At 74.0% G+C, this 113,381-nt stretch carries 100 protein-coding genes and 1 pseudogene (1 of these 101 running past the window's edge); 59 read left to right on the forward strand and 42 right to left on the reverse strand.

What is annotated here, in order from left to right:
* On the forward strand, positions 1 to 282 hold a 282-nt coding region (locus IE332_RS08335; RefSeq protein ID WP_189914641.1), incomplete at its 5' end, for a dihydrofolate reductase family protein.
* Between the two features lie 33 nt (positions 283 to 315).
* Here IE332_RS08335 and IE332_RS40810 read toward each other — a convergent pair.
* Positions 316 to 1,296, reverse strand: a complete 981-nt coding sequence (locus IE332_RS40810; RefSeq protein ID WP_229928437.1) for a class I SAM-dependent methyltransferase — start codon at positions 1,294 to 1,296, stop codon at positions 316 to 318.
* 114 nt (positions 1,297 to 1,410) lie between these two features.
* Between IE332_RS40810 and IE332_RS08350 the strand changes: the two genes are divergently transcribed.
* The 6 genes from IE332_RS08350 (at position 1,411) to IE332_RS08375 (ending at position 7,331) form a co-directional block, all read left to right on the forward strand.
* Entirely contained in the window at positions 1,411 to 2,001 is a 591-nt protein-coding gene (locus tag IE332_RS08350) for a DinB family protein (RefSeq protein WP_189914643.1), read from the forward strand.
* Between the two features lie 78 nt (positions 2,002 to 2,079).
* On the forward strand, positions 2,080 to 2,616 hold the full coding sequence (locus IE332_RS08355; RefSeq protein ID WP_229928438.1) for an Imm21 family immunity protein: 537 nt from the start codon (positions 2,080 to 2,082) through the stop codon (positions 2,614 to 2,616).
* Positions 2,617 to 2,908: 292 nt separating this feature from the next.
* Positions 2,909 to 3,844, forward strand: coding sequence for a hypothetical protein (locus tag IE332_RS42190; RefSeq protein WP_308437538.1), 936 nt, complete (start codon positions 2,909 to 2,911; stop codon positions 3,842 to 3,844).
* A 225-nt stretch (positions 3,845 to 4,069) separates the two neighbouring features.
* Complete coding sequence (locus IE332_RS08365; protein ID WP_189914645.1) at positions 4,070 to 5,191, forward strand: SUKH-4 family immunity protein; 1,122 nt, start codon at positions 4,070 to 4,072, stop codon at positions 5,189 to 5,191.
* Positions 5,192 to 5,371: 180 nt separating this feature from the next.
* Positions 5,372 to 6,397, forward strand: a complete 1,026-nt coding sequence (locus IE332_RS08370) for a DUF2332 domain-containing protein (RefSeq protein ID WP_189914647.1) — start codon at positions 5,372 to 5,374, stop codon at positions 6,395 to 6,397.
* A 175-nt stretch (positions 6,398 to 6,572) separates the two neighbouring features.
* Positions 6,573 to 7,331, forward strand: coding sequence for a MerR family transcriptional regulator (locus IE332_RS08375; protein WP_189914649.1), 759 nt, complete (start codon positions 6,573 to 6,575; stop codon positions 7,329 to 7,331).
* Positions 7,332 to 7,573: 242 nt separating this feature from the next.
* Here the strand turns inward: IE332_RS08375 and IE332_RS08380 are convergent, their stop codons facing one another.
* Together IE332_RS08380 and IE332_RS08385 are read right to left on the reverse strand one after the other, a co-directional pair.
* Positions 7,574 to 9,979 (reverse strand): ABC transporter permease, encoded by a 2,406-nt coding sequence (locus IE332_RS08380; RefSeq protein ID WP_189914651.1) that lies wholly within the window; start codon positions 9,977 to 9,979, stop codon positions 7,574 to 7,576.
* A gap of 70 nt (positions 9,980 to 10,049) precedes the next feature.
* Positions 10,050 to 10,763, reverse strand: a complete 714-nt coding sequence (locus IE332_RS08385) for an ABC transporter ATP-binding protein (RefSeq protein WP_229928439.1) — start codon at positions 10,761 to 10,763, stop codon at positions 10,050 to 10,052.
* 306 nt (positions 10,764 to 11,069) lie between these two features.
* On the opposite strand from IE332_RS08385, the gene IE332_RS08390 reads away from it, so the two are divergent.
* The 4 genes from IE332_RS08390 to IE332_RS08405 all read left to right on the forward strand — a co-directional run bounded on the left by IE332_RS08390 (position 11,070) and on the right by IE332_RS08405 (position 15,606).
* Positions 11,070 to 12,551 (forward strand): sensor histidine kinase, encoded by a 1,482-nt coding sequence (locus IE332_RS08390; RefSeq protein ID WP_229928440.1) that lies wholly within the window; start codon positions 11,070 to 11,072, stop codon positions 12,549 to 12,551.
* Positions 12,503 to 13,150, forward strand: coding sequence for a response regulator (locus IE332_RS08395; RefSeq protein WP_189914653.1), 648 nt, complete (start codon positions 12,503 to 12,505; stop codon positions 13,148 to 13,150). Before IE332_RS08390 ends, IE332_RS08395 begins: the two co-directional genes overlap by 49 nt.
* A 391-nt stretch (positions 13,151 to 13,541) precedes the next feature.
* Positions 13,542 to 14,585 (forward strand): isopenicillin N synthase family dioxygenase, encoded by a 1,044-nt coding sequence (locus tag IE332_RS08400; protein WP_189914655.1) that lies wholly within the window; start codon positions 13,542 to 13,544, stop codon positions 14,583 to 14,585.
* Between the two features lie 283 nt (positions 14,586 to 14,868).
* The gene (locus IE332_RS08405; protein ID WP_189914657.1) at positions 14,869 to 15,606 is read left to right on the forward strand and encodes a MerR family transcriptional regulator; all 738 of its coding nucleotides are present in this window, start codon (positions 14,869 to 14,871) and stop codon (positions 15,604 to 15,606) included.
* A 70-nt stretch (positions 15,607 to 15,676) separates the two neighbouring features.
* On the opposite strand, the gene IE332_RS08410 is transcribed toward IE332_RS08405, so the two are convergent.
* From IE332_RS08410 to IE332_RS08425, 4 genes are all read right to left on the reverse strand, one after another.
* Positions 15,677 to 17,896 (reverse strand): 3-hydroxyacyl-CoA dehydrogenase NAD-binding domain-containing protein, encoded by a 2,220-nt coding sequence (locus IE332_RS08410; protein WP_189914659.1) that lies wholly within the window; start codon positions 17,894 to 17,896, stop codon positions 15,677 to 15,679.
* Between the two features lie 76 nt (positions 17,897 to 17,972).
* Complete coding sequence (locus IE332_RS08415) at positions 17,973 to 19,187, reverse strand: acetyl-CoA C-acetyltransferase (RefSeq protein WP_189914661.1); 1,215 nt, start codon at positions 19,185 to 19,187, stop codon at positions 17,973 to 17,975.
* Positions 19,188 to 19,314: 127 nt separating this feature from the next.
* Positions 19,315 to 20,457, reverse strand: a complete 1,143-nt coding sequence (locus IE332_RS08420; RefSeq protein ID WP_189914663.1) for an acyl-CoA dehydrogenase family protein — start codon at positions 20,455 to 20,457, stop codon at positions 19,315 to 19,317.
* A 2-nt stretch (positions 20,458 to 20,459) separates the two neighbouring features.
* Positions 20,460 to 21,704, reverse strand: coding sequence for a CaiB/BaiF CoA transferase family protein (locus IE332_RS08425; RefSeq protein WP_189914665.1), 1,245 nt, complete (start codon positions 21,702 to 21,704; stop codon positions 20,460 to 20,462).
* Positions 21,705 to 22,059: 355 nt separating this feature from the next.
* On the opposite strand from IE332_RS08425, the gene IE332_RS08430 reads away from it, so the two are divergent.
* The 6 genes from IE332_RS08430 (at position 22,060) to IE332_RS08455 (ending at position 28,238) form a co-directional block, all read left to right on the forward strand.
* On the forward strand, positions 22,060 to 22,593 hold the full coding sequence (locus IE332_RS08430) for a GNAT family N-acetyltransferase (RefSeq protein ID WP_189914667.1): 534 nt from the start codon (positions 22,060 to 22,062) through the stop codon (positions 22,591 to 22,593).
* An 81-nt stretch (positions 22,594 to 22,674) separates the two neighbouring features.
* Positions 22,675 to 23,655 (forward strand): hypothetical protein, encoded by a 981-nt coding sequence (locus tag IE332_RS08435; protein WP_189914669.1) that lies wholly within the window; start codon positions 22,675 to 22,677, stop codon positions 23,653 to 23,655.
* 89 nt (positions 23,656 to 23,744) lie between these two features.
* Positions 23,745 to 24,968: a sensor histidine kinase gene (locus IE332_RS08440; protein ID WP_189914671.1), complete on the forward strand. Its 1,224-nt coding sequence runs from the start codon at positions 23,745 to 23,747 to the stop codon at positions 24,966 to 24,968.
* Positions 24,969 to 24,985: 17 nt separating this feature from the next.
* The gene (locus IE332_RS08445; protein ID WP_373313696.1) at positions 24,986 to 25,747 is read left to right on the forward strand and encodes a response regulator transcription factor; all 762 of its coding nucleotides are present in this window, start codon (positions 24,986 to 24,988) and stop codon (positions 25,745 to 25,747) included.
* Positions 25,748 to 25,894: 147 nt separating this feature from the next.
* Positions 25,895 to 26,545: a Pr6Pr family membrane protein gene (locus tag IE332_RS08450; protein ID WP_189914675.1), complete on the forward strand. Its 651-nt coding sequence runs from the start codon at positions 25,895 to 25,897 to the stop codon at positions 26,543 to 26,545.
* A 361-nt stretch (positions 26,546 to 26,906) separates the two neighbouring features.
* Positions 26,907 to 28,238 (forward strand): S41 family peptidase, encoded by a 1,332-nt coding sequence (locus tag IE332_RS08455; protein ID WP_189914677.1) that lies wholly within the window; start codon positions 26,907 to 26,909, stop codon positions 28,236 to 28,238.
* A 30-nt stretch (positions 28,239 to 28,268) separates the two neighbouring features.
* On the opposite strand, the gene IE332_RS08460 is transcribed toward IE332_RS08455, so the two are convergent.
* Entirely contained in the window at positions 28,269 to 29,876 is a 1,608-nt protein-coding gene (locus tag IE332_RS08460) for an ABC-F family ATP-binding cassette domain-containing protein (protein WP_189914679.1), read from the reverse strand.
* A 507-nt stretch (positions 29,877 to 30,383) separates the two neighbouring features.
* Here IE332_RS08460 and IE332_RS08465 point away from each other — a divergent pair.
* From IE332_RS08465 to IE332_RS08480, 4 genes are all read left to right on the forward strand, one after another.
* Positions 30,384 to 31,607 carry a trypsin-like serine peptidase gene (locus IE332_RS08465; RefSeq protein WP_189914681.1) on the forward strand — a complete coding sequence of 408 codons (1,224 nt, stop codon included), beginning with the start codon at positions 30,384 to 30,386 and terminating at the stop codon, positions 31,605 to 31,607.
* Between the two features lie 156 nt (positions 31,608 to 31,763).
* Positions 31,764 to 33,401: an ABC-F family ATP-binding cassette domain-containing protein gene (locus IE332_RS08470; protein ID WP_189914683.1), complete on the forward strand. Its 1,638-nt coding sequence runs from the start codon at positions 31,764 to 31,766 to the stop codon at positions 33,399 to 33,401.
* 131 nt (positions 33,402 to 33,532) lie between these two features.
* The gene (locus tag IE332_RS08475) at positions 33,533 to 34,216 is read left to right on the forward strand and encodes a nitroreductase family protein (RefSeq protein WP_373313686.1); all 684 of its coding nucleotides are present in this window, start codon (positions 33,533 to 33,535) and stop codon (positions 34,214 to 34,216) included.
* 93 nt (positions 34,217 to 34,309) lie between these two features.
* Positions 34,310 to 35,143: a GNAT family N-acetyltransferase gene (locus IE332_RS08480; RefSeq protein ID WP_189914685.1), complete on the forward strand. Its 834-nt coding sequence runs from the start codon at positions 34,310 to 34,312 to the stop codon at positions 35,141 to 35,143.
* A 10-nt stretch (positions 35,144 to 35,153) separates the two neighbouring features.
* On the opposite strand, the gene IE332_RS08485 is transcribed toward IE332_RS08480, so the two are convergent.
* Together IE332_RS08485 and IE332_RS08490 are read right to left on the reverse strand one after the other, a co-directional pair.
* Positions 35,154 to 36,107, reverse strand: coding sequence for an aldo/keto reductase (locus IE332_RS08485; RefSeq protein ID WP_189914688.1), 954 nt, complete (start codon positions 36,105 to 36,107; stop codon positions 35,154 to 35,156).
* 77 nt (positions 36,108 to 36,184) lie between these two features.
* Complete coding sequence (locus IE332_RS08490; protein ID WP_189914690.1) at positions 36,185 to 36,832, reverse strand: GDSL-type esterase/lipase family protein; 648 nt, start codon at positions 36,830 to 36,832, stop codon at positions 36,185 to 36,187.
* A gap of 326 nt (positions 36,833 to 37,158) precedes the next feature.
* Here IE332_RS08490 and IE332_RS08495 point away from each other — a divergent pair, with 326 nt between their 5' ends.
* The 3 genes from IE332_RS08495 (at position 37,159) to IE332_RS08505 (ending at position 41,307) form a co-directional block, all read left to right on the forward strand.
* Positions 37,159 to 37,755 carry a choice-of-anchor C family protein gene (locus tag IE332_RS08495; protein ID WP_189914691.1) on the forward strand — a complete coding sequence of 199 codons (597 nt, stop codon included), beginning with the start codon at positions 37,159 to 37,161 and terminating at the stop codon, positions 37,753 to 37,755.
* Positions 37,756 to 37,969: 214 nt separating this feature from the next.
* Positions 37,970 to 39,514 (forward strand): carbohydrate binding domain-containing protein, encoded by a 1,545-nt coding sequence (locus tag IE332_RS08500; RefSeq protein WP_189914693.1) that lies wholly within the window; start codon positions 37,970 to 37,972, stop codon positions 39,512 to 39,514.
* Between the two features lie 218 nt (positions 39,515 to 39,732).
* Positions 39,733 to 41,307, forward strand: a complete 1,575-nt coding sequence (locus tag IE332_RS08505) for an SDR family NAD(P)-dependent oxidoreductase (protein ID WP_189914696.1) — start codon at positions 39,733 to 39,735, stop codon at positions 41,305 to 41,307.
* A gap of 74 nt (positions 41,308 to 41,381) precedes the next feature.
* On the opposite strand, the gene IE332_RS08510 is transcribed toward IE332_RS08505, so the two are convergent.
* Positions 41,382 to 41,807, reverse strand: coding sequence for a hypothetical protein (locus tag IE332_RS08510; RefSeq protein ID WP_189914698.1), 426 nt, complete (start codon positions 41,805 to 41,807; stop codon positions 41,382 to 41,384).
* Positions 41,808 to 41,904: 97 nt separating this feature from the next.
* The gene (locus IE332_RS08515; RefSeq protein WP_229928441.1) at positions 41,905 to 42,648 is read right to left on the reverse strand and encodes an SDR family oxidoreductase; all 744 of its coding nucleotides are present in this window, start codon (positions 42,646 to 42,648) and stop codon (positions 41,905 to 41,907) included.
* Between the two features lie 104 nt (positions 42,649 to 42,752).
* Here IE332_RS08515 and IE332_RS08520 point away from each other — a divergent pair, with 104 nt between their 5' ends.
* Positions 42,753 to 43,397 carry a TetR/AcrR family transcriptional regulator gene (locus tag IE332_RS08520; RefSeq protein WP_189914700.1) on the forward strand — a complete coding sequence of 215 codons (645 nt, stop codon included), beginning with the start codon at positions 42,753 to 42,755 and terminating at the stop codon, positions 43,395 to 43,397.
* Positions 43,398 to 43,958: 561 nt separating this feature from the next.
* On the opposite strand, the gene IE332_RS08525 is transcribed toward IE332_RS08520, so the two are convergent.
* Both IE332_RS08525 and def read right to left on the reverse strand, forming a co-directional pair.
* A complete protein-coding gene (locus IE332_RS08525; RefSeq protein WP_189914703.1) occupies positions 43,959 to 44,522 on the reverse strand; it encodes a hypothetical protein in 564 nt (187 codons plus the stop codon).
* Between the two features lie 164 nt (positions 44,523 to 44,686).
* Positions 44,687 to 45,352, reverse strand: a complete 666-nt coding sequence (gene def / locus IE332_RS08530; protein ID WP_189914705.1) for a peptide deformylase — start codon at positions 45,350 to 45,352, stop codon at positions 44,687 to 44,689.
* 81 nt (positions 45,353 to 45,433) lie between these two features.
* Here def and IE332_RS08535 point away from each other — a divergent pair, with 81 nt between their 5' ends.
* Complete coding sequence (locus IE332_RS08535) at positions 45,434 to 46,036, forward strand: winged helix-turn-helix domain-containing protein (protein WP_229928442.1); 603 nt, start codon at positions 45,434 to 45,436, stop codon at positions 46,034 to 46,036.
* A gap of 61 nt (positions 46,037 to 46,097) precedes the next feature.
* Here IE332_RS08535 and IE332_RS08540 read toward each other — a convergent pair whose 3' ends face one another.
* Entirely contained in the window at positions 46,098 to 46,634 is a 537-nt protein-coding gene (locus IE332_RS08540; RefSeq protein ID WP_189914707.1) for a hypothetical protein, read from the reverse strand.
* Between the two features lie 313 nt (positions 46,635 to 46,947).
* Here IE332_RS08540 and IE332_RS08545 point away from each other — a divergent pair, with 313 nt between their 5' ends.
* Positions 46,948 to 47,799 carry an LLM class flavin-dependent oxidoreductase gene (locus IE332_RS08545; RefSeq protein WP_189914709.1) on the forward strand — a complete coding sequence of 284 codons (852 nt, stop codon included), beginning with the start codon at positions 46,948 to 46,950 and terminating at the stop codon, positions 47,797 to 47,799.
* Positions 47,800 to 47,921: 122 nt separating this feature from the next.
* Here the strand turns inward: IE332_RS08545 and hemC are convergent, their stop codons facing one another.
* The 3 genes from hemC to IE332_RS08560 form a co-directional block, all read right to left on the reverse strand.
* Complete coding sequence (gene hemC / locus IE332_RS08550) at positions 47,922 to 48,857, reverse strand: hydroxymethylbilane synthase (RefSeq protein WP_189914711.1); 936 nt, start codon at positions 48,855 to 48,857, stop codon at positions 47,922 to 47,924.
* 92 nt (positions 48,858 to 48,949) lie between these two features.
* On the reverse strand, positions 48,950 to 51,250 hold the full coding sequence (locus IE332_RS08555; protein WP_229928443.1) for an ABC transporter permease: 2,301 nt from the start codon (positions 51,248 to 51,250) through the stop codon (positions 48,950 to 48,952).
* A 44-nt stretch (positions 51,251 to 51,294) separates the two neighbouring features.
* The gene (locus tag IE332_RS08560) at positions 51,295 to 52,020 is read right to left on the reverse strand and encodes an ABC transporter ATP-binding protein (protein ID WP_189914713.1); all 726 of its coding nucleotides are present in this window, start codon (positions 52,018 to 52,020) and stop codon (positions 51,295 to 51,297) included.
* A gap of 116 nt (positions 52,021 to 52,136) precedes the next feature.
* On the opposite strand from IE332_RS08560, the gene IE332_RS08565 reads away from it, so the two are divergent.
* The 6 genes from IE332_RS08565 to IE332_RS08590 all read left to right on the forward strand — a co-directional run bounded on the left by IE332_RS08565 (position 52,137) and on the right by IE332_RS08590 (position 57,583).
* The gene (locus IE332_RS08565) at positions 52,137 to 52,991 is read left to right on the forward strand and encodes a sensor histidine kinase (RefSeq protein WP_229928444.1); all 855 of its coding nucleotides are present in this window, start codon (positions 52,137 to 52,139) and stop codon (positions 52,989 to 52,991) included.
* Between the two features lie 59 nt (positions 52,992 to 53,050).
* Positions 53,051 to 53,761: a response regulator gene (locus tag IE332_RS08570; protein ID WP_189914716.1), complete on the forward strand. Its 711-nt coding sequence runs from the start codon at positions 53,051 to 53,053 to the stop codon at positions 53,759 to 53,761.
* 201 nt (positions 53,762 to 53,962) lie between these two features.
* A complete protein-coding gene (locus IE332_RS08575) occupies positions 53,963 to 55,168 on the forward strand; it encodes a cytochrome P450 (protein ID WP_189914718.1) in 1,206 nt (401 codons plus the stop codon).
* A 148-nt stretch (positions 55,169 to 55,316) separates the two neighbouring features.
* Positions 55,317 to 56,477, forward strand: a complete 1,161-nt coding sequence (locus tag IE332_RS08580) for a type III polyketide synthase (RefSeq protein ID WP_189914720.1) — start codon at positions 55,317 to 55,319, stop codon at positions 56,475 to 56,477.
* A complete protein-coding gene (locus tag IE332_RS08585) occupies positions 56,474 to 57,058 on the forward strand; it encodes an NUDIX hydrolase (protein ID WP_189914722.1) in 585 nt (194 codons plus the stop codon). The genes IE332_RS08580 and IE332_RS08585 overlap by 4 nt, the downstream gene beginning before the upstream one ends.
* Before the next feature lie 96 nt (positions 57,059 to 57,154).
* Complete coding sequence (locus IE332_RS08590) at positions 57,155 to 57,583, forward strand: SHOCT domain-containing protein (protein ID WP_189914724.1); 429 nt, start codon at positions 57,155 to 57,157, stop codon at positions 57,581 to 57,583.
* A gap of 64 nt (positions 57,584 to 57,647) precedes the next feature.
* On the opposite strand, the gene IE332_RS08595 is transcribed toward IE332_RS08590, so the two are convergent.
* Complete coding sequence (locus IE332_RS08595; protein WP_189914726.1) at positions 57,648 to 60,161, reverse strand: Tex family protein; 2,514 nt, start codon at positions 60,159 to 60,161, stop codon at positions 57,648 to 57,650.
* A gap of 166 nt (positions 60,162 to 60,327) precedes the next feature.
* Between IE332_RS08595 and IE332_RS08600 the strand changes: the two genes are divergently transcribed.
* On the forward strand, positions 60,328 to 60,720 hold the full coding sequence (locus tag IE332_RS08600) for a PPOX class F420-dependent oxidoreductase (protein WP_189914728.1): 393 nt from the start codon (positions 60,328 to 60,330) through the stop codon (positions 60,718 to 60,720).
* On the opposite strand, the gene IE332_RS08605 is transcribed toward IE332_RS08600, so the two are convergent.
* Positions 60,707 to 61,285, reverse strand: coding sequence for a hypothetical protein (locus IE332_RS08605; protein ID WP_189914730.1), 579 nt, complete (start codon positions 61,283 to 61,285; stop codon positions 60,707 to 60,709). The two genes, IE332_RS08600 and IE332_RS08605, sit on opposite strands and share 14 nt — an antisense overlap.
* Positions 61,286 to 61,359: 74 nt before the next feature.
* Between IE332_RS08605 and IE332_RS08610 the strand changes: the two genes are divergently transcribed.
* Positions 61,360 to 62,259 (forward strand): aminoglycoside phosphotransferase family protein, encoded by a 900-nt coding sequence (locus tag IE332_RS08610; RefSeq protein ID WP_229928445.1) that lies wholly within the window; start codon positions 61,360 to 61,362, stop codon positions 62,257 to 62,259.
* Between the two features lie 13 nt (positions 62,260 to 62,272).
* Here IE332_RS08610 and IE332_RS08615 read toward each other — a convergent pair whose 3' ends face one another.
* Positions 62,273 to 63,184 carry a LysR family transcriptional regulator gene (locus IE332_RS08615; protein ID WP_189914732.1) on the reverse strand — a complete coding sequence of 304 codons (912 nt, stop codon included), beginning with the start codon at positions 63,182 to 63,184 and terminating at the stop codon, positions 62,273 to 62,275.
* A 72-nt stretch (positions 63,185 to 63,256) separates the two neighbouring features.
* On the opposite strand from IE332_RS08615, the gene IE332_RS08620 reads away from it, so the two are divergent.
* The 4 genes from IE332_RS08620 (at position 63,257) to IE332_RS08635 (ending at position 65,820) form a co-directional block, all read left to right on the forward strand.
* Complete coding sequence (locus IE332_RS08620; protein WP_189914734.1) at positions 63,257 to 63,661, forward strand: RidA family protein; 405 nt, start codon at positions 63,257 to 63,259, stop codon at positions 63,659 to 63,661.
* 40 nt (positions 63,662 to 63,701) lie between these two features.
* Complete coding sequence (locus tag IE332_RS08625; RefSeq protein WP_189914736.1) at positions 63,702 to 64,343, forward strand: TetR/AcrR family transcriptional regulator; 642 nt, start codon at positions 63,702 to 63,704, stop codon at positions 64,341 to 64,343.
* Between the two features lie 71 nt (positions 64,344 to 64,414).
* On the forward strand, positions 64,415 to 65,149 hold the full coding sequence (locus IE332_RS08630; protein WP_189914739.1) for a tyrosine-protein phosphatase: 735 nt from the start codon (positions 64,415 to 64,417) through the stop codon (positions 65,147 to 65,149).
* 110 nt (positions 65,150 to 65,259) lie between these two features.
* Complete coding sequence (locus IE332_RS08635) at positions 65,260 to 65,820, forward strand: DinB family protein (RefSeq protein ID WP_373313687.1); 561 nt, start codon at positions 65,260 to 65,262, stop codon at positions 65,818 to 65,820.
* 25 nt (positions 65,821 to 65,845) lie between these two features.
* On the opposite strand, the gene IE332_RS41825 is transcribed toward IE332_RS08635, so the two are convergent.
* Positions 65,846 to 66,802: a pentapeptide repeat-containing protein gene (locus tag IE332_RS41825; RefSeq protein WP_189914743.1), complete on the reverse strand. Its 957-nt coding sequence runs from the start codon at positions 66,800 to 66,802 to the stop codon at positions 65,846 to 65,848.
* A gap of 131 nt (positions 66,803 to 66,933) precedes the next feature.
* Here IE332_RS41825 and IE332_RS08645 point away from each other — a divergent pair, with 131 nt between their 5' ends.
* Entirely contained in the window at positions 66,934 to 67,593 is a 660-nt protein-coding gene (locus IE332_RS08645; protein WP_189915327.1) for a GNAT family N-acetyltransferase, read from the forward strand.
* A gap of 17 nt (positions 67,594 to 67,610) precedes the next feature.
* On the opposite strand, the gene IE332_RS08650 is transcribed toward IE332_RS08645, so the two are convergent.
* The gene (locus tag IE332_RS08650; RefSeq protein WP_189914745.1) at positions 67,611 to 68,396 is read right to left on the reverse strand and encodes an SGNH/GDSL hydrolase family protein; all 786 of its coding nucleotides are present in this window, start codon (positions 68,394 to 68,396) and stop codon (positions 67,611 to 67,613) included.
* A 293-nt stretch (positions 68,397 to 68,689) separates the two neighbouring features.
* Positions 68,690 to 69,043: pseudogene (locus IE332_RS08655) on the reverse strand (winged helix-turn-helix transcriptional regulator); the annotation flags it as partial.
* A gap of 97 nt (positions 69,044 to 69,140) precedes the next feature.
* Between IE332_RS08655 and IE332_RS08660 the strand changes: the two are divergent.
* Together IE332_RS08660 and IE332_RS08665 are read left to right on the forward strand one after the other, a co-directional pair.
* The gene (locus tag IE332_RS08660; protein ID WP_189914749.1) at positions 69,141 to 70,355 is read left to right on the forward strand and encodes a pyridoxal phosphate-dependent aminotransferase; all 1,215 of its coding nucleotides are present in this window, start codon (positions 69,141 to 69,143) and stop codon (positions 70,353 to 70,355) included.
* Between the two features lie 59 nt (positions 70,356 to 70,414).
* A complete protein-coding gene (locus tag IE332_RS08665; RefSeq protein WP_189914751.1) occupies positions 70,415 to 70,747 on the forward strand; it encodes a YnfA family protein in 333 nt (110 codons plus the stop codon).
* 98 nt (positions 70,748 to 70,845) lie between these two features.
* Here IE332_RS08665 and IE332_RS08670 read toward each other — a convergent pair whose 3' ends face one another.
* The 4 genes from IE332_RS08670 to IE332_RS08685 form a co-directional block, all read right to left on the reverse strand.
* Positions 70,846 to 72,513: a purple acid phosphatase family protein gene (locus tag IE332_RS08670; protein WP_189914753.1), complete on the reverse strand. Its 1,668-nt coding sequence runs from the start codon at positions 72,511 to 72,513 to the stop codon at positions 70,846 to 70,848.
* 209 nt (positions 72,514 to 72,722) lie between these two features.
* Positions 72,723 to 72,974 carry a hypothetical protein gene (locus tag IE332_RS08675; RefSeq protein WP_189914755.1) on the reverse strand — a complete coding sequence of 84 codons (252 nt, stop codon included), beginning with the start codon at positions 72,972 to 72,974 and terminating at the stop codon, positions 72,723 to 72,725.
* Positions 72,975 to 73,146: 172 nt separating this feature from the next.
* Entirely contained in the window at positions 73,147 to 73,587 is a 441-nt protein-coding gene (locus IE332_RS08680; protein WP_229928446.1) for a (2Fe-2S) ferredoxin domain-containing protein, read from the reverse strand.
* A 143-nt stretch (positions 73,588 to 73,730) separates the two neighbouring features.
* Entirely contained in the window at positions 73,731 to 75,386 is a 1,656-nt protein-coding gene (locus IE332_RS08685) for an FAD-binding dehydrogenase (RefSeq protein ID WP_189914757.1), read from the reverse strand.
* 335 nt (positions 75,387 to 75,721) lie between these two features.
* Here IE332_RS08685 and IE332_RS08690 point away from each other — a divergent pair, with 335 nt between their 5' ends.
* Positions 75,722 to 76,660 (forward strand): SGNH/GDSL hydrolase family protein, encoded by a 939-nt coding sequence (locus IE332_RS08690; RefSeq protein WP_189914759.1) that lies wholly within the window; start codon positions 75,722 to 75,724, stop codon positions 76,658 to 76,660.
* Positions 76,661 to 76,777: 117 nt separating this feature from the next.
* Here IE332_RS08690 and nicT read toward each other — a convergent pair whose 3' ends face one another.
* The gene (gene nicT, locus IE332_RS08695; protein ID WP_189914761.1) at positions 76,778 to 77,908 is read right to left on the reverse strand and encodes a Nickel transporter NicT; all 1,131 of its coding nucleotides are present in this window, start codon (positions 77,906 to 77,908) and stop codon (positions 76,778 to 76,780) included.
* Positions 77,909 to 78,144: 236 nt separating this feature from the next.
* On the opposite strand from nicT, the gene IE332_RS08700 reads away from it, so the two are divergent.
* From IE332_RS08700 to IE332_RS08710, 3 genes are all read left to right on the forward strand, one after another.
* A complete protein-coding gene (locus tag IE332_RS08700) occupies positions 78,145 to 79,125 on the forward strand; it encodes a motility-associated ABC transporter substrate-binding family protein (RefSeq protein WP_189914763.1) in 981 nt (326 codons plus the stop codon).
* 188 nt (positions 79,126 to 79,313) lie between these two features.
* Complete coding sequence (locus IE332_RS08705) at positions 79,314 to 81,173, forward strand: CocE/NonD family hydrolase (RefSeq protein WP_189914765.1); 1,860 nt, start codon at positions 79,314 to 79,316, stop codon at positions 81,171 to 81,173.
* 54 nt (positions 81,174 to 81,227) lie between these two features.
* Positions 81,228 to 81,923 (forward strand): aspartate/glutamate racemase family protein, encoded by a 696-nt coding sequence (locus IE332_RS08710; protein WP_189914767.1) that lies wholly within the window; start codon positions 81,228 to 81,230, stop codon positions 81,921 to 81,923.
* A gap of 19 nt (positions 81,924 to 81,942) precedes the next feature.
* On the opposite strand, the gene IE332_RS08715 is transcribed toward IE332_RS08710, so the two are convergent.
* Positions 81,943 to 82,251 carry a cupin domain-containing protein gene (locus IE332_RS08715; protein ID WP_189914769.1) on the reverse strand — a complete coding sequence of 103 codons (309 nt, stop codon included), beginning with the start codon at positions 82,249 to 82,251 and terminating at the stop codon, positions 81,943 to 81,945.
* Positions 82,252 to 82,323: 72 nt separating this feature from the next.
* Between IE332_RS08715 and IE332_RS08720 the strand changes: the two genes are divergently transcribed.
* Positions 82,324 to 83,163 (forward strand): nucleotide exchange factor GrpE, encoded by an 840-nt coding sequence (locus IE332_RS08720; protein ID WP_189914771.1) that lies wholly within the window; start codon positions 82,324 to 82,326, stop codon positions 83,161 to 83,163.
* Here the strand turns inward: IE332_RS08720 and IE332_RS08725 are convergent.
* The 3 genes from IE332_RS08725 to IE332_RS08735 all read right to left on the reverse strand — a co-directional run bounded on the left by IE332_RS08725 (position 83,130) and on the right by IE332_RS08735 (position 85,690).
* Positions 83,130 to 84,050: an aminoglycoside phosphotransferase family protein gene (locus IE332_RS08725; RefSeq protein WP_229928447.1), complete on the reverse strand. Its 921-nt coding sequence runs from the start codon at positions 84,048 to 84,050 to the stop codon at positions 83,130 to 83,132. The genes IE332_RS08720 and IE332_RS08725 overlap by 34 nt on opposite strands.
* A 112-nt stretch (positions 84,051 to 84,162) precedes the next feature.
* Complete coding sequence (locus IE332_RS08730; RefSeq protein WP_189914773.1) at positions 84,163 to 84,876, reverse strand: SDR family oxidoreductase; 714 nt, start codon at positions 84,874 to 84,876, stop codon at positions 84,163 to 84,165.
* Between the two features lie 109 nt (positions 84,877 to 84,985).
* Entirely contained in the window at positions 84,986 to 85,690 is a 705-nt protein-coding gene (locus tag IE332_RS08735; protein WP_308437539.1) for a helix-turn-helix transcriptional regulator, read from the reverse strand.
* 253 nt (positions 85,691 to 85,943) lie between these two features.
* Here IE332_RS08735 and IE332_RS08740 point away from each other — a divergent pair, with 253 nt between their 5' ends.
* Positions 85,944 to 86,687, forward strand: a complete 744-nt coding sequence (locus IE332_RS08740; protein ID WP_189914775.1) for an SDR family NAD(P)-dependent oxidoreductase — start codon at positions 85,944 to 85,946, stop codon at positions 86,685 to 86,687.
* A 20-nt stretch (positions 86,688 to 86,707) separates the two neighbouring features.
* On the opposite strand, the gene IE332_RS08745 is transcribed toward IE332_RS08740, so the two are convergent.
* The 3 genes from IE332_RS08745 to IE332_RS08755 all read right to left on the reverse strand — a co-directional run bounded on the left by IE332_RS08745 (position 86,708) and on the right by IE332_RS08755 (position 90,094).
* On the reverse strand, positions 86,708 to 87,373 hold the full coding sequence (locus IE332_RS08745; RefSeq protein WP_189914776.1) for an HAD family hydrolase: 666 nt from the start codon (positions 87,371 to 87,373) through the stop codon (positions 86,708 to 86,710).
* Positions 87,374 to 87,454: 81 nt separating this feature from the next.
* Complete coding sequence (locus IE332_RS42335) at positions 87,455 to 89,002, reverse strand: putative Ig domain-containing protein (protein WP_189914777.1); 1,548 nt, start codon at positions 89,000 to 89,002, stop codon at positions 87,455 to 87,457.
* Positions 89,003 to 89,173: 171 nt separating this feature from the next.
* Positions 89,174 to 90,094, reverse strand: a complete 921-nt coding sequence (locus IE332_RS08755; RefSeq protein WP_189914779.1) for a hypothetical protein — start codon at positions 90,092 to 90,094, stop codon at positions 89,174 to 89,176.
* 152 nt (positions 90,095 to 90,246) lie between these two features.
* Between IE332_RS08755 and IE332_RS08760 the strand changes: the two genes are divergently transcribed.
* Both IE332_RS08760 and IE332_RS08765 read left to right on the forward strand, forming a co-directional pair.
* Positions 90,247 to 91,368, forward strand: a complete 1,122-nt coding sequence (locus IE332_RS08760; RefSeq protein WP_229928448.1) for an alpha/beta hydrolase — start codon at positions 90,247 to 90,249, stop codon at positions 91,366 to 91,368.
* Positions 91,369 to 91,465: 97 nt separating this feature from the next.
* Positions 91,466 to 93,901 carry a glycosyltransferase family 39 protein gene (locus IE332_RS08765; protein WP_189914781.1) on the forward strand — a complete coding sequence of 812 codons (2,436 nt, stop codon included), beginning with the start codon at positions 91,466 to 91,468 and terminating at the stop codon, positions 93,899 to 93,901.
* 94 nt (positions 93,902 to 93,995) lie between these two features.
* Here IE332_RS08765 and IE332_RS08770 read toward each other — a convergent pair whose 3' ends face one another.
* The 3 genes from IE332_RS08770 to moaA all read right to left on the reverse strand — a co-directional run bounded on the left by IE332_RS08770 (position 93,996) and on the right by moaA (position 97,652).
* Entirely contained in the window at positions 93,996 to 95,633 is a 1,638-nt protein-coding gene (locus IE332_RS08770; RefSeq protein ID WP_189914783.1) for an alpha/beta hydrolase, read from the reverse strand.
* A gap of 94 nt (positions 95,634 to 95,727) precedes the next feature.
* Complete coding sequence (locus IE332_RS08775) at positions 95,728 to 96,504, reverse strand: HNH endonuclease family protein (RefSeq protein ID WP_189914785.1); 777 nt, start codon at positions 96,502 to 96,504, stop codon at positions 95,728 to 95,730.
* A gap of 152 nt (positions 96,505 to 96,656) precedes the next feature.
* Positions 96,657 to 97,652 carry a GTP 3',8-cyclase MoaA gene (gene moaA, locus IE332_RS08780; RefSeq protein ID WP_189914787.1) on the reverse strand — a complete coding sequence of 332 codons (996 nt, stop codon included), beginning with the start codon at positions 97,650 to 97,652 and terminating at the stop codon, positions 96,657 to 96,659.
* A 129-nt stretch (positions 97,653 to 97,781) separates the two neighbouring features.
* Between moaA and IE332_RS08785 the strand changes: the two genes are divergently transcribed.
* From IE332_RS08785 to IE332_RS08805, 5 genes are all read left to right on the forward strand, one after another.
* Positions 97,782 to 98,399, forward strand: a complete 618-nt coding sequence (locus tag IE332_RS08785) for a nucleotidyltransferase family protein (protein WP_229928449.1) — start codon at positions 97,782 to 97,784, stop codon at positions 98,397 to 98,399.
* A gap of 152 nt (positions 98,400 to 98,551) precedes the next feature.
* Positions 98,552 to 99,409, forward strand: coding sequence for a hypothetical protein (locus IE332_RS08790; protein ID WP_229928450.1), 858 nt, complete (start codon positions 98,552 to 98,554; stop codon positions 99,407 to 99,409).
* A gap of 173 nt (positions 99,410 to 99,582) precedes the next feature.
* On the forward strand, positions 99,583 to 100,476 hold the full coding sequence (locus IE332_RS08795) for a hypothetical protein (protein WP_373313688.1): 894 nt from the start codon (positions 99,583 to 99,585) through the stop codon (positions 100,474 to 100,476).
* Positions 100,477 to 100,641: 165 nt separating this feature from the next.
* On the forward strand, positions 100,642 to 101,682 hold the full coding sequence (locus IE332_RS08800) for a (2Fe-2S)-binding protein (protein WP_189914791.1): 1,041 nt from the start codon (positions 100,642 to 100,644) through the stop codon (positions 101,680 to 101,682).
* A 214-nt stretch (positions 101,683 to 101,896) separates the two neighbouring features.
* Complete coding sequence (locus IE332_RS08805) at positions 101,897 to 103,030, forward strand: DUF2637 domain-containing protein (RefSeq protein WP_189914793.1); 1,134 nt, start codon at positions 101,897 to 101,899, stop codon at positions 103,028 to 103,030.
* A gap of 134 nt (positions 103,031 to 103,164) precedes the next feature.
* Here IE332_RS08805 and IE332_RS08810 read toward each other — a convergent pair whose 3' ends face one another.
* Both IE332_RS08810 and IE332_RS08815 read right to left on the reverse strand, forming a co-directional pair.
* Positions 103,165 to 105,483 (reverse strand): ATP-binding SpoIIE family protein phosphatase, encoded by a 2,319-nt coding sequence (locus IE332_RS08810; RefSeq protein ID WP_189914795.1) that lies wholly within the window; start codon positions 105,481 to 105,483, stop codon positions 103,165 to 103,167.
* A 385-nt stretch (positions 105,484 to 105,868) separates the two neighbouring features.
* Entirely contained in the window at positions 105,869 to 106,426 is a 558-nt protein-coding gene (locus IE332_RS08815) for an ATP-binding protein (protein ID WP_229928452.1), read from the reverse strand.
* Positions 106,427 to 106,984: 558 nt separating this feature from the next.
* Here IE332_RS08815 and IE332_RS08820 point away from each other — a divergent pair.
* From IE332_RS08820 to IE332_RS08835, 4 genes are all read left to right on the forward strand, one after another.
* Positions 106,985 to 107,695, forward strand: a complete 711-nt coding sequence (locus tag IE332_RS08820; protein ID WP_189914797.1) for an urease subunit gamma — start codon at positions 106,985 to 106,987, stop codon at positions 107,693 to 107,695.
* Complete coding sequence (locus IE332_RS08825; RefSeq protein ID WP_189914799.1) at positions 107,692 to 109,413, forward strand: urease subunit alpha; 1,722 nt, start codon at positions 107,692 to 107,694, stop codon at positions 109,411 to 109,413. The genes IE332_RS08820 and IE332_RS08825 overlap by 4 nt, the downstream gene beginning before the upstream one ends.
* 38 nt (positions 109,414 to 109,451) lie before the next feature.
* A complete protein-coding gene (locus IE332_RS08830; RefSeq protein WP_189914801.1) occupies positions 109,452 to 110,498 on the forward strand; it encodes an agmatine deiminase family protein in 1,047 nt (348 codons plus the stop codon).
* A gap of 92 nt (positions 110,499 to 110,590) precedes the next feature.
* Positions 110,591 to 111,190 carry a TetR/AcrR family transcriptional regulator gene (locus tag IE332_RS08835; protein WP_189914803.1) on the forward strand — a complete coding sequence of 200 codons (600 nt, stop codon included), beginning with the start codon at positions 110,591 to 110,593 and terminating at the stop codon, positions 111,188 to 111,190.
* A gap of 680 nt (positions 111,191 to 111,870) precedes the next feature.
* Here the strand turns inward: IE332_RS08835 and IE332_RS08840 are convergent.
* Positions 111,871 to 113,381, reverse strand: partial view of a PP2C family serine/threonine-protein phosphatase gene (locus IE332_RS08840; protein ID WP_189914805.1) — the 3' portion only. Its footprint extends 148 nt past the window's final position; only the last 1,511 of its 1,659 coding nucleotides appear in the window; its start codon lies off the right edge, out of view; its stop codon occupies positions 111,871 to 111,873.

A 113,381-nucleotide genomic window follows, 5' to 3' on the forward strand; every position in this document is an offset into this window, starting at 1 on the left:
AACTGGGGCGAGACCACCATCCTGCGCTCGCTCGACGAGGTCGCCGCACTGAAGGAGACCGAAGGCGGCCCGATCATCGTCCACGGCAGCGCCGCCCTCAACCAGGCCCTCTCCGACGCCGGCCTGGTCGACCGCTACCACCTGCTCGTCTTCCCCCTGCTCCTCGGCGCCGGCAAGCGACTCTTCAGCACCACGGACAAGGACGCCCAGAAGCTGAAGCTGGTCGAGCACGAGGTCTACAGCAACGGCCTGCAGAAGCAGGTCCTCGACGTCCTCCGCTGAATGCGCCTGTCCCGCAGATTGCTTGACCGATCGTCAGCCCTCCTGCGGGAGACGCCAGATGTGCACCTCGGTGCCCGGCTGCCGCTCCGAGAACAGGCCCGACGGGGAGGCCCGCGCGAGCAGACCGCGCAGGTCCGCCTCGAAGGCCGGACGGCGGCCGGCGAAGAGGTGCGGGGCCGAGAAGGAGAGCGAGAACACGCCCGCGACCGCGTCGTCGGCCGTACGCTCCAACGGCTGCCCGCCCGGTACGACGATCCGCTGCGGGCCGGTGAATCCCGCCCGGGCGAGGACGGCGGCCTCACCGCCCGGCGTGCCGTACGGCAGCAGGCTCTGGCCGGCCCGGCGGACCGGGCCGAGGTAGCGCCGGACCAGCTCGCCGATCTCGGCGAACGGCACGGACGGGTGCGGCAGAACCGCGCCGGGGCCCGGATTCCGGTCCGGCTTCAGGTCCGACGCCGGCTTCAGGTCCGGCGCCGGCTTCAGGTCCGGCGCCGGCTTCAGGTCCGGATCCGGTTTCAGGTCCGGCGCCGGCTTCAGGTCCGGGTCCGGCTTCCGGTCCGAATCCGAGGCTGGGTCCGGCTTCAGGTCCGAGACGTGCACCAGCGCGCCGCCGGGGCGCAGCATCCGCCGTACGGTCGCCGCCACCAGGTCGCGGTCCATCCAGTGGAAGGACTGGCCGAAGGTCACCACCGTGAAGGTGCCGAGGCCCAGCGGCAGTTCCTCGGCCCGGGCCCGAACCCAGGTGACCCTGGGTTCCCCAGCGCCCGCCCGCCGTGCCTCGGCGATCATCCCGGCGTCCGGGTCCAGCCCCACGACCTCGCCGAACAGGTGGGCCAGTCCCAGTGCCAGCGTCCCCGGCCCGCACCCCACGTCGAGCAGCCGGCCGTGCCCGTCCGGCGAGAGTGCGTCGGCCAGCGCCTCCGCCAGCCCGGGGGCGTACGGGAGCCTGCCGCGCGTGTAGTGGGCGGCCGTTCCGGCGAACAGCGTCTCGTCCCAGGTCCAGCCGTCGGCCATGTCAGCCCCTCCGCTGCGGTGACCAGGTCAACCTCCTTGATCATGGCACGGGTTGGCGACCGGCCGGCGCCGGAAATCGATGGACAGGCCTGCCGTGATCAACAGACTGATCCCATGACTGCGACGGATGACAAGACCGATCTTCGGGTCTACCTCCAGGACGCCCGCGACGTCCTGCTGTGGAAGCTCGAAGGCCTCTCCGAATACGACCTGCGCCGCCCGCTCACCCCCACCGGGACCAACCTGCTCGGACTGGTCAAGCACCTCACCGGGGCCGAGGCGCTGTACTTCGGCGACACCTTCGGACGGCCCTTCCCCGAGCCGACCCCCCTGTGGTTCCTCGGCGACACCGAGCCGAACGGCGACCTGTGGGCGCGGGCCGACGAGAGCACCGAGGAGATCGTCGGACGCTACCGGCGCGTCTGGGCCCACTCGGACGCCACCATCGAGGCCCTGCCGCTGGACGCGACCGGCCGGCTCCCGTTCGGCGACCGCCCCGAGCAGACCCTGCACCGGGTACTCGTCCACATGATCGCCGAGAGCCACCGGCACGCCGGCCACGCCGACCTGGTCCGCGAGCTCGTGGACGGCGCCACCGGCCAGCGCCCCGACGGCGTCAACACCGCCGAGGGCGACGCGGACTGCTGGAAGGCCCACCACGACCGCGTGGAACAGGCGGCCCGGAAGGCCGGCGGGCTCGCCTGACCCCTCGCGGGCTCGCCCGGGCCCCTCGGGCTCGCCCGGCCCCCCGGGGTTGTCCCTCCGGCCGGATACCTTGCCCGGATGGACCGAATGGACCGGATGGAGTGGATGGACCTGCTGGAGTGGATCGATTCCGAGGGCGGGCCGCTGGTGCTCGTCCCCGGGACGGCGCTGGCCGCCTGGACCGGCTGCGCGGGCGCGGACTACGACCGGGCCTGCCGGGTCGACGGCTTCACCGGGCCGCTGGACGTCGGCGGGGCCCAGGCACTGGTCCTGGGCGAGGAGCCGATGTCGACCGCCTACCTGCCCGAACAGGGCCTGCTGCTGCGGTGGATGGCGGCGGAATCGGAGGAGGCGGTCCTCGCCGCCGTACCGCAGGCGCTTCGACTCGCCTCCTGGGAGCCGGAGTCGGCCTGGGAGGTACCGGACGGGCCGGTGTACCTGTTCGACGCCGGGTGGACGGGCGAGGAGTCCGCCGCCGAACACCGGCTCCGCCTCGACCTGCCCACCGGCCGCCACCGCGTCCGCGCCGCCCACGTGGAACCGGACGAGGAGACCATGCTCGTCCTCGTCCGGCTGGAGGCGGCGGACGAGGACCCCGGCCGGCGGGAGGCGTGAGGAGGGGAGGCGGGCCGCGCCCCCGGACGTCGACCGCGGCCTCCACGAAACGACGGGTCCCGCCGGGGCTCCGGTTCGCCCATGGCCTGCCGCAGGGCGATGACGTCCTGGCGGCCTCCTCGGCCACCGGGTAGCCCTCGTGCTCCGGCCACCGCAGGATCGCGGTGTTCCCGGCCCCAGCCTCGGTCCCGGACTCCGGTCCCGGGGTCCCGATCAGCAGGTAACGCCTCGCCCCCTCCCCCTGGGCTGCCGGGCTGCCGGGCTGCCGGGCTGCCGCCGTAGGGTGTCGGGCATGACCGGTACGGAGCAGGGCGTGCGGATGGCCGTCCGGTGCTGGGACTGCGGGGGCAGCACCGTTCGGAGCGCCGGGCAGTTCCTGGTGGACGGGCGGGAGTTGTGGTGGGACGCCGAACGCTGCTGCCCGCAGTGTGGCGTCCACCTGTGCGAGCAGTTCGGGCCGGGCCCGGTGCCGCAGGACGTCCGCGAGGCGCTGCTGACCGCCCACGGGCCGGCCCGGCTCCGGCTCACCGGTCCGCCCGCCTCCCCCGTTGCGGCGCTGCGGGCGATCCGGGAGGGTTCGGAGGCCTCGCTGTCGCGGGCCCGTGAACTCCTCGCCGAGCTGACCGGCTTCGGGCTGAGCGGGACGGCCGTCGAGATGGCGTACTGGCGGGCGCGGCTGGCCGAACGGGGCGTCACGGCGGAGGTGACGGTCGGCTTCGGCCGGGCGTACCGGTACGTGGGGCCGCCGGAGCTGCGGGAAGCCGGCGGACCGGCCGGCCCACCCGTGCGGACGGCTGACGAGTTCGCCGCCTGGGCGGACGCCCGGACCGCGGAGGAGCTGACCGAACCGTTCACCTTCGTGATCGACCTCGGCGGCGCGCTGCGGCTCGCCCCGCGCCGCAGCGAGCACGTGGCGTGCGCGGGCGGGGAGCCGGTGCTGAGCGCCGGGGAGGTCGGGTTCCGGCGGTCGGGCGGCGGCTGGGAGGTCGAGACGGTCAGCAACCACTCCACCGGCTACTGCCCCGAGCCCACCTCCTGGCCCGCCGTGACCGCCGCCCTCACCCGCCTCGGCCTGCCGCACCCCGGTGCCTTCACCTACGCGGCGGTCTTCCGCCGCTGCCCCGGGTGCGGCACGACCAACCTGGTCCGCGAGGAGCACTACGTCTGCGCGTCCTGCGACGCCGACGTGCCCGCACGCTGGAACGTCGACCCGACGGCGGAGGTGTAGGCGCCCCGCGGCTGAGGTGCGGCGGCCCGACGGCGGAGGCGCGGCGGTGCCGGTACGGGGCGGCCCGGCGAACCCCTCCGTGGCGAAACCGCCCCGCCGCCCCCAAGGCCGACGCTGCCCCGGACCGGAAACCCGCACGGCGATGTCCGGCCGGGCCGCTAGGGTCTGGGGGTCAGGGCCGGGGAAAGGTGGGGGGAAGGGTGGGGATACGTGGGGTGTGAGCAGGTGGCGGGTTCGCCGGGCGGGGTGGTGCACGCGGGGAGCCGGGAGTTCCTGGCGGGCGGAGGTCTGCCGGCCGCGGGGGCGTTCCTGGAGTTCGGGGCGGTACGGCCGTTCCCGGCGGACGCGGAGCGGCTGTTCGTCCTCGGGGAGACGGACTACTGCACGCCGTTCGCGGCCGTCGGCAACCTGGTACTGCTGGACGGCGTGACCGGCGAGGTGTTCCTGGACAACGGCGGCCCGCGGCGGGATCCGCTGGCCTCCGACCTGACCGCGCTGGCCGGGCTGGTGCGGGAGGTCGAGGCGGTCGCCGAGGCCGCCCGACGGCCGGAGGCCCTGGACGGGAGGCGCGGCCCGGCGGTGGTGGCCGAGGTCATGGCCCGGGCCGAGCGGCGGATGCGGGAGGTCGACCCGGCCCTGTTCGCGGGCGACGCCACGCCACCCGCGCACTGGGACACCGCGCTGCTGGTCCACGCGCTGGGCTGGGGCGCGCTGCCGGGCGGTCCGGACGGGCCCGCGTACGAGGTCGGCCCCGAGCTGGTGGCGGAACTCGCCGCGCTGACCGACGAGGCCGACGGCCCCGGCCAGGTGCACCGCTTCCGGCGCGAGCACCTGCCCGCCGCCCTGGTGCACGAGCCGACCAGGCGGCTGCTGACCGAGGTCGGGCTGCCGCTGGGCGGGGCGATGTTCGGGGTGTGCGAGGAGCCGCTGGTCACCATGGGCGAGGCGTACCCGGAGTACTTCGACGGCGAGGAGGAACGCCCGTACCAGCGGGACTTCATCGCCCTCGGCGACTGGCCGACGGACCTCACCATCGCCCTGGACGGCGCCACCGGCCGGCTGGAGCTGCCGGACTGGTACGACGACGGCCAGCCCGAGGCCTACCTGAACCGCGACCTGTCCGCCCTGCTCTACGCCCTGTGGACGTACGAGCGGCTGCGCGCCGAGTGGGAACGCTGGGACTACGGCCGGAGCCACGACACCTGGGCGGTGTTCGACCCGCAGTCGCTGCTGAGCACCGTGGTGGACCGGCTGGTGGAGGCCGTCGACCCGGAGGCCTTCGGCTCGCCCGGCTGCTCCTGGCGGCTGCTCGCCGAGGACGGGCACATGGGCGGCATGCTGGGGTGACGCCGCGGCCGTCGGGGGAACCCGTCGGGGGAACCCGTCGGGGAGCCGTCGAGGGCCTGCCGAGGATTTGTCGGGGGCTTGTCGGGGGCCTGTCTGGACGGCAGCTGAGGGGCAGTCGGGAGCGGAGCGGGCCAGGCGTAGGCTGGGTCGGTTTCGATCATCCGAAAGGACCCCAGCGGGATGCACAGTGACACGGGGAACGCCTACCGCGCATTCGCGGAGCGGGAGGCCCGCGGCAACTCGGCGATCTACCAGGACCTCGCCGAGCACGTCGCCGGGGACGCGCGGTTGTGCGCGCTGCTGGACGGGCTGCCGGCCCCGAAGCGGCAGCCGAACCTGCTGTTCGGCGCCGTCCGCCACCTGGGCGGACCGGTCACGGAGGGCTGGCCTGCCTTCCGGGACTGGGTGACCGCCCACTGGGACGGGACCTCGGCGACCATGCTGGAACGCCTGACGCAGACCAACGAGTCGGGCCGCTGCGCCACCCTGCTGCCGCTGCTGGCCACGCTGCCGCAGCCGCTCGCGCTGATCGAGGTGGGGGCCTCGGCCGGGCTCTGCCTGTACCCGGACCGGTACCGCTACCGGTATCTGCGCGCGGACGGCGGTGGCGACGGCAACGGCGGTGGCGACACCACGGTGGCAGAGTTCGGCGCGGCGGAGAGCCCGGTGACGCTGGACTGCACGGTGAGCGGCCCGGCGCCGATCACCCCGGCCCTGCGGGAGCGGCTGCCGGAGGTGGTCTGGCGGGCGGGGATCGACCTCAACCCGCTGGACGTCCGGTCCGAGGACGACATCCGCTGGCTGGAGTCGCTGGTCTGGCCGGAGCAGACCCACCGTCTGGACCGGCTGCGCGGCGCCGTCCGGGTCGCCCGGGCCGAACCGCCGCTGCTTGTGCGCGGCGATCTCAACGCCACGGTACGGGAGTTGGTGGCGCGGGTGCCGGCCGGGGCGACTCCGGTGGTGTTCCACAGCGCCGTCCTCGCCTACCTGTCACCGGCGGCCCGCGAGGAGTTCGCGGCGACCGTGCGCCAGCTGCCCGGGCACTGGATCTCCAACGAGGCGGTCTCCGTCCTGCCGGCCGTGGCCCGTCGGCTGCCCCGCCCGGCCCCGACCGGATCCGGGCTGTTCGCGCTCGCCCTGGACGAGCGGCCGGTGGCCTTCACCGGGCCGCACGGGCAGTCCCTGGACTGGTTCGACGAGGCGTAGCCGGACGGGCGCAGCCGGACGGGCGCAGCCGGACCGGCGGCTCGCGTCCGGCTGCGGGGCCCTTGGAGTCCGGGCTTGAAGCTGCCGCAGCGGCAGCTTCTACGGTCGTGACCAGGGCCGGAGGAACCGGCCCCGGTCACGACGAACGTGGGGACCCGGAACGAGGGAGGCAGCCATGGACTGGCCGATTGCGGAGGTCGCCCGGATGTCCGGGGTGACCGCCCGGACGCTGCGGCACTACGACGAGATCGGACTGCTGCCACCGGCCCGGATCGGCTCCAACGGCCACCGCTACTACGAGGAGCGGCAGTTGCTGCAGCTGCAGCAGATCCTCGTGCTGCGGGCGCTGGGCGTGGGGCTGACCGAGATCGCCCGGATCCTGGGCGAGCAGGTGGACGAGCTGGACGCCCTGCGGGGCCACCACCGGCAGCTGGTCGCCGAGCGCGACCGGCTGGACGCCCTGGCCGCCACCGTTTCCCGCACGATCGCCGACCTGGAACGCTCCCGGAAGGACGGCACACCCATGACCATCAACCGACCCGAGAACCTGTTCGAGGGCATCCAGCCCGCCGACGTCGACGCGAGCCTGCGCGACTTCCCCGAGCACGCCGAGGCGGCCCGGCGCGCGAGCGCCGCGATGAGCCCGGAGGAGGTCGAGGCCGGGCAGCGCGAGCGGACCGCGCGCATGATCCGCCTGGCCGAGCAGATGGCGGCCGGCCACCCGGCCGACGCCGAGCCCGTGCAGACCATGATCGACGAGGAGTACCGGCTGCTCGGTGCGGTCCGATCCGTCCCGACGGAGGAGTACCTCGCGATCGCCCGCTCCTGCACCGAGCACGAGCAGTGGAGCGCCGCGTACGAGGCCATCGCCCCGGGCCTGGCCGCGTACCAGCGCGCCGCCATGGAGGCGTACGCGGCGGCACGGCTGGCCTGACGGTCCGATGGCCTGACGGTCTGACGGTCTGACGGCCGCCCGGGGCCCCTGGTCGGGGTTCTCCGGAACGGGCCGCTCCTGCGGGGGAAGAGCGGCCCTCGGCCACCGGCCGACCGACGGCCGGCTCGCCCTCGCCGTCACCGCACCCGCACCCGCACCCGCACCCGCACCCGCACCACCTCACTCTGTCCGCAGGGCCGTCACTCGGTCACCGTCGCTCCGCTGCCGTCACTTCGCTGCCGTCACTCCGTCCGCAAGGCCGTGACCGTCCTGGTGCGAGCCGCCCAGGTGGCCGGGAGGACGGCGCCGAGCAGCGCCAGGACCAGGCCGCCGAGTATCAGCGGCCCCACCACCGCCGGCTCGAACACGCCGAGGTCCCCGTCGGGCACCCCGACCCCGGCGGCGCGGGCCATCGCGGGCATCACCTCGTGGTGCACGGCGATCCCGATCGGTACCCCGATCAGCCCGGCCACCAGCCCGCTGCCGCAGACCGAGGTGAGCACCATGCCGACGGTCTGCCGGGGCGACATCCCGAGCGCCTTGAGCACCCCGAGGTCGTGCACCCGCTCCCGGGTGTCCAGCAGCACCGTGTTGAGCACCCCGAGCCCCGCGACCACGGAGAGCAGCAGCGTGAGCGTCCCGGCCAAGGTGTTCATCGCCAGCACCACGATGTTGATGTGCCGCTCCCCCGGCTCGGCGCCCAGCCCCAGCGGGCGGACCGCGCCGTCGAGCGCGTCGACGTACGCCTTCGCGTCGGTGCCGGGCTCCAGGTCGATGCGGAAGGAGATCGCCTCGGCGGCGACGGTGCCGCCGAGCGGGGCGAGGGTGGCCCGGTCCACGTAGACGAAGTCGCCCGTGGTCAGGACCTCGCCGGTGATCGTCGCGGGGGTGGTGCGGCCGTGGTCGGTGAGGGTCACGGTGTCGCCGACCTTCGCCTGGTTGGCACGGAGGTAGGCCGCTCCGACCACGACCTCGCCGGCGCCCCGGAACCAGCGGCCGGAGACCAGCTGGTAGCCGCTCCACGAGGCGTCACCGCTGAACGCGACCACCTCCGAGCGGCCGGTGTTCCCGGCCACGGCCACCGGGGTGGGGACGCTGCTGTACCAGGCGCGGGTGCCCGGTCGGGCGGCGATCGCCCTGGCCACGGCCGCCTCGTCCACCCGCTCGGGGGGCTTGGTGGTGCCCTCGATCGGGGCCTGGACCACGACCTCGCCCGCGCGCCCGGCCTCCAGGCCGTCCTGGAGCAGGCCGAGCGAGAGCGTCAGCCCGACGCAGAGCGTGACCCCGGCCGTGCCGAGCACCACCGCGGCCCCGGTGGTCGCCGAGCGGCCCGGCCGGTTGAGCGGGCTCGCCAGCCCGAGGCTCAGCGAGCGCGGCACCGGCAGCCGGCCGATCGCGTTCCGCACTCCCGCCAGGAGGCCCGCCGCTCCGGCCCGGCCCGGGGCCCTGCCGGGGGCGCGCCGGGCCGCGGCCTGCTTGCCGCCCGGCGCCGTCCGGCCGACCGCGAGCGCCTCCACCGTACGCAGCCGCCCGGCCCGTAGCGCGGGCACCAGCGCGGTGCCCGCCACGGCGGCCAGCGCCGCCGCCGGGACGGCGAGGTCCACCCAGAGCGGAATGCCGAGCAGGCCGCCGCGCAGCGCCTTCCGGGCGATGCCGAGGACCGGCACGGCGAGCAGGTTCCCGCCGAGCACGCCGAGCGCCGTGCCGATCCCGGCGGGGATCAGGGCCTGGCCGACGTAGGCGCGCGCCACCTGGGCCGGGGTGAAGCCCAGCGACTTGAGGATGCCGATCCGCCGGGTGGCGGCGGTGACGGCACCGCTGACCACGACGCCGATGATCAGCACCGACATGGCGAGGCCGAGCACCCCGAAGGCCGTGACGAACGGGACGAAGGTCGAGGCCGTCCGGTCGGCCTCCTGCTGGGCGGGCCGGTAGGAGGTCGCCCTGGTGAGCGCGCCGGCCGGCACCGCGGCGGCGAGCGCGGCGTGGTCGGCCTCCAGCTCGGCGTCGGTGCCGGCGTGGGCGAAGCGGTAGAGGTACTGGGCGGCGGGCGTCGTGCCGGGCGCGGTGAGCCCGGCGAGCTGCTCGGGGGCGACCCAGCCGTCCGCGCTCCAGGAGACGGAGGAGGCGAGGCCGACCACCTTGAGCGTCGGCTGCCCGGGCAGGTCCGGGAACCGGAGGCTCTCTCCGACGGCCAGCGGGGAGCGGCCGTCCGGGAACACCACCTCGCCGGGGCCCGCGACCCACCGGCCCATGGTGATCCGCAGGCCGTCCAGCGGTCCGTCCTGGGCCCGGCCGACCAGTGTCATCGCCGGGAGCGGGCTGCCGGGCGGCGGGATGCTGCTGTCCTCCCCCGCGCGCGGCTGGACGGTGACGGCTGCGTACGGGCCCGCCGAGGCCGTCACGCCGGGCGCGTGGGCGGCTGCGGCCAGCTGGGCGGGGCTCGCCGCAGCCGGGTCGTACAGCACGTTGAGGTGCGCGCCGTGCTGGTCGGCGAAGGACCGCTGGTACGGCCCCCGGGCGGCGACCAGCAGCCCGACCGCGAGGACGCATGCCGTCACGGACGCCATCGTGGTGAGCACCATGACCAGGGTCTGCACCCGCTTGCGGCCCACCCCGGCCCGGACCACCTTGCCGAGGGCGCTCATCCGCGCACCCCGTTCCGCCGGGCGCGGACCGCCCGCGCCCGCCCTGCTCCGGACCACCCGCCCCGCCCGCTCACCGCGCACCCCCGGGGGCCGCCGCGGCCGCGGTGTCCCGGACCAGCCGGCCGTCGAGCAGCTCGATCGTCCGGCGGGCGCAGGCCTCGGCGAGCGCGGTGTCGTGGGTGACCAGCACCACCGTCTGACCCTCCTCGTTGAGCCCGCGCAGCAGATCGCGGACGTCGGCGGCCGAGGCGGTGTCCAGCGCCCCGGTGGGCTCGTCGGCCAGCAGCACCGGCGGGCGGTTCATCAAGGCCCGCGCCACCGCCACCCGTTGGCGCTCGCCGCCGGAGAGCCGGCCGGGGAAGGCCTTGGCGTGCCGGGCCACGCCCAGTCGCTCCAGCAGCTCCCCGGCCCGGGCGCGGGCAGGCTCCCGCCGCATCCCGGCGAGCTGGGCCGGGAGCAGCACGTTGTCCTCGACGTCCAGGTCGTCCAGCAGGTTGAAGAACTGGAACACCATGCCGATCCGGCGCCGCCGGTACTCGGCCAGCGCGGCCTCGCCCAGCTCGTGGACGGCCACGCCGTCCACCTCCACCACTCCCTCGCTCGGGCGGTCGAGGCCGGCGATCAGGTTCAACAGGGTGGACTTGCCGCTGCCCGAGCGGCCGAGCACGGCCAGCGCCTCGCCGGCCCGTACCTCCAGGTCGAGCCCGGCCAGCGCGGGGCGGGCGGCGGCGGATCGGTCGTACGTCTTGCTGACGCCGCGGATCCGGATGATCGGCGCGTTCACGGGCCCTCCACGGTTCGGGATCCGGCCCGGAGGGACCCGGGCCGGCTGACGGGACACGACGCTACGAACCGGCGCGGGGGTGCGGACAGCCGTCTGGACGGCGTCTGCGGGGTGTATCCAGATACACCCCGAACTGGGTGTCCAGGCCTAGAGCATCGGCCGTCGCTGCCGGGCAGACTGAGCCCGCGAAAGATCGGAACCGGGGCCCGCGAGGGCCTCGGGGCCACGGGCTTCGGGCCTCCCTGCGGGGGCTCCGGGACGGCGAGGGGGCGCCTCATGGGTGCGGACGTACAGGCGGAAGCGCGGGTGGGAGCACAGATGGAGGAGCGGGCGGAGGCGATGACGGGAGTGGTGGGCGGGGTCGCCTGGCGGGTGGGCCGGGCCTGTGTGGACGGCGTGCGCGCCTGGTACGCGGTGACGCTGGCCGTGACGGGCCTGATCTCGCTGCTGGCCGGGCCGCTGCTGCTGGCCGCCGCGCTGTTCGGCCCGGAGGATGCCGGGCCGTTCGGGCCCGGCGGTCCGTTCTTCCTCGCGGTGCCGCTGGGGCCGGTCGCGCTCTGGGCACTTTGCTGGGCCACCGGGGGCGGCGGCCGGGCGGTCGGGGCCGCCCTGTTCGCCCCGGGCTCGCTCGCGGTGATGGCGACGCACCTCTACGGGGGCGCCGCGCCCGGCGGCCGCTCGGTCTCGCTCTGGCTGGCGCCCGCGCTGCTGGTGCTCGGGCTGTTCGGCGCGCGCTGGATCGCGACGGAGAGCAGGCGGACGGTCGGGAAGTGGAGCGGACGGCCGGTCCCGGTGCCGTACCGGCGCCCGCCCGGCGCGGCCGGCCCCTGGCAGCGGCTGCGGGCCGGCGGCTGGCTGACCGACCCGGCGACCTGGCGGGACGCCGCCTGGGCCCTGCTCTCCGGCGCCGCGGTGCTGCTCACCGCCGCGGTCGTCCTGTTCACCCCGATCGCCCTGGAGGTCTTCGGCCGGCACGGGCCGTTCTTCCCGCTGGCCATCGTCTACGGGCTGGGGCTGTGCGCCGCCCCGGCGGCCGCCCTGTGGGCCGCCCCACCGGTCCTGCGGATCCACGAGCGGGCCGTCCGGTCCCTGCTCGGGCCCTCCCGGCAGGCCCGGCTCGCCCACCAGGTCAGCCACCTGGCCCGCACCAGGGCGGACACCATCGACGCCGGGGCCGCCGAGCTGCGCCGGATCGAGCGGGACCTGCACGACGGGGCGCAGGCCCGGCTGGTCGCCCTGGGCATGCTGCTGACCGTGGCCGAGCAGTTGAAGGACGACCCGGACGCCCTGGGCCCGCTGCTGGCCGAGGCCCGGACGTCCTCGGTGAAGGCGCTCGGCGAGCTGCGGGACCTGGTCCGCGGCATCCACCCCCCGGTGCTCGCCGACCGCGGGCTGGCCGACGCGGTGCAGGCGACCGCGCTGGACCTCCCGCTGCCGGTCACCTTCACCGGCGTCCTGCCGGGCCGGGTGCCCGCGCCGGTGGAGTCGGCGGCCTACTTCGCGGTCACCGAGCTGCTGGCCAACGTGGTGAAGCACGCGGGTGCCTCGCACGTGTGGATCGAGATAGGGCACAGTGACGGGCTGTTGCGGATATCGGTCACCGATGACGGGCGCGGCGGCGCCGACCCGTCCCGGGGTACCGGCCTCAGCGGAACCGAACGCAGATTGGCCGCCTTCGACGGGGTGCTGGCGATCAGCAGCCCGCCCGGTGGACCGACCATCGTGAACCTGGAGATCCCGTGCGCGTTGTCATCGCCGAAGACCTCTTCCTCCTCCGGGACGGCCTGACCAGGCTGCTGGAGGCCAACGGCATGAAGGTCACTGCGGCGGTCGAGAACGGCGACGAGCTGCTCGCCGCGGTGGCCGCCGACCGGCCGGACATCGCCGTCGTCGACGTCCGGCTGCCGCCGGGCTTCACCGACGAGGGGCTGCGCGCGGCCCTGGCCGCCCGTCAGGCCCACCCGGGCCTGCCCGTCCTGGTGCTGTCGCAGTTCGTCGAGCAGTTGTACGCCCGCGAGCTGCTGGCGGGCAGCACCGGCGGGATCGGCTACCTGCTCAAGGACCGGGTGATGGACGGCACCCAGTTCATCGACGCCGTCCGCCGGGTCGCCCAGGGCGGCACCGCGATGGATCCGGAGGTGATCACCCGGCTGCTCACCCACAACTCCTCGGCCGGCCCGGTCTCCACCCTCTCCCCGCGCGAGCGGCAGGTGCTGGCGCTGATGGCGGAGGGCCGTTCCAACGCCGCCATCGCCCAGCAGCTGGTGATCACCGAACGGGCAGTCGCCAAGCACACCGCGTCGATCTTCGTCCGGCTCGACCTCCAGCCCTCCGATGACGACAACCGCCGGGTCCTGGCCGTCCTGGCGTACCTCAACAACGCCTGAAGAACGCCGGCAAACACCCGAAGAACGCCCGAAGAACGCCCGAGAGGAGCCGCCCACCGCCACACACGGGTATCCGCGCACCCGAGACTTGAAAGGTCACCGACAAGTGATGAGCGGTCCTCCGCGGCAGGGGGCTCGCCTGCCGCCGAACCCGTCATCTAGGCTGGTCACGTGCTCATCCTTGTTCGCCGCCGCCACGTGGACCTGCTCCGCGTGACCACCATGTCCTGTCGACGCTCCGGCTGAACCTCGCTCCACCCACCCTCAACGACGGCCCCACCCGGCCGCCCCCGCCTCCCGGCTCCCGCAGCACACGCCGCACCAGGCGTTGCTCCGGCGCCCCCGGTCGACCACCGGGCCCGGCCGGGACGAGACCCAGCGGATGTCACACATGACGCAGCAGCACACGCCCATACCCGAAACCGGCACCGGCTCCACCCTCGCGGACGCCCTCCCGGTGATCGACCTCTCGCTCGCCGACGGCACGCCGGAGGAGCGCCGCCGCCTGCACGACGAGCTCCGCGCCGCGGCCACCGGCGTCGGCTTCTTCCAGCTCGTCGGCCACGGCGTCACCCCGCAGGAGACGGCCGCGCTCACCCAGGCCATGCGCGCCTTCTTCGCCCTCCCCGAAGCCGACCGGCTCGCCGTGAGCAACCTCAACTCCCCCCACTACCGGGGCTACACCCGCACCGGCGACGAGCGCACCGGCGGCAGCCAGGACTGGCGCGACCAGCTGGACATCGGCGCCGAGCTGCCCCCGCACGTGCCCGGCAGCGGCGAGCCCCCGTACTGGTGGCTGGAGGGTCCCAACCAGTGGCCCGAGGCGCTCCCCGAGCTACGCACCGCCGCGCTCGGCTGGATCGACCGCCTCGGCGCCGTCGCCCGGCGACTGCTGCACGAACTCCTCACCGCGATCGGCGCCCGCGCCGACTTCTACGACGAGGCCTTCGCGGGCCACCCCCACCTGCGCCTCAAGCTGGTCCGCTACCCCGGCACCGCCCCGGACGGCGCCGGGCAGGGCGTCGGCGCCCACAAGGACTACGGCTTCATCACCCTGCTGCTCCAGGACACGGTCGGCGGCCTCCAGGTCGAACGACAGGACGGCTCCTTCCTCGACGTCCCGCCGCTCGACGGCGCCTTCGTCGTCAACCTCGGCGAACTGCTGGAGGTGGCCACCGACGGCTACCTCAAGGCCACCAGCCACCGGGTGATCAGCCCGGCCGGGGCCCGCGAGCGCTACTCCGTCCCGTTCTTCTACAACCCGCGCCTCGACGCCCACATCGCGCCGCTGGAGTTCCCGCTCGCCCACCACGCCCCCGGCGCCACCGAGGACCCGGACAACCCGCTCTTCGCCGACTTCGGCCTCAACGAGTGGAAGGGCTACACCCGGGCCCACCCCGAGGTCACCCGCCTCCACCACTCCGCCCTCGCCTGACCCACGCCGCGACGACCTGAGGGCCGAGCGGACCCGCTCCGGCCCCGGACCGACGGAACCGGGAACCCCCGCACCGACGCCCCTGCCCACTCCCGCCCCGGCGGCCGGCAGGGGCGTCGGCCTGCCCACCCCTGGCAACGGGCCGCCAGACCAACGGACCGGCGCCCCTCGGACCGGCGGACCGGCGGACCGACCCCTCGCACCGGTGGACCGGTGGACCGGTACGAGCAGCACTGTCACACTGCAGCTGTCACAGCAGGAGTGTGCCAGTGGGAGGCAGCAGATGGGGGAGCACGGCGCCGTAGCGGGCGGGGTGCGGCTGACGGTGGACGAGTTGGCGGCGCGCGCCGGGGTGACGGTGCGGACGGTGCGCTTCTACGGCACCAAGGGTCTGCTGCCGCCGCCGGAGCTGGGGCCGCGCCGGGTGGGGTTGTACGGGGCGACGCACCTGGACCGGCTGGAGCTGATCGAGGAGTTGCAGCGGCAGGGGCTGACGCTGGCGGCCATCGAGCGGTACCTCGCACGGCTGCCGGAGGACAGCACCCCGCTGGACCTGGCGATCCACCGGGCGCTGGTGGCGTCCTGGACGCCCGAGTCCCTCGAGGAGCTGGGCCGGGCACAGCTGGAGCGGCGGGCCGGCCAGGGGCTGTCGGAGGAGCAGCTCGAACGGCTGGCGGCGATGGGGGCGCTGGAGCGGACCGACGACCCGGAGGTGTTCCGGGTGGATCCGGGCCTGCTGCCGCTGGGCGTGCGGATCCTGGACGTGCCGATCCCGCTGGAGACGCTGCTGGCCGCCCGGGCGGTGGTGGTGGAGCACAGCCGGGCGACGGCGCGGGAGTTGCAGCGGCTGTTCCGGGAGACGGTCTGGAAGCCGTACCGGGAGAGCGAACCGGCGCCGGCGGAGCTCGCCCGGATGAAGGCGTTGACGGACCACATCCAGCCGATGGTGGCGCAGGCCCTGGTCACGGCGTTCCAGCGCTCGCTCCGGGAGGAGCTGGGCGAGGAACTCGGCGAGGCCTGACACAAAAACGGACACGGGAAACCGGGTGAGGACGCGCCGCTCGCGCCCTCACCCGGCTCCCCCGGACCGGTCAGTCCGTGAACGTCCGCCCCTCGGCCGCGATCCGCTCCAGCAGCGCCGGCGGCGCGAACCGCTCGCCGTACGCGGCGGCGAGTTCGCGGGCCCGGGCCGCGAAGCCGGCCGGGCCGCCCTCGTAGCCGTTGATGTACTGGAAGACGCCGCCGGTCCAGGCCGGGAAGCCGATGCCGAGGATCGACCCGACGTTGGCGTCGGCGACCGAGGTCAGTACGCCCTCCTCCAGGCAGCGCACCGAGTCCAGCGCCTCGCTGAACAGCATCCGCTCCTTGAGGTCCTCGAACGGCACCCCGCCGTCACCCTGAGCGTCGCCCGGGGCGTCCGAAGCGTCCGAGACGTCCGAGCCGGCACCGCCGAAGTGCTCCAGCAGCCCCGGCCACAGCCGTCCGCGCTTGCCGTCCTCGCCGTACTCGTAGAAGCCCGCGCCGCCGCTGCGGCCGGGGCGGCCGAACTCGTCGACCATCCGGTCGACCACGGCGTCCGCCGGGTGCGGCGTCCAGGTGCCGCCGGCGGCCTCGACCGAGCGCCGGTACTCGTCGCGGATCTTGCGCGGCAGGGTGAGGGTGAGCTCGTCCATCAGGGAGAGCACCTTGGCGGGGTAGCCGGCCTGGGCGGCGGCCTGCTCGATGCTGGACGGGTGGATGCCCTCGCCGACCATGGCGACGCCCTCGTTGAGGAACTGGCCGATCACCCGCGAGGTGAAGAAGCCCCGCGAGTCGTTGACCACGATCGGGGTCTTGTCGATCTGCCGGACCAGGTCGAAGGCGCGGGCCAGCGCCTCGTCCCCGGTCTGCGGGCCACGGATGATCTCCACCAGCCGCATCTTGTCGACCGGCGAGAAGAAGTGCAGGCCGATGAAGTCGCCGGTGCGCCGGACGCCTTCGGCGAGCAGGCCGATCGGGAGGGTGGAGGTGTTGGAGCAGAGCAGCGCGTCGGGCTCGACGACGCCCTCGATCTCCTGGAACACCTTGTGCTTGAGCTCGGTGTTCTCGAAGACCGCCTCGATGACGGCGTCGCAGCCGGCCAGGTCGGCGGCGTCGCCGGTGGGGGTGATCCGGTCGAGCAGTTCGTCGCGCTTGGCCTCGGTGGAGCGGCCGCGCGCGACGGCCTTGTCCAACAGGCCCTCGGAGTAGGCCTTTCCGCGTTCGGCGGCCTCGGTGCTCACGTCCTTGAGCACGACCTCGATGCCGGCCTTGGCGCAGGCGTAGGCGATGCCCGCGCCCATCATCCCGGCGCCGAGCACGGCGACCTTGCGGACCGTCCGCTTCTCGACGCCCTTGGGGCGCCCGGCGCCGGAGTTGACGGCCTGCATGTCGAAGAACAGCGCCTGGATCATGTTCTTGCTGGTCTGGCCGCAGGCGAGCTCGGTGAAGTAGCGGGCCTCGATCGCCATCGCGGTGTCGACGTCCACCTGGGCGCTCTCCACGGCGGCGGCCAGCACGTTGCGCGGGGCCGGGTAGGGCGCGCCGTTCAGCTGCTTGCGCAGGTTGGCCGGGAAGGCGGGCAGGTTGGCGGCGAAGGCCGGGGTCGACGGGGTGCCGCCGGGGATCTTGTACCCCTTGACGTCCCAGGGCTGGACGGCGGCCGGGTTGGCCTCGATCCAGGCGCGCGCCCGGGCGGTCAACTCCTCGGGGGTCTCGACCAGTTCGTGCACCAGCCCGTGTTCGTGCACCTGCGCCGGGCGGTACTGGCTGCCCTGCAGCAGGAACTTGAGCAGTGCGTCGGTGATGCCGAACAGCCGCACCGTACGGACCACTCCGCCGCCGCCCGGCAGCAGGCCGAGGGTGACCTCGGGCAGGCCGATCCGGCTCGCCGGGGTGTTCAGCGCGATCCGGTGGTGGCAGGCGAGGGCGATCTCCAGGCCGCCGCCGAGCGCGCTGCCGTTGACGGCGGCGACGACCGGCTTGCCGAGGGTCTCCAGCGTGCGCAGCGAGCGCTTGATCCGCATCGACTTCTCGAAGACGGCCTCGGCGTCCTCGGGGCGGGCGGCGGAGAGCATCCGCAGGTCTCCCCCGGCGAAGAAGGTCTTCTTGCCGGAGGTGATCACCACGCCGCGCAGCCCGTCCCCGAGCTCGGCCAACCGCCCGACGACGGTCTCGAAGTCGGCGGTGAAGGCCTCGTTCATGGTGTTGACGGACTGGGTGGGGTCGTCGAGGACGAGGGTGACCACACCGTCCTGGTCCTGCTCCCAGCGGATGGTGGTGGTGTCGCTCATGAGGTTCTCCAGATCGGCAAAGGAGGTGCCACGCGCGGCCTGTCCCGGGACGGGCGGCGGCGGGCGACGGGTGGTCTCAGATGCGCTCGACGATGGTGGCGATGCCCATGCCACCGCCCACGCAGAGGGTGATCAGGCCGTAGCGCAGGTCGCGCCGCTCCAGCTCGTCGATCACGGTGCCGAGCAGCATCGCGCCGGTGGCGCCGAGCGGGTGGCCGAGCGCGATCGCGCCGCCGTTGACGTTCACCTGGTCGTGACGGAAGCCGAGTTCGCGGATGAAGCGGAGCGCGACCGCCGCGAAGGCCTCGTTGATCTCGACCAGGTCGATGTCGGCGGCGGTCAGCCCGGCCTTGGCGAGCGCCTTGCGGGTGGCCGGGGCGGGACCGGTGAGCATGATGGTCGGCTCGGAGCCGGAGACGGCGGCGGAGACGATCCGGGCGCGCGGGCGCAGCCCGTACCGCTCGCCGACCTCGCGGTTGCCGATGGCGACGAGGGCGGCGCCGTCCACGATGCCGGAGGAGTTGCCCGCGTGGTGGACGTGGTCGATGGCCTCCACCCAGTGGTACTTCTGCAGGGCGACGGCGTCGAAGCCGCCGGCCTCGCCGATGGCGGCGAAGGAGGGCTTGAGGCCGGCCAGGGTCTCGACGGTGGTGCCGGGGCGGATGAACTCGTCGCGCTCCAGCACGACCAGGCCGTTGCGGTCGCGCACCGGGACCACCGAGCGGTCGAACAGGCCGTCCGCCTGGGCCTTGGCGGCGCGCGCCTGGGACTCGGCGGCGAAGGCGTCCACGTCGGTGCGGGAGAGGCCTTCGATGGTGGCGATCAGGTCGGCGCCGATGCCCTGCGGCGCGAAGTTCGTCTCGTAGGCGGTCATCGGGTCGGCGAACCAGGCGCCGCCGTCCGAGGCCATCTTGACCCGGGACATCGACTCCACGCCGCCGGCCAGCACCAGGTCCTCCCAGCCCGAACGGACCTTGGCGGCGGCCAGGTTGACGGCTTCCAAGCCGGACGCGCAGAAGCGGTTCTCCTGGACGCCGGCGACGGTGTCGGGCAGGCCGGCCGCGATGGCCGCGATCCGGGCGATGTCGGAGCCCTGGTCGCCGACCGGGCTGACCACGCCGAGCACGATGTCGTCGATCGCGGCCGGGTCCAGGTCGGGGAAGCGGCGGCGCAGTTCGTGGATCAGGCCGACGACCAGGTCGATCGGCTTGGTGCCGTGCAGGGAGCCGGTGGCCTTGCCCCGGCCGCGCGGGGTGCGGATCGCGTCGTAGACGTACGCTTCGGTGGTCACGATGGGAATGCCTTTCGGGGCAGGGGGGTTCCTGGGGATTCCGGGGGTTCCTGAGGGCTCCGGGAGTTCCTGAGGGCTCCGGGAGTTCCTGAGGGCTCCGGGGGTTCCTGAGGGTTCCGGACGGGGCTCAGCCGAGGATGGAACGGCCCACGATCTCCTTCATGATCTCGGTGGTGCCGCCGTAGATGGTCTGGATGCGGCCGTCGGTGAACGCCCGGGCGACCGGGAACTCGCTCATGTACCCGTAGCCGCCGTGCAGTTGGAGGCACCGGTCGGCGGTGCGCTTCTGCAGCTCGGTGGCCCACCACTTGGCCATCGAGGCGTCGGCCGGGGTGAGCGCGTAGCGGTTGTGCTCGGTGATGCAGCGGTCCACGAAGGTCCGGGTGACGGCGCACTCGGTGGCCAGCTCGGCGATCTCGAAGCGGACGTGCTGCAGCTTGGCGAGCGGCCGGCCGAAGGCCTCGCGCTGCTTGACGTAGTCGGTGGTGATCTCCACCAGGTACTCGGCGCCGGCGATCGCCGCGGCCGCGATGGTGAGCCGCTCCTGGGCGAGGTTCTGCATCAGGTGGACGAAGCCGCCGTTGAGCTCGCCGACCAGGTTCTCCTTCGGCACCCGGACGTCCTCGAAGAACAACTCGGCGGTGTCCTGGGCCTTCTGGCCGATCTTGTCGAGGTTGCGGCCGCGCTCGAAGCCGGGCGTGCCCCGCTCGACGGCCAGCAGGCTCAGCCCGCGGGCGCCGCCCTCGGGGGTGGTGCGGGCGACCACGATCACCAGGTCGGCGAGGATGCCGTTGGAGATGAAGGTCTTGGCGCCGTTGAGCAGGAAGTGGTCGCCCCGGTCGACCGCCTGGGTGCGGATGCCCTGCAGGTCGGAGCCGGTGCCGGGCTCGGTCATCGCGATCGCGGTGATCAGCTCGCCGGAGCAGAATCCGGGCAGCCAGCGGCGCTTCTGCTCCTCGGTGGCGAGCGAGGTCAGATAGGGGCCGATGATGTCGTTGTGCAGGCCGATCGCCAACCCGGAGGCACCGGCCCGGGCGAACTCCTCGGCCAGCACGGCCGCGTAGCGGAAGTCCGGGGTGCCGCCACCGCCGTACTCCTCGGGCACAGCCAGGCCGAGCAGGCCCTGGCGGCCGGCCGCGAGCCAGACGGACCGGTCGACGATGCCCGCCTTCTCCCAGCGGTCGTAGTGCGGCAGCACCTCCTTGGCGAGGAAAGCCTTGACGGTGGCCCGGAAGTCGTCGTGCTGCTCGGTGAAGATCTCGCGCTGCACCGCTACTCTCCTTGCTCTGCTGCGGAGTTGACTGCGGGGGTGGCTACCGGAGAACTGCCCTCCGGCGGGCCGCCGCCCACCCCGGCGTCGAGGCCCGCCCCGGCGTCGAGGCCCAGCCCGGCACCGAGGCCGGGCACGCCCCAGTCCCTGGCCACCTCGGCGGTGTCCGCCCCCGGCCGGGCCGGCGGGCGGCGCAGCGCGCCGGGGGTGGCCGAGAAGCGGGGGGCGGGGGCGGGCTGGGTGACGCCGCCCGCCTCGACGTACGTCCCGCGCGCCGACAGGTGGTCGTCCACGACGGCCTGACGCATCGTCAGGACCGGTTCCACGCAGGCGTCGGAGCCCGCGAAGACGGCCTCCCACTCGGCCCTGGTCCGGGTGGCGAAGCGGGTGGCGATCCGGGCGCGGAGTTCGGGCCAGCGGGCGAGGTCGTACTGCCCGGGGGCGTCCGGGCCGAGGTCCAGCAGCCGGGCGAACTCGGCGTAGAAGCGCGGCTCCAGCGCGCCGACGGCCAGGTGCCCGCCGTCGGCGGCCCGGTAGACCGCGTAGAACGGCGCACCGCCGTCCAGCAGGTTGACGCCCCGGCGGTCCTGCCAGTGGCCGGCCGCGAGCAGGCCCCACAGCATGCTGCCGAGGTGCGCCGCGCCGTCCACGATGGCGGCGTCCACGACCTGGCCCGCGCCGGTGGACCGGGCGTGGTGCAGCCCGGCGAGCAGGCCGACGACCAGGTAGAGCGAGCCGCCCGCGTAGTCGCCCAGCAGGTTGGCCGGGATCCCGGGCGCCTCGTCGGCACCGCCGGGCGCCGCCACCATCCCGAGCACCCCGGCGACCGCCGCGTACCCGAGGTCGTGCCCGGCGGTCGCGGACCGCGGGCCCTGCTGCCCCCAGCCGGTCATCCGCCCGTACACCAGGGCCGGATTGCGCGCCAGGCAGTCCTGCGGGCCGACTCCGAGCCGCTCCGCGACGCCGGGCCGGTAGCCCTCGATCAGCAGGTCGGCCCGCTCGACCAGGTCGAGCACCAGTCCGGGCCCCTCAGGGGACTTCAGGTCGACCAGCACCGAGCGCTTGTTGCGGTTGCTGAGGTCGTACGCCGGGTCCGTCCCGAGCGGCGACGGGTCCGGCCGGTCCACCCGCACCACGTCCGCGCCGAGGTCCCCCAGCAGCATCGCCGCGAACGGCCCCGGCCCGATCCCGGCGAGCTCCACCACCCGCACGCCCGCCAGCGGCCCACCGGCCGACGGCGAGGGCATCTGCGACGGTGCCGGGCCGCGACCGCCCGGTGGACTGCTTGTGTCACGCACTGGCCGCAGACCCTTCGGGGTTTGACAGTAAAGCTGTAACACTCGGGATGATAGGCAAGCGACCCGCCGGTAACAAGACCTCCGCGCCGGTCCACCCACCCCCTTCCACCCCGCCGAACGCCGCACACTCCCCGCGCGACCGGAACCACCCCTGGCGTCACCGCCGGGGTGCGGGTGAGCAGGGCGGGGGTCGATCCCGCAGGGGCGTGCGGGGCCGGGGGAAATGGCCGGGCGAGTGTCGGCGTAATGGTCTATTCTCCGACCTGACCATTACGACGGATGACACCGATGACGGGGGACCACCATGACCACTGCCCAGCACACCGCCCGCACGGTCGTCGCCGTCTCCGAGCGCCTGGTGCTCACGCGGCCGCAGGAGGGGGACGTGGAGGCCATGTTCGCGGTGCACGGGGATCCGGAGACCAACCGGTACAACCCGCACGGCCCGCAGCGGGACAGGGCACAGGCGCAGGAGGCGCTGGACGGGTTCGTGGCCGACTGGGTGCGGGACGGCGTGGGGTACTGCGCCGTGTCGACGCGGGCGGAGCCGGAGGTGGTCATCGGGTACGCCGGGCTCTACCTGCACACGCTGGACGGCGAGCGGGTGTTCAACCTCTACTACCGGTTCCGGCCCTCCGCCTGGGGCCTGGGCTACGCGGCGGAGGCGGCGCGGGCGGCGATGGCGGAGGCGCGGCCGCGGTTCCCCGGAATCCCGGTGGTCGCCCTGATCCGGGCCGACAACCTGCCCTCCCGACGGCTCGCCGAGCGGCTCGGGCTGGTGGCGGACCCGGACGGGCGGGTCGACCAGGAGGACCGGCTGATCCACCGCATGGCCTGAGCCGAAGATCCCCCGCCGGGGGGAGGGGGATCGGGCCCCGGGCGGAGGACCGGGGCCGGGGCCCGGCGCGACCGTAGCGGCATGAGGATCAACGAAGGTGTCGTACGGGCCGGGGCTGCGTGGACGGCGGTGGCCGCGACGGGACCGTACCTGACGCTCAAACTGCTCTGGCTGACCGGCCATCCGGTGGGGTCGGACAGCCCCGGCGAGATGGACGGCCTGTGGCTGGTGAACCTGCTCACCTTCGGGATGGACGCGATCGCCGTCGCCCTGGCGCTGGCCTTCGTACGGCCGTGGGGGCGACGGGTGCCGGCCGGGCTGGTGGCGTTCCCGATGTGGGTGGCGACCGGACTGCTCGGCACGATCCTGGTGGCGCTGCCGCTGTCCCTGCTGAGCTCCCTGCTGCTGGGGCCGGAGCAGGGCAAGGCGCCGGACGACAAGGGGCTCAGCGACTGGGTCTTCCTGGTCGTGTACGGCGGCTTCACGGTGCAGGGCCTCGCGCTGCTGACCGCCTTCGCCCTGTACGCCCGGCGGCGCTGGGCCGGGCTGCGCACCGACCGGATCGGCGACCTGCCGGCCACCGCCACGCTGACCGTGCAGCGCGCCCTGGCCTGCGTGGCCGCGCTGCTCGCCGCCGGGGTCGCGGCGGCCCGGGTCTACTGGGCGGCGGGCGGCACCGCCGGGGTACCGGTCGCGATGGCCCAGGAGCACAACCGGGGCATGGCGGTGATGGACGGGGTGACCGCGGCGATGGCGGTGGCCGCGGCGGCGGCGCTGCTGGTGCTGGTGTTCCGGGTCCGGCCGCGGCGGCGGCTGCTCGTCCCGCTGCTGGTGGCCTGGACGGCGGCCGGCTCGCTGTTCGGCTGGGGCAGCTGGCAGTTGGTGGCCTTCGGGGCGAGCACCACCCGGGTGACCGACCTGGGGCGGGCGGTGCCCGGGCTGATGCCACTGGTGCAGGCCGGCCAGGTGGTCGCCGGGGTGCTGGTGCTGGCCGTCGGGGCGATCGCGCTCACCGAACGGGGAACCCGCGACAACGCCGCTGACGTAGAGTCACCCAGGTGATCACGGGGGCGGGCACGCGGTGGCGACGTGCGGCGGGGGCGCGGTGGCGGCGTGCGGAGGGCGCGTGGTGGCGGCGTGCGGCCGGGGCGATGGTCGGACGGCGGGCCCGGCTGCGCTGGGTGCACCTGGTGCTGGGCGGCGCGCTGCTGATGCCGTACTGGCTGCTGTCGGTGGTGCTGCTCGGGGCGCTCAACCCGGCGCAGGGGCAGCCCCGGCAACTGCTGATGCAACTCCTCGCGCTGTTCACCTCCCTGCCGATGGCCGCGGCCACCGCGCTGGTGCCGACGGTCCGGGGGCTGGAGGGCGCCGCCGCGCGGGCGCTCTGCACGGCCGCGCGGCCGGAGGAGCTGGCCACCGGCCCGGCCCGCGCCTGGCCCGCCCGGTGGCGCACGGCGCTCTGGTTCGTGCTGCACGTGTTCTTCGGCGGAGTGGTCGCCGGGATGTCCCTGGCCGGGACGCCGTTCGCGGTGGTGCTGATCCTCAACCTCGACGGGGTCCGGGACTTCGTCGCGTTCTGGGAGGACCGCTTCCCCGGCTGGATGGTCACCGGCCCCGCCCTCGGCGTCGGCGTCCTGCTGCTGATCGCCCTCACCAACGCCGGCTGCGGGGCGCTGCTCGCCCGCCTGGCGCCCGCCCTGCTCGGCCCCACCCCGGAGGAACGGCTGGTCGCCGCCGAGCGCCGGGCCACCGTACTCGCCCAGCGCAACCGGCTCGCCCGGGAGCTGCACGACTCGGTCGGACACGCGCTCAGCGCGGTCGGCATCCAGGCCTCGGCCGCAGCACGGGTCCTGCGCAGCAACCCCGACTTCGCCGCCGAGGCGCTGCACGCGATCGAGGAGACCGCGCGGGCGGCCGTCGCCGAACTGGACACCGTGCTCGGCCTGCTGCGCGAGGAGGACCCGGAGGCCACCGGGCCGGCCGGCCCCACCCTCGCCGGGCTGGACGACCTGCTGCGCCAACTGGCCCGCACCGGGGTGACGGTGGAAGCCGAACTCGCCCCCGGCCTGGCCGGCCTGCCCGCCCCGGTCTCCCGCGAGGCGTACCGGATCGTGCAGGAGGGCCTGACCAACGTGCTGCGGCACGCCGGCCCCGCCCCCGCCGGACTCCGGGTCGGGCTGGCCGGGGACCGGCTGGAGATCGAACTGACCAACCCGCTGGGCGCCACCCGCCCGAGCCGCCCCGGCGGCGGACGGGGACTGCGCGGGATCGGGGAACGCGCGACGGCCCTGCGCGGCGGCAGCACCGCGGGGCCGAGCGCGGACGGAACGACGTGGCGGCTGGCCGTCTGGCTGCCGGTGGGAGGAACCGCATGAGGAACGACGGGGGCACGGTGAACGGTGTGAACGCTGTGGACGGTGCCGGTGGCCCGAGCAGCCAGGGCGACCAGGGCGCTCCGGGCGACGTGGGCGACGTGGGCGACGGACGCGGTGCGGGCATCCGTGTGGTGATCGCGGACGACGAACGGCTGGTCCGGATGGGCCTGCGGGTGGTGATCGACGCCGAGCCGGACCTCACCGTGGTCGGCGAGGCCGCCGACGGCGCCGAGGTCGTCCCGCTGGTGCGCGAACTGCGGCCGGACGTGGTGCTGATGGACGTCCGGATGCCCGGCATCAACGGGATCCGGGCCACCGAGCAACTGGTCGGCGGGATGGCCGAACCGCCCAGGATCCTGGTGGTCACCACCTTCGAGCACGACGACCACGTGTACGACGCGCTGCGCGCGGGCGCCGCCGGGTTCCTCCTGAAGCGGGCACGGGCGGAGGAGATGGTGCAGGCCGTACGGCTGGTCGCGCGCGGGGACTCGCTGCTCTTCCCGACGGCCGTCCGCGAACTGGCGCTGCGCCACGGCGCGGACCGCCGCCGGGAGGCCGCGGTCGAGCGGGGACCGATCGGACGGCTGACCGACCGGGAGGGGCAGGTGCTGCGGCTGATGGCCACCGGGCTCAACAACGGCGAGATCGCGGCCCGGCTGGTGGTGAGTCAGGAGACGGTGAAGACGCACGTCGGCAGCGTGCTGGCCAAACTCGGCGCCCGGGACCGCACCCAAGCGGTCATCGCGGCCTACGAGTCGGGGTTCGTGCTGCCGGGCTGAGCCCGGCCGGAGGACGGTCACCGTACCTGGGTGTCGCACACCGGTTTCGCACACGGATTCCACCCCGCCGACACCGCGAGGTAAAGTGCGATTTTCCCCTCAACCGTCCGATACCTCCCGTATCGCCTGGAACGAACTGGTGGCCGCATGACAGTCCGGACCCGTCCCGCGCTCTGGTGGCGCATCGGCATCGTGCTCTCGGCGGGCCTCGGCCTGACCCTCGGGACAGCACCGCTGGTCTACTTCACCGTGCAGAGCAACGTGATCGTGCTCGGCTACTTCATCGGAGCGGTGTACTGGATGGTCCAGCGGGGCAGCGTGGACGCGCCCGCGCCCCGGCTGCGCGGCGCCGCCACCCTGTACATCCTGATCACCGGGCTGGTCTCGCACGTCCTGCTGCAGCACGGCGCCAACCCGCTGCCCGGGCTGGTCAGCGGGCCGGACAAGCTGGCCAACTGGTCCTCGTTCTTCCTGCACTACGTGACGCCGGTGATGGTGATCGTCGACTGGCTGGTGCTCAAGCCGCGCAACGCGGCGGCCTGGAAGGACATCCCGCTCTGGCTGGCCTTCCCGCTCGGCTACGCGGCGATCGTGCTCGCCCGCAACGCGCTCTTCGACGACTACCCGCTGCCCTACCCGTACTTCTTCTTCGACCCGACCACCAAGGGCTACGGCTACGTCTGGGGCCAGATCGCCCAGCTGACCGTCGAGTTCGTCCTGCTCGCCGCCCTCGTCATCGGACTGGACCGGCTCGGGACCCGGGTCGCGGACAAACTGCGGCCCGCTCCACAGGCCTGACGACCCGCGTGCCTGCCGACTCCGCTGGAGCCGACGGTTTTCCACCCGCCGTCAAAACGGTTTGCTGTCGATACCCCCTGGGACCGTTCCGCCGGGGCCCCGGGTAGGCCCGGAGGAGGAACCGGGTGCGGCGCGGCGGATGACGCCCCGGCGGCGAGGCCGGCCGTAGCGTCGGTGACAGCGGCGGCGGAGGGGTTCCGCGGGGGAGGCCGGGATTCGGCGGAGGCCGGAGATGACGCACGGGCCGACGAGGACACGCAGGGGAATCGGCAGGGCGGGGGCCGCGGTGGTGGCGCTCGCGACGGCGGCGGGGCTGGCGGCGCCGGCGGCGGCCGCGGACCGGGGAGGGCCGGGCAACCCCTTGACGGGGATCTGGCGGACGGACGGCTACGGCCTGGTGATCGCGGTCTCCGGGGGCCGGCTCACCACCTACGACGTGACCGGGCACAGCTGCGTGCCCGGCTGGATCACCGCCACGCAGTCCGGGACGCCCGGCCCGGACGGCACCACCCGGTACACCGTGGGCACCAACGCTCTGACGCTCACCCCGGCCGGGCGGAACCGGGCGGTCGAGCGCGAGGAGGGCGGGGTCGGCAGCAAGACGCTGGACCGTCTCGACGCGCTGCCGGCGCTGTGCGCCCGGCCGGCGCCGAACGACCCGCTCGCGGTCTTCGACCGGTTCTGGGAGACCTTCGAGGAGAACTACCCCTTCTTCGCGGCCAAGGGCATCGACTGGCACGCCGTCCGGGACGAGCAGCGGCGCAGGATCACCCCGACGACGACCGTCGAGGAGTTGCAGAACGTCCTGATCGACATGCTCCGGCCGCTGGGCGACGCGCACACCGGCCTCGCCCGGGTGGTCGACGGGGCGCCGAAACCGGTCTTCGGCGGACGGCGGCCCGGCTCGACGGTGCGCACCGACGAGCTGAAGGCGCGGGCCCTTCAGGCGTCGGCCGCCCAGCTGACCGGCCCGGAGCAGACCTTCGCCGGCGGCCGGCTCGGCGTGGGCCGGCTCCCCGGCGGCATCGGCTACTTCCGGGTGAGCAGCTTCGACGACTACACCGGCGGCGACTACCGCAGCCAGGTCGCCGAGCTGGACCGGGCCCTGGACGCCCTGCTGGCCGGCCCGGACCGGCCCACCGGACTGGTCGTCGACGTGCGGCTGAACGGCGGCGGTTCGGACGCGCTCGGGCTGCACATCGCCGCCCGGCTGACCGACCGCCCCTACCTCGCCTACCGGAAGGTGGCGCGGGACGACCCGGCCGACCCGACGGTGTTCACCCGGCCCGAACCGGTCACCGTGCGGCCCTCGGCGGGCGCGCACTTCACCGGTCCGGTGACGATCCTGACCTCCTCGATCTCGGCCAGCGCGGCGGAGACCTTCACCCAGGCCATGACGGGCCGCTCCCCCCGGGTGCTCCGGATCGGCGAGAACACCCAGGGCGTCTTCTCCGACGTGCTGATCAAGACGCTCTCGCCGGAGCTCATGGTCGTCCTGCCGAATGAGAAGTACCTCACCAGGAGCGGCAGCACCTTCGACGGACCGGGCATCCCGCCGAACCTGCGCACCCCGGTGTTCACCCCCGGCGAGCTGGCCGCGCTCAGGGACTCGGCCCTGAGCACGGCCCGCCGGGTGCTCGCCGAGGACGCCCGGGGTGAGCAGGGTGGCCAAAGCGACGGGAGCGAGGAGTAGCGGCGGTGCCCGCGGCCCCGGCCGGGTCCGCTACATCGGATCCACCGCCCTCAGTTCGCCGTCCAGCTCCAGCCACCTGGTCACGCCCAGGCCGCGCAGGAACGGCACGTCGTGGCTGGCCACGATCAGCGCCCCCTGGTAGGCGGCCAGCGCCTGGGTGAGCTGGCGGACGCTGGCGAGGTCCAGGTTGTTGGTCGGCTCGTCGAGCAGCAGCAGCTGCGGCGGCGGGTCGGCCAGCAACAGGGCGGCCAGCGTGGCGCGGAACCGCTCGCCCCCGGAGAGGGTGGCGGCCGGCTGGTCGGCCCGGGCGCCCCGGAACAGGAAGCGGGCGAGCCGGGCGCGGATCGCGTTGTCCCCGGCGGCGGGGGCGAACAGCTTGACGTTCTCCACGACGCTGAGCCCCTCGTCCAGCAGGTCGAGCCGCTGCGGGAGGTGCCGCAGCGCCACCGGGGCGGTGATCTCCCCCTCCAGCGGGGCGAGTTCGCCCGCGATGGTGCGCAGCAGGGTGGACTTGCCGGACCCGTTGCGGCCGGTCAGCGCGATCCGCTCGGGGCCGCGCAGGTCCAGCTCGGCGGTGACGCCGTGCGGCAGCCGGACCTTCTGCAGGGTGAGCACCGTGCGCCCGGCCGGGACCGCCGTACGGGGCAGGTCGATCCGGATCTCGGCGTCGTCCCGGACGGCCTCCTCGGCCTCGGTGAGCCGCGCCCTGGCCTCCTCCAACCGCTCGGTGTGCATGCCCTGGAGACGGCCGGCCGTCTCCTGGCCCTTGCGCTTGAGCATGCCCCGGAAGATGTGCGGGTCGTTGCGGGTGACCGAGCGCTTCTTGCCGTACGCGACGCTGCGGTCCAGCCGGGACCGGGCGTCGACCAAGTCCCGCTTCTGACGCTGGACGTCGGCCTCGGCGTTGCGCAGCAGCCGCTCGGCCGTCTCCTGCTGGGCGGCGAGCGTGCGCTCGTACGCCTCGAAGTTGCCGCCGTACCAGGTGACGTCGCCGTCCCGGAGGTCGGCGATCTGGTCGACGTGCCGCAGCAGCTCGCGGTCGTGGCTGACGACCAGCATCACGCCGTGCCACCCGGCCACCGTCTCGTAGAGCCGCTCGCGGGCGGCCCGGTCGAGGTTGTTGGTGGGCTCGTCGAGCAGCAGGACGTCGGGGCGGGCCATCAGCAGGGCGGCCAGCCGCAGCAGGACCGCCTCACCGCCGGAGAGTTCGCCGGTGGTGCGGTCGAGGCCGAGGCGCTGCAGGCCGAGCCGGTCGAGCGTGGCCCGGGCGCGCTCCTCGACGTCCCAGTCGTCGCCGACGGCGTCGAAGTGGCGCTGGTCGGTGTCGCCGGACTCGATGGCGTGCAGGGCCTCGCGGGCGGCGCGGACGCCGAGCGCCTCGTCCACCCGCAGCGTGGTGTCGAGCGTCAGGCCCTGCGGCAGGTAGCCGAGTTCGCCGTCGACCCGGACGGTGCCGCCGGTCGGGGTGAGGTCCCCGGCGATCAGCCGCAGCAGGGTGGACTTGCCCGCGCCGTTGAGCCCGATCAGGCCGGTGCGGCCGGGGCCGACGGCGAGGTGGAACCCGTCCAGGACGGGCTTGCCGTCGGGCCACTCGAACGCGAGGTCGGTGCAGAGGACGGCGGTGGTGGGTTGTGCCATGAAGGCCTCCCGGGTTGGTTGCCGAAGGGGTGGTGAGCAACACGGGGAGACACCGCGGGTGCGGAACCGGTACGGCCGGAGGAAGGAAGGGGTGACGTCACACGGAGGATCGCCACGGGGCCGTGACTGAGGTCGCACACTCGCGCACCACGCGGCAAGAGGGCCTGCGTGGCGGGGCGGTGTCCCGGGACCTCAGTAGATCAACGGCCTTCTCCTTGTCTGGCTGACGACCCTGACCACGTTAGGTACCCCGGAAGACGCGTGCAACCGGTTTTCCGGGCCGCGGCGGAGGCCGCGGAGGAGGCCGCGGTCAGCGCCCCGACGATGGCCCGACGGAGGCTCCGTGCCGATCCGGTGCCGATCCGGTGACAGCCTCGTCCCAGCCGGGGTCGGGTTTAAGGACTTCCTTATCCACATGGCAGACTCCTCCACTGCCATACCTGCGGCCCCGGGGCCGCACCCGAGGAACGGGCCGTATGGCGGTAGTCAACAGGGGGATTTGAACTCATGTCACCGATATCCCGGCCGAGCCGAGCCGTCCTGGGCGCCTCCGTCGCCGCGCTGACCATGGTGGTCGCCACCGCGTGCGGACCGGACAACGCCGACCCGGCCGGAGCCCAGACCACGGCTCCCACGGTCGCGGCCAGCGCCTCCGGCAAGCCGGGCGCGGCTCCGATCAAGCTTCCGACGGTCGAGGAGCTGAAGACCTGGAAGCTCGATGACTGGGACAAGTGGGCCCAGGCGAACGTCATCACCCCGGCGGTCAAGGGCTACTGGACCCTGCAGAAGCTGCTGAACGCCAAGCCGAAGCCGCTGCCGCAGGCCCCGGCCCAGGACCCGACGCAGGCGCCCGCCCAGCCGACCGCGCAGCCGACCAGCGCGGCCCCGGCCCCGGCCCAGCCCACCGCGGCGCAGCCGCCGGCCGGCCCGGACCAGATGCCCGCCATGGTCCCGGCGAAGCCCGTCGCGCACCCGTTCCCGAAGAACATGCACGTCAACGGCAAGATCTTCTTCAAGGACGGCAACGAGGACTACGTGTGCTCCGGCACCGTCGTCTCCGACCCGGCCAACCCGGGCAAGAGCAACCTGGTGTGGACCGCGAGCCACTGCCTGCACGGCGGCAAGGGCAACAAGTACTACACCGACATCACCTTCGCCCCGGCCTTCAACAGCAACGGCGTGCTGAGCAACGGCAACAAGCAGAAGTCCAAGCTGGACGACGCCGAGCCGTACGGCGAGTGGGGCGCGACCGCCGGCATGGTCTCGCCGCAGTGGACCGGCGAGGCCGACCCGGAGCACGGCGGCCCGTGGAGCCAGTACGACTTCGGCATCATCAAGGTCGCCAACCCCGACCCGAACGGCAAGTCGCTGGAGGAGACCGTCGGCGGCTCGGTGCCGCTTTGGTTCAACGCCCCGCGCGACCAGCTGGCCGCCGTCTCCAACTACGGCTTCCCGGAGGGCAAGCCCTTCGACGGCGTCGAGCTGGAGCACTGCGACGGCGGCAAGCCGTCCAAGAAGACCGGCGACCCGAGCCGCCCGGCGATGCTGCTGATCGGCTGCAACATGACCGGCGGCAGCAGCGGCGGCGGCTGGTTCGCGACCAAGGACGGCAAGCCGGCCCTGGTCAGCGACACCTCCATCGGCAACGGCGCGAACACCTACGAGGCCGGTCCGTACCTGGAGGACGTGGCCCAGCACATGTTCGAGTACTTCTCGAAGAAGGCCAAGTGATCCACCGGGGATGATCCCCACCGGTCCCGGGGGCCGCGGCTGCCACAGCCGCGGCCCCCGGGCCTTTCCGTCTCCCCGGGTTCTCCGTCCCCGGTCGGGGCCCTGCGCTCGGCTTTTTCCGGTGGCGCCCCCGCTCCTCTTACAATCGGCCCCATCATGAGCGCCACACTCGTAGTCAAGGACCTCAGCGCCGGCCACGGCGAACGCACCCTCTTCTCCGGCCTGGACCTGGTCATCGCCCCCGGCGACGTGATCGGTCTGGTCGGCGTGAACGGCGCCGGAAAGTCGACCCTGCTGCGCCTGCTGGCGGGCCTGGACACCCCCGAGGGCGGATCGCTGCGGCTGAGCCCGGCCAGTGCCAACGTCGGCCACCTGCCGCAGGAGCCGGAGCGGCGCGAGGGCGAGTCGGTGCGCGAGTTCCTGGCCCGCCGCACCGGCGTCTCGGCCGCCCAGGCCGCGCTGGACGAGGCCACCGAGGGCCTGGTCGAGGGCCGGCCGGGCGCCGACGACGCGTACGCGGTCAGCCTGGACCGCTGGCTGGAGCTCGGCGGCGCCGACCTGGAGGAGCGGGCCGAGGAGGTCGCCGACTCGCTCGGGCTGAAGGTCTCGCTCGACCTGCCGATGACCGCGCTCTCCGGCGGCCAGGCCGCCCGGGCCGGCCTCGCCTCACTGCTGCTCTCCCGCTACGACGTCTTCCTGCTCGACGAGCCCACCAACGACCTCGACCTGGACGGCCTGGAGCGGCTGGAGGCCTTCGTCAAGGGCCTGCGCGCCGGCACCGTGCTGATCAGCCACGACCGCGAGTTCCTGGCCCGCACCGTGACCAAGGTGCTGGAGCTGGACCTGCACCAGCAGCAGGTCAACCTTTACGGCGGTGGCTACGAGGCGTACCTGGAGGAGCGGGCGGTGTCCCGCCGGCACGCCCGCGAGGAGTACGAGGAGTACGCCGACACCAAGGCCGGGCTGGAGGCCCGCGCCCGGATGCAGCGCGGCTGGATGGAGCACGGCGTGCGCAACGCCCGCCGCAAGTCCTCCGACAACGACAAGATGGGCCGCGCGGTGCGCGCCGAGTCCACCGAGAAGCAGGCCTCCAAGGCCCGCCAGACCCAGCGGATGATCGAGCGGCTGGACGTGGTCGAGGAGCCGCGCAAGGAGTGGGAGCTGCGGATGGAGATCGCCACCGCGCCGCGCTCCGGCTCGGTGGTCGCCACCCTGCGCGGGGCCACCGCCCGGCGCGGCGACTTCTCCTTCGGCCCGGTGGACCTGCAGATCGACTGGGCCGACCGGGTCGCCATCACCGGCGCCAACGGCGCGGGCAAGTCCACGCTGCTGGCCGCCCTGCTCGGCCGGCTCGAACTCGACGGCGGCAGCGCGACCCTGGGCTCCGGCGTGGTGGTCGGCGAGGTGGACCAGGCGCGCGGTCTGTTCCTGGGCGGCGAGCCGCTGGCGGAGGCCTTCTCCGCCGCCGTGCCGGAGCTCTCGCCGGAGGACGTCCGCACCCTGCTGGCCAAGTTCGGCCTCAAGGCGGTGCACGTCATGCGCCCGGCCGGCACCCTCTCCCCGGGCGAGCGCACCCGGGCCGCGCTGGCGCTGCTGCAGGCCCGCGGGGTCAACCTGCTGGTGCTGGACGAGCCCACCAACCACCTGGACCTGCCCGCGATCGAGCAGCTGGAGTCCGCGCTGTCCTCGTACACCGGCACCCTGCTGCTGGTCACCCACGACCGGCGGATGCTGGACACCGTCGCGGTGAACCGGCGGATCGAGGTCCGGGACGGGCGGGCGCACGAGCTGTAGCCGTCCCGTGGGCGGGCCTGCCCGTGGGACGGCCCGCCCGTGGACCGGTCTGCCCCGCCCAGGGTCGACCCGGGCCGCAGATTGGTCTCTACCTCTTCCCGGAGGGGCCGTCATGTGCTGTGCTGTCCGCCATGGTTGACAGTGCAGAGAGCGCCGTGGCGGGGACGTCCCACCCGACCGTCCCCCTCACCCCCATGACGGTCCCGGCCCACGAGGCCGAGGCCCGCAGCAGGTCCTTCCACGACGTGATGGCCCAGCGCCGGACCGTCCGCGACTACTCCACCCGCCCGATCCCGGACGGGGTGGTCGAGTGGGCGGTCCGGACCGCGAGCACCGCCCCCAGCGGCGCGCACGTCCAGCCCTGGCGGTTCGTGGTGATCACCGACCCGGAGCGCAAGCGGCGGCTGCGCGAGGCGGCCGAGGCCGAGGAGCGCGAGTTCTACGGGCACCGGGCGTCGGAGGAGTGGCTGGCGGCGCTGGCGCCGATCGGCACCGACTGGCGCAAGCCGTTCCTGGAGGACGCGCCCGCCGTGATCGTGGTCTTCGAGGTGCACAAGGGACCGGACTCGCCGCGCCCGTACTACACCAAGGAGTCGGTGGGGATCTCGGTCGGACTGCTGCTGGCCGCCCTGCACCAGGCCGGGCTGGCCACGCTGACCCACACCCCGAGCCCGATGAGGTTCCTCAACGAGGTGTGCGACCGCCCGGCCGAGGAGCGGGCGGCGTACGTGATCCCGGTCGGCTACCCGGCCGAGGGGGCGCGCGTGCCGGACCTGCGGCGCAAGGAGCTCGACGAGGTGATGGTCCGGCTCTGACGCGCCGGGGCGGCGAGCCCGCGCGCCCGCCGTCAGGGGGTCCGGCGGGGGCCCGGATGGTGACAGGTCCGGGCCAAGGACATAATCGCCGACATGAGCCAAGCGCAGCCACGGTCCTGTGACCCGACCCCGGCCCGAGGGGACCGCACGGCCGACCGGGAGCGGTCGGCCGACCGGGAGCGGGCGGCCGACCGGGAGCACACCAGCGAACGGGAACAGGCCGGCGAACGGGAACAGGCCGGCGAACGGGACCGCACCGCCGACCGGGAGCGGTCGGCCGGCACCGCGCCGGCGGCCGGACGGGCCCGGACGGCCGCGGAGGTGACCGCCGGGCGCCCGCCCGAGCTGCTGCGGCTGCCCGGCGGCCTCTGGCTGCGCCGCCGCAGCAGCACCCACGCGGTGGCGCTGAACCGGGCCGTCCGCGCCAACCTGGACCACCTGCGGCCGTGGATGGAATGGGCGGCCGAGGCCCCCACCCGGGCGCAGACCGCCGAGCTCACCCGGGCCGGCTCCGCCGCCTGGGAGGCCGGCACCGACTTCATGTACCTGGTCGGCCTGGACGCCGAACCCGGCGGCGTGATCGGCGCCTTCGGCCTGCACGGGCGGATCGGCCCGGGCGCGCTGGAGATCGGCTACTGGGTCGCCACCGGCCACGTCGGCCGGGGCATCGCCACCACTGCGGCCGGGGCGCTGACCGAGGCCGCGCTGGCCCTGCCCGGGATCACCAGGGTGGAGATCCGCTGCGACCGGGCCAACGCCGCCAGCGCCGCCGTCCCGCGCAAGCTCGGCTACCGGCTGGACCGGGTCACCGCGACCGCCGTCCGGGCCCCGGGCGAGACCGGCCGACAGCTGGTGTGGGTCAAGGAGCGGCCCGGGGCCGCCCCGGACGCGGCTGTCCGGAACGGCCACGACTCGGACGGTCGGTAGCGCTCGCCGGTCAGTAGCGCTCGCCGGTCGGCGCCGGCAGCGCGTCCAGCTCGGCGAGGTCGGCCGCCGAGAGCGTCACCTCGGCCGCACCCACGTTGTCCACCAGGTAGCGCGGCGTCCTGGTCCCGGGGATCGGGAAGACGTACCGGCCCTGTGCCAGCACCCAGGCCAGCGCCACCTGCGCCGGCGTGGCCCCGATCCGCTCGGCGACCTCCCGGACCTTCGCCACCAGCGCCAGGTTCGCCTTCAGCGCGTCCTGCTGGAAGCGCGGCAGCCGACGGCGGAAGTCGTCCGCGGGCAGCTCGTCGAAGGAGGAGATGCTGCCGGTCAGGAAGCCGCGGCCGAGCGGGGAGAACGGCAGCAGGGCGATGCCCTGCTCCTCGGTGTACGGCAGGACCTCGGCCAGCGCGTCCCGGGTCCACAGCGACAGCTCGTTCTGCACGGAGGCGACCGGGTGCACCGACTGCGCCCGCTTGATCTCCTCGACGGTCACCTCGGAGAGGCCGATGTTGCGGACCTTGCCGGCCGCGACCAGCTCGGCGAACGCGCCCCAGGTCTCCTCGATCGGGACCTCCGGGTCGATCCGGTGCAGCTGGTAGAGGTCGACGTGGTCGGTACCCAGGCGACGCAGGCTCTCGTCGATCGAGCGGCGCACGTGCTCGGGCCGGCCGTTGCGCTCCGTCTGGCCCTCCCCGCCGGGGACGATGCCGACCTTGGTGGCAAGGAAGGCGCGCTCCCGGTACGGGCCGGCCAGTGCGGCGCCGACGACCTCCTCGTTGGTGTACGGGCCGTACATGTCGGCGGTGTCGATCAGGCTGACGCCGAGGTCCAGCGCCTGCCGGATCACCCGGACGGAGTTCTCGTCGTCCCGGTTCTGCACGTCGTAGGCCCAGGTCATGCCCATGCAGCCGAGGCCGATGACGCCGGTCTGCGGACCGTTGGTACCGAACGGGGCGTTGCGCATGACGGTGCTCCTGTCGTGGGTGCCGCGTGGCCGGCGTGCCGTCCCGCGGTTCGCGTGGTGGTGCGTGATCAACGCCTTCAGCTTTCACCTTGGAGTGCACTCGAGGTCAAGCCCGTTCCGGCCCACTCGCGGAACCCGCCCGCCAGGACCAGCTCGGCGAGTGCCGCGTACCCGCCCGCCCCCGGGTGCGCGCCGTCCCCCGCCGCGGCCTCGGCCGCCCAGACCGGGTGGGCCGCGAGCGCCTCCGTGACGTCGACGAACGGGACTTCGGCGGCGGCGCAGATCCCGGCCATCCCCGGGACGAGCTCACGCAGCCGGTCCAGGTGGGCCGTTCCCCCGCAGACCACCGGCGGCGGGCCGACCACCAGCACGCCCAGGCCGAGGTCGCGGGCTCCGTCGAGCAGCGCGGCGAGGTTGCGCAGGGTCTCGTCGGGCGCCACGCGCGGTGCGCCGTCCTCCTCCATCGCGTCGTTGGCGCCGAAGGAGAGCACCAGCCGGTTGTCCGCCCCGGGGGCGGTCCGCGCCTCGACCTCGGCCTGCCAGCGGTGTCTCACCCGGGCCGAGGTGTCGCGCCGGACCCCGAGGTTGAACGCGGTGGCGGCCGGGGCGGCGGCCTGCAGTGCCCGGCCGACCCAGCCGCGGAACTCCGGGTCGCCGAGGCCCTGGACGAAGGAGTCGCCGAGGAAGCAGATCCGAGGAGCGTCGTCGCCGTTTCGTATGGTCATCGGCCCACCGTAGAGGTGCGATCGGGGCGCGCGATTCCGGTCTCACCACCCGGGCACGACGAACCGGCCGTCAACCCCGCACCGTTCTTCCCGGACCTTTCACCGGGCCGCCACAGGTGCCCCTCCGTCAAACCGGCGCGGGAGAGCACGTTCACGAACCGTCCGCACCACCGGGCGCCGTCCGTCCGGCCTTGGCAGAGCCCATCGCGGCGGTCGACGCTCTGCACACGGCCGATCATCGGCTCGTCAGGTCATGGCCGGGCCGCTGCCAGGCCCGTCCTTTCACGTCCGGCCACATCCGGCCACGTCCATTCGGGAGGAACCCCATGCAGCTCTCGCGCACCCGCATCGCCGCCGTCGCCCTGCTCGCCGCCGCCACCACCGCGCTCGCCGTCCCGGCCCACGCCGCCGGCGGGAACCGCGCGCTCAGCCACTTCGACGACGGCAGCTTCGAGTCGCCCAAGGCCCCGGCGAACTCCTTCAGCACCCTGAGTGCCGGTCAGGTCATCGGCCCGTGGCGGGTCACCGCCGGCAACGTCGACCTGATCGGCGCCGGCTTCTGGCAGGCCGCCGAGGGCGACCAGTCCGTCGACCTCAACGGCAACACCACCGGCACCATCGCCCAGACCTTCACCACCGTCCCGGGCACCACCTACTCGGTCACCTACGCGCTGGCCGCCAACCCCGCGGGCGGGCCGGCCGTGAAGACCGGCCGGGCGCTGATCGACGGCCAGGACTTCCAGGACTTCTCCTTCGACTCCACCGGAAAGACCCTGGCCGCGATGGGGTACGTGGGACGGCAGTTCAGCTTCGTGGCGCAGAACTCCTCCACCACCCTGACCTTCGCCAGCACGGTTGCGGGGGCGTACGGGCCGGTGCTCGACAACGTGCAGGTGAAGGAGTGCAAGCCGTGCTGCGGCTGACCGGCGGGAGCCCGCGGCGCCGCCGCCTTAACCCCCGCTAAAACCTGCCCTCGGTGAGGCCTCCGGTGCGGGGAAGTGCTTGACGTGCACAGCTGGTCTAGTCCAGTTTGATGCTCAGCACCGCGCTCCCCCGCACCGGACCACCCCAGGCCGCCGCCCGACCCGCGCCCCCCTCGCGGCGCGGGCGGCCCACCACGTCCCGAGAGGCACCCCCATGCCCAGCGCGCTCCAGCACGCCCCCACGCACCGCCGTCCCACCGGCCGGACCACCCTGCTGAGCCTCGCCGCCGCCACCACGCTGGCCGCGAGCGGAATCGCCGTCCTCGCCGGGAACGCCGGAGCCGCCGACGGCAACCTGCTCGCCAACGGCGGCCTGGAGAGCGGCGCGCTCACCCCCTGGAGCTGTTCCGCCGGCACCGGCAGTGTCGTCAACTCCGGTGCGCACAGCGGTAGCTACGCACTGAAGGGGGCGGTCGGCGCGAGCGACACCGCGCAGTGCGGGCAGACCGTCAGCGTCCGGCCCAACACCGCCTACAGCCTCAGCGCCTCGGTACAGGGCCAGTACGTCTACCTCGGCGCCACCGGCAGCGGCGTCACCGACCCCGCCACCTGGACCCCGGGCGGCACCGGCTGGCAGCAGCTGTCCACCAGCTTCACCACCGGCCCGGCCACCACCAGCGTCACCGTGTACCTGCACGGCTGGTACGGGCAGGGCGGCTACCTCGCCGACGACATCACGCTGACCGGCCCCGGCGGCACGCCCACCACCCCGCCGCCCACCTCGACGACGCCGACCCCGACCGGCACCCCCACCGGCACGCCGACCGGTTCTCCGACCGCGACGCCCACCGGCGGCCCGAGCACCCCGCCGCCGAGCACCGCGCTCCCGGTCGCCCCGTACATCGACATGGGCGCCTGGCCCACCCCGTCCATGCCCGACCTCGCCAAGGCCGGCAACCTCAAGGGCTACACGATGGGCTTCGTCACCGGCGTCGGCTGCAAGGCCAGCTGGTTCAACGCCTACGACCCGCGCACCGGCTGGGCCAAGGACCAGATCGACGCGCTGCGCGCCGCGGGCGGGGACGTCAAGGTCTCCTTCGGCGGCGCCAGCGGCACCGAACTCGCCGCCGCCTGCACCTCGGTGGACTCGCTGTTCGCCGAGTACGACGCCGTGGTGAAGGCCTACGGCCTGCGCTACGTTGACTTCGACATCGAGGGCGCGGCGATCGCCGACACCGCCGCCAACGACCGCCGCTCCGCCGCGCTCGCCAAGCTGCAGCAGGCCCACCCCGGCCTCAAGGTCTCCTTCACCCTGCCGGTCCTGCCGGAGGGCCTGACCGCCGAGGGCGTCGCCATCGTCAAGTCGGCCCGCGACGCCGGGGTGAACACCGACCTGGTCAACATCATGGCGATGGACTACTACCGCGGCGGGACGGACTACGGCAACGCCGCCGTCCAGGCCGCCCAGTCGCTGTTCGGCCAGCTCAAGGCGCTCCACCCGGCGAAGACCGACGCCCAGCTCTGGGCCATGGTCGGCGTCACCCCGATGATCGGCGAGAACGACGACCACCAGGTCTACGACCAGGCGGACGCCCGGCAGCTGGTGGCCTTCGCCCAGCAGAACCACCTCGGTCTGCTCGCCTTCTGGGACGCCACCCGGGACGCCAACGCCTGCACCGGCGGCTCGCTCTCCAAGTGCACCAACATCCCGCAGCAGCCGTACGAGTTCGCGAAGCTCTTCGCCCAGTACGCGGGCTGAGCCCGACCCGATCGCGCCTGCGGCCGCGGCCGCCCACCGGTCGGCTTCGGCGGCCACGAGCCCGACGGGCGCCGGGTCGGCTCGCTGACGTCCGACTGCGGCTGAGGCTCCGGCTACGGCTGAGGCCCGGCCAGGGCCGCGCCCGAAGAAATTGGCATCTCATCGTCCCGGACCGTCGACTACTGTCCGTCCCATCTGTACGGCACGAGGGGGCGGCCATGACGGTCCGGGACAACCACAACCAACGAGACACGATCCTTGCCACCGGCGACGCCGGCCGCGCAGGCTGCTTCGAGAGCGCGCGAGAGACCGGCCGCGACGCCGACCTCACCGCCGAGGAACTCGCCGCGTTCAGCCGCACCCTCGGCCGCCTGCGGGCACTCCCCCCGACCGACCACACCCGGCTGCACGCCGAGCGGCAGCTCAACTCCTTCGTCATGGAGAACCGCAAGCGCCGCCGCCAGGAGGCCCGGCAGGCCGTCCGCGACGCCGACACCGCACTGCTCACCGCCACCGCGACCGGCAGCCGGAACCGGCGCGAGGACGCGCCGCTCGCCCCCGGGGGCGGACCCGTCGGCGAACTGCGGATACCGCGCAAGTGCTATGTCTGCAAACAGGCTTACCGCCAGGTCGACGGCTTCTACCACATGCTCTGCCCGGACTGCTCGGCCGACAACACCACCCGCCGCGACCTGCGGACCGACCTGCGCGGGCGGCGCGCGCTGCTCACCGGCGGGCGGGTGAAGATCGGCTTCCAGCTCGCCCTGATGATGCTGCGCGACGGCGCCGAGCTGACCGTCACCAGCCGCTTCCCGCAGGACGCCGTCCGCCGCTTCCGCGCCGCCGAGGGCAGCGAGCAGTGGTGGGACCGGCTCACCGTGGTCGGCATCGACCTCCGCGACCCGCGCCAAGTCCTCGGCCTGACCGAGCAGTTCCGCACCGAAGGACGTCCGCTCGACATCCTCGTCAACAACGCCGCCCAGACGCTCCGCCGCCCGCCCGAGTCGTACGCACTGCTGGCCGCCGGCGAGCAGGAGGCCCTGCCCGCCGCCGACCGCCGGGCGATCAGCCACGCCCCCGGCTTCCTCCCGGCCGCCACGCACTCCCAACTGGCCTACGGCGCCGGGCCGTTGCCCGGGATCGGCGGGTTCGGGGGGAACGCGGGGATCGACGCGCTCGGCGAGCTCGACGGCCTGGGCGGGTTCGGCGGCACGGGTCGGTTCGGCGGCATAGGTGGGTTCGGCGGCATAGGTGGCCCGGGTGACCTGAGCCTCCGTACCGACGAGGCCGGACTGCTGCCCGACCTCGCCCCCGCCAACTCCTGGTCCGCCACGCTCGGTTCGCTCGACCCGGCGGAGGTCCTGGAGGTCCAGCTGGTCAACGCCCTCGCCCCGGCCCTGCTCTGCGACCGGCTGCTGCCCCTGCTGCTGGCCTCCCCGCACCCCGCCCGCTACATCGTCAACGTCACCGCGGTGGAGGGCCGGTTCGCCGTACGGAAAAAGACCAACCGGCACCCGCACACCAACATGGCGAAGGCCGCGCTCAACATGCTCACCCGCACCAGCGCCGCCGAACTCGCCACCCAGGGCGTGCACATGTGCGCCGTCGACACCGGCTGGATCACCGACGAGAACCCGGCACCCAAGAAGGCCCACCTGGCCGAGCGGGGCTTCCGGACGCCGCTCGACATCGTGGACGGCGCGGCCCGCGTCTACGACCCGATCGTGCGGGGCGAGGCCGGGCACCCGGTGTCCGGGGTGTTCCTCAAGGACTACCGGGTGGCGGAGTGGTGACGGCCCAGGTGTCGTAGCTCAGGTGTCGCGGCTCAGGTGTCGCGGCTCAGGTGTCGCGGCTCAGGTGTCGCGGCTCAGGTGTCGTAGCTGCCGCACCAGGGCTCGTGGAACCCCAGGCCGTCCGGGTGGAGCTCGGCGGTGAAGCGGTAGTCCTCCTCGTCCTCCTCCACCTCGTCGTCCTCCTCGACGACGAGCCCGAACAGCTCGCCGTCGACCCGGACTTCGAACGGCGCGATCGCGATGTCCCGGTACTCCCGGCCGGGCAGGGCGTCGAGCCACCCGTCCAGCAGTCGGCGGGCCTCGGCGCCCGTGCCGGCGGGCTCGATGCTCGAATCGAGGTGCCGGCCGGCGGCGTCGAAACGGTGCAGCACCGCGTACCACCCCGGGCGGCCGGCCGGCCCGGTGACGGAGGCGAAGAACTCGCCGCCCTGCCAGCGGCCGACGGTACGGGTGCGCCCTTCCGGCTCGTGCCGGATCGGGATCAACTCGGGGACGTTCATGGTCGAACCGTAGCCGCGACCTGCGACAACGGCCCGGCCCGGCCCGGCCCGGGGACACTCCCCCGGGCCGGGCCGCGTCCTCGGGTACCTCGGCGCCTCAGCGCCCGGTGGGCAGGTTGGCTCCGCCGGTGCAGTCGAGGACCACGCCCGTCACGAAGGTGTTGGCCGCGAGCATGTGGATCGCCCGGGCGACGTCCTCGGCGCGACCGACCCGGCCGACCGGGGTGGTCGCGGCGAGGCCCTCGAAGAGCGCGGTGCGCTGCTCCGCCGGGACGCGGCCCCACCACGGGGTGTCGATGACACCGGGCGAGACGGCGTTGACCCGCAGCGGGGCGAGCTCGACGGCCAGCGGCGGGACCATCGCCTCCAGCGCGCCGTTGATGGCGGCCAGCCCGGCGGTGCCGGGGATGGCGGCACGGGCGGAGGCCGCGGTGATCAGGGTGACCGAACCGTCCGCGCGCAGGTGCGGCAGGGCCGCCTGCAGGACGCGGACCTGCGGCCAGAACTTGGCGTCGAAGCCGGTCGCGAGATCGGCCAGGTCGAGCCCGGCGAACGGGCCGCTGCCGGCCGCGCCGCTGACCGCGACGACCAGGTGGTCCACGGCGCCCTCCGCCGCGAAGAAGGCGGCGACCGCGGCGGGGTCGGCCGCGTCCAGCTGCCGGCCGGTGACCTTGCCGCCGATCCGGGCGACGGCCGCGTCCAGCCGCTCACGGTCACGGCCGGTGACCACGACCTCGGCCCCGTCGGCCGCGAAGGCGGTGGCGGCCGCCTCACCGATGCCCGAGCTGCCGCCCATCACGACGACGCGCTGACCGGCGAAGAGGTTTGACGCAGTGCTCATGGTGGGGCCTTTCAGCTTGTCGAGACTGTTGGTTCCGGCAATGATGTTTGTCGAGACTGCTAGTCTTGTCAAGTGTCGGCAAGGGAACGGGAGAGAGGGACACCATGAGCGGAACCGAACCCCAGGCAGCGCAGGGGCACGACGACCCGGCGGCCGAGCAGGCCCCTCCCGGCCGCCCGCACACCGGACGCCGCCGCAACGAGGCCGCCCACCGGGCGATCCTCGACGCCGCCCTGAACCTGCTCGCCGACTCCGACGGCACACCCGTCACCATCGACGCCATCGCCCGCACCGCCGGCGTCGGCAAACAGACCGTCTACCGGTGGTGGCCCTCCAAGGGCGCCGTCCTGCTCGACGCCCTCACCGACCGCGCCGACCAGGACGTCCGGGGCCCCGACACCGGCACCCTGCGCACCGACCTGCACGCCTTCGTCGCCACCACCTTCGACGCCGCCCAGCGCAGCACCACCGCCTCCGCACTGCGCACCCTTGCCCGCGAGGCCGCCCGCGACCCGCACCTCGCCGAACTCATGCAGACCTTCACCGCGACCCGCCGCACCGCCCTGCGCGAACTCCTCTCCCGCGGCCGCGAGCGCGGAGAACTCGCCGACGACGCCGACCTGGACCTCATCGTGGACCAGGTCTACGGGGTGTTCTGGTACCGCTTCCTCCTCGGCCACGCACCCCTCGACCCGGGCGCGGCAGAGCGGCTCACCGATGCGCTGATCACCGGGAACGGGAGCGCATAGGGGGCGGCTGGATCGTCGCGCAGGAAGTCGGCCCGGCCGACTTCCTGCGCGAGCCCCCCGGACAGGGACGGTCAGGGAAATATGCCGACCGGTCTACATACCCGACCGCCGGCGAGCCTCCAGCGGCTTCAGCCACACCACGCGCACCGGAAGTCGGCCAGACCGACTTCTCGCGCACGCACCCTCCCGCCTCGCATCTCATCGCGACGAATATGACGGTCGGTCTACATATTTGCTCGGAGAAGCAGCGCCCTGCGCACAGGAAGTCGACCGGGTCGACTTCCTGTGCAACTGCCCAGCCCACCACAGGACCCCGCCCGCAGAATATGACGACCGGTCTACATATCAACCCCACCCACGGCAGCACCCCGGCACGAAAAGTCGGCCCGGCCGACTTCTCGCGCGCGGCGCCCTGCGGCGGCCCCCGAGGGAATATGACGGTCGGTCTACATATTCGTCCGGGGAAGCAGCGCCCGTGCACAGGGAGTCGACCGAGTCGACTTCTCGCGCGAGCACTCTGCGGCAAGACGGGCGCGGCCCATAAGGAATATGACGGTCGGTCTACATACTTGCCCCGCGCGGGGCTGCCTCCGATAGGGCGGGGCGGCGACGGCGGCGGTAGTAGGCGAGGGCCAGGGCGAGGACGATGGGGCCCCAGAGCATGGCGGGTGCGGTGCAGGTCCGGGCTAGGAGCTGCCACCAGACGGTGGTGTAGGGGAGTTCTTCGAAGCCGAGTACGCCGAGCCAGGCCAGTGGCATCGGGTCGAAGAGGGCGACGAGGGTCAGTCCGCCCAGGACCGCCGGGATGACGGCCGCGAGCGGCGGGACCCGCCGGCCGCGCAGGCCGGGTACCCAGGACGGGAACACCTCGCCCCACCCGCTGACCAGCCCCATGGTGAGCAGCGCCAGGGCCTCGGTCAGCACGCTCAGGCCGATCACGTACGGGGTGGCCCACCAGTCGTAGGCCGGGGCGAGGGGGTCGATCAACCCCATCCGGTAGTCCACCGCGAAGGGCAGCCGCCACAGGCAGTGGGGCAGCAGGACGAAGGGCAGGGCCTTGGCGAGGCGCAGCGCCCAGCGGGGTACGGGGCGTTCGGTGTCACCGACCGGAGTGTTCTTCAGCATGGTTCCACCGTCGCCGGGGCCGCGCCGTCGCGCCTCGGTCGCGCGGGGTGACCTACTCCCCCGGCAGAGCCAGTCAGCTGTCCTACCGGGCGAGGATGCTGCCGAGCGGTCGGCGGCGACGGTGTCGTCGGAGGTCAGGAATGCGGCGAGGTGGGCGGGTTCGCTCAGGCCGTCGGGTCGAGCCGGCGGCAGCGGCACGAGGCGGCGCACTCCTCCACCGGGCCGGTCCAGTCCAGTTGCCCGGTGGCGGCGGCCCGCTGCGCGAAGACCTCGTCCCGCCGGTCCGCCGTCTGCCGCAGTACGTCCTTGCGTTCGCGCCGCGCGAGCCGGTCCACGTACAGCTGCCCGTCGAGGTGGTCGGTCTCGTGCTGCAGGCAGCGGGCGAAGTAGCCGGTGGCCTCGACGGTGCGCGGGTTGCCGTGCCGGTCGTAGCCGCGCACGACCGTGCGGGCCGGGCGGGCGAGCGCGGGGGTGCCCGCGCCCGGGACGGAGAGGCAGCCCTCGGGTTCCTCGATCAGCGGGCGCCCCGCGGTCTGCGGCTCGACGACCGGGTTGAGCAGGTGCCCGGTGTGCCGGACGCCGTCGTCGTCGCGACAGTCGTAGACGAACAGCCGCAGGTCCACGTCGACCTGGTTGGCGGCGAGCCCGCAGCCGTCGGCGACGTACATGGTCGCGAACATGGAGTCGATGAGCTGCGCCAACTCCTGGCTGCCGTAGTCCTGTTCGCCGGCCGGGCGGCAGGGGCCGTGCAGGATCGGCTCCCCGATCTCGGTGATCCGCAGGACGGGGGGACGTTCGCGCGGGTCGGAACGTTCGCGCGGGTCGGACATGGAACGGCACTCCTCGACACGGACGGGACGGACGGGCATGACGGCTTGTCACTGCCTTTGCAAAGTAGCAGACTTTGCAAAGTGACAGAAGAAGATCTCGCCGCCGCCGGAACCCTCCCCGAGCACGCCGTCCGTACCGCGCTGCTCGAGCTGCTCGCCGAGCACGGCACCATCACCTCCACCGAGGCCGCCGCCCGGCTCGGGCTCAGCTCCGGCCTCTGCTCCTTCCACCTGCGCAGGCTCGGCCTGCACGGGCTGATCGAGGAGGCCCCGCCCGTCGACGGGCGCGCCCGGCCCTGGCGCCTGCCCCGGCCCGAGGCCCCCCGGGACGCGCCGGGCGCGAGCGACGCGGGCGACGCGGGCGACGGGTTCGGCACGCTGGCCCGCGGCCTGGAGGACGAGAGCTACCGTCGCTGGCTCGCCCGCCGCGGCGAGGCCCCCGCCGACTGGCAGCACGACGAGGCCTTCAGCGCCGTGGTCTACCTGACCCCCGAGGAGCTGACGGCCGTCGGCGAGGCCGTCCGCCGCGTGCTCGCCCGCTACCGCGACCGCGAGACCGATCCGGCCGCCCGCCCCGCCGACGCCCGCCCGGTCGCCGCCGTCACCCGGCTCTTCCCGCTCCTGGACGAACTCCCGGGCGAACTCCCGGGCGAACTCCCGGGCGAACCCCGCCACCGGCCGTAACCCCCGGCCGTAATCCGCCGGGCGCGACCCACCCGGCCTGGCCCGCGAACCGCCGGAACGCTCAGGCCCGGCGCCAGGACTGCCGCGCCACCGCCCGTACCAGCGGTCCGATCAGCAGCCCGGCCGCTGCGCCCAGGACGACGCCCTGCACCCCGTCCCAGACGTCCTGCACATCGCAGTCCCGCCCGATCACCGGCAGCGCGTAGTGCAGCGCCGACACCGCGAACGGCAGCACCGCCGCGACGAGCAGCGCCACCACCGCCCGGCGGCGGGTGCCCGCCAGCGCGGCCGCGAAGCCGACCGGGGCGAAGGTCGCCAGCTTGAGCTCGATGTGCCGGACGTGCAGCAGCTCGTACGGCGACCGCGGCCGCCCGCCCGCGACGGTGCAGTGCCGGACGGCGTCCTCGGACAGCTGGAACGCGTCCGGCAGCAGGGTCGCCACGACCACCCCGCCGAGTCCGAGCAGCAGAACGAAGCCCACCGCCCAGTGGGCCCGCAGCAGCCGCCCCACCGGCCGGTTCAACAGGGCCGCGGGCACCAGCGAGAGCAGCAGCCCGGGCCAGAACATCGGCATCCCGCCGAGCACCGCACTGATCACTCCTCAACGGACGCCGCGGACCCCCGCCCGGTTCTCGCCCACCGCGGGAGATTCCGTTCCGGCATCCGCCCCGTGCGAAGGAGGGCCGCCGCGGAAGGGCATCACGGAGACGCCGCCGCGAAAAGGCCTTGCCCGGCCCGGACGCCCCGCGTTACCGTCGCCGCACTCCGACGATCACGCTCCCCGGGACGAAGCAGCCGCAGAACGGGAGCACGGCCCGCGGCCACGAGGCAGCGCGGGCCCATGGAGGGGCGGCACCGGTATCCGGCATGCCCGCGGACGCGGCCTGCCCCCTCCGAAAGACGGTCCTCCCGTGAAGATCGGCCTCGGCCTCCCCGTCGACGACCCCGCCCTCCTGCTCACCTGGGCCCGGCGCGCCGACGCCGCCCGGTTCAGCACGCTCGGGCTCCTCGACCGGCTGGTGTTCGACAATCCCGAGCCCCTGGTCACGCTGGCCGCCCTGGCCGGCGCGACCGCCCGGATCCGCCTGCAGACCGAGGTGCTGCTCGCGCCCCACCACAACACCGCGCTGCTGGCCAAGCAGACCGCGACCCTGGACCGGCTGTCCGGCGGCCGGTTCACGCTCGGCATCGGGATCGGCGGTCGCGCCGACGACTGTCGGGCCGCCGGCGTCGACCCGCGTCGCCGCGGCCGCCGGCTGGACGAGCAGCTTCCCGTGCTGCGCCGGCTCTGGGCGGGCGGACGGTACGACGAGGAGGTCGGCCCGATCGGCCCCGCGCCCGTGACGCCCGGCGGCCCCGAGGTGCTGTTCGGCGGTTTCGCCCCGGCCGCGCTGGAGCGGGTCGCGCGGTTCGGGGACGGTTTCCTCGGCGCGGCGCTGCCGCCGGAGGCGATGGGCGGGCTGTTCCGGGACGTGGAGGCGGCCTGGCGGCGGCACGGACGGTCCGGGCGGCCCCGGCTGGTCGCCCAGGTGAACGTGGCACTCGGCCCCGGGCCCACCATCGAACAGGCTCGCCGGAACATCCGCTCGTACTACGACTTCACCGGCCGGGCCGCTCACGTGGCGGACCACCTGCTCACCACCTCGCAGGCGGTCCGGGCCGCCGTGGACGACTTCACGGCCGTCGGCGCGGACGAGGTCGTGCTCTACTGCTGGTCCTCGGATCCGGACCAGGTGGACCGGCTCGCCGACGCCCTGTTCTGACCACTCCCCGGCCGGTACGTCCGACCGTTCGTCCGACCGTTCGCCCGGCCGCTGCGTCCGACCGTTCGCCCCGTTCCTCCGGCCGTTCCTCCACCGCCCGGGAAGCCCCCCGAGGGCCGCCGTCAGTGCGGGATCGAGGAGATCAGCTCCTGCGCCCCCTGCCGCTTGAGCGCCAGGGCGACCGAGGTCCCCAGGTCCTCCGGGCTGAGCGCGCCCGCCCATTCGTGGGCGTCCAGCACCTGCTTGCCGTCCAGGGTGAAGACCCGGCCGCGCAGGGAGAGGCGGCCGTCCGGCTCGGCCTTGGCGTAGCCGGCGATCGGGCTGTTGCAGTGGCCTTGGAGCACGTGCAGGAACATCCGCTCGGCCGCCGCCTCGCGCCAGGTGTCGCGGTGGCCGAGCGTGGTGACGGCCTCGATGGTCGCCGTGTCGTCCTCGCGGCACTGCAGGACGAGGATGCCGGCGCCGATCGGCGGGCACATCGCCTCGATGCCGAGGACCTCGGTGATCCGCGCCTGCTCGCCGATCCGTTCCAGGCCGGAGACGGCGAGGAGCAGGGCGTCCACGGTCCCGGCCTCCAGCTTGGCGAGCCGGCTGTTGGCGTTGCCGCGGATGGGCAGGCACTCCAGGTGCGGGTGGGTGGCGGCGAGCTGGGCGACGCGGCGGACGGAGGAGGTGCCGATCCGGGTGCCGGGCGGTAGTTCGGCCAGGGTCAGGCCGCCCGGGTGGACGAGGGCGTCGCGGATGTCGTCCCGGCGCAGGTAGGCCGCGAAGACGGTGCCGGCGGGCAGTGGACGGTCGGCGGGCACGTCCTTGAGGCAGTGCACGGCGACGTCGGCCTCTCCGGCGAGCAGGGCCGCGTCGACCTCCTTGGTGAACGCGCCCTTGCCGCCCAGGTGTGCGAGGTCGCCGGTCCAGCGGTCGCCCGAGGTGGTGACCGGCACCACTTCGGTGCGCAGGTCCGGGTGCAGGGCGGCGAGTTCGGCGCGGACCCGCTCGACCTGGGCGAGCGCCATGGGCGAGGAGCGGGAGACGATGCGGATCAGCTCAGCGGTGGGCATGGCGCGATGATAGGCCGTCGAACACCCGCCGTTGACGTCACGTCAGGCATTCGGCGGCCTCCCATCACCCCCCACCGCGACCACCCCGCCGCTCACTCGTTGTGCAGCACCTCCGCGATCGGCAGCCGCGCCGCCGAGCGGGCCGGGACCAGCGCCCCCAGGACGGCGATGCCGACGCCCGCCAGGGCGAGCCCGATGAGCAGCGGGACGTCCCAGACGTCCATCGCCGACTCCGGGAAGACGATGCTCCCGACGTTCTCGACGAGCAGCCGGTGCGCCAGGATTCCGGCCGGGACGCCGATGGCCGCGCTGACCGCGCCCTGCCAGGTCACCGAGGCGAGCGTCATGGTCACCACCTGCCGGGGCGTCATCCCGATCGACTTCAGCATGCCGAGGTCCCGGCGGCGTTCGCGGATGGTGAGCAGCAGGGTGTTGAAGACGCCGAGCGCGGCGACCACCGACAGCAGCACGGTGAAGATCGTGGCGAAGCTGATGACCGCGACGATCGGGCCGCCCATGTCGGGTGCGAACACCGAGGGCGAGAGGCTCGGGTCGGCGGCCGAGACGGCCCGCTGGTACGCCTCGGGGTCGGCGCCTTCGGCGAGTCTCACGTCGTACTCGACCGCGTGCGGGTCGTCGGTGAGCGCGGCCCGGGTGGCGTCGTTGGAGGCGAACGCCCGGGGGTTGCCCTCACTCTCCTCGCCGACGAGGGTGACGGTCAGGTGTCGGCCGTCCAGGTCCAGGGTGAGCCGGTCGCCGAGCTTGAGCCCGTGCTGCCGGATGAAGGACGGCCCGGCCTCGATCTCGTTCGGCCCGGTCGCCGGGCGGCCCCGCACCACCTGGAGCCGCTTGGTGTCGACGGCGTCGTCGCCGCTGTAGAAGTCGGCGAAGGCCGGCTGGGGGTAGCCGACCAGCCCGACCTGGACCAGCCCGCGTACGGAGACCCGTTCGGCGCCGGGGGTGGCGCGCAGCATCGCCTCGGTCTGGGCCGGGGTCAGCCTGGGCTCGGTCGTGGCGTCGCCCGCGAAGTGGGCGGTCAGCACCTTGATGTGGGTGCGGCCGTCGGCGTGGTCGACCAGCCTGGTGAGGGTGGATCCCAGGCCGGTGGTCACCGTCACGGTGAGCACTCCGAGCATGATCGCCGACATGGTGAGCGCGGTACGGGCGGGGCGGGCGAACGGCTGGCCGAGGCCCAGGCTGACGGCGCGCGGCAGCCGGGTCCCGCCCAGCCGGCGCTGGATCTTCAGCCCGCGCCCGTTGCGCGGCGCGCTGCCGGCCGAGATGGCCTGGGCGGCGGAGAGCCGGTGGGCGCGCGAGGCCGGGACGAGTGCGGCGAGGAGGACCAGCAGCGGGACGCTGATCAGGGTGGCGGCGGGCAGCCAGCCGGCCGGCTCGATGACGGCAATGCCGGTGGTGATCCCGGAGAACGCGGCCTGGAGGATCGGGTGTGCCGCGGCCCAGCCGGCCGCCGTACCGAGGACGGTGCCGGCGACGGCGGGCACCGAGACCATGGTCAGGTAGACCGTGACCACCTGGCGCGGGGTGAAGCCGATCGACTTCAGCACGCCGATGTGCCGGTAGCCGGAGACCACCGCGCCGCTGACCACGTTGCCGACGATCAGCGCGGCGACGACCAGGCCGAGCACGCCGAAGACCGTCATCAGCGGCAGGTAGGCGTCGGCGCCCGCCGAGAAGGCCTCTTTCAGCACCAGGTACGACTGCGCGTTGGTGAGCGCGTCCTTCGGCAGGCCTTCCGTGACGGTGCCCATGGCGGAGGTGAGCCGCTGCTCACCGGAGGCGTCGGAGAACCGGTAGAGCATCTGCCGGCCGGTGGGGTGCAGGGCGGCCGCCTGCTCGGGGGTGACCCAGCCGCCGGCGCTCTGGCTCATGCTGGTGGCGAAGCCGACGATGGTGAGCTGCCGGCCGTCGCCGAGCGGGAGCGGATGGTTCAGGAACCTCTCCGAGAAGCCCCCGAAGGGCTCGTTGACGACCACCTCGCCCGGTCCGGCGGCCCAGCGGCCGCCGAGGAGTCGCACCCGGTCCACCGGCCCGGCCGGGTCGGACCGGCCCACCAGGGTGAGCGCTCCGGGCGGGCGGCCGACCCAGTCGGTGGGGATCTCCACCACGGCCTGGTCGAACGGCCCGGCGGCCGCCTCGACGCCCGGCCGGTGGGCGGTGGCGGCGAGCTGCTCCGCCGAGGCCTTGGCCGGGTCGAAGGCGGCGACGACGTGGGCGCCTCGCTGTTGGGCGAACGCGTCGTCGAACGGCGCCCGGGCGGCGCTGATCACCGCGAGGGCGAGCAGCACGGTGGTGGTGGAGCAGAAGACGACCAGGCCGATCACCACGGTCTGCACCCGGCGGCGCTTGACGGCCGCTCGGGAGGCGCGCCACACAGCGCCGTTCGCTCCCTTTACTCCCTTTACTCCCTTCACTCCCTTCACGAGGACGCCTCCAGGATCCGCTCGCGCGCCACCCGGCCGTCCGCCATCTCGACCAGCCGGCCGGCGCAGCGGGTGGCCAGGGCGGGGTCGTGGGTGACGATCAGCAGGGTCTGCCCGATCTGGTTGAGGTCGATCAGCAGGTCCATCACCTGTTCCCCCGAGCGGCTGTCCAGCGCGCCGGTCGGCTCGTCCGCCAGCAGCAGGGCCGGGCGGTTCATCAGGGCCCGGGCCACCGCGACCCGTTGGCGTTCGCCGCCGCTGAGCGCGGCCGGGTAGACGTCCTTGCGGTGGGCGACGCCGAGTTCGTCGAGCAGTTCCAGCGCGCGGCGGCGGGCCTGGCGGGCGGTGGTGCCGGTCAGCTGGGCGGCCAGCGCGACGTTGTCGAGGGCCGGGAGGTCGTCGATCAGGTTGAAGAACTGGAAGATCATCCCGATGTGGCGGCGGCGGAACAGGGCCAGCCCGTTCTCGTTCAGCGGCCCGAGGTCCTGCCCCTGTACCCGGACGGTGCCGGAGGTGGGGCGGTCCAGTCCGGCCACCATGTTCAGCAGGGTGGACTTGCCGCACCCGGAGGGGCCCATCACGGCGACCGCCTCGCCCGCCCTGATCCGCAGGTCGAGGCCGTCGAGCGCCTTGGCGTCGCCGAACTCCTTGTGCACCCCGGTCAGCTCGACGACGACCTGCGCGTCGTCCGGCCGGGAGGTCCCGTCGTGGTCGGTGTTCATGTCGATGACGGTAGGCGCGGGTGCCCGGCCGGTACGTCCCACCCTGGGTGTAACCGCAGGTCGCCGTAGTACCGGGGATGTACGGACCGGCACCCCCGGATGATGTGGATCATGCCGTGACCTGGGAAGCTGACGCCGTGTGGGGAACGGGATGGGACTGGGCCGCCGTCGTGGCGGCGACGACGACGGTGGCGGGCGTCGGCTGGCTGGCCGTGGCACTGGTGCGGGCGCGGCGGCTGTACCGGGCGGCGATCGGCGAGCGCGGCTGGCTGCTGGAACGCGAGCGGGAGAGCGCCGCCCGTACCGCCGTGGACGCCGAACGGGCGCGGATCGCGGCCGAGTTGCACGACATCGTCAGCCACAACGTGAGTCTGATGGTGGTCCAGGCGGGCGCGGCGCGCGAGGTGCTGACCACCATGCCGGAGGAGGCGGCGGCGGCGATGGGCGCGGTCGAGGCGGCGGGCCGGGACACCATGACCGAACTGCGGCACCTGCTGGGCCTGCTGGCCCCGGCCGCGGACGGCAGCGAGGAGCCGGCCCCGGAGGACTTCGCCCCGCAGCCGAGCCTGGGCCGGCTGAGCCCGCTGATCGACCGGTTCTCCTTCGCCGGGCTGCCGGTGGAGGTCCGGGTCTCCGGCGAGCCGAGGCCGCTGCCCGCCGGGATCGACGTGACGGCGTACCGGATCGTCCAGGAGGCGCTGACCAACGCGCTCAAGCACGGGGACGGGGGGACGGCGGAGGTGACGGTGCGCTACGCCGACCACTACCTGCGGGTCGAGGTGCTCAACAGCGGGCCGAGCGTGCTCTCCGGCGGGTCGGCGAGCCGGGCACCGCGCCCGGCGGACGGCGCCGGGCGCGGGCTGGTCGGCCTGCGCGAGCGCGTCGCGGTGTACGGCGGGGACCTGGACGCCCGGCGCCGGCTCGGCGGCGGCTACCGGGTCCGCGCCCGCATCCCGCTGGACCGGCCGTGACCGGGCACCGGACAGAGCCCCCGACAGAAGAGCAGGCAGAAGACAGCGTGGAGGAGACCGTGGCACAGGAACCGGCCGAGCAGCGCCGCCCGCGAGTCGTGATCGCCGACGACCAGGAGCTGGTCCGCACCGGCTTCCGGCTGATCCTCACCGCACGCGGCATCGACGTGGTCGCCGAGGCCGGTGACGGCGCCGAGGCGGTGGCCGCCGCCGTCCTGCACCGGCCGGACGTCGCCCTGCTGGACATCCGGATGCCCGGCATGGACGGCCTGGAGGCGGCCCGCCGGATCCTCGCCGGGGTCCCCGGGTGCCGGGTGATCATGCTGACCACCTTCGACCTCGACCACTACGTCTACGCCGCCCTGTCCGCGGGGGCCAGCGGGTTCCTGCTGAAGGACGTCACCTCGGCCCACCTCGCCGCCGCCGTACGGCTGGTGGACACCGGCGACGCCCTGCTGGCGCCCTCGATCACCCGGCGGCTGGTGGAGCGCTTCGCGGCGGGCGCCCCGCACCCGGCGGCCGGCGCGGGCGGACCGGCGCTGCACCGCGACCTCGCCCCGCTCACCCCGCGCGAGGCGGAGGTGCTCGCCCTGCTCGGCCGCGGGCTGTCGAACACCGAGCTGGCGCGCGAACTGACCCTCAGCGAGTCGACGGTGAAGACGCACGTGGCCCGGATCTTCGCCAAACTGAACCTGCGCGACCGGGCACAGGCGGTGGTGCTCGCCTATGAGACCGGACTGGTGGCGCCCGGCGGCGGCGACCGCGACTGATTCCCGACCCGCCGATCCCCAACCCGCCCCGGACATAAGACCGTTCGCATGACAATCAGCCATCTCACTCATTAGAGGTAACTCCCGGTCGAATCCCCCGTTTTACCCGCCCATGGGGCAACATCTGCATGTCCGCGTCCGAACCACGAGCACCACCCCGGGCGCCCTCAACCGGCATGACGAAGACAATTGGACAGGCCCGTGACCACCACCGCCCCCGTGTGGGACTGCCCCTTCCACCACACCGACGGCCTGGAGTTCGACCCCCTCCTCAAGCGGCTGCTCACCGAGGCCCCGATCGCCCGGATCCGCCTGCCGCACGGCGAGGGCGAGGCCTGGCTGGCCACCCGTTACGAGGACGTCCGGGTGGTCACCACCGACCGCCGGTTCAGCCGCGCCGCGGGCATCGGCCGCGACCTGCCGCGGATGACGCCCGCCCCGATCGCCCAGGCCGAGGCGATCAACCTGATGGACCCGCCCGCGCACAACCGGCTGCGCCGCCTGGTCGCCCAGGGCTTCACCAACCGCCAGGTCGAGCGGATGCGCCCGGCCACCCAGCGGACCGTCGACGGCTACTACGACGAGATGGCGGAGCACGGCGCCCCCGCCGACCTGATGCGCTTCCTGGCCGCCCGGCTCCCACTCACCACCATCTGCGAGCTGCTGGACATCCCCGAGGCCGACCGCCCCGAACTGCGCGGCCACGCCGTCGCGATGATGCGGATGGGCCCCGGCAGCCGGGACGGCCAGGAGGCCGCCAAGGCCGCCCTGCGCGGCTACTTCGGCGAGCTCACCGCCGCCCGCCGGGCCGCCCCGGGCGAGGACCTGATCAGCGCCCTCGCCACCGCCCGCGACGGCGACGAACTGCTGGACGCCGACGAGCTGACCGTCATGGCGATGGTCCTGCTGGTCACCGGCCACGACACCAGCACCTACCAGCTCGGCAACATCGCCTACACCCTGCTCACCCACCCCGAGCAGCTCGCGAAGCTCCGCGCCCAGCCGGACCTGCTGCCGCGCGCGCTGGAGGAGCTGCTGCGCTTCATCCCGTTCCGCCAGGGCGTCGGCATCGCCCGGGTCGCCACCGAGGACGTCGAGCTGGGCGGTGTGCTGATCCGGGCCGGCGAGGCCGTGCACGTCTCCTACCTGACCGCCAACCGCGACCCGGCGGTGTACGAGCGCCCCGACGAGCTGGACCTCGACCGCGGCGCGCCCACCCACATGGCCTTCGGGTACGGGCAGCACCACTGCCTCGGCTCGCACCTGGCCCGGATGGAGCTGCAGGTCGCCATCGGCACCCTGCTGCGGCGCTTCCCCGACCTGCGGCTGGCCGTCGACCCCGCCGAACTCGACTGGGACTCCGGCTCGATCTGGCGCTTCCCCCGCACCCTGCCGGTGGCCTGGTAGCCGTAGCCACCTCCCCCGCCCGCCCACGGGCCCACCCGCCGTCGGGCCACCACCCGCCCACGGGCCCACCCGCCGTCGCGTCGGCCGCCCGTACCGTTCCACGCATCCACCGGCCTGCGACCAGGCCCCCAGGGGAGACCCGACACCCATGGCAACACTCTGCCGCCCCGCCATCGCCGTGCCCGAACACGTCATCACCCTCGACGAGACCCTCGACCTGGCCCGCACCCTGCACGCCGGCCACCCCCAACTCGGCCTGGCCCTGCGGCTGATCGAGAACACCGGGGTGCGCACCCGGCACCTGGTCCAGCCGATCGAGCGGACCCTCACCCACCCGGGCCTCACCGTCCGCAACGAGGTGTACGAGCGCGAGGCCAAGCTCCGCGTCCCCGAGGTGATCGAACGCGCCCTCGCGCACGCCGAGTTGACCGCCCGGGACATCGACCTGATGGTCTACGTGTCCTGCACCGGCTTCATGATGCCGTCGATGACCGCCTGGCTGATCAACACCATGGGGTTCCGCTCCGACACCCGCCAGGTGCCGATCGCCCAGCTCGGCTGCGCGGCCGGCGGCGCCGCCGTCAACCGCGCGCACGACTTCTGCCGCGCCTACCCGGGCGCCAACGTGCTGATCGTCTCCTGCGAGTTCTGCTCGCTCTGCTACCAGCCGACCGACCTCGGCGTCGGCTCGCTGCTCTCCAACGGCCTGTTCGGCGACGCGGTGGCCGCCGTGGTGATGCGCGGGCAGGGCGGGCGCGGGGTGCAGATCGAGCGCAACGGCTCGCACCTCGTCCCGGGTACCGAGAACTGGATCTCGTACGGGGTGCGGGACACCGGCTTCCACTTCCAGCTGGACAAGCGGGTGCCCGGCACGATGGAGATGCTCGCGCCCGCGCTGCGCGGACTGGCCGGCGAGCACGGCTGGGACGTCTCCGGGCTCGGCTTCTACATCGTGCACGCCGGCGGCCCGCGGATCCTGGACGACCTCTGCCGCTTCCTCAATCTGGAGCCGACCACCTTCCGCTACAGCCGCGCGACGCTCACCGAGCGGGGCAACATCGCCAGTGCCGTCGTCTTCGACGCCCTCGCCCGGCTGTTCGCCGACGGCGGCGTGACCGAGGGCACCACCGGACTGATCGCGGGCTTCGGTCCGGGTATCACCGCCGAGATCTCGCTGGGGAGTTGGGTCGGCGCGCCGACCGACGTGCTGCGCCCTCGACGGCCTCGCGCCATCTCCACTTCCGACATCGCCCTCGTCCATCCGACCGTCCCCCGCCGTTTCCCGGCCGGCACTACGATCACCGAATGACCGACACCACGGAGCGCACCGACACTTCTGCCAGAGCCGCCGAACTCGCCGCCCGCTTCCCGGCGTTGCACGCGCCGCAGTACTGGAGCTGGGGACGGTACGACGCGCAGTTCTCCACCGAGCTGCCGCCGGACGACCTGGTGACCAACATCCACCTGGTCGGCTTCGCCGACGGCGAGGTGGTGCTCTGCCGGGACGACCGGGACCACTGGTTCCTGCCCGGCGGCACCCGGGAGCGCGACGAGAGCGTCGCCGTCTGCCTGGAGCGCGAGCTGCGCGAGGAGGCGGGCGCCCGGCTGCTGGGTGAGCCCGGCTGGCTGGGCGCGCACCGGTGCCGGACCGACGACCCGGTGCCGTACCGGCCGTGGCAGCCGCACCCGGAGAAGGCCTGGCTGTGGGGCTGGGGCGAGGTCGTGCTGGACTCCTCGCCGACCAACCCGGCGGACGGCGAGCAGGTGGTCGAGGTGCGGGCGGTCCCGGCCGACGAGGCGCGACGGCTGCTGCTGACCGGGCACGACGCCTGGTGGGGCGAGCTGATCGAGCTGGCCGTGGAGCTGCGGCGCCGGGCCGGACTGGGCTGAGGCCTGCCGGTCGGGTTATTCCCATCGAGCCGGAAGACCACTGGATCGGCCGAACAGCGGAGAGCGGTGTCCGTTTTACGGTGATATGACTCGGCCATGGAGACCAAACTGCTGGCCGTGGACTACCCGGTACTCAACATCTTCTGGACGATGCTGGAGCTGTTCCTCTGGATCCTCTGGTTCTTCCTGCTGTTCAAGATCATCACGGACATCTTCCGCAGCCATGACCTCAGCGGCTGGGGCAAGGCCGGCTGGCTGGTCCTGGTGATCATCCTGCCGCTGATCGGCGTCCTCGCGTACCTGATCGCCCGCGGGCAGTCGATGGGCAAGCGCGACGTCGAGCAGGCCCAGCAGACCGAGGCCGCGGTCAAGGCCTACATCCGGGACGCGGCCGGGTCCGGGGCGGACACCGGTGGCGGCGGCCGCAGCCACGTCGACGACCTGGCGAGACTGGCGGACCTCAAGGAGCGGGGCGCCATCTCCGACGAGGAGTACCAGAAGGCCAAGGACAAGCTCCTGGTCTGAGGACGGACGGTCGCGGGGCCGGTGGACACCACGTCCACCGGCCCCGCCGTACGTCGGTGCCCGGTCAGCGCCGCCCGGAGCGCCGGTCGCCCGAGCCGCCGTCGCCGCCGGTCAGGCCGGCCCGGCGCAGCGCGTCCGCCATGGCGCTGTTGGCCGGCGCGGCCGCGCCGCCGGAGCCGCCCCGGTCACGCCGGTCCTGGCCACCACGGGCGCCCTGACCACCGCCCTGACCACCCTGACCACCCTGACCACCCTGACCGCCCTGACCGCCGCCGCCGCGCCGCTCCTGGCGCGGCGGGCGGGCCTGCCGGTCGCCCCGGTCGCCCCGGTCGCCGCGGTCGCCGCCCCGGTCGCCGCGCTCGCGCCCGACCTCGTCGTCCAGCCGCAGGGTGAGCCCGATCCGCTTGCGCGGCACGTCCACCGAGACCACCCGGACCTTCACGATGTCGCCCGGCTTGACCACCTCGCGCGGGTCCTTGACGAAGGTCCGCGACAGCGCCGAGACGTGCACCAGCCCGTCCTGGTGGACGCCCACGTCCACGAAGGCGCCGAAGGCCGCCACATTGGTGACCACGCCCTCCAGCACCATGCCGACCTCCAGGTCGCCGATCTTGTCGACGCCCTCCTTGAAGACGGCCGTGCGGAACGCCGGGCGCGGGTCGCGGCCGGGCTTGTCCAGCTCGCCGAGGATGTCGGTGACGGTCGGGACGCCGAAGGTGTCGTCGGCGAAGTCCGCCGGTCGCAGGGCGCGCAGCCGCTCGCCGCTGCCGATCAGCTCGCGCAGCTCCCCGCCGGCCGCGGCGAGGATGCGGCGCACCACCGGGTAGGCCTCGGGGTGCACGCCGGAGGCGTCCAGCGGGTCCGTGCCGTCGGGGATGCGCAGGAAGCCGGCGCACTGCTCGAAGGCCTTGGGGCCGAGCCGGGAGACGTCCTTGAGCTGCTTGCGGGTGCGGAACGGGCCGTTGGCGTCGCGGTGGGCGACGATGTTGTCGGCGAGCGTGCCGGTGATCCCGGAGACCCGGGTGAGCAGCGGCGCCGAGGCGGTGTTGACGTCCACGCCGACGGCGTTGACGCAGTCCTCGACCACGGCGTCCAGCGAGCGGGAGAGCTTCACCTCGCTCAGGTCGTGCTGGTACTGGCCGACGCCGATCGACTTGGGGTCGATCTTGACCAGTTCGGCCAGCGGGTCCTGCAGCCGCCGGGCGATGGACACCGCACCGCGGATCGACACGTCCAGCTCCGGCAGTTCCTGCGAGGCGAACGCGGAGGCCGAGTAGACCGAGGCGCCGGCCTCGCTGACCATCGCCTTGGTGAGCTTCAGCTCGGGGTGGAGCTTGAGCAGGTCCTCGGCGAGCTTGTCGGTCTCCCGCGAGGCGGTGCCGTTGCCGATCGCCACCAGGTCGACGTCGTGCTTCTTCGCCAGCGCGGCCAGGGTGTGCAGGGCCGCGTCCCACTTGTTGGCGGGCTGGTGCGGGTAGATCGTGTCGTACGCGACGACCTTGCCGGTGGCGTCCACCACCGCGACCTTCACCCCGGTGCGGAAGCCCGGGTCCAGGCCCATGGTGGCGCGGGTGCCGGCCGGGGCGGCGAGCAGCAGGTCGCGCAGGTTGGCGGCGAAGACGCGCACCGCCTCGTCCTCCGCCTCGGCGCGCAGCCGGGAGCGCAGGTCGATGCCGAGCCGGACCAGGATCCGGGTGCGCCAGGCCCAGCGGACGGTGTCGCCCAGCCACTTGTCGGCCGGGCGGCCGCGGTCGGCGATGCCGAAGCGGGCCGAGATCCGCCGCTCGTAGTCGTTCTCCCCGGGCAGGTCGCCCTCCGACTCGCCGTCGTAGGGCGAGAGTTCGAGGTCGAGCACCTCCTCCTTCTCGCCGCGCAGCATCGCCAGGATGCGGTGCGAGGGGAGCTTGGTGTACGGCTCCGCGAAGTCGAAGTAGTCGGCGAACTTGGCGCCGTCCTGCTCCTTTCCGTCGCGGACGGTGGCGACCACCCGGCCGCGGGTCCACATCCGCTCGCGCAGCGAGCCGACCAGGTCGGCGTCCTCGCCGAAGCGCTCGACCAGGATCGCCCGGGCGCCCTCCAGGGCCGCCGGGGCGTCCGCCACCGACTCGTTGAGGTACCGGCCGGCCAGCGCCGCCGGGTCCTGGGAGGGGTCGGCGAGCAGGGTGTCCGCCAGCGGCTCCAGCCCGGCCTCGCGGGCGATCTGCGCCTTGGTGCGCCGCTTCGGCTTGAACGGCAGGTAGATGTCCTCCAGGCGGGCCTTGGAGTCGGCGGCCAGCACCCGGGCGCGCAGCGCGTCGTCCAGCTTGCCCTGGGACTCGATCGACTCCAGGACGGCCGCCCTGCGCTCCTCCAGCTCCCGCAGGTAGCGGAGCCGTTCCTCCAGGGCACGCAGCTGGGCGTCGTCGAGGGAGCCGGTGACCTCCTTGCGGTAGCGGGCCACGAAGGGCACGGTCGCGCCGCCGTCGAGCAGGTCGACGGCAGCCTTCACCTGCCCCTCGCGGACGCCCAGTTCCTCGGCGATCTTGCGTTCGATCGCCTGCTGGGCCTGGCGGGCCACCTGTTCGACTGGCGTGGTCACGAAGCCGGTCACCTTCTCCTTCAGTGCTTTCGCCGTACGCCCTGCATTCTGGCAGGTGCCGACGACGGCGCCCGGCCGCACCCGGGACCGCCGGGCGTGGCGTGCCGGTCCGCGGCCCCAAGAAGGCTCAAGCGATGCCCAGTTGCCGCTCCCTAGGCTGGCGGGCATGGACACTCTGGATGCCGCCGCCGAGTTGGAGCGGCTCGCCGCCGCCAAGTACCTGCTGTTCACCACCTACCGGAGGAACGGCACTGCGGTGGCCACCCCGGTCTGGGTCGCGCGGGACGGTGACGCGCTGGTCTTCACCACAGTCACCAAGACCGGCAAGGTCAAGCGCCTGCGCAACCGTTCGGACGTGCTGGTCGGCCCCAGCGACATCCGCGGCAACCTGCTGGGGGCGCAGGTCCCGGCCACCGCCGTGCTCGACCCGGACCGGGCGCCCGCCTACCGCAAGCTGCTCCGGCGCAAGTACGGGCTGCTGTGCGCGATCGCGCTGACGGCGAACGTGCTGCGCTTCGGCAAGGGCGGCACGGTCGGGGTGCGGGTCACCCCAGCGTGAGCGAGCCGTCGGGCCGGCCGTCGGCGGCCAGGCCGATCACCGTCGTCCGGCCGCCGTAGGTCAGCCTGACCCGGTCCGGGCCGTCCCAGGCGGCGTCGACCGTGTCGCCGTACCGGAAGTCCGCGAAGGCGAGCTGCCAGCGGCGGGTGGTCAGGCCGTTGCCCTGGTCGACGAAGACCCACTGGGCGACGTCGAGCATCCCGGGCTGCTCCTGCCGGACGATCCGCCGGTCGGGGCGGTCGGGTGCCGGCCGCGTCGCGATGGACCGCGGGGCGTCGAGGAAGATCCACAGCGGCACCGTCGCCGCGGCCGTCAGCAGCACGCCGACGCCCAGGACCACCCGGATCCAGGCCCGCCAGGTGACGCAGTAGAGCACCACCAGCAGCACCGGCAGCGCGACGGTGCCCAGCAGCAGCGGCCGGTCGAACCAGTCGCGCAGCACCAGCAGACCGCCCTGGCGCTCGCCGTACCGCCCGACCGCGCCGAGCAGGACGAGCAGCGCCAGCACGCCCAGGGCCGCACGCAGGGCCCGGCGTTCTCCCGCCGTCTGCTGACCGATCACCATGCCGTCAGCCTATAAGTCCGCGCAGTTGGGGAATACGGCTGAACGAAAACGATCGGCGCTGTACGCTGCCGGGCATGTGCGCTGCCACCCGGATGCACCCCGACGAGCCGGTGGTCGACGCGGCCCTGGTGAGACGTCTGATCTCCGCCCAGTTCCCGCAGTGGGAGCGCCTTCCGATCACCCCGGTCGGCCCCGCCGGGGCGGACAACGCGATGTTCCGGCTCGGGCCCGAACTCGCCGTCAGACTGCCCCGGGTGGAGTGGGCCGCCGGGGACGTCCGCCGCGAGCACCAGTGGCTGCCCCGGCTCGCACCGCGGCTGCCACTGCCCGTCCCCGCCCCGCTCGCGCTCGGCCGGCCCGCCGCGGGCTACCCGTGGGAATGGTCGGTGCTGCGCTGGCTCGACGGCGTCAACCCGGCCGTCGGCGTCCTGGCCGCGCCCGCCGGACTCGCCCGCGACCTGGCCGGCTTCGTCAACGCCCTGCGCGCCGCCGACCCGGCCGACGCCCCGGCCGGCCGCCGCAGCGCCCCGCTCGCCTCCCGGGACGGCGCCACCCGCGCGGCCATCGCCCAGCTCACCGGATCGATCGACACCGCCGCGGCCACCGCCCTGTGGGACAAGGCGCTCCGCCTGCCCGACTACGCCGGCCCCCCGGTCTGGACGCACGGCGACCTCACCCCCGGCAACCTGCTGCTCACCCGGACCGGCCGGCTCGCCGCCGTCATCGACTTCGCCCTGATGGGCGTCGGGGACCCGACCGCCGACCTGATCGCCGCCTGGAACCTGCTGCCCGCCGCCGCCCGCCCCACCTACCGCGCCGCCCTCGGCGCCGACGACGCCATGTGGGCCCGCGGCCGCGCCTGGGCCTTCTCCATCGCGCTGGTGACGATCCCGTACTACCGGCACACCGACCAGGCCCTGACCGCCAACGCCCGCCACGTCGTCCGCGAGGTGCTCGCCGACCGCAGCGTCTGACCGACCGCAGCGTCTAGCCGTTCCACGCCGGGTGTCCGTCGCCGACGGCCTCCAGCAGGCGGTGCACCAGGGGGTCGGGGTCGTCGGCGCGCCAGGCCACGGCGACCCGGGTCCGCGCGGTGCCGGGCTCGATCCGCCGGAAGGCGACGCCGCGCAGGCGGATCCGCCGGATGCTCTCCGGGGCCAGGGAGACGCCCAGACCGGCCCCGACCAGCGCGCACACCGTCTGCCACTCCACCGCGTGCTGGGCGATCGCCGGGGTGAAGCCCGCCCCGGCGCACAGCCCGGTGATCCGGTCGTACAGCTGCGGCCCCTCCTCCCGGGGCAGCAGCACGAAGGGCTCGTCCGCCAGCCGTTCGAGCCGTACGGTCCGCCGGCCCGCCAGCGGGTGGTGCGCCGGCAGCACCGCGACGAACGGCTCGGTGAGGACGGTGCGGAAGCGCAGCCGCGGCTCGTCCGCCGGGGGTTCGCGCAGCAGGCCGACGTCGACGGTCCGCTCCAGCAGCGCGGCGACCTGCGGGGCGCTGGTCATCTCGCGCACGTCCAGGCGCACGGCGGGGCTGCGCTGCCGGAAGGTGTCCAGCAGGCCGGGCAGCACGGTCAGCGCGAGGGAGGCGGAGAACCCGATCCGCAGCCGGCCGGCCTCGCCGCTGCCGACGGCGCGGGCGGCGGCCAGCGCGTCCGCGAGGTCGGTCAGCGCCCGCCGGGCGGCGGGCAGGAGTTCGCGGCCGGCCGGGGTCAGCGCGGCGCCGCCCGGGTCGCGGCGGAACAGCGGGTGGCCGACCTTGTCCTCCAGCCGCCGGATCTGCTGGCTCAGCGGCGGCTGGGCGATGCCCAGCCGGGCGGCGGCGTGGCCGAAGTGCAGCTCCTCGGCGAGCACGACGAAGGCGTGCAGCTGCGGCAGGGGGAGTTCGGGGCGTTCCATATCTCCAGGGATATCAGACCGTCGCACGGGAAGTGTTGGACGTATCCCCGCAGGCCACCTAGCGTTCCCGGCATGACAGAACGACGCGCCATCCTCAGCGGTTCGACCTTCGAGGAGCAGATCGGCTACGCCCGTGCCGTGGTGGACGGCGACTGGGTCCACGTGTCCGGGACGACCGGCTTCGACTACACCGCGATGACCATCTCCGCCGACGTGGTGGAGCAGGCCGAGCAGTGCCTGCGCAACATCGCGACCGCGCTGGCCGAGGCGGACTGCGGCTTCGCCGACGTGGTGCGGGTGCGCTACCTGCTGCCGGACCGCGCGGACTTCGAGCCCTGCTGGCCGGTCCTGCGCCGCTGCTTCGGCGAGGTCCGGCCGGCCGCCACCATGCAGATGTGCGGGCTCGCCGATCCCCGGATGAGGATCGAGATCGAGGTCACCGCCCGGCGCCGGACCAGCCGCACGAATACCGAGTAAAAAACCTTCCCCGGTCAAGGTTCCTGCTAGCCTGGACCCCATGACTGGACTGCGCGAGCGCAAGAAGGAACAGACCCGGCGGGCCATCTCCGAAGCGGCCATCACCCTCTTCCTGGAGCGCGGCTTCGACCAGGTGTCGGTGGCGGACGTCGCGGCGGCCGCCGAGGTCTCCAAGCCGACGCTGTTCTCCTACTTCCCCAGCAAGGAGGACCTGGTCGTCCACCGCTTCGCCGACCACCAGGACCAGGCGGCCGACGTCGTCCGCGGCCGGCTCGCCGGCGAACCGGTGCTGGACGCCCTGCTCCGCGACTTCCTGACCGGCCTCACCCGGCGCGACCCCGTCACCGGCCTCAACGACCACCCCGCCGTGCTCGCCTTCACCGCCCTCGTCTACGGCACCCCCAGCCTGGCCGCCCGGGTCGGCGAGTACGTGGCCCGCGCCGAAGCCTCCCTGGCCGACGCCCTGCGCGAAGCCCCCGACCTCCCCGAACCCCGCGAACTCACCGCCCGGCTGCTCGCCGCCCAGGTCACCGCCACCCAGCGGGTCCTCGCCCTGCACAACTGGCACCGCATCCAGGACGACGGCCGCACCGCGGACGACCTGCACGCCGAGGCCGTCGGCGACGCCACCCGCGCCTTCGACCTCCTCGCCCACGGCTACGGAGGGCCCGCCGGCGGCTGAGCTGCCGGGCTGGCCCCGCAGCTGAGCAGCTGAGCAGCTGAACGGCTGAACGGCTGATTAGAGTAAAGATCATGACAACCCGTCACCACAGCTTCGAGGCCTTGCACAACTTCCGCGACCTGGGCGGCTACCCGGCCGCCGGGGGACGTTCCGTACGGTGGGGCCTGGTCTACCGCTCCGACTCGCTCGGCAAGCTCACCTCGCCCGCCGACCTCGACAAGCTCCGGAGCCTCGGCATCCGGACCGTGATCGACCTGCGCTACCCCTGGGAGATCGCCGCCAAGGGCCGGGTACCCGAGATCGACGGGCTGGAGTACCACAACCTCTCGATCGAGCACCGCCCGTACGACCAGGCCGAGATCGACCCGGAGCTCGACCCCTGGCGCCACCTCGCCGACCGCTTCGCCGAGGTCGCCGAGGACGGGGTGAAGGAGATCCGCCAGGTCCTGGACGTGATCGCGGCCGCCGAGGCCCCGGTGGTCTTCCACTGCGCCTCCGGCAAGGACCGCACCGGGCTCATCGCCGCCCTGCTGCACACCCTGCTCGGCGTCGCCGAGGACGACATCGCCGCCGACTTCGCCCTCACCGAACTCGCCACCCCGCACCTCGTCGCCGAGTGGCACGCCGCCCACCCCGGCCGCACCCTGCGCTGGCCCGGCTACGGCCGCGCCCCGGAGGCCGTCATCCGCCTCACCCTCGCCGACCTCGCCGCCCGCCACGGCTCGGTCGACGGCTACCTCACCGGCACCCTCGGCCTCGACCGCGACCGGATCGCCGGCCTCCGCGCCCGGCTGTTGACCGGCTGAGCCGCCCCGGCCGCTCGCGTGGGGAGTCGGCCCGGCCGACTTCCCACGCGCCACTCCCCCGGCGACAACCCGGTGGCGGGAAGGGCCGGTCGTCAACGACCATGCGCGGTATGACCGAGCAACCCACGCGATGGACCGAGGCGACCGTCCACCCCGACATGTGGGCCGACCCCGACGGCGACCCCCGCAACAACGAAGGGCCGAGCCCGGACGGCGAACTCGGGGCGCTGGAGGACTGCCTGACGAACTTCCGGCTGACCCTGCGGATGAAGTGCGAGGGCCTGGACGCCGAACAGCTGGCCCGCCGCTCCGTCCCGCCGTCGACGATGTCGCTGCTCGGGCTGGTCCGGCACCTCGCCGAGGTCGAACGGGACTGGCGCAACTGGATCACAGAGGGCGAGCCGCTGCCCAAGCTGTACGGCCGACGGGACGCCGACTTCGACGGTGCGGTGGCCGAACAGTCCGTGGTGGAGGCCTCGTTCCGCGACCTGGCGCGCGAGCAGGCCGCGACCGACGCCACGCTGGCCGGGTTCCCCGACCTGGGCGAACGGGTCGGCCCGGACCGGATCGCGATCCGGGAGCTGCTGGTGCACCGGGTCGAGGAGTACGCCCGGCACTGCGGCCACGCCGACCTGCTGCGCGAGTGCGTCGACGGACGCGTCGGCCAGTGACCGAGGCCCCGGCCGGCGGCGGACGTCAGCGGCGACGCCCCCGGGCCGGGTTGGTGCCCCCCTTGCCGGTCCCGGACCTGCTCCCGGCCCTGCTCCCGGCCCCGGTGCGCGGCTTGCCCGTCGGGGCGACCGTCGGGGCCGTCGTGGTGGGCCAGTGGGCGGGGCGGGTGAGGCCGGCCGGGAGGCGGGTGCCGGCGTCGCCGCGGGCGGCGTGCAGCTGGGACTGGGTGAGGTAGAGGGCGGTGCTGAGGTCGGCGCCGGCCAGGTTGGTGTCGCGCAGGTCGGCGCCGATGAGGTCGGCCAGCCGGAGGTCGGCGCCGGAGAGGTCGGCGGCCACCAGCATCGCCCCGCGCAGGTTGGCGCCCCGCAGGTCGGCGCCGCGCAGGCGGGCGCCGAAGAAGTCGCCGCCGCGGTGTTCGGGGCGGCCGGGTACGGCGGCCCGGACGAGTTCGCCGGCCCGCAGCAGGAGGTCGCTGACCCGCTGCCGGTGGGCCGGGACGTCGAGGGCGAGGACTTCCTCGGGGGTGCCGCCGGCCAGCCGGTCGGTCTCCTCCAGGGCCTGCCGCAGCTCGGCGTGGACCGGCCGGGCGGGCTCGAAGGTGAGCGCCTCGGTGAGGTAGCGGAGGAGTTCGTGCAGCTGCCGCACGATCGGGAAGATGTCGAACATCGGCCCGGCGGTGTCCGGCTCCTCGCGCCAGCTGCGGCCGCCGAAGGTCACCTGGGAGATCCGCTGTCCGGCGCCGAAGCACTCGTAGACGGTGCAGCCCTGGAAGCCGCTCTCGCGCAGTCGCGCGTGGATGCCGCAGGTGAAGTCGGTCCGCAGGTTGTGGCAGGGGTTGCCGGCCCGCTTGTTCTCGGCGAAGTCGGTGCCGGCCGAGAAGGGCAGGGCCACGCAGCAGAGCCCGAAGCAGTTGCCGCAGTCGGACTCGAGCGAGGTCGGCGCGGCCGCCTTGGGGTCCTGCGGCGACTCGGTCTCGCGCACGTCCGGGGTCCTTCCAGCCGGGCGCCGGGGCGGCGCCGTGAACCCAGGAATCCTACTGGGCAGAGCACCCTCCACGCCTGTAAGGTTCTTATCGCAAGAGTGACCATTACACACAATGCGGGGTGGACAGCATGCAGGAGCCGGGCACCAGGGAACTCGTCCGGATGTGGATCTCGGGCTGGGCGGTCTCGCGCGGCTCCGCCGAGCCGGTGGACCAGCCCTGGGGCTGGTCCATCGACGTCGGCGCGCCCGCCGGCGAGGTGGGCCGGCACGTGCTGCCCGAGCCGACCGAGGCCGAGGTCCGCAAGATCGCCGAGAACACCACCGCGCCGCACACCTGGCTGAAGCTGTTCGCCGAGGACACCGTCGTGCGCCCCTGGCTGGGCCCGCGGTGGCGACTGGACGCGCCGGGCTTCCTGATGAGCACCCCGCTCGGCCCCGAGCGGCCCGAGCCGCCGGCGGGCTTCACCGTGACCACCTGGGAGCGGGGCGGGGTGCTCCGGGCGCTGGTGCGCACCGGGGCCGGGCACCTGGCGGCGCGCGGCCAGGCGGGCCTGGCGGGCCCGGTGGCCGTCCCGGACCAGATCACCACCGTGCCCGGGTTCCGCCGCCGGGGCCTGGGCGGCCTGGTGATGCGCACGCTGCAGTCCGCCGCGTACGAGCGGGGCGCGCGCACCGGCGTGCTGGTCGGCACGCCGGACGGACAGGCGCTCTACACGGCGCTCGGCTGGACCACCCACGCCCCGATGGCCAGCCTGGTCCTGGAGCCGGAGCCGCAGCCGCAGCCGTAACCGGAGCCGGCCGCCGACTAGGCGTACGGCAGCAGCTCGGCCCGCTTCGGCGGGCGGCCGTCACCGGAGGAGCGGCCGGTCAGGCGCCGGCCGATCCACGGGCCGAGGTGGGTGCGCAGCCAGCGGGCGTCGGCGCGCAGGCGCTCGGCGCGGCCGGGCGGGGCGGCGACGGGCAGCGGGGCGCGCCAGTCGAAGGAGGCGGGGCGGCCGAGCGCCTCCAGCACGCCCTCGGCGACCCGCCGGTGGCCCTCCGGCGAGAGGTGCAGCCGGTCCTCGGCCCAGAGCCGGCGGTCGTCGAAGCAGGGGGCGGAGAAGAGGTCGACCACGGCGATGCCGTCCTGTCGGCCGAGTTCCTGCACGAAGGCCTTCATCCGCAGGATGGTGGGCAGCAGCCGGGCACTGCCGGCCATCCTGCGGGTGGGGTCGGTGCTGGTGAACAGGACGACGGTGGCGCCGGTGGCGCGCAGGTCCCGGACGCAGTCGCCGAGCAGCCGCTCGACCCGGTCGATGTCGCAGCCGGGGCGCAGCACGTCGTTGAGGCCGCCGGCCAGGGTGACGAGCCCGGCGCCCAGCGCGGCGGCGGGGGCGAGCTGCTCGTCGTGGATCTGGCCGATGAGCTTGCCGCGGACGGCGAGGTTGGCGTACCGGAAGTCGCCGTCCGTGCGCTCCGCCGCCAGCGCCGAGGCGACCCGGTCGGCCCAGCCGCGGTAGTGGCCGTCGGGCAGCAGGTCGTCGCACATGCCCTCGGTGAAGGAGTCACCGATGGCGACGTAGTCGGCGTAGCTGCGGTAGGTGGTGGGCACGGACTGGCCTCCGCTCTCCAGGGACGCTTCGCGGTCCGACGATCGTACGCGTGGGCCCGTACGCCCCCGGCACGAGGCCCGGACCTGGGCGCGGGCCCCGGACCTGAGTGCGGGCCCCGGACCTGGGCGCTCAACGCACGCCGAGCGTTCGTTTATCGGCCCGCGCCACCCTGGGGCCACGGGGCGGCGGCCGGCGACGGGGGCCTTGCCGCCGCCCCACCCGGGCGACCGCCCGTCGGCGTTCAGCCCGCGACGACCCCGACCTCCGCCCCGGCCTCCGCCGCCCGGGGCGTGAACCAGTGCTCGCGCACGGCGTCCGTGGGCCGCTGCTCGCCGAGGGCGGGCAGGCCCCACGCCCCCAGCGCCTCGATGACCGGCCGCAGTTCGCGTCCGCGCCCGGTCAGCTCGTAGACCGTCGCGCTGGCCGGCCGTTCCAGCCGTCGTCGGGTGGCCAGCCCTTCGCCCTCCAGCTGCTTGAGCCGGGCGGCCAAGATGTCGGTGGAGACGCCGGGCAGGTCGGCGTGCAGGTCGGTGTAGCGGCGCGGGCCGCCGAGGAGTTCACGGACGATCAGGAGGCTCCAGCGCTCCCCCACCGCGTCCAGGGCGCGGGCGACGGCGCAGTACTGGTCGTAGCTTCGGCGTGACATGTGGATCAGCATAGCCAAAAGGTTGGACTTTCCAAGTGCCTACTTGGTAGAACAAAGCAGAAGCAACGATGCGGTGGTGACGGTCGGGAGGCCTCAGGTGGAGTTTCGGCAGTCCAGCAAGCTGAATGACGTGTGCTACGAGATCCGCGGCCCGGTGGTCGACCAGGCCAACGCCCTGGAGGAGGCCGGGCACACCGTGCTGCGGCTGAACACCGGCAACCCGGCACCGTTCGGCTTCGAGGCGCCCGAGGAGATCATCCAGGACATCATCCGCAACCTGCCCAAGGCGCACGGCTACAGCGACTCGCGCGGCATCCTGCCGGCCCGCCGCGCGGTGGTGCAGTACTACCAGCAGCGCGGGGTCCAGGGCGTCGACGTCAACGACGTCTACCTCGGCAACGGCGTCTCCGAGCTGATCCAGATGGCCGTCACCGCGCTGGTGGACGACGGCGACGAGGTGCTCGTGCCGATGCCGGACTACCCGCTCTGGACGGCCGTGGTCCGGCTGGCCGGCGGCAAGGCCGTGCACTACCTGTGCGACGAGGAGGCGGAGTGGTACCCGGACCTCGACGACATCGCCGCCAAGATCACCGCCCGCACCAAGGCGATCGTGGTCATCAACCCCAACAACCCCACCGGCGCGGTCTACCCGAAGGAACTGCTGGAGGGCATCCTCGACCTGGCCCGCCGCCACCAGCTGATGGTCCTGGCCGACGAGATCTACGACAAGATCCTCTACGACGGCACCGAGCACCACTGCCTGGCCGCCCTCGCCGAGGACGTGCTCACCCTCACCTTCAACGGCCTCTCCAAGGCCTACCGGGTGGCGGGCTTCCGGAGCGGCTGGCTGGTCGTCTCCGGTCCCAAGCAGCACGCCTCCGACTACCTGGAGGGCCTCACCATGCTCTCCGGCATGCGGCTGTGCCCCAACGTGCCCGCCCAGTACGCCGTCCAGGCCGCGCTCGGCGGCCACCAGTCCATCAACGACCTGGTGCTGCCCAACGGCCGGCTCACCGAGCAGCGCGACGTCGCGGTCCGGGCCCTGAACGAGATCCCCGGCGTCAGCTGCGTCAAGCCCAAGGGCGCCCTGTACGCCTTCGCCAAGCTGGACCCGGCGGTGCACCGGATCGTCGACGACGAGCGGTTCGTGCTGGACCTGCTGCTGCGCGAGAAGATCCACGTCGTCCAGGGCACCGGCTTCAACTGGCCCCGCCCGGACCACTTCCGCTTCGTCACCCTGCCCCGCACCGACGACCTGGAGACGGCCGTCAACCGGATCGGCCGCTTCCTGGCGACGTACCGCCAGAGCTGACGGGTAACGCCGGAGCTGACGGGCGCCGCCGGAGCCGACAGCACGTACGCTCACCGGTCATGACCGTCCTGCGCTCGATCGCCCTGTTCGCCCTCGCCGCGCTCGCCGAGATCGGCGGCTGCTGGCTGGTCTGGCAGAGCGTGCGCGAGCAACGGCCCTGGTGGCTGGCCGGGATCGGGGTGGTGGCGCTCGGCGCGTACGGCTTCGTCGCGGCGCTGCAGCCGGACGCGGACTTCGGCCGGGTGCTGGCCGCGTACGGCGGGGTGTTCGTGGCCGGCTCGCTGCTCTGGGGCATGGCCGTGGACGGCTTCCGGCCGACCCGCTACGACGTGGCGGGCGCGCTGGTCTGCCTGGCCGGGGTCGCCGTGATCATGTACGGGCCCCGGCGCTGAGGTCCTCATGTACGGGCCCCGGCGCTGAGGTCCTCATGTACGGGCCCCGGCGCTGAGGTCCTCCCTCGACGCCGGGGCCAGCTACGGGACTTCGGGGACTACCAGCCCCAGCCGCCGCCCTCGCCGTCGTCGTCGCGGTTGGAGTCCCAGCCCTCGCCGACCTTGCGCAGGATCGAGTAGTTGTCGATCTGCGTGCCGTCCTCGGCCAGCGCGGTGACCTTCATGACCGACTTCTGGCCCAGGTGGGCCGGGGTGACGTCGACCTTGATGAAGGAGTAGCCGGTGTAGCGCACCCGCGACCACTGGATGGTCTCGGGGGTCTTCACCCGGCCCTTGCTCCAGTAGTAGGTCTTGACCTCGTCCTGGTGGTTCTCGTGCCCCTCGTAGGTGTCCGGCACGTCGAACTTGTACAGGCTGCGGCCGGCGGCGCCCGCGGTCACGTAGACCACGCCGTCCTTCTCGGGCTCGATGGTGGCGCCGCTCGGCACCTGCTTCGAGACCTTGTTGCCCAGGATGGCGTCGGTGCGCTCGTAGATGTGGTTGTGGCCGTTGATGACCAGGTCCACCCGGTACTTCTCGAACAGCGGCACCCAGGCCTCGCGGACGCCGCCCTCGGAGGCGTGCGCGACGGTGGTGGAGAAGGCGCAGTGGTGGAAGAAGACCACGACGAAGTCGATGGTCTCGTCGTTGCGCAGGTCCTTGAGGGTGCGCTCCAGCCACTTGGTCTGCTTGCCCGCCGAGAGGCCGAGGTTGGCCGGGATCTCGTAGGAGACGTCGTTGGCGTCCAGGGAGATGACGCCGACGTTCTTGTAGCGGAAGGTGTAGACGCCGGGGACGTTGCGCGGGTCCGGGCCGTTGTTCGGCAGGAAGAAGCGGGAGTTCTCGCCGCCGTAGCCGTTGGGCGAGTACCAGGCCTCGATGTCGTGGTTGCCGTAGGCGACCATCCACGGGATCTCGGCGGCGACGGTCTCGGTCTGCACCAGGAAGTCGTCCCAGGTCTTCGCGTTGAAGACGGACTTGTCCGGGTCGGTGCCGGAGCCGGCCGGGTCGGCGTAGCAGATGTCGCCGGCGTGCAGGTGGAAGGCCGGCTTCTGGGCCTTGATGATGTGGTCGTTGCCCGCCGCGTGCGCGCTGACGCCCTGGTCGCCGAAGGCGGTGAAGGTGAACGGCTCGTACACCTTGCCCCAGCGGTGGTCGCGGGACGGCGCGGTGCGGAAGGTGTGCAGGGTGGAGATCTGCTGCTGCGAGGCGGGGTCGAAGCCCTCGTGGCCGACACCGTAGTAGTAGGTGGTGTCGGGGTGCAGGTCCTCCAGCGCCACGTGCAGGTAGTACTGGTCCACAGGCTGGCCGGTCGGGGTCAGCGCGGGGGTGTGCAGGGCGCGGACCTCGGCCTGGACCTTGTGGCTGAGCTCCCACGGGGTCTTGCCGAAGCGCAGGAACGGCTTCCTGACCGGCGCCGGGACCTGCCAGGAGACGCGGAACTGGGTGTCCGGCTCGGGGCCGAACTGGAGGTGGCGGCCGACCGGCGCGACCAGCGCGCCGTCGATGCCGTCCGTCGTGCCGCCCGTCAGCAGCTGCGGGCCGGCCGGCGCCGCGAACGCGGTGCCGCTGCCCAGGGCACCGCCGACGGCGACGGCACCGACGGTCACGGCACCGGCGCGCAGCATCCGGCGGCGGGAGAAGCGGGCCCGCAGGTACTCGTGCTGCTCGGCCATGCTCATGCGGTCGGCAAGCTTGGCCGGCACGCCCATGTTGGGGATATCCATGCGCGGGACTCTGTCAGCGGTGTGTGGAGCGGACACGGACGCGCGGTGAACGGGCCGCAGCGTGTCCCCCATTCGAACGCCAATGTTCGACCATGGTTCGGTAAAGGGGCATGTCCGCGTCGAACCGACCCGGGATCATGGCCCTCACCAGCCACGTCGGTTGAGTGGGTGTCGGCGGATCCTCCCCGGGAGGGTGACCCGCCGGAGGGTCAGGAGGGTTCGTCCCACTGCGTGGGGGCCCGGTTGCCGGTGCCGTCGCAGGTACGGCAGATCTCGTCCCGGTAGGCGTGCTTGGCGCCGCCCGCGTCCACCCGGTAGCGGACGTACACCCCGGTGCCGTCGCACAGGAAGCAGTTGCCGCCCCCGCCGCCCACCTCGGTGGTGCCGGTGCCCTGGCAGGTCCGGCAGCTGAGGCCGGCGGTCCGGCCGGTGCCCGCGCAGATGCGGCAGACCGTCGTCATCGTCTTCCTCCCTCGCGCGGAACCGCTCGGCGCCACCGGTCATGGTAGTGGTGCGGGCCGCCGGACCACCCCGGGACGGCGATCTGACGATCAGTCAGTCATTCCGGTCGGGGACCATTCCGGCCGGGTCCGTCGGACCGCGACGGGCCGCCCGGACGTCCGGTGGCGGCCGCTACTCCGCCAGGCCCTCGCGGACCCGGCGGGAGACCGAGATCAGCTGGAGGTCGAGCAGGCCGGGCGGATCGGCCAGGCCGGGGCCGCCCGCGCGCACCCAGGCGGCTATGTCGTCGATCATCTCGTCCATCAGCACGAAGCCGAGCCAGACCGGACGCCCGCCCGCGGCCCGGCCCTCGGCGGAGGGGCCGACCACCACCACGTTGGACTGGCTGCACACGTCCAGGCACTTGACGGCCCGGACCCGCCCCGCCGGACCCACCGCCGTCCGCAGCCGCTCGTACTGGCCCGCGTGGTCCACCCCGGGGTGCTTCGCCTCGGTGCCGCAGCAGCAGCCGCGGCAGACGGTGACGGTCACCGGGGAGGCCGCGCCCCGCTTCCGGTCCTGCTTCCGGTCCTGCTCCCGGGCGCCGTCGCGGTCGCGGTCTCGGCGGCTCATCGGTCCTGGTCCCCCTGGTGGTCGGCGGTGTCAGCGGTGTCGGCGGTGCGCTCCGCAGCCGCTCCGCACCCGCACTGTACCCGCCGGTCAGGGGGCGTCCACCAGGGCCCGGACAGGCCCCGGACCCCGGACCCCGGCCCCCGCTACCCCACCGCCGAGGCCGCGGCCCGGCCCGCCGTACGGCCGGAGAACAGGCAGCCGCCCAGGAAGGTGCCCTCCAGCGAGCGGTAGCCGTGCATGCCCCCGCCGCCGAAGCCCGCGGCCTCGCCCGCCGCGTACAGCCCCGGGAGCACCTCACCGTCCGGCCGCAGCACCCGGGCGGACAGGTCGGTGTGCAGTCCGCCCAGTGACTTGCGGGTCAGGATGTTGAGCCGGACGGCGATCAGCGGGGCGGCGCCCGGGTCGAGGATCCGGTGCGGGGCGGCGGTGCGGACGAGCCGGTCGCCGAGGTAGCGGCGGGCGCCGTGGATGGCGGTGACCTGGAGGTCCTTGGCGAAGGGGTTGGCCAGCTGGCGGTCACGGTCCTCGACGGTGCGGCGCAGCTCGTCCGGGTCGATCAGCGGCTCGCGGGTCCTGGCGTTCATGCCCCGGGCGAGGTCGGCGAGGTTGCCCGCCGTGACGAAGTCCCGCCCGTGCCGCAGGTGGCCCAGGACCGGGCCGGGGGCGCCGGGCAGGGCGCGGCCGAGCACGCCGCGCACGGACTTCCCGGTCAGGTCGGGGTTCTGCTCGGAGCCGGAGAGGGTGAACTCCTTCTCGATGATCCGCTGGTTGAGCACGAACCAGGTGTACTCGTGGCCGGTGGACATGATGTGTTCGAGCGTGCCGAGGGTGTCGAAGCCGGGGAACAGCGGGACGGGCAGCCGCCGGCCGCGCGCGTCCAGCCAGAGCGAGGACGGGCCGGGCAGGATCCGGATGCCGTGCCGGGCCCAGATCGGGTCCCAGTTCTCGATGCCCTCGGTGTAGTGCCACATCCGGTCGCCGTTGATCAGACCGGCCCCGGCCGCGCCGGCGACGTCCAGCATCAGGCCGTCCACGTGCGCGGGCACGCCGGAGAGCAGCTTGGCGGGCGGGGTGCCGAGCCGGGCCGGCCAGGCCTTGCGGACCAGGTCGTGGTTGCCGCCGATGCCGCCGGAGGTGACGACCACGGCCTGGGCGCGCAGGTCGAAGCGCCCGGCGACCTCGCGGGAGCTGGCCTCGCCCCGGGCGGCCGGGCTCGGCTCCAGCACCTCGCCGGTGACGGTGTCGACGGCGCCGGCGGTGGCGGACAGCCCGGTGACCCGGTGCCGGAAGCGCAGGTCGACCAGCCCGCGCGCGGCGGCCTCCCGGACCCGGCGGACGAAGGGCGCCAGCAGGCCCGGCCCGGTGCCCCAGGTGATGTGGAAGCGCGGCACCGAGTTGCCGGGCCCGTCGGCGAGGAAGCCGCCGCGCTCGGCCCAGCCGACCACCGGGAAGAGCCGCACGCCCATCCCGTGCAGCCAGGCCCGCTTCTCGCCGGCCGCGAAGTCCACGTACGCCTCGGCCCAGCGGCGCGGCCAGTCGTCCTCGGGCCGGTCGAAGCCGGCGGTGCCGAGCCAGTCCTGCCAGGCGAGGGCGTGCGAGTCGCGGATCCGCATCCGGCGCTGCTCGGGCGAGTCGACCAGGAAGAGGCCGCCGAAGGACCAGTGCGCCTGCCCGCCGAGCGAGGCCGCCGGCTCCTGGTCGAGCAGGATCACCTTCCGTCCGGCGTCGGCGAGTTCGGCGGTGGCGGCGAGGCCGGCGAGTCCCGCTCCGATGACGATGACGTCGACGTCCAGGGCCATGCGCAGTCCTCCGTCGCGGCTCGCGGTGGCGGCGGGCCCGCGGACCGGCCGTCGCTGTGCGCCGATAGTGCGGCCTGTGGTGACGCCCGGTCAACCGCCGGTGGACCGGAAGGTGACGAACAGCGACGCGAATTCCGCTCCACACCGTTTCGGAAATGTCTTCGATACACGGTGGAGCGAAATTCGAAATGTCACCGGACACCATCTGACGGAATTTCGGGAATTTCCCCGCGAACCATGGACGGCCACGTAACCTGGCGGTAACTTACCTGCTGGTAGCTGCGGCCCGGCTCGGTACGACCCCCACCCGTCGTTTCTCTCCCCCAGGAGGAACCGTGCTCCGCCCTGCCCGGAATTCCCGGCACCTCCGCAATTCCACCGCGCTCGCCGCGGTCGCCCTCGGCGCCGCCCTGGCACTCACCTCCACGAGCGCCCAGGCCGCCACGCCCGCCCCGAAGCACTACGTGGCGCTCGGCGACTCCTACGCCGCCGGCGCCGGCGTGCCCGGCCAGTCGGCCGGCCTCTGCCTGCGCTCCGACCGCAACTACGGCCACCTGGTCGCCGCCGCCCTGAAGGCCGGCGCCTACACCGACGTGACCTGCGCCGCCGCCAAGGTCAAGCACATGACGCAGTCCCAGTACGACGCCTTCATCAAGGTCAACGACCCGCAGTTCGACGCGCTGACCGGCGACACCGACCTGGTCACCCTCGGGATCGGCGGCAACGACCTCGCGGCCAGCGACCTCGGCCTCGGCGAACTGGTCGCCACCTGCGTCGCCGGCGCGGTGGTCAACCCGCTGGGCACGCCCTGCAAGGACGTCTACCACCACGGCTACTGGGACTGGAGCACCTGGTCCTGGCAGTACGGCACCGACGACCTGGCCGAGCGGATCACCGGCACGATCGCCCCGCAGATCGCCGGCACGCTCCGGCAGATCCACGCCAAGGCGCCCAACGCCAAGGTGCTGCTGGTCGGCTACCCGTCCGTCCTGCCCGCCGACGGCTCGACCTGCGTCCTGCGCCAGCCGGTGACACCGGGCGACGTCGAGTACATGTACGGCGTGCTCAACAAGCTGAACGCCGCCCTGAAGTCCACGGCGGCGGCGAACGGCGCGACCTACGTGGACACCGCGACGCCGACGGTCGGCCACGACGTCTGCTCGGACGACCGCTGGATCGAGGGCGCGCTGCCCGGCTCGCCCGCGGTGCCGTTCCACCCGAACGCCACCGGCGAGAAGGTGATGGCGGACGCGGTGCTCGCCGCGCTGCGGTAGGCCCGCGCCGAGGGGCCCGCACCGAGGGCGCGCGTCTTGCGGCGAACGGCCCCGGAGAGCCCCGAGGGGCCGGTGACCAGACCCCGGTCACCGGCCCCTCGGCTCCGCCGTTAGCCGCTACTCGGCTTCGGCCGAGGCGGCGACGGAGGCGGCGGCCGGAGCGGAGGCGGCGGCCAGCCCGGCCGACCACTTCTCCTCGACGTTGCCGAACTTCCAGTACGCGATCGCCGCCGCCCAGGTGAGCACGAACAGTCCGACGATCGCGTAGCCGACGAAGTTGAGGTCCAGCCCGCCGACCCAGGCGATCGGCCCGCTGGTGATGTCCAGCTTCTCGCCGAGCAGGCCGATCAGCTCGATCGAGCCGATGACCAGCGCGACCAGCACCGACAGCCCGGTGACGGTCAGGTTGTAGTAGATCTTGCGGACCGGCTTGGAGAACGCCCACTCGTAGGCGAAGTTCATGAACGAGCCGTCGATGGTGTCCAGCAGGCTCATCCCGGCCGCGAACAGGATCGGCAGCGTGAGCAGCGCGTACCAGGGCAGCGAGAACGCCGCCGCGCCGCCCGCCAGCACCAGCAGGGACACCTCGGTGGCGGTGTCGAAGCCCAGGCCGAACAGCAGGCCCACCGGGTACATGTGCCAGGGCTTGGTGACGGCCCTGGTCACCCGGCCGAGGATGCGGTTCATCAGCCCGCGCCGCTCCAGCTGGCGCTCCAGCTCGGCCTCGTCGTACTCGCCCACGCGCATCCGGCGGAAGACCTTGAGGATGCCGTTGAAGGCGCCCAGGTTGATCAGGCCGAGCAGCAGCAGGAAGGTGCCGGAGACGGTGACGCCGATCAGGCCGGTCATCTCGTGCAGCGTCGAGTCGTCGGACTCCACCTGGCCTGCCAGCGAGCGGATGCCGAAGGCCAGCAGCGCGCAGAGGCCGAAGACGATCGAGGAGTGCCCGAGCGAGAACCAGAAGCCGACCGACAGCGGCCGCTTTCCCTGGCCCATCAGCTTGCGGGTGGTGTTGTCGATGGCGGCGATGTGGTCGGCGTCGAAGGCATGCCGCATGCCGAGGGTGTAGGCGGTCAGGCCCATGCCGGCGCCGAACACCTGGCCGCCGACGGTGTAGTGCTCGGGCGCGACCAGCGCCAGCAGGGTGAACCAGCCGATGACGTGCAGCGCGAGGATGAACCCGCCCATTCCGGCCAGGCGGATCCACTCCTCACGGGTGAGCCGGTCGCGCCAGCGAGGGGCGGTCATCGTCGTGTTCCTTTCGGTGGGGCGGGCGGAGCTGGGCCATCTTTCCGCCTGGACGCGCGCAGTTGCAAGTCATGCGCAATTACGGAACGGTTTCCGCCCACCCCTGGATCACCACGATCCGTACAGGACCTCGTCACCTCCCGAGCCTTTCTCCGGTCGCTCTACGCGCGGATACTCGCGTCTACGCGCGAAAACCCTGGCGCCGAAACCCTCGACTCCCCACGGAGGAACGGCACATGACGATCCGTATTCGAGCCGCCGCGGCCCTGTCCGGCGCGGCGCTGCTCGCGGCCGGCCTCACCACCCTCGCCCCGGCCGCCACCGCCGCCCCCACCTCGAACGCCGCCACCTCGACGGCCACCGCCACGACGGCCACCGCCGCCGCTGCCACGCCGCACCGGGTGCTGTTCGACAACAGCAAGGCCGAGACCGCCGGCAACGCCGACTGGATCATCAGCACCAGCCAGCCCGACCCGCTCGCCCAGAACCCCGCCCCCACCACCGATAAGAGCTGGACCGGCGCGCTGTCCGCCTGGGGCGTCGCCCTGCAGAAGACCGGCCAGTACAGCCTCAAGACCCTCCCGGCCGGCTCCACCATCACCTACGGCACCGGCGGCGCGCTCGACCTCGCCAACTTCGACACCTTCGTGCTCCCGGAGCCCAACATCCGGCTGAGCGCGAGCGAGAAGACCGCCGTCATGCGGTTCGTCCAGAACGGCGGCGGGCTCTTCCTCGTCTCCGACCACGTCAACAGCGACCGCAACAACGACGGCTGGGACTCGCCGAAGATCATCAACGACCTGCTGACCAGCAACGGGGTGAACAACAACGACCCCTTCGGCTTCTCGGTCGACCTGCTCAACATCACCACCGACAACCCGCGCGCGATCAACGACGCCACCGACCCGGTGCTGCACGGCCCCTTCGGCACCGTCACCGGCTCGATCCTGCGCAACGGCACCACCTTCACCCTCAAGCCCGCCGACAACCCCTCGGTCAAGGGCCTGGTCTACCGGACCGGCTCCAGCGGCAACACCGGCGCCTTCTTCGTCACCAGCACCTTCGGCTCCGGCCGGGTCGCCGTCTGGGGCGACAGCTCCCCGATCGACGACGGCACCGGCCAGTCCGGCAACACCCTCTTCAACGGCTGGGACGACCCGGCGGGCACCGACGCCGCCCTCGCCCTCAACGCCACCGCCTGGCTGAGCAAGGCCTGACCGCCCGGCCGGGCGGGGACGTGACCGCCCGGCCCCACCGCGCGGCCTTCATCAGGAAAACGGCCGGTTCCTCCCCTAGGGTCGGAATGCCGACGCCCGCGGCGCGCGGGTACGGGACGACACCCGTACGCACCGCGCGCCGCAGGCCCGCCGGCGCCCACCCGGCCCGGGACCCGATGGGAGCGGCCATGCCGTCGTACCCCTACCGCACCACCCGCGAGGACGTCCACGTCCCGCTGCCCGACGGCACCCGGCTGGCCGCCCGGCTGTGGCGGCCGGTCGGCGACGAACCCGTCCCGGTACTGCTGGAGTACTCCGGCGACCGCCTCAGCGACCGCACCGCCGCCGAGGACGCCCGCCGCCACCCCTGGTACGCCGGCCACGGCTACGCCACCCTGCGGGTCGACACCCGCGGGCACGGCAACTCGGACGGCACTCCCGGCGAGCCCGGCGGCGAACAGGAGCTCGCCGACGGCGCCGCCGCCGTCGACTGGCTGGCCCGCCGCCCCTGGTCGAGCGGGCGGGTCGGCCTGCTCGGCGCCGGCGCGGCCGGCACCACCGCGCTGCGGCTGGCCGCCCGGGTGCCGGACACCGTCGGCGCCGTGGTCACCGCCTGCCCCGAGGGCGGCCACCGGCTCGGCGGCGCCCTCCTCGCCGCCGACCTGCACACCCGGCTCACCGCCCTGGTCGCCGACGCCGCCCTGCCCCCGGACCCGCGCCACGTCGGCGACGCCTGGCGCGAGCGCTGGCTGACCCGCCTGGAGTCCCTGGAGCCGCCCGTCGACACCTGGATCGCCGCCGGCGAGACCAGCGTCCCGGTCTCCGTCCCCACCCTCGCGATCGCCGGCTGGGGCGACCCGTCCTGCTCCTTCGTGCTGCGCCTGCTCGCCGAGGACCCCACCGCCCGCGCCCTGATCGGCCCCTGGCCGCACGGCCTGCCCGAGGACGCCCTGCCCGAGACCCTGCGCTGGTGGGACCACTGGCTGCGCGGCGTCGACACCGGCGCCGCCGGGGAGCCCGCCCTGCGCAGTTGGATCAGCACCCGCTGGACCGGCGACGAGGCCTGGCCCTCCCCCGACGTCCGCGAGATCCACTACGGCCTGGACGGACCGCTGCGCACCGCCGGCACCGCCTCCGACGACCGCTACGTCCGGGTCCGCTCCCCGCAGCACACCGGCCTCAACGCCGGCGCCCACGTCCAGCGGGGCCGCCCCGCCGACCAGCCGCCCGACCAGCGCGAGGAGGACGGCCGCTCGGTCTGCTTCGACTCCCAGCCGCTGCCCGAGCCGGTCGAAGTGCTCGGCGCCCCGACCGTACGGCTGCGGCTGCGGCTGGGCGAGGGCGGGTCGGCCGCCCTGGTGGCGGTGCGGCTCTGCGCGGTCGGCCCGGACGGCACCTCGGAGCTGGTCACCCGGGGCGTCCTGGTCGCCGACGGGCCGGACGCCGAGGTGGAGCTGGCCGCCTGCGCCCGGACCGTACCGACCGGGCACCGGCTGCGGCTGGCGTTCTCCTCCGTCTACTGGCCGTGGGTGTGGCCCCCGGCGGACCCCTCCGGGTACGCCCTCGACCCGTCCCGCTCCGTGCTGAGCCTGCCCGTCCGCCACCTCGCCGCCGACGTCGGCGCCGCACCGGTCACCCTCGATCCCCCGGAGCTGCCCGAACCTCTGGACGTCCACCTCACCGAGCCGCTCACCGCCCGGCCCGAGCACCTCACCGTCCACGACATCGGCCGCCACGAGTGGCGCACCGAGCTCTCCCCCGCCACCGACGGCACCCGCACCCACCCCGACGGCCTGGTCCGCGACGAGCACACCGTCACCGCCTACCGCGTCCTCACCGACGCCCCGCTCAGCGCCCAGGCCCGCACCGACCACACCGTACGGCTGGAGCGCCCCGACATCGGCTGGGACGTCACCCTCCAGACCCGCGCCCAACTGCGCTGCGACGCCGGGCACTTCCTCAGCATCGTGCAGCTGCGGGCGCTGGAGGCCGGATCGGTGGTGTTCTCCCGCGAGTGGCAGCACCGGGTGCCCCGGAAGAACCCCTAAAAGATTCACTTATACAATTGCATTGATTGTCGATACTGGCTTATAAAGGGCGGCATGAAGACCCTGGGCCTGATCGGCGGCATGAGCTGGGAATCCACCGCCGAGTACTACCGCCTCCTCAACGAACTCACCCGCGACCGCCTCGGCGGACTGCACTCCGCCCGCCTCGTCCTCCACTCGGTCGACTTCGCCGACATCGAGCGGCTGCAGACGGCCGGGCGGTGGGAGGAGGCCGGGAAGGTCCTGGCCGGCGCGGCTCGGTCCCTGGAGGCGGCCGGCGCGGAACTCCTGCTGATCTGCACCAACACCATGCACAAGGTCGCCGACCAGGTGGCGGCGGCGGTCTCCGTCCCCCTGCTGCACCTCGCCGACGCCACGGCGGACGCCGTACGGGCCGCCGGGCTGCGCCGGGTCGGGCTGCTGGGGACGGCGTTCACCATGGAACAGGACTTCTACCGGGGCCGGTTGGCCTCCGGCGGCCTCGACGTCCTCGTCCCGGACACCGACGCGCGCGCCCTGGTCCACCGGGTGATCTACCAGGAGCTCTGCCTCGGGGTGGTCCGGGAGGAGTCCCGGGCGGCCTACCGTCGGGTGATCGGCGAACTGGTGGCGGCCGGCGCGGAGGGCATCGTCCTCGGCTGCACCGAGATCGAGCTGCTGGTCCGTCAGGAGGACAGCCCCGTGCCGCTGTTCCCCACCGCCCGGCTGCACGCCGAGGCTGCCGTGGCCGCCGCCCTCGACGGCCGCTGACTCCGCCCCCGGTCCTTTGTCACTCCTCCTCCGGCACCTCCACGATCAGCAGGGTCCCCCGGCTGCCCGCCCGCACCGCGTGCCGCGCACCGGCCGGGACGACGTACAGCTCGCCGGTCCGTACGGTCGACTCCTCGCCGTCCACCAGGAGTTCGAGGCTCCCCTCGGCGACGAACAGCGCCTCGGCCGTCCCGTGCACCTCCGGCTCCAGCTCCCGCCCGTCCATCCGCAGGACCTTCACCGCCGTCGTCCCGACCCGGCCCAGCACCTGGGACCGCCAGGCCTCGGGCAGCCGTGCCGCCCGCTCGTTCACATCGACCAAGCTCATGGCCCTGGACGCTACCCAACCCGGGCGGGCCGTTGGTTGACCGTTCGGTAAAACCTCACCAGGATCGCTCCGGTGAAGGCACGCACCCTCTACCACGACCTGCTCGACCACGACGGGCCCCGCCAGGACGAGCCCTGCCAGGACGACATCGACCGCTGGCTCGGCCAGGCCGCCGCCCCCGGTTACCGCGAACGCCTGCGGACCGCCGCCGCCCACTCCGGCTGGTGGGCCGACGAGGAGCGCGGCGGGCCCGCCCTGCTGGAGGAGCTCTACGCCCTCGGCCGGGTCGCCGACCTCCTGCTGCTCGACCCCGTCGGTTCCCTCAGCGCCCGGCTGCGTCTGTTCACCGCCCTCGGCATGACACCGTTCGACGGGGCCGGGCCCTTCGACCCCTTCCTGCACGAGATCGTCGAGGTCGAGCAGGCCGCGGACCGGCAGACGCCGATCGAGGTCCTGGAGGTCCGCCACCCCGGGCTGATGCTGGGCGAGCTGCTGTTCGGCCGCGCCGGCGTGCGGGTCCGGGCCGGAGCCGCACACGCCGAACGCGGGGTGGCCGACCGCTTCCCGCTCTACTGGACGTTCCGCCGCGCCGACCGGCCCACCCGCGACCTGTCCCAGGGCTGGGGCAGCAACTCCCAGTGGAGCACGGACTTCCGTCTCGACTACCGCACCCCCGGCGGCGACCACCTCAACGTCGCCGAGAACGGCTCGGTCGACGGCCGCCCCGAGCTCGGCCACTACCAGGACCTCGGCCCCGAGGAACGCCTGCTGACCCCCGCCGAGCGGCGCGAACTGCTGCGCCACCGCTGCCTGTTGCGCACCCCGCGGGCGGCCGCCGACCTGGCCTCCTCACCCGGCTGGGAGGACGACCTGTTCCCCTACGAGTGGCGGCTGCCGGCCGGCGAGGCCTGATCGGCGAGCAGCTCGCGGATCACGTACCGGGCGATGCCCGTCATCCGCGGGTTGCTCTCCCGGTAGTAGGCGAGTTCCAGCAGGGCGACGGACAGCGCCCAGCCCCGGCCGCGGGCCCAGGCGGCGTCGTCCGCGGCCACGGCCGCCCGGAAGCCGGCGCGGGCCGGCGCGGGCAGCACGTACCAGGCGGTGATCAGGTCCACCGCCGGGTCACCGAGGCCCGCGCAGCCGAAGTCGATGACGGCGCTCAACCGGCCGCGGTCGTCCACCAGCAGGTTGCCGGGCTGCAGGTCGGCGTGGATCCAGACCGGCGGACCGGGGTGCCCGGGGGCGCGGAGCGCCTCCTCCCAGACGGCGGCCGCCGCCCCGGCGTCGACGACGTCCGCCAGGGCCGCGAGCGCCGTCCGGACCGCGCCGTCCCGCTCCGACAGCGGCTCGCTGCGGTAGGAGGCGGGGCCACCGGCCGGGTCGATCCCTCGCATCGCGGTCACGAAGGCCGCCAAGTCGGCTGCCAGCAGGGCCGGTTCGGCCACCCGCCCGGCCACCGGGTTGGCACCGTCCAGCCAGCGCAGGACCGACCAGGGCCACGGACAGTCGTCCACCGGCCCGGCCTGGGCCAGCGGCACGGGCACCGCGACCGGCAGCTGCGGGGCGAGGCGCCGCAGCCAGACGCACTCCTTCGCGATGTCCTCGACGGCCCCCGGGATCCGCGGGATCCGCACCACCAGGTCCGGGCCCAGCCGGTACATCGCGTTGCTGGTCCCGACAGTGGCCACCGGCTCCACCGACAGGCCCGCCCAGTGCGGGAACCGGGCGGCGACCATCCGGCGGACGAGGGCCTCGTCGATGTCGAGTTCGTCGGCGTGCATCGTGCGGGAGGAGGACATGGCGACCCACCCTGCCGCCGAACGGCGCGCCCGGCAACCGAATTCGGGCCCGTCCTCGCCCGCGGGCCGGGTCGCTGCGGGCGGGCGAGGACGGGCGGTGGGGCGGCGCCGTCTACCAGGGCACGACCGCGCCCGTGTGGTCCAGGAACCGCAGTCCGGGCTCGCCGCGATGGCGCTCGATCGTCTCCACCACGCCGGGAACGCTCTCCTCCACGCTCAACTCGGCCTCCATGCCCCCGAGTTCGGTGCGGACCCAGCCCGGGTCCATCAGCAGCAGGCTGCGCGTGCCACCGGCCTGGCGGACGGCGTAGCAGCGCATCAGCTGGTTCAGCGCGGACTTGCTCGCCCGGTACAGGTCCTGCCCGCCCTCGGTGTTCAGCGAGACGCTGCCCTGGTCGGAGGACATCACGCCGATCGTCCCGGTCGGCGGGACCAGCGGGCCGAGCGTCTCCACGACCCGCATCGGGCCGAGCGCGTTGGTGGCCATGACCTCGGTGAACATCTCCGTCGACACCTCGCCGATCGGCAGGTCACCGCGGGTGACGGCGGCGTTGACGAAGAGCAGGTCGAGGCTGCGCCGGGCCAGCCGGTCGCGCAGGGCCGCGATCTGCGCCGGATCGGTCATCTCCAGCGACTCGACGGTGAGGCGCCCGCCGGCGGCGTCCGCCAGGTCGTGCAGGGCGGTGCGGTGGCCGCCGCGCACGGTGCCGATGACGTCCCAGCCGCGGCGGAGGTACTCGGCGGCGATGCCGAGGCCGAGGGTACGGGAGGCGCCGACGACGAGGGCGGTCCCGCGCCCGTCGGCCGTGAGGTGGGTGTCGGTCATGGGTCGAGTCTCCGAGCCGCCGCGGCGGGGCGTCCAATGCCCTTCCGCACGCATTGATACCGCCCGGGCATGAATCCGGGCCCACCTCCGCCCCCGCCCCCGCGCCCACTCACTCCCGGACCGCGAGGTCCTGACTGCCCACCACCTTCAGCAGCCGCAGCGCCGCGTGCGAGGGCGTGCCGGGGGCGGCGGTGTAGAAGATCGTCCACTGGTCGCGGTGCGGGTCGTGCAGCGCCTCGCAGTCCAGGTCGAGCGGGCCGACCACCGGGTGGAGGAGCCGCTTGCGGGTCGAACGGCGGACCTCGACGTCCTGCCGCGCCCACAGCGCCCGGAACTCGGCGCTGTGCGCGAGCAGCCGCTCGACCAGGGCCCGCAGGGCGCTGTCGGCGGGGTAGCGGGCCGCGGCGGACCGCAGGTCGGCGACCGCGCGGCGGGCGAACCCGGCCTGGCCGGCGGGGTCGTGGCGGGCGCGCGTGTCCGGGTCGGTGAAGAAGCGCCAGATCAGGTTGCGCTCGCCGGGCGGCAGGGCGGAGAAGTCGCCGAGCAGTGCGGCCGCCATGGCGTTCCAGGCGAGGACGTCCCGGGCCGCGCTGCAGACCATCGCCGGGGTGTCGTCCAGCCGGTCGAGCAGGTGCAGGACCCCCGGCCGCACGTCACGGGCCGGCCCGGACGGCGGCAGCGGCGGCTCGCCCACCAGGTGGTGCAGGTGGGCGCGTTCGTCGTCGGAGAGCCGCAGCGCCCGGCTGATCGCCCCGATCATCTGGCGGGACGGCCGCGGCCCCCGGCCCTGTTCGAGGCGGATGTAGTACTCCACCGACATCCCCGCGAGCTGGCCACCTCCTGGCGGCGCAGGCCCGGGGTGCGGCGCCGCTCGCCGGCCGGCAGGCCGACGTCGGCCGGCTGGACCCGGGCGCGCCAGCGCCGCAGGAAGGCGGCCAGCTCCGCCCGGTCCATGTGTTCCACGCCCCCAGTCTGGCCCGGCCGGGCCCTCGCCCACCATGGCACCGCCGGTACCACCCTCGACAGTGCTCTCCCGGCCCGTGTGCCGCCCGGCCAGGGTGGAGCCCATGACCACCGCACCCCAGCACCGCATCGTCCTGATCACCGGCGCCACCAAGGGCATCGGCCTCGCCACCGCCGGAGAACTCGCCCGCGCCGGGCACACCGTACTGATCGGCGCCCGCGACCCCGAGCGCGGCACCGCGGCCGCCGCCGGGCTCACCGCCCGGGGCCTCGACGCCCGCCCCGTCCACCTGGACGTCACCGACCCCGCGACGGCCGCCGCCGCGGCCGCGCTGATCACCGCCGAGTACGGCCGGCTGGACATCCTCGTCAACAACGCCGGCGTCGCCCCGGACTGGCGGCGCACACCGGAGGAACTGCCCGTCGAGGCCATGCGCGAGGCGTACGAGACCAACGTCTTCGGCGTCGTGACCGTCACCAACGCCATGCTGCCCCTGCTGCGCGAATCACCGTCGGGGCTGATCGGCAACGTCTCCAGCGGCCTCGGCAGCCTCGCCCTCCTGTCCGACCCGGACTCCCCGTTCTGGGAACACGCGACCCTGCTCGCCTACAACTCCTCCAAGGCCGCGCTCAACGCCGTCACCCTGATCTACGCCCGGGCGCTGCGCGACAGCGGCATCAAGGTCAGCGCGCTGGAGCCGGGGTACTGCGCGACCGACCTCAACGGGCACAGCGGGCACTCCAGCGCGGAGGAGGGCGGCCGCCGCATCGCCCGGCAGCTCGGGGAGGCGGCGACCGGGCCGACCGGGGTCTTCCTCCACCCGGAGGGCGGCCACCACTCCTGGTAGCTCACCTCTGGCCTGGTGGCTCACCCCTGCCGGACCGCCCCCGCCGCGATCAGGCCGGGCAGCTCTCGCATGTCCGTGAAGACCACCGTGCCGGGGCCGGCCAGCCGCTCCGCCGGGGTGATCCCGCCGGCGTAGCCGAGCGCGCGCATCCCGGCGGCGCGGGCGGCCTGGACGCCGGGCAGGCTGTCCTCGACCACGACGCAGGCGGCCGGGTCGACGCCCATCGAACGCGCGGCGTGCAGGAACAGGTCGGGCGCGGGCTTGCCGCGGCCGACGTCGGTGGCGCTGAAGATCCGCCCGGCGAAACGGTCGTGGAGGCCGGTCCGCCCGAGGGTGTGCCGCATCTTCTCGTGCGGCCCGCTGGAGGCCACGCAGGTGGGCAGGGTGATCGCGGCCAGCGCCTCGGGCAGCCCGTCCACCGGCGTCAGCCCGGCGTCCACGGCCTCGGCGTGCAGCTCGCGGAACCGCTTGTCCCACACCGTCGCCGTCTCCTCCCCCAACCGCTCGGCCACCGTCGCGTGGTTGGCCGCCTCCGAACGCCCGACGAACCGCTCGATCGCCTCCGCCTCACCCAGCGCCCAGCCGTACTCCTCCCCCAACCGCACCAGCACCCGCACGGCGATCACCTCGCTGTCCACCAGCACGCCGTCGCAGTCGAATATCACCAGTTCTATCGGCTCGCTCATCCGCCCAGCTTAGGCGCGGCCCCCACCCGCTCAGGGGCCCGGCGGCGGTGGCCGCCGGGCCCCTGTGGGCGGGGTGGCGCGTCAGGCGGTCTGGACGGCGGTGTCGTCGATCACGAAGCTGGTCTGCAGCGAGGTGTCCTCGACCGCGTTGAACTTCACGGTGACCGACTGGCCCGCGTAGGCCGACAGGTCGAAGGTGCGCTGCTGGTAGCCGGCCGCGGCGTCCACGTTGGAGTAGGTCTTCAGCGCGGTGCCGTTGACCGACACGGTCAGCTTGTCGTACGCCGTGCTGCCCGTCTCCGCGGTGTCGACGTGCAGCCAGAAGCTCAGCGTGGCCTTGCAGCCCTTCGGGATGGTCACCGTCTGCGACAGCGAGTCGGTGTGGCTGGAGCCGTAGCCGTCCATCCACGCCTTCCACGAACCGCCGTGCGCGGCCTGGCTGGCGCTGTTGTCCACCACGCCGGAGCTCGACGTCCACGGCGAGGCGGAACCGGTCTCGAAGCCCGCGTTGCCGAGCAGCTGCGCCGGGATGCAGGAGCCCTCGCTGCCGTAGACGTTCCAGTTGAAGGTCGCGGAAGCGGTCTTGCCGGCCGCGTCCTTGACCGTCACGGTGACGCTGGAGACGCCCCCGGTGGTCGGGGTGCCGGTGATCAGACCGGTGGAGGCGTTGATCGACACACCGGCCGGCAGACCGGTGGCCGAGTAGGTCAGCGGAGCGGTGCCGCCGGAGGCGTTGATCTGCAGGTTGACCGCGGCGTTGACGGCGGTGGACACGTCACCGGGGTTGGTCACCGAGACGGCGCCGCTGCCGGCCGGCTTGGTGAGCAGGCAGCCGGCCACGTTGAGGTCGATGGCCCGGCTGGAGTTCAGGCAGGTGGTGAACCAGTAGGTCTCCTCGCCGTAGCTCTGGCCCTTGACGGCCTTGGTGGTGCCGTCGGCCGCCACCTCGCACGGGTTGTTGAGGGTGCACATGGCGCCGTCGTCGTTGCCGGTGTTGTTGATGCCGATGATCCGCCCGCTGGCGGAGGAGACGATCGGCGAACCGGAGGTGCCGTGCGTGGTGTTGCAGCCGGAGCTGTAGCGCAGCGAGTCGTGCCAGGTCCACTCGTCCTCGCGGAGGGTGGGCACGAACCCGTTGACGGAGCAGTTCCAGACCTGCTTCCAGTACGAGGAGGGTATGTACATCGCGGCGCCGTCGACCGGGTGCGCGTCGTCGACGGTCAGCGCGGTGACGCCGTACTTGGAGCTGATCGAGCCGTAGGTGTCGGTGAGTTGGTAGAGCGCGACGTCGGTGCCGGTCATCGTCCCGTAGAGGACCTTGTCGGCCTGGACGGTGCCGAGGCTGTTGCCCGCGCCGTCGAGCAGGGTGCCGCTGCGGCTGGCGCTGACGTTCTGGATGACCTGACCGGCCGAGGGCATGGTGGGCAGGCAGTGCCCGTTGGTGAGCATCAGCGCCCGGTCGCCGGCCACCGAGGTGGGGTAACGGACCAGCGAGGCCGAGCAGTTGCTCAGGGCGATGGTGGCCGTCAGGTCGGCCGCCTGGACGGCGTGTGCGGGGGCGGCGGCGAAGGCCAGCCCGCCCGCGACGACGGCGCTCGTACCGGCCACCGCGACAAGTCTTCTGAACATGGCTCTCCTTGTGGGGGATCGCGGGGGTGTACGACTGGTCGTCGACGCCCGCGCCGCACGAAAGTGCCATGGCCACTTCAACAGGGTCAACCGTTCTGGCCGAACTCGCCACTCCTCGTCGCCTGTTGTGCCACCGGCGGCAACCACCCGTCCCGGTATGCCCGTTACGTGCTACGGCTGCGGAGCCGAGTAGACGGTCTGACTCTCGGCCTTGGCATTGCCCTTGCCGTCCTCCGCGCGGAGTTTGACGGTCCAGATCGTCCCGCCTCCGTCCGGTGCGAACTCGTGCTTGTCCCCCACCTTGACGAACTGACAGCTCTGCGTGAACTGCTTCGCCTCGGAGTCCCAGTCCACCCCGCTGGTGTAGTAGATGTCGTACGCCCCGGCCTTGACGCCCTCGATGGTGGCCACCTGTCCCTTGACCGCGTACGCCGAGGCCACCGCCTTGCCGTCGGCCGCGAGCATGAAGACGGCGTCCGTCGAGCCGTTGTTGTTGAACTTCAGCGTGCCCTTGCCGCTGTTCCCCCCGTCGCGGACCACCGCGCCGTTCTCCAGGGACCGCGGCTGCGGCTGCGGCTTGGGCAGTTCCGGGACGGTGAAGGCGGCCTGGTAACCGGCCGTCGCCAGCTTGGCCAGGGCTGCCGGGACCGCCACCAGCCCCTGACCGGCGCCCAGCCGAGCCTGAACGACACCGACGGTGCACAGCTTCTTGTCCTTGAGTTCGACGCGAATCGACAGCGCCTCGGAGGAGAGCGCGTTCAGGCCGTTCACCAGCTCGGTGCGCGCCGCCTCGGCCCCGGCGGGCGTTCCGGTGGCGTTCAGGCTGCGCGCGGCGCGGTCGGCGTCGGACTCGACGGTGGCGAGCGCGGAACCGAGCTCGGTCACGGTCTTGGCCGCAGCCACCTTCCCCAGACCGGCGTTGATCGGTGCGAGGGCCTGGTCGAGGGTCGTACCGTACGGCGTCGGCGCGGCCGTCGCCGACACGCTCGGCGCAGCGCTCCCGCCCCCGCCCCCGCCGCCCGAGCACGCCGCGAGCAGCAGCACCCCACCGATGACCGAGCCGGACCTGAACACGGACCCCACGGACTTCACGACCCCACCCCTGCCGTCATCCGGCACGCGCTCCCCACGCGTACACGAGCCGACATGCTGCCGAGTACGAACCACCCCCGTCAACCGCGTTCGAACGATCGCCCGAAGGGCCCGCCCCGGGCCGCCCGTCGGGGTCAACTACGATCGGGCACGTGCTCAGCCTCACCGGACTCCCGCTCCAGATCATCGCCGCGGTCATCGCGATCGTCGTCTTCGCCGCCACCATGTGGCTCTGGCCGCGGTTCGGCGGGAAGGGCTGGAAGTCCTGGCTGGGCCGGATCGGCGCCTTCCTGGCCACCCAGGTCGCGGTACTGGTGGCGATGGGCCTGGTCGCCAACAGCTACTTCGGCTTCTACAGCTCCTGGACCGACCTGCTCGGCACCAGCGGCAAGCTCGGCACGGTGGTCGACCACACGCCGAACGCCGCCGGGGTGGCCGTCACCGGTCAGCAGAGCTTCTACTCCGCCCAGGGCTCGGACCCGCAGCGCTCCGGCCTGATCCAGCAGGTCGCCGTCAAAGGGGCGGGCAGCGGTCTGAGCACCGAGGCGTACGTCTACCTGCCGCCGCAGTACTTCCAGCCGGACTTCGCCAAGCAGCGCTTCCCGATGGCCCTGGTGCTCACCGGCTACCCGGGCACCCCGGAGAAGCTGATCTCGCTGATGCAGTACCCGGCCTCCACCCTGAACGCGATCGAGCAGAAGAAGCTGCCGCCGACGATCCTGGTGATGACCCGCCCCACCCTGGTCGGCAACCGGGACACCGAGTGCGTGGACGTGCCGAACGGTCCGCAGGTGGAGACCTTCTTCACCACCGACCTGCCCAAGGCCCTCGCCGGCACCTACCGGATCGGCACCGACCCGGCCAACCGCGCCGTGATCGGCAACTCCACCGGCGGCTACTGCGCGCTCAAGTTCGCGCTGCGCAAGCCGGACTCCTACCCGGCGGCGATCGCGCTCTCCGGCTACTACAGCGCCGCCCACGACCCGAGCACCGGCGAGCTGTTCGGCGGCGACGCCCGGCTGAAGCAGGAGAACGACCTGCTGTGGCGGCTGAAGAACCAGCCGCCCGCCCCGGTCTCGCTGCTGCTGACCACCGCTTACGACGAGAACAACTACGACGAGACCAAGGCCATGGTCGCGGCCTTCAAGGCCCCGACGAAGATGTCCACCATCACCCTGGACACCGCCGGCCACAACTTCCACACCTGGACCCGGGAGATCCCCCCGGCGCTGGAGTGGCTGGGCACCCACCTCAGCATGCCGCCGGCCGCCTGAGGCCCTGAAGCCCTGAAGCCCTGAAGCCCGGCAGATCACACCCGGCTCACAGCCCCGTCTCACGGTCCTCTCAGCCGCGCCACCCACCGTATGGCGCATGACCACGAGCAGCTACTCACCTCCGGCCGGCGACCCGTGGCCCGAGGCCGCGAACCACCCGCCGCCGGAGGTCCCGCAGCCGGGCCCCGCCCGGCCGGACCCGGCACCGCTCTTCCCCGAGCAGCCCCTGCCGCCCGCCGGCCCCAAGGGCCCCGCCTCCTGGTCCGGCCGGCTGCGCACCCTCCCGGCCAGGGCCTGGCGAGGGCGCGCGGACGACCCGCGCTGGGTGCGCCCGGCCCTGCTGGCGCTGCTGGCCGCGACCGCCGTCCTCTACCTGTGGGGCCTGAGTGCCTCCGGCTGGGCCAACGCCTTCTACTCGGCCGCCGTCCAGGCCGGCTCCCAGAGCTGGAAGGCCCTCTTCTTCGGCTCCTCCGACGCCGGGAACTTCATCACCGTCGACAAGCCCCCGGCCGCGCTGTGGCCGATGGCGCTCTCGGCGCGGATCTTCGGCCTCTCCTCCTGGTCGGTGCTGGCCCCGCAGGCGCTGATGGGCGCGGCCACCGTCGGCGTGCTCTACGCGACGGTGCGCCGCCGCTTCTCCCCGCTCGGCGGCCTGCTGGCGGGCGCCGCGCTGGCGCTCACCCCGGTGGCGGCGCTGATGTTCCGCTTCAACAACCCGGACGCGCTGCTGGTGCTGCTGCTGACGCTCGCCGCGTACGGCATGGTGCGGGCGGTCGAGGCGGCGAGCACCAAGTGGCTGCTGTTCATCGGGGTCATGTTCGGCTTCGCCTTCCTCACCAAGACCCTGGCGGCGTTCCTGATCCTGCCCGCGTTCGCGGTGATCTACCTGGTCGTGGCGCCCACCGGCTTCTGGCGGCGGGTGCGGCAGACCCTGCTGGCGGGCGTGGCGCTGCTGGTCTCCGGCGGCTGGTGGGTCGCGATCGTCGAGCTGATGCCCGCCTCGGCCCGCCCGTACGTCGGCGGCTCGCAGGACAACAGCTTCCTCTCGCTCACCTTCGGCTACAACGGCCTCGGCCGGGTGGACGGCAACGAGCGCGGCAGCGTCGGCGGCGGCGGACGGATGCCGGCCGGGCTCGACCTGCCGGGCGGTGCGACGCGCGGCGGCGGCCGCGGCTGGGGCGAGACCGGCCTCACCCGGATGTTCGGCACGGACGTCGGCGGGCAGATCGCCTGGCTGCTCCCGGCCGCGCTGATCCTGCTGCTGGTCGGCCTCTGGGCGACCCGCCGGTACGCCCGCACCGACACCGCCCGCGCGGCGTTCCTGGTCTGGGGCGGCTGGCTGCTCTCCACCGCGCTGATCTTCAGCTTCATGTCCGGGATCTTCCACCAGTACTACACGGTGGCCCTGGCCCCGGCCGTGGCGGCGCTGGTCGGCATGGGCGTGGACGGGCTGTGGCGGGCCCGGCACCGGCTGCCCTGGGCGCTGGTGCTGGCCGGGACGCTCGCGGTGACGGCGGTCTGGGCGTTCGTCCTGCTCGGCCGCACCTCGGGCTTCGTGCCGTGGCTGCGCTGGGCGGTGCTGGTCGGCGGGCTGGTGGCGGCGGTCGCGCTGGTCGCCGGGCAGTTCGCCGGGCGGACCGCCGGACGGGCCGGTGCGCGGATCGCCTCGGTGGCGGGCCTGGTCGGTCTGGCGGCGGCGCTCGGCGGTCCGGCCGCGTACGCGGTGGACACCGTCAACACGGCGCACACCGGCTCGATCGTGACCGCCGGGCCGGGCGTGAAGGGTGCGTTCGGGCCGGGCGGCGGCGGGCGCAAGGGCGGCCAGGGCTTCCCGGGCCGCCAGGGGTTCCCGGGCGGCGGCCCGGGCGGCCAGCAGGGCTTCCCCGGTGGCGGCCAGGCACCGCGCGGGCAGAACGGCGGGGGCTTCCCCGGTGGGTTCCCCGGCTTCTCCGGCGGCGGTTCGGGCTCCGGCTCCGACCAGGGGAACGGGCGGCACCAGCGTGGCACGGACGGGACCAACGGCCGTACCGGCAACGGCACCGTCCCCGGCGTTCCCGGCGGCATGGGCGGTGGCGGCATGGGCGGCCTGCTCGGCGGCACCAAGGTGAGCGACGAGGCGGCGAACCTGCTCAAGGAGAACGCCGACCACTACACCTGGGCGGCCGCCACGGTCGGCTCGCAGAACGCCGCCAGCTACCAACTCGCCACCGGTGAACCGGTGATGGCCCTCGGCGGCTTCAACGGCACCGACCCGTCGCTGACCCTGGCCGGCTTCCAGAAGTACGTCCAGGAGGGCAAGGTCCACTGGTTCATCGCCGGCGGCTCCCGCGGCTTCGGCGGTGGTGCGGGCGGCTTCGGCGGAACGGGCACCACGGGCACCACGGGCACCACGGGCACCACGGGCGGCGACGCGAGCGGCGGCGAGCGGCAGGAGTCGGAGAGCGCGCAGATCGAGTCCTGGGTGGCCGCCCACTTCACCGCCAGGACGGTCGGCTCGGCCACGTTCTACGACCTGACGGCCCCGGCCTCCTGACCCCGGCCACGACGGTTCCCGACGGCTCCCGACCGTTCCCGACGGTCCCCGAGGGGGCGTGCCGCGTTCGCGCGGCGCGCCCCCTCCGCCGTGCTCAGTCGGACGCGCAGTGCGTGCCCGCCGCCGGCATCCGGCCGTCCACCAGGAACCCGGCGACGGCCGTCCGCACGCAGGCGCTCTTGTCGTACGCGGTGTGCCCGTCGCCCTCCCTGGTCAGCAGCACGCCGTGGGCCAGCCCGGCGGCCAGCCGCTGCGCCCACGGGTACGGGGTGACCGGGTCCTCGGTGGAGCCGATCACCAGGATCGGGGCGCTGCCGGGGGCCCGGACCGGGTGCGGGCGTTCGGGCGTGCGGTACGGCCAGGGGCGGCAGTCCGGGGCGAGCAGGGTGGTCAGGGGGTTGTGCCGGCCGGTCAGCGGGGCCCGGGCGGCGAGGTCGGCGAGGGCGGGGCGCAGCCGGTCCTCAGTGGGTGCAGGGAGGTCCGCGCAGGAGATGGCCGCGTAGGCATCCGCGGCGGTGGTGTAACGGCCGTCCTGGCCGCGGCCGTTGGCGCCGTCGGCGAGTTCGAGCAGGGCGTCGCCGGCGCCTTGGCCGAGGGCCGGTGCGAGGGCGTCGCGCAGCCGGGACCAGGAGCGGTGGCCGTCGTAGAGGACGTTGAGGGTGGCGGTCCAGCCGAGGGCGGCGGTGAGGGTGCGGCCGTCGTCGGCGCGCAGCGGGTGGGTGCGCAGACCGTCGAGGAAGTCGGCGAGGCGTTGCGGGGCGGCGGCCGGGTCGGTGCCGAGCGGGCAGGTGTCCGCGTCGTCGGTGGCGCAGCCGGTGGCGAAGGCGCGGAAGGCGTCCTCGGCCGCGGCGGCGGCCTCGACGTCGAGCCGCATCGGGTCGGTGCCGTGCTCGACGGCGCCGTCGAGCACGAGCCGGCCGGTGCGGTCGGGGAACTCCTCGGCGTAGAGCGCGCCGAGGTGGGTGCCGTAGGAGAGGCCGAGGAAGTCGAGCCTGCGTTCGCCGAGGGCGCCGCGCAGGACGTCGAGGTCGCGGGCGCTGTCGCGGGTGCCGAGGTGCGGGAGCTGGTCGGCGTGGGCCGCGCGGCAGGCGTCGGCGAGGATCCGGCCGTGGTCGTAGCCGGGGTCGTCGGTGGCGTTCCACTCGTCGCGGGTGCGGTCGTCCAGGCAGTGGACGGGGGTGGTGTCCCCGGCGCCGCGCGGGTCGAAGCCGACCAGGTCGAAGCGGTCGTGCAGCGGGCCGAGGTAGCCCTGCCAGTCCCAACGGACCATGCCGACGCCGGAGTTGCCGGGGCCGCCGGGGTTGACCAGCAGGGCGCCGATCCGTTCGTCCCGGTCGGCGGCGGGTTTGCGGGCGAGGGCGACGCCGATGGTGCGGCCGCCGGGGTCGGCGTAGTCCAGCGGGACGGTGAGGGTGCCGCACTCGACGGCCGGGCCGTCGGCGTCGGCACCCGCGTCGGGGCAGGGCCGCCAGTCGATCCGCTGGGCGTAGAGGGCGCGCAGGGCCGGGTCGGCGGTGGCGGCGACCAGGTCGTCGAGCGGGGGCCGGGCGTCCGTGCGGCCCGGGCCTCCGGAGCCGGTGCAGCCGCCGACCAGGGCGAGCGCGGCGGCGAGGGCGAGCGCGGGCAGGGCGCGTCCGGGCAGGGCGCGTCCGGGGAGCCGCGGCGCGCGGGTGCGCCGGGCGAGCCGGGGCGACCGGGGAGGGTGCGGGGGGCGGGGAGCTCGGGAGATCATCGGGGCCACCGCCCACGAATACCACCTGCCCCGGGCCCGGTCCGAGCCCGGGGCACATCGTGCCCGCCTTCCACGGCCCGGGCGTATCGTTTCGTCAGCCGCCGCACTGCTGCAGCATGGCCTTCTTGTCGGCCTCGGTGACGGGCAGCTGGTACTTCAGCGAGACCTGGGCGAAGCGGACGGCGTACGAGCAGCGGATCCCGGTGTCGGCGGGCAGCCAGGCGGCAGGGCCGGAGTCGCCCTTGGAGGCGTTCTGCGAGCCGTCGGCGGGGATCAGGTTGAGCGGGTCGTTGGCGATCCGGACGCGCTTGGCCCTGTCCCACGCGCTCGCCCCCATCTGCCAGTCGTAGGAGAGCGGCATCACGTGGTCGATCTGGATCCTGCTCGCCTGCTGCTTGGTCCACTGGACGCTCTTGCCGGTGTACGGGTCCCAGATGGTCATCGCGGTGACGGTGCAGTCCGAGCCGTCCTTGTGCTCGACGGCGGTGCCGTCCCGGGCGAGCAGGTCGTTGCGGGTGTCGCACTTGTTGCCGCCGAGCGGGACGCCGTCGACGTTGTCCGTCCAGGCGGGGCCGAACTCGTTGCGGTCGTAGCCGTCCTTGGCGCCGACGGCGGCGGTGGCGACCTTGGCGATGACCTCCCGGCCGGCCTTCCGCTCCTCGCCGGTGGTCAGCGGCGCCAGGCCGGGCTTGGTGCCGTCCGGGTTCTGCAGCGGGCTGGTGCCCCGGCTCCCGGCGGGCGCGGCGACGCCGCCACCGTCCTTGGCGTCGGGCGCCCCGTGGTCGCGGCCGCCGATCAGCCAGCCGACCAGCGCGAGCGCGCATATCAGGAACACGGTGGCGGCGGACAGGGTGGTGCGGCGGGCGGGCACGGAGAACTCCCGGGGTCGGGGCGGGTTGACGGCGAACCAGCAGATCAGCCGCCCCGGGGAGAATCAAGGTGACGCCACGTGGGGCCCGGAAAGCATGTCGAAGCTCACATCGGCCCAGGTCAGCCGCCGATGAGTCACACGCTGAGTCCCGCTCAGCCGCCGATGGCGGACATCGGACGGTCGGGCCGGACGAAGTCCGCGCTGCCGATCGCGTGCCCCGGGCCCTTGCCCGCCACCGAGGTCCGCCAGGCCTCCTCGATCGCCGCGTCGTCCGCCCCGCCCCGGAGCAGCGCCCGCAGGTCCGACTCCTCGGTGGCGAACAGGCAGTTGCGCAACTGCCCGTCCGCCGTCAGCCGCACCCGGTCGCACCCCCCGCAGAACGGCCGGGTCACCGAGGCGATCACCCCGACCACCGCCTCCGTGCCGGCGATCCGCCACTCCTCGGCGGGCGCGGCGCCGCGCCGACCGACCGGCACCAGGTCGAACCGCTCCCCCAGCGCGGCCAGCACCTCCTCCGCGGTCACCATCGCCGCGCGGTCCCAACTCCCCTGCGCGTCCAGCGGCATGGACTCGATGAACCGCATCAGGTAGCCGTGCTCCACGGCGAACTCCGCCAGGTCCACGATCTCGTCCTCGTTCACCCCCCGGACCGGCACCGCGTTCACCTTCACCGGGCCGAGCCCCGCCGCCCGCGCCGCCGCCAGCCCGGCCAGCACGTCCGCCAGCCGGTCCCGCCGGGTGATCGCGGCGAACCGCTCCGGGCGCAGCGTGTCCAGGCTGACGTTCACCCGCCCCAGGCCGGCCTCCCGCAGCGCCCCCGCCGTCCGCGCCAGTCCGATCCCGTTGGTCGTCAACGACAGCTCGACCCCGAGCGCGGCCAGCCGTCCGACCAGCCCCGGCAGTCCCCGCCGCAGCAGCGGCTCCCCGCCGGTCAGCCGCACCGAGGCCACCCCGAGGCGCTCGACCGCGATCCGTACCAGCCGCACCACCTCGTCGTCGTCCAGCACCTCGGCCCGGGCGAGCCAGTCCAGGCCCTCCGCCGGCATGCAGTACGTGCAGCGCAGGTTGCAGCGGTCGGTCAGCGAGACCCGCAGATCGGTGTGGACCCGGCCGAAACGGTCCACCAGCGGGCGCGGTGCGGTGTTCATCGCCCCAGTACAGGCGGCGGGAGCCCGCCAGACCAGCGGCCGAACCGCCGGGGAGCGGCCGCGACCTGCGGCTTCGCCTTGTGGATTCCCACAATGCGCGCCCCCGGCCGGCCGGGGCAGGCTGGGCCCATGCAGACCACGCCGACACCCCCCGGGGGCGCCCCGGTCGCCGCCCTCGTGCTCGCCGCCGGGGGCGGGCGGCGCCTCGGCGGCCGGCCCAAGGCGCTGATCCGGTACGGGGGCCGGCCGCTGGTGGAGCACGCGGTGGCGGTGGTCCGGGCCGGCGGCTGCCCGGACGTCACGGTGGTGCTGGGCGCGGCGGGCGAGCGGGTCCGGGCGACGGCGCACCTGCCGGGCTGCCGCCTGGTGGCCAACCCGGACTGGGCGGACGGCATGGGCTCCTCACTGCGGGCGGGCCTGGCCGCGCTGCCGCCGCGGGCCCCCGCGGTGCTCGTCATGCTGGTGGACACCCCGGGCGTCACCCCGGCCGCGGTGGCCCGGCTGCTGGCCGCGCACCGGGCGGGCGCCGACCTGGCCGCGGCGGCGTACCACGGGCGGCGGGGCCATCCGGTGCTGATCGGCGCGCGGCACTTCGCCGAGGCCGCCGCGGGTGCCTCCGGCGACGCCGGAGCCCGCGCCCTGCTGGCGGCGCACGCGGCGGACATCGTCCTGGTCGAGTGCGCCGACGTCGCCGTCCCGGACGACCTGGACACCCCCGCCGACCTGGCCCGCTGGTCCGCCGGCTGACCGTCCCCCTCAGGAGGGAGGCCGCCTCGTCCCGGACGGTCGGGGGCCCCTGATCCGTCCCTGAGGATTGCCCCATTCCGCGCCCAGCGCCGGACATTTCGGGGAGCATGGGAATCGTCCCACCCACCCGACACCGACGGACGGAGCCCGCGATGGCCGGACTGCCCGACGACTTCACCGGACACGACCCCACGCGGCCGGGGGCGGGCGGTGCCGCCGCCCGGGCGATCCGCTGCCCCGCCTGCCGCCGCGAGCACCTGTACGAGCCGCCGTCGCTGCCCTGCCCGTGCGGGGCCTCGCTCAAGGTGCCGCTGCTGCGCGGCGGCGTGCCGGTGCAGGTGCGCTTCCGCTCCTGGGAAGACTCCTGGCTGAGCATGCGCTGCCCGCACTGCGGCCGCTCCGACCAGTGGCCGCAGCCCGAGTTCACCTGCAACTGCGGTGCCACCGTCCGGCTGCCGGTGGACCGCACCACCCGCCTGGGCAGCGGCACCGCCGGTCCGCTCGCCGCCCCCGGCCCGCAGGCCGCCCGCCCCCACCCGGCCCACCCGATGGGCGCGCCGGTGCCGGCCCCGCCCGCGGTGCCCGGCGGCTCCACCGGCCGCGCCCGCCCGTTCCGCCACCGCGCGCCCTTCCGCCCGCACCCGGTGCGCACCTCGCAGGACGCGGTGTTCACCGCCGCCCGCTACCTGGAGTGGCTCGGCTTCGACGACCTGGAGCTGACCGAGGCGCAGGAACGCGACGGGGTCACCCTGCTGGGCAGCCGGATGGTCGCCCAGGTCGACACCTGGACCGAGCCCGCCGACGTGAAGTCGGTCGAGTGCCTGTGGCTGCAGACCCTGCACGCCGAGGAGATGGCCGCCGCGATGTTCACCCTCGCGGGTTATTCGCACCAGGCCACCGTGCGCGGTGAACAGCTGCTGGTCGCCCTGTTCAGCCTGGACCTGGCCGGCGTGCCGCAGCCCGCGAACGGCGCCGCCGAGGCCCTGATGGAGACCGGCTGGACCTCCTGACCGCCGGGACGCCCCACTAGATCATTTCTCCGCCGAAAGCAACAACCTCCGCTCGTGATCTGGTGCACAAGCTCACCCCCGTGTTGAATTGCCGCCACAGCGCGGGCCTTTCGCCCTGCCGTCGCCATGCGCACGGGTCGTGGCGGCAGGATCCCAGGGGCAGGTCCGTGCCCATGCTGGATGGCGCACACAAGGAGGTGGCGTTGTCGGAGCACGGATGGGACCCGAGCGGCCCGGACGGGCGGGGGCGGGCGGCAGCGGAGGAGCCGGGTGACACCGTGTGGCGACTGAGGTCGCGGGGGTGCTGGCAGGAGGCCGCCGAACTGTTGCGCCCGGCTGCCGAGCAGGACCCGGCGGCGGCCCTCGGGCGGGCCGAACTCCTCATCGAGCAGTGCCTGTTCACCGCCGCCAACTGGCCCCAGGCGGAGCAGGCGCTGCGCCTGGCGGAGGCACTGGCGGCCGGCACCGAACAGCGCGCGGGCGCCGCCTGCGCCCGCGGCTTCCTCGCGTACGTGGCGAGCGTGCTCGGCCCGCGGGACCGGCTGGACGAGGCCCAGGCCGCGCTCGGCCGCACCTCGGCGCTGCTGCCGCCGGACGCACCGGGCCGGCCGCTGCTGGACTTCCGGCGCGGACTGGTCGCGGAGAACCTGCTGCGCGACCGCGGCGCCGCCTGGATCGCCTACCGGCGGGCGCACGAGGGGGCCGGCGAGCGCGGCGACGAACTGCTGCGCTCGTACACCTGGCGCCACCTGGCCGCACTGGCGCTCGCCCGGGGGGACCACGGGCACGCCCGGGAGGGCTTCGACGCCTCGTTGCGGCTGCGGGAGCAACTCGGCTTCACGGTGGGGGTGGCTCCGGCGCTCGCGGCGCTCGCCGAGGTGTCCGAGCCGGCCGAGGCCGCGCGGCTGCGCGCCGAGGCGACCCGGCTGGTGCAGGCCCTGGGCGGGGTGCCGGTCTGGCTCGCGCGCCAGCTGGGCGCGCCCCATACGCCCCGTGGTGCCGTCCGCGCGCCGGGGCCTCCCCCGGACGGACGCATCGCCAGCGAGACCGGGGGAACAATCAGCTAAGGTGAGCCTAACCTGGCCGGGGATGAGCAGTGCCCCGGCCGGGTCGCCTTGCCGATCCCCGGGCACCGCCATGCCCCGGTCCGGCCACGCCCGGGGGCCACCACCGCCGGGCGGCGCCGGGCGGTCCCATCGGCGGCCCCGGTCGACCCGATGTGGGGCCCGCCCATGACCGCGAGCAGCACCAGGCCCGGCCCCGCGCCGTGCGCCCCCCGCAGCACCGGGGCGCACGCCCCCACCACCGGACCGGCCCGCACCGCCCCGGGCGCTGCCTCGTACCACCGGCTGACCGGGCTCACCCCCGTACTCGCCGTACGCTGCGCCGCGCCCCGGCGGGGCAACGGCTGGCTGCCCGCCGCCGACCTCACCACCCGCCCCGAGGCGGTGCGCGAGCTGATCGCCCACGACGCCCGGCGGGGCCTCGCCCGCTACGGGCAGCCACTGCGCCCGGACGTCGCGGCCGGCTTCGGGCTGCACCGCTTCGTCTGGCCGGTCTCCCTGCTGTTCACGCTGCCCTGGTTCCTGGAGCGGCGCGTGCCGCTGCTCGCGCCCGGGGACGTCTCGCTGCGCCGACGGCCCGAGGCGGTGGAGCTGACCGTCCGCCCGACGGGGTTCGTCTGCCTGCCGGACGACCCGGCGGCCGGCCGGGGTGGTCCGGGCGGGGGCGATCAGGCCGGGGGCCGGGGAGGCCTGGGCGGCAGCCGGGGTGATCAGGCCGGCGGCTCGCCGCAGGCCCGTACGGTGCCGGACGAGTCCGCGCTGGCCGCCGAACTCCGCTGCACCCTGGGCGAGTTCCTGACCCCGGTGCTGGCCGCCTTCCGCCCGGAGACGCGGCGCGGGCCCCGGGTGCTGTGGGCGATGGCCACGGACGCGGTGGTGGAGGGGCTCTGGTACGCGGGCGGGCTGCTCGGGGAGCCGGAACGGGCGCGCGCCGAACTGTCCGCGCTGCTGGCGCCCGGGGAGTCCGGCGGGCGCGCCGGGTCCGCGCACGCGCCCGGCGCGGACGGGCACCCCGCTCCCGCTCCGGCCCCCTTCACCCCGGGCGCCGGCTTCGCACCCCCGGCGCCCGGCCGCGACGACGCTTCGGCCGCCCCGGGGGCGGCCCCCGACGCTTCGGACACGGACCGGGCCCGGGCCAGTTGCTGCCTCGTCTACACCGTGGAACCGGGAGAGATGTGCGGCGGCTGCCCGCGCGTCACGCGAGGTTGACGAAAACCTGTCCGACACCAGATCCGGAAAGCCCGGAATTTCAGGAAGAATCCGCTTCAGATTCATCAGACAATATTTTTGTCGCTGAGTCAGAAATCCCTCTCCCCAGCGCATTGACAGCGAATCCGCCATTCGCCCGCCGAGCATCCGTCATGATGGTCCCCGCCATCACGGCACAGGAAAGCGACGCAGGAAAGCGAGGCTGGTTCCGGCGATGAAATTGTCCGACATACCGCTCGGGTGGGCCGTCACCGGAGTCGCGGGGCTGCTGGTCAGCGCACTCCTGGTGGCCCTGCTCCGCAGCCGGGGATCCGCAGGCACCGCCGGCGGCGATTCCTGGGAGCGCTCCGAGGAACGGCGCCGACGCAAGGAATCCCTGTACGGCGCCGCCTCCTACACGCTGCTGTTCTGCTGCGCCGCCGTCGCCGCCGCCCTCTCCTTCCACGGACTGGTCGGCTTCGGCGTCCAGAACCTGGGGCTGTCCGACGGCTGGGAGTACCTCGTCCCGTTCGGGCTCGACGGCGCCGCGATGTTCTGCTCGGTGCTCGCCGTCCGCGAGGCCAGCCACGGCGACGCCGCCTTCGGCTCCCGCCTGCTGGTCTGGGTCTTCGCCGGCGCCTCGGCCTGGTTCAACTGGGTGCACGCCCCGCGCGGCTTCGGCCACGCCGGCGCCCCCCAGTTCTTCTCCGGCATGTCCCTCTCGGCGGCGGTCCTGTTCGACCGGGCGCTGAAGCAGACCCGCCGGGCCGCGCTGCGCGAGCAGGGGCTGGTCCCCCGCCCGCTGCCGCAGATCCGCATCGTCCGCTGGCTGCGCGCCCCGCGCGAGACCTACGCGGCCTGGTCGCTGATGCTCCTGGAGGGCGTGCGCAGCCTGGACGAGGCGGTGGACGAGGTCCGCGAGGACAAGCGGGAGCGCGCCCTGGACAAGGAGCGCCGCAGGCTGGCCGGGCGGCGCGAACGGGCCGAGATCCGGGCGATCAACCGCTCCCACAGCACCTGGCGCCGCGGCACCGCCGCGCGGCAGCTGGAGTCCGGCTCGGAGCCCGCCATAGCCGGCGGGCCCGGGGCCGAACGGCCCGCCGTCACCGAACGGCTCGGGGTCGAGCGGTCGGCCGTGACCGAACGGCGCGGGGTCGAGCGGCCCGCCGCGGCCGAGCGCCCCGAGGTGGAGCCAGCCCCCGCGCCGCGCGAGGTCGAACCCGCCGAAGGCACGGTCGTCCAGCCCGGTCTGCCGGCCCGCCCGGAGCGGCGCACCATCGACCTCACGCTGGAGGAGGACACCGTCACGCTGCCCCGGCTGGACTCGCTGGAGCGCAAACTGAAGGACCTGGAGCAGCAGTTCGGCTGACACCCGGTCCTGATACCCGGGGCTGACGTTCGATCCTGAGGTTCGGGCCTCGGGTTCGGGCCCGACGCCCGGTCCTGACGCTCCGCCGGGGGCGCCGCCACCGCCGTGGAAGGGCGGGGCGGCGCCTCCGGGGTTCAGGCTGCGGCCGCCCCGCTGAGCTCGAACCACATCCGCTTGCCGGACCCGCGCGGCTCCACGCCCCAGGAGTCCGCCAAGGCCTCCACCAGCATCAGCCCGCGCCCCGAGGAGGCCTGCTCCCCCGGGGTCCGGCGGGTCGGCCACAGGTCCGACTCGTCCTCCACCTCGACCCGGAGCCGGGCCCGGCCGCCGTCCTGCTCCGGCTCCCGGTAGAGCCGGGCGGTGAACATGGCGTCCCGGTCGGTGTGCCGGATGGCGTTGGTGACCAGCTCCGAGGAGAGCAGCTCGGCGGTGTCGATGAACTCCGCGACGCCCCAGCGGCGCAGCGCGTCGCGCAGCTCGGCCCGCACCTCGGCCACCCGTGCCAGGTCGGCCTGGCCGATCCGGCGGCGCAGCTGCTGGGCGGCGAGACCGCCCGCCGGGCCGTCCCAGCGCAGGAGCAGCAGCGCTATGTCGTCCTCGCGCTCGTTGGAGTCGGCGGCCTGGGAGGCGATCCGGTCGGCCAGCTCCTCCAGCGGGTCGCGGGCCGCCTCCGCGGCGGACGGCAGCGGACGGGCGAGCGCCCGGGTGAGCCGGGCGATGCCCTCGTCCAGGTCCATGCCGCGCGCCTCGACCAGGCCGTCGGTGCAGAGCAGCACGGTCTCGCCCGGGTCCAGGCTGAACCGGGTGACCCGGTACTCCTGGTCCGGGTCGATGCCCAGCGGCAGCCCGCCGGCCACCGGCACCACGGCGGCGGTGCCGTCCGCGCGGCGCACCACCGGGTCGAGGTGGCCGGCCCGGACGGCGTAGACCACGCCGTAGTCCACGTTGACCTCGGCGTAGGTGCAGGTCGCGAAGTGGTCGGTGTCCAGGTCGGCGAGGAAGCGGGAGGCGCGGGCCATCACGGCGGCCGGCGGGTGGCCCTCGGCGGCGTAGGCGCGCAGCGCGATCCGCAGCTGGCCCATGATGCCGGCGGCGTGCACGTCGTGGCCCTGGACGTCGCCGATCACCAGGCCGACGTGCCCGCCGGGCAGCGGCACCACGTCGTACCAGTCGCCGCCGATCTGCAGGCCGGAACCGGCAGCGAGGTAGCGCACGGCGGTGGTCACACCCGGCACCGAGGGGACGGTGCGCGGCAGCATCACCCGCTGCAGGCCGGCCGCCAGCTCGTGCTCGGCGTCGTGCAGCCGGGCCCGCGCCAGCGACTGGGCGACCAGCCCGCCCAGGGTGGTCAGCAGGGTGCGCTCGTCCGCGTCCAGTTCGCGCTCGTCGTCGAAGCTGACCACGCAGACGCCGATCGCCCGGCCGCTGGCCACCAGTGGCAGGTACGCCCAGGAGCCGCGGCCGGTGCGGCTGGTCGGCTCCCACACCTCGGGGTAGCCGTCGCGGAAGTCCTCGCGGGTCGAGACGAACACCGGCGCGCGGTGCCGCAGCGCCTCGGCGGCCGGGTGGCCGGCGGGCAGTACGGTGCGGTCCCAGACCGCCAGCGCCTCGGCGCGGTAGCCGGAGGCGCCGAGGATCCGGGCCCGTCCGGCCTCGAAGGAGGCCAGCACCAGGCCGTCCGGCGGCAGCCCGGGCAGCGGCAGCTCGGTGAACACCCGGGCCACGTCACGGACGGTGACGGCCTCGGACAGGGCGCGGGCCGCCTCCTTGATGAACCGGGAGCGCTCCTCGCGCAGCAGGGCCATCCGGTCGGCGTGGACGCGCTTGTGCAGCTCGACGGTGGCGTCCCAGACGAAGCCGACCATCCGGGAGGCCCGGCCGAAGGCGTCGGCCAGCACCCGGCCGCGGAAGCGCACCGCGCGCATGGCCCCGGTCGGCCCGACGGTGCGGTAGTAGGCGCCGCACTGGCCGAGCTCGGCCACCGCGCGCTCGACCCGGCGGCGCACCACGGGCGCGTCCTCGGGGTGCAGCAGGGCCAGGAAGGAGGCGGCGGTGCGGTCGAAGCGGGCCTGATCGGCGGCGTCCAGACCGATGATCGCGCAGGCCCGCTGGTCGCCCTCCAGGACGTCGCGGCGGATGTCCCAGTCGAAGGAGCCGATGCCGTTGGCGGCCATCGCCGGCTCCAGCCAGTCCGGCATGGTGTCGGCGGAGGAGGGCGGCAGTCCGCCGGACAGCACCGGCGCCAGCCGGGCGGCGGCGAGGCTGGGGGACGGGCGCGCCGCGGGGGTCCTCCGGGTCGCCTGCGCGGGCGGCCGGGCCCGGCCCGTCCCGGCGGTGGTCCGTCCGGCGGTGGCCTGACCGGCGATGGGCTGACCGGCGGTGGCCCGGCCGGCGGCAGGCTTCTCGGCGGCGGGTGGGCCGGCGGTGGGCTGCTCGGCGATGCGCGGTTCCACGGTTCCGGTCTCCACGGCACGCCGTTCCACGGCTCGCGGTTCTACGGCGGACGCGCCGGGAGGAAGCGCCGGCCCCGGCGACTCGGGCTCAGTGGGCATGCTGCTCCTGCCGCTGCCGTGGCGGACCGCGCCGACCGTCCGGCCGGGCCGCGTGGCGGTGAGATGGGTCGTGCTGGATAGGACGGTGCCGACGGACGGTGGTCAGTCGAGGTTCGGTCTCCCCGCTGCTTCCCGCACGTGGACACACATTCCCACCATCCTGGCCAAAGTTCCGCCGAGCGGCAATGCCAACGGGCCGGAAATCTTCCGTTCCGCCTTCTGTTCAGGGCTTCCTTCGACAGCGAATCAATCGGCTGCGAACAATCGTACGACCATACGACCGGACTCAGGGCAACGCGAGTTCGAACCAGGTGACCTTTCCGTCGCCTCTCAACTGGACGCCCCAGGAGTCCGCGAGCGCCTCCACCAGCAGCAGGCCCCGCCCCGAGGTCGCGTACTCGGCCCCCGGATCGCGCCGGCGCCCGGGCAGCCGGCTCGTGCCGTCCTGCACCTCGATGCGCAGCCGGTGGTCCGAGCCGAGCACCGCGTCGAAGACCGCGCCCTTGCCGGTGTGCAGCAGCGCGTTGGTGACCAGCTCGGAGGAGAGCAGCTCGGCGGTGTCGGACAGCTCCGGCACCCCCCAGTGGCTCAGCGCCGAACGCAGCCGCCGCCGCACCGACCCGACCGCGACCAGGTCGGCCGGGTCGAGCGTCAGGTGCAGCCGCCGGTGCAGCGCGCAGCCGGGGGCCGGCGCGCCCGGCAGGGCCGTCCCGGTCGCCCCGGTCGTGCCGGTCGCTCCGGCCTTCCCGGTCTTGCCGCCGCCGACCGGGCCCTGGACCGGACCGGACCGGTAGGCGTCGCCCGAACTCGTCCGCTGCCGCGGGAATCGCGACTGACCGTCCATCACCACATGCCCCCGCCCTGAAAATCCGGGCCCCCGCCTCCGGAATCCCCCGCCGGCCGGGTGGCCCCCTCGATCTGACCACCATCCTCATGCCCAGTTGACGGCGTTTGCAACAGTGTGCGTCCGATCACGTGGGGTGAAAGGGGCACGGGGAGGTTCGCGTGATCCAACCGCCCGCGCCGGACAGGTTTGCGAAGCGCAGAGGCCGTTTTCGAACCCGCCGCCACCCGATCCCGCGCACACCCGGCGCCCGTACGAGCCGTGCGCCCGACCACGCGCCCCCTGCTCCGCTCCCGCCGCGCGCCGGGGCCGGGGCGGGCCGGGGGCGGGCGGGGTCGGGGTGGATCGGGGGCCGGGGCTCCTCACCCCCATCCCCCGCCCAGGGCGCCGAACCCGCGCGGACCGGCAACGCTGGACAGGGCGGCCCGGCGCGGGTTCAATGACCCGAGATGTTTGAACGACGTTCTAACATCACCCCGGAAGCCCCGAGACCCCGAGACCCCGAGCCCCCGAGACCCGAGCCGACCCCCTCCCCCCGGCGACCGCGAGCGAGGTACCGTGCGACTGACCCCCACCGAGCGGGACCGGCTGCTGATCTTCACGGCAGCCGAGCTGGCCCGCGCCCGCCGAGCCCGGGGCGTACGCCTCAACATCCCCGAGGCCACCGCCCTGATCGCGGACACCGTCTGCGAGGCCGCCCGCGACGGCCGGCGCCTGGCCGAGGCCATCGAGGCCGGCCGCTCCGTGCTGACCGCCGACGACGTGCTGCCCGGCGTGCCGGACGTGGTCACCGTCGTCCAGGTCGAGGCCGTCTTCGACGACGGCACCCGCCTCGCCGTCGTCAACGACCCGTTCAAGGGCGCCGGCTCGCTCGGCGACGAGGCCCCCGGCGGTGCGCTGATCGGCGACGGCGCCGGCTACGACCCGGTCGAGGAGACGCTGCTCATCCCCGTCCACAACACCTCCGAGGTGCCGATCTCGGTCACCTCGCACTTCCACTTCTTCGAGGCCAACCCGCGCCTGGCCTTCGACCGCGCCGCCGCGTACGGCACCCACCTCGCCGTCCCGGCCGGCTCCTCGGTGCGCTTCGACCCCGGCGCCACCGTCGAGGTCGGCCTGGTGCCGATCGGCGGCGCACGGGTCGCGATCGGGTTCGCGGGGCTCGTGGACGGCCCCCTGGACGCGCCCGGCGCGAAGGAGGCCGCCCTGGCCAAGGCCCGCGCGACCGGCTACCTGACCGGCTTCGACGACGCGGAGGTGCCGTCATGACCTCGATCACCCCCCACGACTACATCTCCGTGCACGGCCCGCGCGCCGGGGACCGGGTCCGGCTCGGCGACAGCGGCCTGATCGTCCGCGTCGAGTCCGACTCCCAGGCGCCCGGCGACGAGTTCCTGGCCGGCTTCGGCAAGACCGCCCGCGACGGCCTCCACCTCAAGCCCGCCGCCGTCCGCGACACCTGCGACGTGGTGATCAGCAACGTCCTGGTCATCGACGCGGTCCAGGGCATCCGCAAGACCTCGATCGGCCTGATCGGCGGCCGGATCGCCTCCATCGGCCGGGCCGGCAACCCGGACACCCTGGACGGCGTGGACGTGGTCGTCGGCACCGGCACGACCATCGTCTCCGGCGAGGGCCTGATCGCCACCGCCGGCGCCATCGACACCCACGTCCACCTGCTCTCGCCGCGGATCATGGAGGCCTCGCTCGCCTCCGGCGTCACCACGATCATCGGCCAGGAGTTCGGCCCGGTCTGGGGCGTCGGCGTCAACTCGCCCTGGGCGCTGCGCCACGCGTTCAGCGCCTTCGACGCCTGGCCGGTCAACATCGGCTTCCTGGGCCGCGGTTCGTCCTCCGACCCGGCCCCGCTGGTCGAGGCGCTGGCCGAGGGCGGCGCCTCCGGCTTCAAGGTGCACGAGGACATGGGCGCGCACACCCGCGCGCTGGACACCGCCCTGCGGGTCGCCGAGGAGTACGACGTCCAAGTCGCCCTGCACACCGACGGGTTGAACGAGTGCCTGTCGGTCGAGGACACCCTGAGGGTGCTGGAGGGCCGGACCATCCACGCCTTCCACATCGAGGGCTGCGGCGGCGGCCACGTCCCCAACGTGCTCAAGATGGCAGGCGTGCCGAACGTCATCGGCTCCTCCACCAACCCCACCCTGCCGTTCGGCCGCGACGCCCTCGGCGAGCACTTCGGCATGATCGTCTCCGCGCACGACCTCAAGGTCGACCTGCCCGGCGACGCCGCCATGGCCCGCGACCGCATCCGGGCCGGCACCATGGGCGCCGAGGACGTGCTGCACGACCTCGGCGTCATCGGCATCACCTCCTCCGACGCCCAGGGCATGGGCCGGGCCGGCGAGACCGTCCGCCGCACCTTCGCCATGGCCGGCAAGATGAAGGCCGAACTCGGCCCGCTCGACGGCAGCGGCTCGTACGGGACGACCGAGAGCGGCGACGACAACGAGCGCGTGCTCCGCTACATCGCCAAGCTCACCGTCAACCCGGCCATCGCGCACGGCCTCTCGCACGAGGTCGGCTCGATCGAGATCGGCAAGCTCGCCGACATCGTGCTCTGGCGCCCGGACCACTTCGGGGCCAAGCCGCAGCTCGTCCTCAAGTCCGGCTTCCCCGCGTACGGCGTGGTCGGCGACCCCAACGCCTCCACCGACCGCTGCGAACCCCTCGTCCTGGGACCGCAGTTCGGCGCCCACGGAGCGACCGCCGCCGACATCTCGGTGGCCTTCGTCGCCCAGGCCGCCGCCGACGGCGCCTACCTCGACCGGCCCGCCGACGGGCTGCCCACCCGCCGCCGCCGCGTCGGCGTCCGGGGCACCCGCGGCATCGGGCCGCGCGACATGGTGCGCAACGCCCGCGTCGGCCACGTCGAGGTCACCGAGACCGGACTGGTCTCACTGGACGGCGCACCGCTGCGCTCCGAACCGGCCGACAGCGTCTCGCTCAGCCGCCTCTACTTCCTCTGATCCCCCCACTTGATCCCCCCACTGTTGAGGACTCCACGATGACCACCCCCACGCCCGCCTCCCTCGGCTACCGGATGCCCGCCGAATGGCACCCGCACGACCGCACCTGGATGGCCTTCCCGACCTCCAACCCCACCTTCGACACCCCCGAGGCGCTGCACGCCGGCCGCGAGGCCTGGGCCGCCGTCGCCGACACCATCGTCCGGTACGAGCCGGTGACGCTGATCGTCAACACCGGTGAGACGGCGGAGGCCCGCAAGTACGTCTCCGAGCAGGTCGAGATCGTCGAGCGCCCGCTCAACGACGCGTGGATGCGCGACATCGGCCCGTCCTTCCTGATCGACGGCAAGGGCTCGGTGGCCGCCGCCGACTGGATCTTCAACGGCTGGGGCGCGCAGTCCTGGGCCCGCTGGGACAAGGACCAGCACGTCGCCGAGCACATCGGCGAACTGACGGGCGTCCAGCGCTTCGCCTCCCGGCTGATCAACGAGGGCGGCGGCATCCACGTCGACGGCGAGGGCACGGTGCTCGTCACCGAGACCGTCCAGCTCGGCGAGGGCCGCAACGCGGACTGGACCAAGGAGGAGGTCGAGGCCGAGCTGCACGCCTTCCTCGGCACCACCAAGGCCATCTGGCTGCCGCGCGGACTCACCCGCGACTACGACGAGTTCGGCACCCGCGGACACATCGACATCGTCGCCTCCTTCGTGCGCCCGGGCGTCGTCGTCGCCCACGTCCAGCCCGACCCGGCCCACCCCGACCACCAGGTCTGCCAGGAACTCGTCGCCGTCCTGCGCGCCTCCACCGACGCCCGGGGCCGAGCCCTGGAGGTCATCGAACTGCCCGCCCCCACCGTCCTGCTGGACGAGGACGGCGAGCCGGTCGACTACTCCTACATCAACCACTACGTGGCCAACGGCGCCGTGATCCTGTGCGCCTTCGCCGACCCGCGCGACCAGGAAGCCGCCGCCGTCCTCGGCCGCGCCTACCCGGGCCGCACCGTCGAACTCGTCGACGCCCGCGAGATCTTCGCCAACGGGGGCGGCATCCACTGCATCACCCAGCAGCAGCCCAAGGCGCTCTGACACCCGCCGCGAGACCCGTCGCTACCGGAGTGGGGCCCCGCTCCACTCCGGTAGCCTTCGAACCTCCGTTCCACCGAGGGAGAGCAACCCACATGGCGGACCCCCGCCCGCGCAGGCCGGCGCGCCCCCGCGAGGAGGTCTTCGCCACCGCCCGGGCCGCGATCGCCGAACACGGGCTCGCCAAACTCACCATGGCCGGACTCGGCAAACAGCTCCAGATGAGCGCGGGACACCTGCTCTACTACTTCGGCAGCAAGGACCAGCTGCTGCTGGAGACCCTCCGCTGGAGCGAGGACCAGCTCGGCGCCCGCCGCCGCGACGCCCTCACCGACCACGCCCTCGACCCCTGGCAACGCCTCGACGCCTACCTGCGCCTCTACCTGCCCGAGGGAGCGGGGGACCCGCGCTGGATCCTCTGGGTCGAGGTGTGGGGCCGCTCCCCCGCGAGCGCCGAGATCCGCCAGGGACAGCAGGAGATCGAGGCCCCCTGGCAGACCGACCTGGTCTCCCTCATCGAGGAGGGCACCGCCACCGGCCATTTCACCCCGGGCCCCGCCGCCGACCGCGCCCTCCAGATCCGCGCCCTCCTCGACGGCCTCGCCGTCCCCATCGCCATCGGCCTCCCCGGCGCCCACCCCCCTACCGCCCTCACCCAAGCCACCACGGTGACGGGCATCCTCCTCCGCACCTGAAGCCGACCCTGAAGCCGACCCTGTGCGGCGCGGGGGAATATGCAGACCGGTCTAGTGATTCTGCTGCCCGGCCCTGCCCAGCTGCCTGCACCAGAAGTCGACCAGCCCGACTTCCTGTACGGCTCGTCGACCCGGCGTGCGCGAGGAGCCCGAGAAATATGCAGACCGGTCTACAGATCAGGCTCGCCCCAGCGGCCCCGTACGCGCGAAAAGTCGGCGGAACCGACTTCCTGCGATGCGGCTCGCCGGCGCGGGGGAAATATGACGACCGGTCTACAGATTTTCCCACGGAGCCCCTCGCCCCGCGCGCCAAAAGTCGGCCCCGCCGACTTCCTGTGCCACCCACCGCCGCCCCACCCCCGGTGAATCTGCAGACCGGTCTAGTGATTCCGTTTCCCGGCCCTGCCCAGCTGCCCGCACCAGAAGTCGACCAGCCCGACTTCCTGTACGGCTCGTCGACCCGGCGCGCGGGAGGAGCCCGAGAAATATGCAGACCGGTCTACTGATTGATGGGCGCCAGGAGACCGCGCGCGAAAAGTCGGCTGGGCCGACTTTTGGTGCGGCTTGCCGGCGCAGGGCTTCGCCTCGAATATGACGACCGGTCTACAGATTTCACTGGGATAAGCAGGTGGGTGCGCCAGAAGTCGGGTGGGGCGACTTCTGGCGCGGGGGTGCTGTGGTCAGTCGGTCCAGATGGCGGCGGCGGTGCGGTCGTCGGCGTACCCCTTGGCGCGGACTTGGACCTGGCGCAGGAAGTCGACGGTGCCAGGGGGGTGGGGGTGGGCCCAGTGGGTGGAGAGGAAGTGGGCGACGGCGGGTTCGTCGGCGATCGGGCGGGCCAGGCCGGGGGTGCAGAGCAGCAGGATGTCGCCCGGGGTCGCGGGGACGAGCCGGAAGCGGAACGGGCGCGGGTCCGGGACGGGAGCCTCGGGCACCGGCGGCTGGCCGTCCGGGTGGTGCAGCAGGCGGGCCGCGTACGCGTCGATCCAGTGGCCGGAGCGCAGCAGGTAGAGGCCGCCCGGGCCGACGCCGAAGGCCGCTCGGTAGCCGGCCTCCGGGTCGAGCGACACCATCAGGCAGTGCAGCGAGGCCGGGGAGGGCGTGTCGTCCCCCTCCGTCCGGGGCGCCAGCGCGCGCAGCGGGGCGACGGCGCTGGTGGCCAGTCGCTGGAGCCCGTAGCGGAGCCGGTCCCGGGCGCCGTCGCGCAGGTCGGCGGCCAGGCCGGCCCGGCTGCGTCCGATCGCGGCGGCGAGCTGGCGGCAGGCCTCACCGGTGGCGGTGGCGACGGCCTCGGCGGTGACCGTGTCGACCTCGGCGCCGTCCGCCCGGTCGAAGCCGCCGAGGACGGCGAGCAGCAGTCCGTCAGGTCCTTCGCCGAACCGGGTGACCAGTAGGGAGTCCCGGCGCGGCTCGCCCCGGTAGCGGGCGGAGTCGCCCCGGACGGAAACGGCGCGCAGGACGGACGGCCCGTACTGCGCGCCCTCCAGCACGGTGTCCGGGACAAGCGAGCGGAGCGCGCCCGGGTCGGCCTCCGGTACGGCCGTCGGCTCGGGCCCGTACGTCGGGGGGCGCTCGCCGACGTGCGGGACGGCGGCCCCGCCGTCGGCGAGCGGTGCGCGGACGGCCAGCCGGGGGTCGGGGACGATGGCGGGCGCCGGTTCCGGGTCGGGCTCGGGCACCGCCGCGTGGTCGGGTTCGGGTTCGGGCACGGGGACCGGGTCGGGGACGGGGGCCTCGTCCACCGCGGGGACCTCAGGGGTCACGGGGACCTCAGGGGCCTCAGGGGCGGAGACGACCTCGGGAGCTGAGGGGGTCTCGGCGACGACCGGCTGGGGCTCGACCTCGGCAACCGGCTCGGGCTCGGGCTCGGGCTCGGAGTCGGAGTCGGCGGACGGGGCGGCCTTCTCCAGCGAGACGGGCTCAGCCTCCGGCTCCGGCGCAGGCGCCGCCTCCGGCTCCACCGCCGCCTTCGGTGCGTCGTCGGCGAAGGAGGGCGCACGGAACTGGTGGGTCTCCGTGGACGATGTCCGCTGGCGGCCGATCCCCTCCGACCCGCTGATCACGCCGACCGCGGTGTCGAACCAGTCGTCGATGCTGTCCCGGTTCTCCTGTACGAGCGCGGGTTCCGGCTCCGGCTCCGGCTCCACCAGCGGCTCCGGCTCCGCCGATCGCTGCTGCCCGATGAGTCCCG

This window comes from Kitasatospora xanthocidica, from assembly GCF_014656195.1.
GTDB classification, from domain to species: Bacteria; Actinomycetota; Actinomycetes; order Streptomycetales; family Streptomycetaceae; genus Kitasatospora; species Kitasatospora xanthocidica.

Excerpts from the sequence above, each read along its gene's own strand:
- IE332_RS40810 (WP_229928437.1), bottom strand. The coding sequence starts at position 1,296 with ATGGCCGACGGCTGGACCTGGGACGAGACGCTGTTCGCCGGAACGGCC.
- IE332_RS08350 (WP_189914643.1), top strand. The coding sequence starts at position 1,411 with ATGACTGCGACGGATGACAAGACCGATCTTCGGGTCTACCTCCAGGAC.
- IE332_RS08355 (WP_229928438.1), top strand. The coding sequence starts at position 2,080 with ATGGACCGAATGGACCGGATGGAGTGGATGGACCTGCTGGAGTGGATC.
- IE332_RS42190 (WP_308437538.1), top strand. The coding sequence starts at position 2,909 with ATGACCGGTACGGAGCAGGGCGTGCGGATGGCCGTCCGGTGCTGGGAC.
- IE332_RS08370 (WP_189914647.1), top strand. The coding sequence starts at position 5,372 with ATGCACAGTGACACGGGGAACGCCTACCGCGCATTCGCGGAGCGGGAG.
- IE332_RS08375 (WP_189914649.1), top strand. The coding sequence starts at position 6,573 with ATGGACTGGCCGATTGCGGAGGTCGCCCGGATGTCCGGGGTGACCGCC.
- IE332_RS08380 (WP_189914651.1), bottom strand. The coding sequence starts at position 9,979 with ATGAGCGCCCTCGGCAAGGTGGTCCGGGCCGGGGTGGGCCGCAAGCGG.
- IE332_RS08400 (WP_189914655.1), top strand. The coding sequence starts at position 13,542 with ATGACGCAGCAGCACACGCCCATACCCGAAACCGGCACCGGCTCCACC.
- IE332_RS08405 (WP_189914657.1), top strand. The coding sequence starts at position 14,869 with ATGGGGGAGCACGGCGCCGTAGCGGGCGGGGTGCGGCTGACGGTGGAC.
- IE332_RS08410 (WP_189914659.1), bottom strand. The coding sequence starts at position 17,896 with ATGAGCGACACCACCACCATCCGCTGGGAGCAGGACCAGGACGGTGTG.
- IE332_RS08425 (WP_189914665.1), bottom strand. The coding sequence starts at position 21,704 with ATGCCCTCGCCGTCGGCCGGTGGGCCGCTGGCGGGCGTGCGGGTGGTG.
- IE332_RS08430 (WP_189914667.1), top strand. The coding sequence starts at position 22,060 with ATGACCACTGCCCAGCACACCGCCCGCACGGTCGTCGCCGTCTCCGAG.
- IE332_RS08435 (WP_189914669.1), top strand. The coding sequence starts at position 22,675 with ATGAGGATCAACGAAGGTGTCGTACGGGCCGGGGCTGCGTGGACGGCG.
- IE332_RS08440 (WP_189914671.1), top strand. The coding sequence starts at position 23,745 with ATGGTCGGACGGCGGGCCCGGCTGCGCTGGGTGCACCTGGTGCTGGGC.
- IE332_RS08450 (WP_189914675.1), top strand. The coding sequence starts at position 25,895 with ATGACAGTCCGGACCCGTCCCGCGCTCTGGTGGCGCATCGGCATCGTG.
- IE332_RS08460 (WP_189914679.1), bottom strand. The coding sequence starts at position 29,876 with ATGGCACAACCCACCACCGCCGTCCTCTGCACCGACCTCGCGTTCGAG.
- IE332_RS08465 (WP_189914681.1), top strand. The coding sequence starts at position 30,384 with ATGTCACCGATATCCCGGCCGAGCCGAGCCGTCCTGGGCGCCTCCGTC.
- IE332_RS08470 (WP_189914683.1), top strand. The coding sequence starts at position 31,764 with ATGAGCGCCACACTCGTAGTCAAGGACCTCAGCGCCGGCCACGGCGAA.
- IE332_RS08475 (WP_373313686.1), top strand. The coding sequence starts at position 33,533 with ATGGTTGACAGTGCAGAGAGCGCCGTGGCGGGGACGTCCCACCCGACC.
- IE332_RS08480 (WP_189914685.1), top strand. The coding sequence starts at position 34,310 with ATGAGCCAAGCGCAGCCACGGTCCTGTGACCCGACCCCGGCCCGAGGG.
- IE332_RS08485 (WP_189914688.1), bottom strand. The coding sequence starts at position 36,107 with ATGCGCAACGCCCCGTTCGGTACCAACGGTCCGCAGACCGGCGTCATC.
- IE332_RS08490 (WP_189914690.1), bottom strand. The coding sequence starts at position 36,832 with ATGACCATACGAAACGGCGACGACGCTCCTCGGATCTGCTTCCTCGGC.
- IE332_RS08495 (WP_189914691.1), top strand. The coding sequence starts at position 37,159 with ATGCAGCTCTCGCGCACCCGCATCGCCGCCGTCGCCCTGCTCGCCGCC.
- IE332_RS08500 (WP_189914693.1), top strand. The coding sequence starts at position 37,970 with ATGCCCAGCGCGCTCCAGCACGCCCCCACGCACCGCCGTCCCACCGGC.
- IE332_RS08505 (WP_189914696.1), top strand. The coding sequence starts at position 39,733 with ATGACGGTCCGGGACAACCACAACCAACGAGACACGATCCTTGCCACC.
- IE332_RS08510 (WP_189914698.1), bottom strand. The coding sequence starts at position 41,807 with ATGAACGTCCCCGAGTTGATCCCGATCCGGCACGAGCCGGAAGGGCGC.
- IE332_RS08515 (WP_229928441.1), bottom strand. The coding sequence starts at position 42,648 with ATGAGCACTGCGTCAAACCTCTTCGCCGGTCAGCGCGTCGTCGTGATG.
- IE332_RS08520 (WP_189914700.1), top strand. The coding sequence starts at position 42,753 with ATGAGCGGAACCGAACCCCAGGCAGCGCAGGGGCACGACGACCCGGCG.
- IE332_RS08525 (WP_189914703.1), bottom strand. The coding sequence starts at position 44,522 with ATGCTGAAGAACACTCCGGTCGGTGACACCGAACGCCCCGTACCCCGC.
- def (WP_189914705.1), bottom strand. The coding sequence starts at position 45,352 with ATGTCCGACCCGCGCGAACGTTCCGACCCGCGCGAACGTCCCCCCGTC.
- hemC (WP_189914711.1), bottom strand. The coding sequence starts at position 48,857 with ATGCCCACCGCTGAGCTGATCCGCATCGTCTCCCGCTCCTCGCCCATG.
- IE332_RS08560 (WP_189914713.1), bottom strand. The coding sequence starts at position 52,020 with ATGAACACCGACCACGACGGGACCTCCCGGCCGGACGACGCGCAGGTC.
- IE332_RS08580 (WP_189914720.1), top strand. The coding sequence starts at position 55,317 with ATGGCAACACTCTGCCGCCCCGCCATCGCCGTGCCCGAACACGTCATC.
- IE332_RS08585 (WP_189914722.1), top strand. The coding sequence starts at position 56,474 with ATGACCGACACCACGGAGCGCACCGACACTTCTGCCAGAGCCGCCGAA.
- IE332_RS08590 (WP_189914724.1), top strand. The coding sequence starts at position 57,155 with ATGGAGACCAAACTGCTGGCCGTGGACTACCCGGTACTCAACATCTTC.
- IE332_RS08600 (WP_189914728.1), top strand. The coding sequence starts at position 60,328 with ATGGACACTCTGGATGCCGCCGCCGAGTTGGAGCGGCTCGCCGCCGCC.
- IE332_RS08605 (WP_189914730.1), bottom strand. The coding sequence starts at position 61,285 with ATGGTGATCGGTCAGCAGACGGCGGGAGAACGCCGGGCCCTGCGTGCG.
- IE332_RS08610 (WP_229928445.1), top strand. The coding sequence starts at position 61,360 with ATGTGCGCTGCCACCCGGATGCACCCCGACGAGCCGGTGGTCGACGCG.
- IE332_RS08615 (WP_189914732.1), bottom strand. The coding sequence starts at position 63,184 with ATGGAACGCCCCGAACTCCCCCTGCCGCAGCTGCACGCCTTCGTCGTG.
- IE332_RS08620 (WP_189914734.1), top strand. The coding sequence starts at position 63,257 with ATGACAGAACGACGCGCCATCCTCAGCGGTTCGACCTTCGAGGAGCAG.
- IE332_RS08625 (WP_189914736.1), top strand. The coding sequence starts at position 63,702 with ATGACTGGACTGCGCGAGCGCAAGAAGGAACAGACCCGGCGGGCCATC.
- IE332_RS08630 (WP_189914739.1), top strand. The coding sequence starts at position 64,415 with ATGACAACCCGTCACCACAGCTTCGAGGCCTTGCACAACTTCCGCGAC.
- IE332_RS08635 (WP_373313687.1), top strand. The coding sequence starts at position 65,260 with ATGACCGAGCAACCCACGCGATGGACCGAGGCGACCGTCCACCCCGAC.
- IE332_RS08645 (WP_189915327.1), top strand. The coding sequence starts at position 66,934 with ATGCAGGAGCCGGGCACCAGGGAACTCGTCCGGATGTGGATCTCGGGC.
- IE332_RS08665 (WP_189914751.1), top strand. The coding sequence starts at position 70,415 with ATGACCGTCCTGCGCTCGATCGCCCTGTTCGCCCTCGCCGCGCTCGCC.
- IE332_RS08670 (WP_189914753.1), bottom strand. The coding sequence starts at position 72,513 with ATGGATATCCCCAACATGGGCGTGCCGGCCAAGCTTGCCGACCGCATG.
- IE332_RS08675 (WP_189914755.1), bottom strand. The coding sequence starts at position 72,974 with ATGACGACGGTCTGCCGCATCTGCGCGGGCACCGGCCGGACCGCCGGC.
- IE332_RS08680 (WP_229928446.1), bottom strand. The coding sequence starts at position 73,587 with ATGAGCCGCCGAGACCGCGACCGCGACGGCGCCCGGGAGCAGGACCGG.
- IE332_RS08685 (WP_189914757.1), bottom strand. The coding sequence starts at position 75,386 with ATGGCCCTGGACGTCGACGTCATCGTCATCGGAGCGGGACTCGCCGGC.
- nicT (WP_189914761.1), bottom strand. The coding sequence starts at position 77,908 with ATGACCGCCCCTCGCTGGCGCGACCGGCTCACCCGTGAGGAGTGGATC.
- IE332_RS08700 (WP_189914763.1), top strand. The coding sequence starts at position 78,145 with ATGACGATCCGTATTCGAGCCGCCGCGGCCCTGTCCGGCGCGGCGCTG.
- IE332_RS08705 (WP_189914765.1), top strand. The coding sequence starts at position 79,314 with ATGCCGTCGTACCCCTACCGCACCACCCGCGAGGACGTCCACGTCCCG.
- IE332_RS08710 (WP_189914767.1), top strand. The coding sequence starts at position 81,228 with ATGAAGACCCTGGGCCTGATCGGCGGCATGAGCTGGGAATCCACCGCC.
- IE332_RS08715 (WP_189914769.1), bottom strand. The coding sequence starts at position 82,251 with ATGAGCTTGGTCGATGTGAACGAGCGGGCGGCACGGCTGCCCGAGGCC.
- IE332_RS08725 (WP_229928447.1), bottom strand. The coding sequence starts at position 84,050 with ATGTCCTCCTCCCGCACGATGCACGCCGACGAACTCGACATCGACGAG.
- IE332_RS08730 (WP_189914773.1), bottom strand. The coding sequence starts at position 84,876 with ATGACCGACACCCACCTCACGGCCGACGGGCGCGGGACCGCCCTCGTC.
- IE332_RS08740 (WP_189914775.1), top strand. The coding sequence starts at position 85,944 with ATGACCACCGCACCCCAGCACCGCATCGTCCTGATCACCGGCGCCACC.
- IE332_RS08745 (WP_189914776.1), bottom strand. The coding sequence starts at position 87,373 with ATGAGCGAGCCGATAGAACTGGTGATATTCGACTGCGACGGCGTGCTG.
- IE332_RS42335 (WP_189914777.1), bottom strand. The coding sequence starts at position 89,002 with ATGTTCAGAAGACTTGTCGCGGTGGCCGGTACGAGCGCCGTCGTCGCG.
- IE332_RS08765 (WP_189914781.1), top strand. The coding sequence starts at position 91,466 with ATGACCACGAGCAGCTACTCACCTCCGGCCGGCGACCCGTGGCCCGAG.
- IE332_RS08770 (WP_189914783.1), bottom strand. The coding sequence starts at position 95,633 with ATGATCTCCCGAGCTCCCCGCCCCCCGCACCCTCCCCGGTCGCCCCGG.
- moaA (WP_189914787.1), bottom strand. The coding sequence starts at position 97,652 with ATGAACACCGCACCGCGCCCGCTGGTGGACCGTTTCGGCCGGGTCCAC.
- IE332_RS08785 (WP_229928449.1), top strand. The coding sequence starts at position 97,782 with ATGCAGACCACGCCGACACCCCCCGGGGGCGCCCCGGTCGCCGCCCTC.
- IE332_RS08790 (WP_229928450.1), top strand. The coding sequence starts at position 98,552 with ATGGCCGGACTGCCCGACGACTTCACCGGACACGACCCCACGCGGCCG.
- IE332_RS08795 (WP_373313688.1), top strand. The coding sequence starts at position 99,583 with ATGCTGGATGGCGCACACAAGGAGGTGGCGTTGTCGGAGCACGGATGG.
- IE332_RS08800 (WP_189914791.1), top strand. The coding sequence starts at position 100,642 with ATGACCGCGAGCAGCACCAGGCCCGGCCCCGCGCCGTGCGCCCCCCGC.
- IE332_RS08805 (WP_189914793.1), top strand. The coding sequence starts at position 101,897 with ATGAAATTGTCCGACATACCGCTCGGGTGGGCCGTCACCGGAGTCGCG.
- IE332_RS08815 (WP_229928452.1), bottom strand. The coding sequence starts at position 106,426 with ATGGACGGTCAGTCGCGATTCCCGCGGCAGCGGACGAGTTCGGGCGAC.
- IE332_RS08825 (WP_189914799.1), top strand. The coding sequence starts at position 107,692 with ATGACCTCGATCACCCCCCACGACTACATCTCCGTGCACGGCCCGCGC.
- IE332_RS08830 (WP_189914801.1), top strand. The coding sequence starts at position 109,452 with ATGACCACCCCCACGCCCGCCTCCCTCGGCTACCGGATGCCCGCCGAA.
- IE332_RS08835 (WP_189914803.1), top strand. The coding sequence starts at position 110,591 with ATGGCGGACCCCCGCCCGCGCAGGCCGGCGCGCCCCCGCGAGGAGGTC.